Here is a 102,035-nt window from a genome sequence, read left to right as displayed (position 1 = left end):
TGGGGCAGATCATCCCGTGGAACTTCCCCATCCTGATGGCGGCGTGGAAGCTGGCTCCGGCGCTGGCGGCAGGCAATTGCGTGGTTTTGAAGCCCGCAGAGCAGACGCCGATGTCGATCCTCGTTCTGGCTGAACTGGTTGCCGATATTCTGCCTGCAGGTGTTCTGAACATCGTCAACGGCTTCGGCATCGAGGCAGGCAAGCCGCTCGCCACCAACAAGCGCATCAGCAAGATCGCGTTCACCGGTGAAACGTCGACCGGGCGACTGATCATGCAGTACGCCAGCGAAAACCTGATCCCGTGCACGCTGGAGCTGGGCGGAAAAAGCCCGAACATCTTCTTTGCCGACGTGATGGACGCAGATGACGACTATCTGGACAAGGCGCTGGAAGGCTTCGCCATGTTCGCGCTCAATCAGGGTGAGGTCTGCACCTGCCCGAGCCGCGCGCTGGTGCATGAATCGATCTATGACCGCTTCATGGAAAAGGCGATTGCCCGTGTCGAAGCGATCAAGCTGGGCAGCCCGCTCGATCCTTCGACGATGATCGGCGCGCAGGCATCGAACGACCAGATGGAAAAGATCCTGAGCTATATCCAGATCGGCAAGGACGAAGGCGCAAAGGTGCTGACCGGCGGTGAGCGGGCGATGCACACCGGCGAACTGGCCGATGGTTACTACATTCAGCCAACCGTGCTGGAAGGCCACAACAAGATGCGCATTTTCCAGGAGGAGATCTTCGGGCCGGTGCTTTCGGTCACCAAGTTCTCCAGTGACGAAGAAGCGCTCTCGATTGCCAATGACACGCTCTATGGTCTTGGTGCCGGGGTGTGGACGCGCGATGGCACGCGCGCCTATCGCTTTGGCCGGGGCATTCAGGCTGGGCGCGTGTGGACCAACTGCTATCACGCCTATCCGGCGCACGCGGCATTCGGTGGCTACAAGCAGTCGGGCATCGGGCGCGAAACCCACAAGATGATGCTCGATCACTACCAGCAGACCAAGAACCTGCTGGTCAGCTACAGCCCCAAGGCGCTCGGCTTCTTCTGAAGTTGCTGTCTTGCGGCGGGCGGCGCGCTTCGGCTTTTTGCCGGGCGCGCCGAAAGCCGTTCAATTAGGCGCCGCAAGAGCGCCGAACTGGAGAGATGACATGGTGCATCGTATTGCGGCTGAAAGCGTTTGAGCGCGGCTCCGCCCCGCGTGTGCGCCAGCCCGGCTGCGCTGGAATGGATGGTGCGGCTCAAAGCGCAGCATGGGCCGTTGATGTTTCACCAGTCTGGCGGATGCTGCGATGGGTCTGCGCCGATGTGCTTTCAGGCGGGCGAGTTCCGCGTCGGTGGGCAGGATGTGCTGCTGGGCCATGTTTCGGATGATGTGCCGGTCTGGATCGGGGCGGCGCAGTTCGAATATTGGCGGCACACGCAGGTTACCATCGATGTGGTGCCCGGACGCGGCGCGGGGATGAGCCTTGAGGCGCCTGAAGGCGTGCGCTTCATTGTACGTAGCCGCGTGTTTACCGACGAGGAAGCAGAACTGCTTGAGAAAGCGGGAGAACCGCCGCGTGGCGACGCGATTGCGCTTGGCGGAACGTCGGGGGCGGCTTAGACTCAACACGGGACGATGGTCATGCGTTCAAAGAAGTGCGGGCCGGGGGAAGAGGAAGCAAAGGATGCTGCAAGTTGATGTCGATGCGCGGCCCGCGATGCCTCCCGGTCAGCTTGCATCTCCCGTGACATCTGGCGGGCTGATTACCGTCACTTCGCGTGCAGTGGACCCGGCAACTGCGGTGGGCGAATTGGCCGAGGCACTTGCAGGGGCTGAACTATCAGGCGCGCTGTTGTTCTGTTCAAACACCTATCCGCGTGAAGCCCTGCAGCGCGAGCTTGCTGCGCAACTGCCCGATGTGCAGCTTTTCGGTTGCACCAGCGCTGGCGAGCTGACGGACCTTGGGTATGATACGCGCAGCGTGGTGCTGATCGGATTTCCGGCAAACCTGTTTTCTATCGCATCGTTGCGCTTTGACGATCTCGACCGTTTCGATCCGCAATCGGCGCAGGCGGCTATCCGGCAGCTTGTGGCGCAGGAGCGGGTTGAACGCTCCACAGAAGGCCGGACCAATCAGGTGGCACTGTTTCTGGTCGATGGGCTTTCGCACCGCGAAGAACTGCTGACGATGACCGCGCAGCACGCGCTTGGCGATATCCAATTGATCGGCGGATCGAGCGGCGACGGGCTTTCCTTCCGCAATACGGCGATCCTGCATGAAGGGCGGTTTCATGCCGATGCGGCAGTGATCGTATTGCTGACCACGCCCAAGCCGCTGCACGTTTTCTGTGCCAACTTCTATAAACCCGGCCCGGCCAAGATGGTGATTACCGAGGCTGACCCGGAATCGCGGGTGGTGCAGGAGATCAACGCGGCACCAGCGGCCGAAGAATACCGGCGGCTGGCGGGCAGTCCTTCGGCGGAACTCGATGCCCATTTCTTTGCCGCCCATCCGCCTATCGTGCGCACCGGTGGGCAGTTTCATGTGCGGTCCATCCAAAGCGCGAACGAGGATGGATCGCTGACGTTCTATTGCGCGATCGATACCGGCGTCGTTCTTTCCATTGGCGAGCCTGTGGACCGCATCGGAGCAATGGAAAGCCTGTTTGCCGATATCGAAAGCAGGGTTGGCGAGATCGATCATGTGATCGGCTTTGACTGCGTGCTCAACCGGTTGGATGCGGAGGACCGGCAAATGGCGCGCACAGTCTCGCAGATGTATATCGAAAAGCGGGTTTTCGGCTTTAACACTTATGGCGAGCAGTTCATGGCCGCGCACATGAACCAGACCTTCACGGGGCTGGCCATCGGCAAATGACCACGCCTGTCTCAACTATCCTGAACGTCGCGGATGACAGCGAGGTTACCCGCCTGCGGGAGCGGGTGCGCCAGCTGGAAAAGATCAACGCCGCGCTGATGGACCGGGTGGAGCGGTCCATCGACATGCAGGGCGGTGCGTTTTCGATGTTCGAGACGGCCATCGCGCTCGAAGCGATGGTGCGCGATCGCACCGGCGCGCTCGAAACCGCGATGAGCGAGTTGAACCGCGTTATTGCAGAACTTGCTGCGGCGAATGAGGATGCGACGGCGGCAAGGGTGCTGCTGCGTGATGCCATTGAATCGCTGGATGATGGTTTCGCGCTCTACGATGCCGATGACCGGTTGATCCTGTGCAATCGGGCGTTCCTTCAGATATTCCCCACTATCGAGGATATCTCTGACGAGACGCCGGAATTTTCCGAGATGGCCAGCAGGTTGGCCTTTACCGGCGCTACGGTGGGATCGCGCATGGCACCGGAGCGGTGGCTGAGCGACAGGGTGGAGCGCCATCGCCGGGCCGAAGGTGCGCACGTTCAGGCGATGAGCGATGGGCGCTGGATCCAGATCAACGAAATCCGCACCAGCGATGGCGGCATCGTCGGGATCTATACCGACATCACTTCGGTCAAGGCGGAGGATGCCCGCCAGCGGGCGCTGGAACTCGCCGAACGCAACCTTGCGTTGCAGGCGACGCTCGACACGCTTTCGGAAGGGGTGTGCCTGTTTGATGCGCAGCGCCGGATGCAGGCATGGAATGAAGGGCTGGTGCGCGTGCTCGATCTGGGTGGCGGCGAGCTTATGCGGCAGGTCGAAAGCCATGAGGCGCTGATCCAGTGGTGCGCTGAGCACCTTGGCCTGCAGTGTGCCGATGCGCTGGCCTGGCGAGAAGGCACGACAAGCCAGCTTTCGGCGGATTGCCTGATGGCGGGGCGCAATTTCGTTATCCGGTCAGTGCCGTTGAGCAGTGGCGGCATGGTATTTACGTTCGATGACGTGACCGATCATGTGCGGCTGCAACGGTCATTGACCGAAACGGCAGAACTGCTGGAGCGCCGGGTTACCGAGCGCACGGCGGAACTGAGCGAGGTCAACCGGCAGTTGGTGGAGGCGAAGAACGAGGCGGAAACCGCGAACCGGTCAAAGACCAGCTTCCTTGCAGCCGCCAGCCATGATCTTTTGCAGCCACTGAACGCGGCACGCCTGTTCGTGTCGGCAATGGACGGGCTGAGCCTGCCGGACCGTGCCGGATCGCTGGTGCAGCAGGCCAGCACGGCGCTGGATTCGGTCGAGGATCTGCTGGAAGCGCTGTTCGAGATTTCGCGTCTTGATGCGGGCGCGATCCAGCCGGAAATTTCGGCGCATTCGCTGGGCGGGTTGCTTCATGCCTTGCGGGTGGAGTTCGGACCTTTGGCAGTGGCAGGCGGGCTGCAGTTCGATGTCGCTGATACGGGACTGTGGGTGCGCTCTGATGCGCGATTGCTGCGCCGGGTGCTGCAGAACTTCGTTTCCAACGCCATTCGCTATACCGACGCGGGCAGCGTTATCGTTGAGGTGCGCGAACACGGCAGCAATGTGCGGGTTACCGTGCGCGATACTGGTCCCGGCATTGCACCGCAGGATCGCGAGGAGATATTCGGCGAGTTCCGCCGGGTCGGCAAGACGCAGAAAATTCCGGGCAAAGGGCTTGGTCTTGCCATCGTGCGCCGCGTTTCGACCATGCTGGGCCATGCGATCGAACTCGATTCCACCGTCGGTTCGGGTTCCGCATTCTCGATCACGCTGCCCCGCGTTGCGCCGGTTGCCGTGATGAATGCAGTGGAAGCCGGGCAGGGCGCTTCGAGCGGAACGGGCGGCCTCGTCATCGTGATCGACAACGATCCGGCCATCCTTGCGGGCATGGAGGCGCTGCTGGAGAACTGGGGGCTGGAAGTGATTGTGGCGCGCGACCCTGCCGATCCGGCCGCGGTGGCGGGACTGCGCCAGGCGCCTGCGATGCTGATCGTGGACTATCAACTCGATGATGGCCTGACCGGGGATGAAGCGATTGCGCGGTTGCGCGAAAGTGCCGGAAAGGACATTCCGGCGATGGTCATCACAGCAGACCGGAGCGAGGAGACAAAGGCGCACCTTTCAGCGCTCGCCCTGCCGATCCTGAACAAGCCGGTGAAGCCGGCACAGCTTCGGGCGTTGTTGCGCCAGAGAGACGTTCTCTAGGTCCTGACCCTAGGTGGTGTTTACATTCAGAGGCAACATTTTAGCGCGGCCACGAGATTGAGGAAGCCAGCGTAGTTTCTGGCGAGTTTGTCGTAGCGCGTTGCGATGCGTCTGAAGTGTTTGATCTTGCTGAAGAAGCGTTCGATCAGATTGCGGTCTTTGTAGATCGCGACATCGAAGCTGCGCCATTTTGCAGTGATGGTCCGGCGTGGGACGACGGGCTTTGCGCCGCTGGCCGCGATGGCATTCATGGCGCGTTGGCCGTCATAGCCCTTGTCGGCCAGAACGTGCCCTGCCTTCAGTCCCTGGAGAAGCGGCTCGATCTACGTGATATCGTTACGCTCGCCGCCGGTGAGGATGAAGCGAATGGGGTTGCCCAGCGCATCGGTGGCGGCATGAACCTTGGTGCTCAAGCCGCCTTTTGATCGTCCCAGCGCGTGAGCTTCAAACCGATCTTCGGATCGATCGCTTTTTTTGGGGCACCAGCACTGTGCTGATGGGCGCGCACTATGGTGCTGTCGACGAGGATATACTCGAAGTCGGCGTCATCGCTTAAAGCCTTGAAAAGATTCTCCCAAATACCGCTGCGGCACCAGCGGTTGAAACGCTGGTAAACGGTGTGCCAGCGGCCAAACTCCTTGGGCAGGACACGCCAGTGCGCCCCCGACCGGGCCAGCCACAGGATCGCTTCCACAAACAAACGATTATCCCGCCCCGTCCGCCCAGGATCGGTCGCCTTACCCGGCAAATGCGGCGCTATCCGCTCCCAGACTGCGTCACTCAGCTCCTGTCGATCCATCCATGCTGACCTCCATACAGCCAGCAGCTTGAATCAGACTTTTACCCAATTGGGAATCCTGAATGTAAACACCACCTAACCCTTGAAACCGATCTTGCCGGCCATGATCACCGCCTGCGTGCGTGAGAAGACGTTCATCTTTTGCAGGATGGCCGAAACGTGCGCCTTAACCGTCGTCATCGAAACGTCGAGTTCGTAGGCGATCTGCTTGTTGAGCAGGCCCGCAACGAGGTGGCCGAGGACCACGCGCTGCTGCGGGGTCAGGCTGTCGATACGGCTGCGGATCAGGTCTTCCTCGGCAGCGGCGGATTCATCGCCCTCTAGTTCGGGCATATAGATCTCGCCCGAAAGCACCTGATTAAGTGCATCTACGATGGCCGCGCGTTTCAGGCTTTTGGGCACGAATCCTGCGGCGCCAGCGGCAAGGGCATCGCGCACGACATTGCGGTCGGTCACGCCTGAAACCATGACCACGGGCGTTGCCGGAAATCCTTCGCGCAAGGCCTGAAGGCCGGAAAGATGCGAAACGTCGGGGATGTTGAGATCGAGCAGGACCAGATCGACATCGCCTTCGCGCTCCAGCGTGCCCAGCGCAGCTTCGAGGCTGTCGGCTTCGAGGATGGTGCAGGCGGGATAGGCATCGTCGAAGATCGAGCGCAGTCCATCACGCACCAGCGAGTGGTCATCGACAATCAGCACGCGGTCCGGCGCACCGAGATCAGCCATGATGCTCCCCTTCAATAAGTTGACCGGGCCCAATATGTTCACCGGGACTGCCTCCGCGCTTTGAGCGGGTCTTGCAGTTTGCGGCACGTAGGTATTGCGCATGTGATCCTACCCGGGGAGGGAGGGGAGCGCCAGACGTTGCCGCATGGCGCTCCCGATAGTTTGGTTTACTGCTTGGGCAGCTTGAACACCCAGAGCATTCCGCCCTGGCTGATTTCCTTGAAGGTCTTGGCCACTTCGCCACCCCAGAGCGGAACCGCGCCGCCCCAGCCCGACATCACGGCCACGAACTGTTCGCCATCCTGCTCCCAGGTGATCGGCGATCCGACCACGCCGGAACCGGTCTGGAACTTCCACAGTTCAGCGCCGGTCTTGGCGTCAAATGCCTTGAGGAAGCCTTCGGGCGTGCCGGTGAACACCAGATTGCCGCGCGTGGCCAGAACGCCGCCCCACAGCGGGGCCTTGTTCTTGTATTCCCACACGATCTTGCCGGTGGTCGGGTCCATTGCGCGAAGAGCGCCGATGTGATCATCGGCAATCGGCTTGATCGTGAAGCCCGCGCCGAGATAGGCCGCGCCCTTCTTGTAGGCGATGGGTTCGTTCCAGATGTCCATGCCCCAATCGTTGCTGGGCACATAGAACAGGCCGGTGTCCTGCGAGAATGCCATCGGCATCCAGTTCTTGCCGCCAAGGAACGAGGGGCTGGCGAAGACGGACTTGCCCTTGGCCGCAGCATCAGGCGCGCCGGGACGGTTTTCGGGCACGTAGTTGGGGCGACCGGTCTTGAGGTCGATGCCGTTGGCCCAGGTCGTCTGCATGACGAACTTGTGTGCGCCCATCAGTTTGCCGTTGGTGCGGTCGAGAACGTAGAAGTAGCCGTTGCGGTCTGCCTTCGCGCCGAGCTTCATCGGCTTGCCCTTGATCGTTGCGTCGAACGGTACGAATTCGTTCACACCGTCAAAGTCCCAGCCATCGTGCGGCGTGGTCTGGTAGTGCCACTTGATCACGCCGGTATCGACATCGATCGCGAGCGTGGAGGCGGAATAGAGATTGTCGCCGGGACGCAGGTGGCTGTTCCACGGGCCGGGGTTGCCGGTTCCAAAGAACACGGTGTTGGTTGACGGATCGTAAGTGCCGCCCAACCATGTAGCGCCGCCGCCGGTCTTCCACAGATCGCCGGTCCAGCTGGCGTTGAGCTTGCCGGTCATGCCGTTGGGTTGGCCGTTGAGGGTGCCGACGTGACCTTCGATCACCGGGCGTTCCCACACCAGCTCACCGGTATCGACATTGCGCGCCTGCACTGCGCCGACGATGCCGAACTCACCGCCCGAATTGCCGGTGATTACCATGTCCTTGACGATCAGCGGCGCGGCTGTGGCCGAATAGCCTGCCTGATATTCGCCGGTCTTCTTGTTCCACAAGACCTTGCCGGTATGGCGATCAAGCGCGACGAGCCGTGCATCTAGCGTGGCAAAGATCACCTTGTCGCCGTGGATTGCCGCACCACGGTTCACCACATCGCAGCAGGGCATGATGCCATCGGGCAGGCGGGCGTTGTATTCCCACTTCTTTTCGCCGGTGCGCGCATCGAATGCGAAAAGGCGCGAATAGGAACCGGTTACATAGATCGTGCCGTCATAGACCAGCGGCTGTGATTCCTGCCCGCGCTGCTTTTCGCCCCCCAGCGAAGCACCGAATACGGGAATGAGCTTGGTCACGTTCTGCGTGTTCAGCTTGTCCAGGGTACTGAAACGCTGTTGCCACGGACCCATGCCATAGCTGATGACGTCGCCGGGCGTGGCAGCATCGTTCACGATGTCTGCACTGGACGGCCCGCCTGCAATGGCCGGTGCCGCAATCAGGCTGGTCGCTGCCGCCAGCCCTGCGATAAATGTTGAGAAACGCCGCTTCATCCTGTCCCTCCTGTTTGGGTTATTCTTGCCCGATGGATGCGAATCCTGCCTGTTCTGCCGGTCAGCCGCATTTCCCCAATCGTCGAAGCTGAGCCTATCCCTTGGGGGTCGAGGCACAATTGCACCTTGGGATGAGAGCGGAGACTTTGATTTGCTGCGCAGCAAACAGGCGCGCGTTCGAAACGGTTCGGGGGATACCGGTCGCAGTCGGTATCCCCGTCCCCCTGTTCTCCACGCCTTCCACGCGGAGCCGATGATGATCGCTGTTTGCGCTCAGGCCTGTGCGGCTAGGGCCGGTTTCCACGCCACGCCATATTGCGCGAAAATCGCAGCAAGGCGGCCGGTTGCGATCATTTTCTCTATGGCTTCATCAAGAGCGAAGCCGAGGTTGCGGGAGTTTTCCTTTACCGCGATGCCGATATCCCAGCCCGGAGACATCATCATCGGCAGGGGGCCTTTGCGGACCTTGATGCCTGCATCGGAATGGTCGTTCACCACGGCTTCGATCTGTGCGGTTGTGGCCACGGCAAAATCCGCCGTGCCATCAGCCAAAGCGGCTGCGGCGCCATAGCCCGTGGGCAGATGGATGAGGTCTTTCGCCAGCGTGCCGCCCGCGTGGCCGAGCAGATAGAAGTCCGGGATGGAAGCAAGTTCGGCGGCAATCTTGCGCCCCTTGAACGATGCGGGTGCCGCTTCGCAATTGCCGCCATCGCGCGAACAGGCTGCGCCGAACGTTTCGCGGTAATAGGGCGAGAGAAATACGACGTTGTTTTCCTGCTGCATCAGCGTCCGGTCAAAGGGTACGTGCAGCATCACGTCGCAGGGTTGAAAGCCCAGCAGGCCACCGCGCCAGACGACATTGCGCAGATCGTCGGAAATATCCTCATCTGCAAGGAACAACTGGATATCCGCACGGACGCCAAGCGCTTCGGCGAGGGCGCGGGCGATATCGGCATCGATGCCCATCACCTTCGTACCCTCGGCCCATGACCACGGCCTGTTGTCCGCATAGAGTCCGACCCGAAGGACTCCGAGGTCTTTGACCTTCTCAAGCGGTGCAGCATCGACCGTGGATGGAAACGTGGCGAGCGCAGCGGCTGAGCCGATACCGGCGAGAAACGACCGGCGGCCCAATTTCGACCGCATCATTCGTCGGTGTGCTTGGTTTCGAGCCAGCTGCGGATGGCCCAACCCGCCTTCTGGCCAAGCACGTCACCGAAGGGCGGCATATAGACCTTACCGTCGTGGCTCGATCCGTGGCGGAACCGTTCGAGGAACCACTCATCGCCGGAATCGCCGAGTTCAAGATAACGCAGGTCGGGCGCGATGCCGCCGGACATGGCATCAAGGCCGTGGCACCGGGCGCAGTTCTGGCCATAGGCCGACTGGCCGATTTCGATGGCCTTGGCATTGCCGCGATAAGGATTGACCGCAACCCAGGCATCGTTTCCGCCTTCGATATCGGGAAGGGCGGACGTATCCACCGCCTGCGGAACGACATCGCCATGCGCGGAAAGGCGGGTGGCGACGGTGGCCGAAGCGATGACAGCAGCGGTCAGCAAGGCCGCACGGCCAAGGGGGATCTTCATCGGTCAAACATCCTCTGCGACTGTGCGGCAGAATCATGCCTGCCCGCACTGTTGGCAGAATTATTTTCACAGCGTGACGCATCGCCCAATTGGACAATGGTACAAGACCAAGGTGCCATTTCCGCGCCGCACCTGCCCTTGTAATGCTGCGCTGGATGGAGAGGACAATGAAAAGCATCATCGCAGCTTTGCTGGTTTCCACTGGATCGCTCGTGCCGACTCTGGTTGGCGCCCAGACCGCGTGGGTCAGCAACGAACGCAGTTCCACCGTGAGTGTCGTCGATATCGCCGCAGGCAAGGTCGTGGCCGAATGGCCGGTAGGTAAGCGCCCGCGTGGCATCACGCTGACCCGCGATAGCAAGGCCTTGCTGGTCGCGGCCAGTGCGGACAATGCGGTCGAGATGCGCGATCCCGCCACAGGCGCGCTGATCGCCACGTTGCCTTCGGGAGCAGACCCAGAACAGTTCTTTCCATCATGGGACGGCAAGCTGCTGTTCGCAGCGAACGAGGACAATGCTGCGGTTACCGCCATCGATCTCGAAGCGCGCAAGGTTGCCTGGCAGGTGGCCGTGGGGGACGAGCCGGAAGGCGTGGCGCAAAGCCCGGACGGAAAGTGGCTTCTCGTCACCAGCGAGGAAGACAACACCGTGGCGTGGATCGATACGGCCAGTCGGGCGGTGGTCGAAGAGATGGAAACCGATGCCCGGCCCCGGCATATCGAGTTTACCGGTGATGGCGCAAAAGTGTGGATCGCTGCGGAAATGGCCGGGACGATGCACGTTGTAGACGTCGCCAGCAGGACCGTGGAGCGGACGATTACCTTCAGTCCACCCGACGTTCCTGCGTACAAGGTCATGCCGTGCGGAATTCGGTTTACGCCCGATGGGCGAACGGCAGTTGTCGCGCTTGGTCGTGCTGATAGCGTCGCGGTGGTCGACGTCGCGACGCTTGAGGTGAAGGGTTACGTCAAGGTGGGCGAACGGCCCTGGCATCTGGCCATCACCAAGGACGGCGCGCGCGCGATCGTGGCCAACGGGGCGAGCGATTCGATATCCGTCGTCGATCTCGCAACGCTTTCCGTGACGGCCACGATTGCTGGTGGCGGTGGGCCGTGGGGGGTGGCGCTGGGGCAGTAACACCGCGTCTTATCCCAAAGTCCAAGGCCCTAAGTCCAATATCGCAGTTCTCCGCTGCGCAGCATTGTTCCCCGCAGTCGCAGGATAACCGACACGCCTTCACGGAGGGGAACACAATGAACATCAGGAAGGCGCTTTGCGCCTCGGTCGCAATGGGCGCGCTTGCTCTTGCGGCAACGCCCGCCCACGCAGGCACGCCCGAACTGCTCAAGCGGTTGCACGAAAAGGGCATCCTCACCGATGAGGAATACAAGGAGCTTCTGTCTGAGGAAGCCGCACCGAGTGCAGCGGCATCGGGCGATGCTACTGCAAAGGCGCAGGCTTCGATCGACACGACGCGCATGGTGCGGATGACCGACAGCGGCATCGGCCTTGAAGTCGGTCCGGCCACGATCACCTTTTCGGGTTCGGTCAACGGATTCTACGTTCACGACAATCCCGATACCCCCACGGCACGCACGGCAGTGGTCGGTGGGATTGCCAATGTGGGCGCGAACAATTCCAGCGCGATCCGCAACGGTCTGCTTCCCGGCTTCCTGAAGGTTTCGGTAGCCACCAAGCAGGCGGGCTGGGACGTCGGTGCGACGTTCGGCATGTATCCCGGCATCAACTCCACCGCGTGGGGCGCGCTGGGGGCCAACAATGGCGGTCAGCCCACCGCGCTTGCCACGGCGGGCATCGATTTCCGCCAGACCTTCATGACGTTTGGCAAGCCCGATATCGGCACGTTCAAGATCGGGCGCGACATCGGCCTGTTCGCATCGGAAGCGATTCTCAACGATATCACGCTGCTTTCGGCAGGCACGCCGGGGAGCAACGTGGCGCCGGGTAACACGACGCTGGGCCGCATCGGTGTGGGATACATCTATACCGACTTCCAGCCGCAGATTACCTACACTTCGCCCAGCTTTGGTGGACTTCAGGCGTCCGTAGGTGTCTTTCAGCCGCTGTCTTCGCTTACCGGCCCTGCCGAGAGCAATTCCGCGCCCGGCTTCCAGGGCAAGGTAACGTATGACGGCAAGTTCGGCGATGTGGCCACGCGACTGTGGGTTTCAGGCGTAACGCAGAAGCATGATCTCGTCGCGGGCGGCAGCTTTACCGGCAGCGGTGTGGATATGGGCGGCAAACTGACAGTCGGCCCGCTGACGGCCACGGGCTATTACTACAAGGGCAGCGGGCTTGGCACGACGGTCCTTGGCCTGTTCGATACGGGTGTGCCGCAGACGGGCACCAGCGTTGCCAAGCGCGACAGCGAAGGCTTCTATGCGCAGGCTATGGCAACCTTTGGCAAGTTTTCCATCGGCGGCAGCTATGGCGAAAGCAGGTTGGACTATGCCAGTGCGGCGGATCAGGTGGCCAACCCGAACCTGCTCAAGGTGAACTCCAGCTATGTTGGCCAGCTTCGTTATGGCCTGACCAGCTGGGTCACGCTGATCGGTGAATATGTCCACTCGCAAGCCAAGGCGCACTCCGGCAACAAGGCTGAAAGCGATGCCGTGGCTGTTGGCGGCATTCTGTTCTTCTAAGCGGAAAGGCCATCTTCTTTCAGGAGATGGCCGATCCACCCTTGTCGGCAGCCCGCAAGCCTCTCAAAGGGCTGCCGACACACTTCTTTCTCCACTCCGTCACCCAGGAAGTCGCAGCAGATGGATGACACCCGTTTTAGCCGTGCAAACGGTCTCTATATCGCCAGTGCGCTTGCTATCGCGCTCGCCTCGTCCCCTGCCTTTGCCGAAGAAGGACCGGGTGGTGAGATCGTTGTAAGCGGCAAAGGGCTTGAAGCCACGCCGGGCACGCCAGCCTATTCCTCCATCGAGATCGACCGCGATGCCATCGTTTCGTCCGCTTCGGGACGGATCGAGGATGTGCTGACCTCGGTGGCGGGCTTTCAGCAGTTCCGCCGGTCTGACAGCCGCTCGTCCAATCCGTCGGCGCAGGGCGTTACCTTGCGCGCGCTGGGTGGGAACGCCACCAGCCGCGCGTTGGTGCTGCTTGATGGCGTGCCGATGGTCGATCCGTTCTTCGGCTATGTCCCGCTCACCGCACTCGCACCCGATGGACTTGCCGCAATCCGCGTGACGCGCGGCGGCGGTTCGGGGCCGTTTGGCGCGGGCGCACTTTCGGGCACCATCGAACTGGAAAGCGCCGGGCCAGACACGCTCGGTCTCGTCTCCGCGCAAGTGCTCGGCAGCCAGCGGGGCGAGACGGAAGCCAGCGCCAGCATCGCTCCGCGCCTTGGCGAAGGTTTCGTGGTCGTTTCCGGGCGCTGGGATCGGGGCAAAGGGTTCTGGACCACGCCTAGTGCGCAGCGCGCTCCTGCAAGTGTCCGTGCCCGCTATGAATCATGGTCAACCGCCGTTCGCGCTGTTGCGCCGCTGTCCGACACAGTCGAGCTGCAGAGCCGCATCTCGGTCTATCGCGATGATCGTGTGCTGCGCTTCCGGGGCGCGGATACGTCGACCGAGGGTGAGGACGCCAGCCTTCGCCTTGTCGGGCGGGGCGATTGGCAGTTCGATGCGCTGGCTTATTTCCAGTCGCGCAATTTCTCCAACGTGGTGGTTTCAGCCACCAGCTTCCGCCCAACGCTCGACCAGTTTGATACGCCCGCGCAAGGGGTCGGTGGCAAGTTCGAGCTGCGCCCGCCCGTGGGTGAGGGGCATGTGTTACGCCTTGGGGTGGACTGGCGCCGCCTGAGCGGGACAATGAATGAGAATGCGCTTAACGCAACGACCGGCGTCGTCACCGCGCGCCGACGCGCTGGGGGCGTGAACACCGACCTTGGCTTTTATGCTGAAAACGACCTGACGCTGGGACCGGTGGTCCTGACAGGGGGCTTGCGCGCAGATCGCACCGTTATTGCCGATGGCTACTTTGAAGTGCGTAACGGCGCAGGGGTGCTGAGCAGCCGCAGCGATTACGCAACGCAAAGCGACTGGACCGTTACCTGGCGTGGTGGTGCGCTGCTCCATGCCACCGAGGCGGTGACGCTGCGCGCAGCGGCCTATAGCGGTCTGCGTCAGCCCACGCTCAACGAACTCTACCGCCCGTTCACTGTATTCCCGGTGACGACACAGGCCAATGCGGCATTGCGCAACGAACGCCAGAAGGGCTTCGAAGCGGGTATCGATCTCGCTCCTGCCAAGGGGGTGCGGATCAGTGTGACCGGCTTCGACAATCGCATCGAGAACGCCATCGCCAATGTCACGATCGGCACTAACCTTCGCCAGCGTCGTAACGTTTCGGAAATTCGCGCGCGCGGGATCGAGGGTAGCGCTCATGCTGAAATCGGCATCCTGCGCTTCGATGGTTCGCTTGCATGGACCGATGCCGAAGTTCGCAATGGCGCAGGCTCTGATCTGACCGGCAAGCGCCCGGCGCAGACACCGCGCATTGCCGCATCAGGCACGCTGGCTCTTGTGCCTGCAGCCGGGTGGCAGATTGCCGCAACGCTGCGGCATGTCGGGCTGCAGTATGAAGATGATCTGCAGCGCGACAGCTTGCCAGCAGCGACCACGCTGGATCTGTTCGCGCAAGTGCCATTGATGGCTGGGGCCAGCTTGATCCTGCGCGGCGAAAACCTGTTCGACGAAGAGATCGTGACCCGTAATTCCGGCGGCACGATCGATCTGGGCAACCCCCGCACGCTGTGGGCGGGAGTCCGCTTTACGATGTAAGTTCCTCTCGGGAGAGGCAATTCAATGAAGTCCACAAGATTTGTGGCGCTGTTCCTGACCACGGCAGCGCCAGCGACGGCGCACGCCCAGGATACACGCCAGATCGTCGTGAGCGCTCCGGGTGGCGCGATCGATACGGACGAAGCGCGCGGGCTTGACCGCAAGGCCATCGACGCTTCGGGCCGCTCGGACCTTGGCCGTGCGCTGGAGCGGGAAATTCCCGGCCTGACGTTGGGCGAAGGCAACGGCAACCCGTGGCAGGCGACGATTGGTTGGCGCGGCTTTTCAGCCAGCGCACTGCAAGGCGCGGAGCAGGGGCTTGCCGTCTATCTGGATGGCGTGCGGTTCAACCAGCCCTTCGGTGACGTGGTGCTGCTCGATCTGGTGCCTGAAACGGTGCTGGTCAATGCGCAGGTCAACGATGCCAACCCGGTGCTCGGGCGCAATGCGCTGGCAGGAACGCTGCTGTTGCAGACCGGCGATGGCGTCAGCCTTGGAGGGGTGAGCGCGCAGGCCGATGTCGATACGGAAGGCATGGTTGGTGGCGCGGCAAGCTATGGCGTGGGCGATGCGGAGCGCAATGTGCTGTTTGCTTTCGAGGCGCGTCGCGATGCGGGGTGGCGCGTTGCCAGCCCCTCGCTGCTCTATCGCGGCTTTGCCAAGGGCATTCACAACGGGGAGGGCTGGGGTGTTGAGCTTTCCGCACTGGGAGCTTCCACACATCTTACAGGCAATGGCGTATCCCCGGTGGAACTGCTTGATGCCAAATACGATGCGGTGTTCACGCGCCCCGATGAAACGCGAACCCGTTTTCTGCGCCTCGTCGCCGCCCCCTATATCGACACCGGAGAGACAGGGCGCATCGAATTGCGCGCGCACTGGCAACACCTGAACCGCCGCAGCGCCAATGGCGATCTTGCCGACTTCGGTCCCTGCGATGCCGATCCCGGCCTGCTCTGCGTGGGCGAGGAAGGCGAGGGCTTCGAGGACCGGTTGCTCTCGGGCGGACAGTTCGTTGCTGCCGATCCTGATGCAGACGAATCCGCCGTGTTCAATCGCGGGCAGGAACGCACCAGTGCTTTTGGCGCAATGCTGCAATGGCTGGACGAGCAACAGACCGATATCGGCCCGCGCCGCATAGCCATTGGCGGTGCATGGGAGCACGCCCGCACCCGCTTCCGCGCCACAACCGAATTGGGCGAACTGGAAGATGACCGTTCCGTCGAAGCGCTTGGCCTGCTGCTGGAATCCGAAGAAGGCGCGATCCAGCCGGTCGATGTGATTTCCAAAGTTGACGACCTTGCCGTGCTCGCCAGCGTCGAATTGCCGCTTGTCCGCAATCTGTCGGTAGAGGCGGGCGTTCGGTGGTCGCACAACCGCGTGAGGATGGACGATCAGCTTGGCACGGCGCTGGATGGCGATCACCGGTTCAACCGGTTCAACCCCTCCATTGAGTTCGACTATGCGCTTGGGGAAGGTGTTCAGGCGGTCGCGGGCTTTTCGTTGACGAGCCGCAACCCCACGCCTGCCGAACTGAGCTGCGCCGATCCCGAAGCGCCATGCACGCTCGCCAATTTCTTTATCGCCGACCCGCCGCTGAAGCAGGTGACGGCGCGCAACTGGCACGGCGGAATTTCCGGCGCAGGGCAGGCGCTTTCATGGCGGCTCAACGCCTGGCGCACCGATACTGACGACGATATCCGCATGATCGCTTCTGAAGTGCGCGGCCGGGCCTATTTCGCCAATCTTGGCCATACCCGGCGGCAGGGCATCGAAGCGTCGCTTGACTGGCAACGCGATGGCTGGCGGGCGACGGCGGTCTATGGCTTCACCGATGCCCGTTTCCGCACGGACTTCACCATGTCCAGCCCATCAAACCCGGCGGCGGATGATGACGGTGAAGTAGACGTGCAGCGCGGTGATCAGTTGCCATCGGTGCCGCGTCACGCGCTCAATCTGCGTCTTGGGCGTGAAGCGCCAAGGTGGTCGGCAGGGCTGACGATGCGGGCGCGGTCCGGTCAGTTTCTTGCAGGGGACGATGGCAACGACAATGCGCGCACGCCTGCTTATGCGGTGTTCGATTTCGATGCCGCGCTGAAGCTCGCGCCGGGCATCCGCCTCGTTGCGCAAGTGCGCAACCTGTTCGACAAGCGCTACGCCACGTTCGGCACGTTTTCGGAAGTGGATGACATTGAACTGACCGAAGCCCCCGGTGCAGAAGATCCGCGCGCCTATGCGCCGGGAGCGCCACGCAGGCTGACCGTTTCGATCAGGGCGCAGTTCTGAAAAATCAGAGGCGGGGCAGAAGCTCCGCCTCAAACGCAGGATAGAGGTGCGAGACGCTGCGTTGCAGTTCGTAGCGCGCGGCGGCCATGCTTTCAAAACGTGACGGAATTGGTATCTCGCCCGCTTCGGTCATGTCCAGTCCCTGCATCACGGCTTGCTGCAAGGCGGGTTCCAGCCAGTCCAGCCAATCGCGGGTTTGCCGAATGGCACTGCCATCACGGTCTAGCGGACCGTGTCCGGGCAGCAATACGCTATGCGGCGTGGCGGCAAGGCGATCCAGTGCCAGCCGCCATTTTGCCAGATCTGCGTGCGGGGTGGTCGGCGCGCGGTTGTGAAACACAAGGTCGCCTGCAAGCAGAACGCCGCTCGCCTTATCGAGCAGGGCCAGGTCGCCGCCCGAATGTCCATCCAGAGCCATCAACCGGATGTGCCGTCCACCGATCACGATCTCGCCTTCGGCAAGGTCGCCTTGGGGGAGGGCAATCGCTGTGCCTTTCATCCAGTCTGCCAATATGCGGTACATGGCATCGGCAAAGCCATTGCCGTCGCGCTCCAGTTCGGCGCGCGTTGCGGGCAGGGCGTGTACGATCTGCGGTGGGAATGCGGCGGCTCCCAGCGCATGGTCAGGGTGCAGATGGCTGATGTAAACGCGCGCCACTGGTTTGCCGCACAAGTTCAGCGCCAAGGCTCCCAGTGCCAGCCCGTGTTCTCGCGAAACGCCCGGATCGAACAGCATCGGACCATCGTTGGTCGCGAGGATCGCGCTGTTTGCGATGGCGCCGCCGTTGGCAAAGGCAATCGGTTCATCCGCGCCGCGCACGATCCATACGCCATCGGCGATCAACTCGGCCTGCGGGCGATAGACACCGGCAAACTGTTCGGCCAGCGCCAACGTCGGGATGAGCAGGGCGGGGCTGGCCAATCCTGCGCGGATAAGGCGTCTGCGATCAACGATCACGGCTTTGCCTTGCCTGCGAACTCCAGCCCCGCGGTGTCGCGCGCCACAAAGTTCAGTTCCCTGGTGGGGCCTTCGACCAGTACGGTGAATGCGGGGTCTTCCGATACGGACCCGAAAACCTCCATCTCTCCCAGAATGTTGCCTGCAGCATCCCGCACTGTCAGCCGCTCGATATTGTAGGGCGGCACGTTTTCGACCAGCCCGGTGTCCATCGGGTGGCGGAATGTCATGCGCAGCCGCACCTTGTCGCTCTCGATATCGGGCCACGCTGCCCCGCGCACTTCGCCCAGATGATCGGCCCAATCGCCCTTGACCCTGCTGACCGGCGGAGCCGAGCAGCCGCCGCCTGCTGCATCGACCCATGTGCCACCCACATGCCAGGCACCGTCCGCCGTTTGCAAGGCGGCGCGAACCGGTGTGCGCTGGTCCAGCTTGATCCGCGTGGCAAGAAACGGCGCGGCTCTGTGGATGGTGTAATCCACGGCGATGGGAATCGGATTGAGATCGGCCAGCAACACTATGCGTCGCACGTCCTTCAACGCCCGTGCATCCACGGTCACCGGGAAGACCCGCTGGTTTTCCGCGATCTGCGGGATACGCACTTCGACGCGCGAATCGAACATGACAGGCGCTGTACCGAAAAGGCCGATTGCGTGGTGTTCCCACATGGGCGAACCCAGCGGGTCGGCGGGAACTTCGGCCAAACTGACCGAGGCTTGCAGGCCCACGCAGAAAGCGAAAGCGGCGATCGTGCCGCGCAGCCGATTCATTGCGATTTCACCATCTGGCACATTCTCCCATCGGAGGATGTATCTGCTGCTGCGCTGGTGATATATTGAACCATCGACCAATCCGCTGGCAGACAGGATTGGCGAAACGGGAAGAGGCTGGTTGGATGAAGGTTCTGAAAATCAAACTCTTGCTTGCCTGCGCTGCCCTTCCGGCCATCGCGGCCGCAACGGATGCCAGCGGTCATGCTGATGCGCCGCAACCTTCTGTTGCGGAAGTCGTTTCCTTTGACTCGGCCGGGTATCGCATCGCTCGCTATCGCGCCCCGGTGGACCGGCAGCCTACGCCCGCCACACGCCTCGCACTGCCCGATGCACTGCGCCTCAAACCCGGCGAGAACGCCCTGTTCATAGACGTGCTTCCAGCGGAAGGTGGCATCCGCGATCCTGCTACCGGGCAATGGCAGCTTGCTGCCGAACACTTGACCATTCCCGGCGCAATCTGGCACCCGGAGGCCGGGCTCGGGCATCCCGATGTTGCGCTTTGGCTGGCTCTGCGCGCAAAGGTGGCCCAGGCGCGAAAGCGGTCGCCCGCCATCCCGGTGGTGTTGTTCTGTCGGACCGATTGCTGGATGGGCTGGAATGCTGCGCGGCGTTTGGCACGCGATGGTTTCGGCAACGTCCACTGGCTTGCTGAGGGGATCGAAGGTTGGCACCACGCTGGCCGGGAATTGATCGTAGCCGCGCCGACCGTGGTTCCTGGCTCTAGTTGAGCAGGGCGTCGAAACTCATCGCAAAGCTCGCACCGCTGGCAAGGCTTGCGGCATATCCGGTGAGAGTTGAGCCGGTAAGCGAAATGCCGAACGGATCGCTTTCGTCGGTGCCGGTCGCATTGTCGTCCTCGACAGTCGTCGCTGCGGCACAACTGGTGCCCGATTTCGCGGTGCCTGCCTGATAAGTCAGCGAAGCAGGCATAACGTCTGTGGCATAGACATCGCTGGCCGCCAACGTGCCCGGGTTGGTGATGAGAATGCAGTATCGCAACGTCGCACCGGGCAGGGCTTTCGGGCCGGTCGCATTTATGCCATCGGACAGGATCGAAGATGTTTTGCTGACCAGCAGCGGTGGTATTCGGGTGTTGGTATAGGTGCACACGATTGCGGTTTCCCCCGCGCCGATGGTCAACCCGTCAACCAGATTTGTATCTGCCGCGCCGGTGCAGGAGATGGCCTTGTTATACCGGCCAGCGTTGGTCATTGGCATGATTTCGTCCAGCAGCACTGTCTCCCCGATGACGACCGGCGTGGGGCTTGCATCGGTATCGAGTTCGTTCGCTGTTGCGGCCTCGGACGTGAGGGTTTCGACTACCGTGGCTCCACGCGACAGCGTAACGCTCGCGTCGTCGCCCACCGTCGCGTTGGCCCACTGTTTGCGCAGTGTCACGCGCGCATCATTGTCTATGATGGTATAGGTGCCGGTCGATTGCAGCGTTCCGCCGCAGGTTGTGGTGTTCCCGCGCGTATATCCCGTGCCAGTGGAAAGCGAATATGTGATCGTCTCGTTGCTTTCGATGGCTGTATCGTCGGTAATCGTGATGCCAAGCGGAATGGCGGTGTTGTAATAGGTGCCAGCAGGAACCGTGACGGTAAACGTCGCGCCGCCGCCTGGTGTGGTATAATCGGTTCCGCGCGTGGCAGTGCCGCCAGTGATGGTCATCGTCACGCTGATTGCGCTGGTTGCCCGTCCTGTTACCAGCAGCGTGGCGATGCTTGATGATGGCACGGCCTCGCTTGCGGTACTGCTTCCGATCGAAAGCTGGATGAACGGACGCAAGGTCAGTTGAATCGCATCGAGAAAATTGCCGTAGGATCCGGGATCGGTGGTGGTGAACTGCACGCGCTGAAGGCCGGTCGTGCCCGAATAGGTCGCGCTGCCGGTGTTCACGTTCCACACCTGATTGGAAGTGGTCGAAGCCTGCGTGGCCAGCGTCTGGATCACAGTGCCCGTGCTGCCTGCCACCTGAAATCGCACGGTCTGCGTGTTTGCACCCCCCGCGCGGGCGCGATGGGCAAAGGTCCAGCCTATCGGCTCCCCTGCCACAAGGCAGATGTTCTGGTAGAACGTGCCATTCACATTGGCGTTCATTTCGGCAAACACGTTGCCGTCATAGGACGGGACGCCGCTGAAATTGCTGTCCCACAGCTCGATTTCACCGGTGGAAGTATCCCAACCGGGGACCGATGCGATGGGCATGATCTCGTAATTGGGTGCGCCGGTTCCAGCAGGATCGTTCGCTTCGAAGGAAGGGTTCTCCAGCGAACGGAATTGCGCATGGGCAGTGCCCGACGCTATCGCCATGCCGCACAACGCCAGCACTACTTTGCGCAATCGCTTCGGAAATCTGCGCAAGGGCTGCCTGCCGATACTCACCCGTTCACTCCAACGCCTGTTGCGCTTTGGCCGTTATGCCGACCCATCCGATGCTAATGATTAACCCTTAAGAACGGGTTAGGTATGAAACCGCAGCGCTCATTTCACCTGCGCGCGAAATACGAATACCGCGCTGGAATTGGGTGCCAGTTCGCCGCCCGGCGTGATCCGCAGTTCGGCCACTTGCGGGTCATATCCTGTGGCAGGCGAGTAGGTGAATGCGGTGTCGCTGCTCTGGCGATAGGCGAGGGAACTTGCGCCAAGCGTCAGCCCGCCACTGGTCGCAAGCTTGACCGGTAGCGTGGTCGTCCCATCATAGGCCACGTTGCGAAAGGTGACGTCGGCTGGAAGAATGTCGTTCAGAATGATTGATCCGGCGTCTACGCTCGTCCCGCTGGGGTTCGTGACCGTTAGCGTGTAGATCATGTCATTGCCGGGTAAGGCAAATGCTCCCAGTGCACCGGTTGCCGGTGTAGAGGATTTGGCAAAGGCAAGTTCGGGCAATTCGCAGAAGCTTATGCCGCTGATACCCATCGCCTGCTGCCCGGTCGTGGATTCGCCGGGGTAGTTGCCGTACCGCACAGTTACGCTCGTGACTGGCTGCGCGAACTCCGCGGTGAAGCGCCCGGTCGATGTGCCTATGTCTGAAGTGCTGACACCTGCGATCTGCGATGCAGATCCAAGGGCGGGCGCGGAGGTTCGCGTTCCGAATGCAATGGAAGAACCAGTCGCCGTGCTGGTGCCGCTATTGTTGTTGCCCCAAGGGGTTGTCATCGCGGGCGTATAGATGGCGGCGCCGTTCGTCCCGGTGATCGCAATCCAGTCGCGAAACTGGTTTGCGCCATAGTCGATATCATCAGCCGTCAGTGCAAATGACACGACCGGACTTGGAAAAGTGAAGGTCGCGGTGATTATCCGGCTTGTCCCGGTGATCGATGTTGTGCGCCCTGTGAAAACGCCGCCAAAGGTCAGGTGCCGGATCGTGGTTCCGCCGGACATCAGCGTGGTGATGCGCGGCATCGTCTCGCCGCCCACGGTTGTGCTTGAAAGGTTGGCTGCGGTAAGGCCGACGGTGAAGTTCACGCTGCCGCCAGCGGTACGCGATGCGGTGTAGGTGTAGTTCGAACCATAGGCGAGTTGCGTCGTCGGCCGGGACGAGAACGAAAATGCATACTCGTTTGCACCGCTGCACGTGGCGGCGGCAACGCTGGCGGGGGCGCACAGGACAAGTGCAGGCATCGCCGCCCGCCGAAGCGCGGCAATCATTGACGCAGGCCGAGGAACGCCAGACTGTCGCTGTCGAACTTCATGCGGAAGACAACGAAAATGCCCTCGGCAGTCTGGCGCGCAGCGATGAAATCCGGGTCGCGATAGCCGCTGATGTTGTACCCGATGGTGATCATGGTGTCCTTGACGAGGCTGATGCCGATTTGCGGGCCAAAAGCGAAGCTCGTCGTATCGCTGGAAAGGTCGTGGCGCACCGTGGCAACTGCACCGATTTCGATCGATTCACCGATCCCAAGGCGTGCATCGAGGCCACCGATCAGCGACGTTCCTGCAAGATCATAGCCTTCAAAGGCATCGAAAGTATGCCGCACAGCCCCGAACAGCCCCAGTTCGCTGCGCTGCGCGTTGTCGCTGCGCGGTGACCAGTTGAGCGAGGTGCTCGCCATCATCCGCGTCGATTTGGCATCGGTGCCAGTGAGCAGCGCCGTGCGCGATCCGGCGGCATTGCCCGCCTCGATCTCGTCGCTGCGCAGTTCCAGCTTCGAAAGCAGGGCGAGAGTGCTGTCTGTCGGGCGATGGGCAAGAGAGAGGGCTGCGTCGAAGATCCGGCTGCGCTGGCCGCTTTCGTCCACCGCGCGGGTCATCGTGAACCCTGCGCCAGCCATGCTGCCTTCGCCAAGCTGGCGGATCGCGCCGAGCACCACGCCCTTGCGGTCGGTCAACTGCCCGTTGCGCATTTCACCGCGCCCGGTCACGCTCCAGCGATCCCGCCGCCAGGTTGCGCCAAACGTTACGGCGGTGAAGTCTTCGGCAATCGTCCCTGCATCACCAAGGTTGCCGCCGCTGGACGCGGGCTGATCGACGTTGATCAGCTTGCTCGTTTCGATCCCGGCCAGCGTGGTCGAATGATCGACGGTCGCGTCGATGGTCAGCGACGGTGTGACCGGCAGCGATTGCGTCAGGCCGAATGCGGCAAAGCTGCGCTTGCCATATTCACTGAGCGACTGCTGGCCGAGGCTGCTGACCACGCGCGCGCCATCCCAGGGGCCGACTTCAAAGCCTGCCTGCACGGTATCGGCGGAGACGGCCTTGCCACTCGCACGTTCATAGGTGCCGATCAGCTTGATCGAAGGCGTGAAGGCATAAGCCGCACCCACGCGATAGCGCGAAGGCAGATCAATGCTTTCTGCTGCACCCAAAGCTACACTGGCCGCGCCGTTGATTTCCAGCCGGTTGTCAAAGAAGTGCTTGGTCGCTCCGGCTTCGATGGTGGTGGTCCGCGCAGTGCTGCCGTCGGCCAGACGGTCGTCGAACATCGCCATACCGATCCGCGCTTCGGTATCGCGGCTGCGCCACACGCCATTGACTTCGGCGGCCTTGCGCTGTGCGGCATCGGTCAGGCTATCGTCGAACCAAGCGCTTGCGGTTACCGCGAAGGCTTCGTTCAACCTGTAGCGACCGTCCATGCCAATCTTGCGGCGACCACGCTCTGCGTTGTTCAACTGGCCAAGGCCAAAGCCGCGCCCTGCCGAACGGACATAGGCGAGGGCATCCAGCGCGCCGTCGTGATGCTCGATCTCGGCGATCCAGGCGTTGTCATAGTCGCCGCCCAAACGGCTCAGGCCCAGTTCGGCACGCAGTTCGGTGCCGGTGCCCAGCGCTGCTTTCACGTCGACTGCTGCCAGATCCGAACGCGCGCCGTTGTTTGCGCCGGTATCGGTGATCGCGGTTGCGCCGATGCGCAGTGTGCCGCCCAGCGTCGTCACATCGGCGCGAAGGCCTGCGTTGATTTCGCCGCCTGCTGCCTGCTCGATCTCGTAATCCACCACGATGAAGCGAGGATTGAGGTTCTCGTCACGGCTCAGCACCGGGGCGCGGAATGTGATCGTGCCGGACAGCAGATCGATGTCATAATCGATGAAGCGTTCCAGCGTCTTCGTTTCGACGATCACTTCTGACCGGAAACGGTCACGCACCTGCAGCGTCACGATTTCGCTGTTGGCGATGATCCGGCGGCTCGACAGGCGATAGGGGCCGGAAATGCCGCCGCCCTGAATTTCGTCGCGGCGATGGGTATCGCCGGTGCGCGCGGCAAAGCCCTGCACATGAACCGCCCCGAACGCGCCCTCTGCAGCAGCACCGGTAACCGTGCGCTGGTAGCGGGCCAGCACGGTCTGGTCGAAGGCGGTCACGAAATCGCCGTAGATCGCATAGAACGCGCGCGCTTCAAGGCGGACATAGAGCTTGTCACGGCTCGCGGAATCGAACCGGCGGCTCGAGCCATCGGCAAACACCGTATAGTAGGCGTTCGGATCGATCGCACCGAGCAGACGCTGCTGGTCCTTCTGCTTGGCGCTGTCATAGCTTGCCGTCAGCAGGAATTTGCCCAGCACGCGGCCCTTGGCATAGAACGCCACGCGCGCATTGTCGCCCAGATCGCTGTCGAACTGGCCATCGCGCTGCATCTGCCTGGCAACCGAAGACTTTCCGCCCGCAGCTTCTGCAAGGCCGACCAGCGTCCATTTCTGGTCACCGGGTGCGATCCAGCTTTCCAGCGTCTGGCGCCGGGTGATCGTTTCGTCCTTGAACAGGAACTCGGCGCGCAAGGGGCCGCTGACCATCGTGGGGGCCAGTTCGACATAGGCGATGCCATCGTCACCCTTGATCACAAAGGTGGGAGCAGCGCGATCCAGCCCGGAAAGCGTGCGCGATTGCATGGCGTCGATGGCCAGCGCGCTTTCATAAGGCTGATTGAGCGTGAACTCGCCGGTGATCCCGGCATGGACCGGACGGCCATTGCGGTCGGTCACACGCAGCGCCAGCACCGGGCGGGTCGAACCGTCGGCGATCAGGCGCGATTTTTCAGGTACCAGCGTGACGCGGGCGGGCACCTGAACGAAGTGGACATCGCGCTTCAGCGTGGCGACTTCGCCTCCATCCGTAGCGCGCACAGTGGCGCTCAGCACGGTCAGGCCGCCTTCCAGCGGAACGCCACGCCACACGCTTACCGCAAAGCCCTGCGGCGAAACGCTCGCCCCGTCGAACGCCACGGAATCCACCGGTTTGCCATTGGCCCGCAGTTCCACCGTCTCGCCCTTGCGATGGCGGATGGCAACGCGGATTGCGGGCGAACGCGGGTTATGGTCCGCTGCGGGGAAAAGGAAATCTGCAGGGCCATCGCCCATCGCCAGCCAGTCGATTTCCGCGCCTGCCGATTTGCGATCTTCCAGTTCCGCTTCCTGCACGGTCGCTGCCTTTTCAGCCTCAGCCGACTTTGCTGCGGGTGCAGCATCCGTCTGTTCGCGCAGCACCGCGCTGAAATCCGCCACGGCAAGCGTGCCGCCCTGGCCAGTCACGAAGCGCGATGTGGCATTGCCAGCACTGCGCGTGGACGCGGCGCAATCGATGAAGCGGCCCCCTTCGGGCAGGGTCTGTTCGGCCACCTGAACCACGTGGGTTCCGGGCACCAGGCCTTCGAAGTGATAGCGGCCATCGGCATCGGTAATCGCAAAGCTGCCGTCTTCCAGCATCACGCGCACGCCGGGAATGCCGCTGCGGCCCTCGCGCACGTTGCAATCGCCTGCGGAAACGCGCCCGATCAGCGTCATCCGGCTTGCCAGAACTTCATCCTCGATCTTCACGCGGGCTTGTGCCGTAGTGGTCTGCCCGCGTTCATCGGCCAGTTGTACAAGGTTGCTCGCTTCCCCTGCCGGAGCATCGGGGCGTGCCGTCATGGCATAAGTAATCTTCACGGTCTGACCGGCAGCGATGCGGCCCAGCGTGATGGTCATCTGGCGGCCATCGTCGGTAAAGCTGACAGCGGCGTCGGCGCTCTGCCCATCGATGCGGACCGATTTCGGCACAAAGCGCAGCCAGCGCGAAGGCGTGTCTTTCACTGTCACGTTGAACAGGGCACGCTTGGTGTTGGGATTGTTCGCCAGCACGGTGAAGATCACCGGATCGCCGGGATTGATCACTTCACGCGATGCTGCCTTGGTCACGCCAAGCGGGACGCTGGGTGAATCGACCGGAATGTCGACACGAACGGGGTTGGGCGACGTCAGCGTCACCACCCCGCCGAACGAGGCGTCGCTCAGTTCAACAAGGTTGCCTTCGGGGCGGCGCAAGGTGCCCAGGTTTGCGACGGGAACCGTCGAAGGCACGACAAAGCCGGTCGGCGGCACCACGCGCAGGCGATAACTGCCAAGTGCGGCCAGCGGAAAGCGGTATTCGCCTGCAGGCATCGGATAGACCGTGCCCGAAGCATCGGTCACGCTTTGCCCGGTAACGACGGTCGATGGCCAGCCCGTAATGCCGTCGTCGGCAAAGACTTGTGCGGGCTGCCCGGTCGCATCGTCGATCAGGGTGATTGTCACGCCGTCAATCGGCGCACCATCGCTGCTGTCAAATACCAGGCCGTAGGGGTCGGCGAGAACCTGCACGCTGCTGACGGGCGTTGCAGCAAGCTGGAACCGGCTGTCGGCAATCTCGACCGTGATGGAATCGCCGCTGTGCACGCTCAACTGGCAGTTGCGCTGCGTCGGGGCGGGCGGAATGGCCGTGGTGGCGATGGCTGCAAGGAACTCGCCAGTGTTCACGCCGGTTTCGGCGATCGTCATCAGCTCCTCGTCGCCCGACGATGTGGTCGCCTTGATCTGCAACTGGTCAATCGCATTGGCAGAGCGGTTCGCGCTGGGCGCCGAAATCCGCACATAGAGCAGTTCGCCAATGCGGAAGCTGTCCGAAGGCAGCAGCGAACCGTTGAGCGTGATCGATGTGCGCGATCCCGATAGCGCCATGCTGCGCTGGCCGCACGAAGGCAGTGCCAGCGCAATCGTGCCGGATCCATCGGGGAGATAGCGCAGGGTCTGCATCGTGGCGACCGCCGTTTCCACCGGAAACGAAACGGTGTTCGACGTGGCGCTCACCGTCTGGCCATGATCGGTCCAGTTGGCGGTTGCGGTGTTGGTGATCATCTCCTGCGCCGACGTGGCACAAGGGATGCTCAGCAGCATCGCAGTCAGCAAGGCAGAGAACCAGAGTTTAATGAGAAGAACCTTGGAGAATGTCATGTTCGGGGCCTGCCGGCCTCGCCACGCGGGCGAGACCGGCTTGCTCGTCAGTTGATCGTCGCGCGGAACAGGACGGTTTTGGTCGATCCCGCCGGAAGGCTTGCGATCGTGCCCGTCACCGTGCCAGAGGCCTGGCTACCGGCCGTGGCACCATCTGCCTGGCACACGCCGCCAGACACCGTGCCATCAACCTTCACGCCGAACGTCGGTTCATAGGTAACCGTCGCGGGCAGGGGGTCGTTCACAGCGATGGTCGATGCGGAGCTGGCACCTGCGGCATTGGTCACCGCGATGCAGTATTCCACCACCGCGCCGGGGATCATCTTCGGATTGGTGGTGTTGTTCACAGGGTCCGAAACGATGCGGCTCGTCTTGGCAACCGTCAGTGCGGCGGTGGCGACGGTATAGTCATCGCGCGCCGAATGGGCGGCATCGCGCGCTGCATCGTCAGTGCCTGCGGTGGTGTCTGCAAACACGGTGTCCATACCAGCGGTGTTGCCGCCGGTCGTCTGGGTAAGCGCGGCACCCTGCGTTGCTGCGGTGCCCGCTTCGCGACCCGTCGCACGCAGCGCAACGCCTGCGACAGAACCGTTGGCAAGACCCAGCGGAACGTCGCTCACCACGAACACACGGCGGGTTGCATCGGCGGCAATTTCGTCAAGGAATGTGACGAGCGTATCCGAGGCGGATTCATACGAACCGCTGTTGTTGGTATCGACATAGATGCGGACGTTGCTTGCTGTGAAAGTATCGGTGCCGCCATGCGCCGCCGTGCCGCCGGTCTGCTGCAACGCTTCGAGCGCGAAGTCGAGCGGGGCGTTCGAATTGTTGGTCACGGTGAACGTCGTGACCTGCGAAACCGAACCGGGCGTAACCACCGTGGTCGCGCTGCCGACTTCGGCGACGGTCAGGTTGATCTTGCGGTCAACCGTCAGCGTATCGCTGGCGGTTTCAGCATTCTGGGAAATGCCGCCCACCTGATAATTGATCGTGGCGGTGTTGGTGATGGTGTTGCCCGCAGTGGTTCCTGCGGCGTGTGCAGTGGTTGCGCCGAACGCAAACAGCGCAAGCGCACTGGTTGCGGCCAGCATCTTGCTGGTGCATGTCATGGTAACGATCCCTGTCTCAGTTTACCTGCTTCGGACTCCGCCAGCAGGATGGGCGGTTTTTCGTGGGCTTTTCAGCGAACGATGGCGTGATACTCGACCGTGCCGCTTCCCCCCGGAGCGATCGCGGGCACGGTCCAGCGAATATGGGTGATGTCTTCCGCACGGGCGGCGCGCACTGCGCCTGCAGCGTCCTTGACGGTCAGCCCGGTCAGCAGGCCATAGGCCTTGCCGCCGTCTACCGACACCTGCAGCGCGTTAACACTGTCATCGGCCACGCGCACCGCTTGCGGCACCGGATTGGTCACAACGAAGTTGTCGACCGACTGGCTGCCTTTGTTGGCATAGCGCGTGGAGAACAGCAGCTTGTCACCGGGAACAACCACTTTAGGGTCTTCCAGCACGGTCTTCTTGACGCCGCTCGTCTCGACGGTCTTCTCCAGCTTCACATCGCCTTCAAGGACGACGCTGGGAGCTTGTTGCGCCATCACGGGCGAGGTTGCCAAAGCGCTTGTCAGTGCGAGCGCGAGAAACGTGGAGATAATCCTGGTCATGGTCTTGTCCCGGTTTGTGCGTTGCTGCGCTTTGATCAGTTGATGGTGGTCTTGAACGTAACCGACCGGCTCGCACCGCCAGCCAGCGTTCCAATGGTTACGTCGATGCCGGTGGAGGACGCCGTTGCCGCATCGCCATCGGTGGCGTCGGTCTGTGAAGCGCCTTCAAGCGTTACCGAGTTGGCGACATAAGTCGTGCCGGTCGGGATCGCGTCGATGACGTGAAGGTCGTTCACCGTGCCGCTGCCGCTGGCCGTGGCCGCGATGGTGAAGGTCACCACAGCGCCCGGAACCGGCTTGGCCCCGCCGAACGGATCGACGACGACATAGGACTTTACCAGCGCCACACTGGCCGAGCTGGCGATCAGCGAACCCAGTGCATTGGCGTTGGCGGTTGTCGCGCCCACCACGGCATCGCCGCCGCCTTGGCCTTGTCCGGCAAAGCTGGTGCCCGGCGTGCCCGCACCCGTCAGCGCCTGCGCCGTCACGCGAACCTGGCTCGCTGCGCCGTCCGCCGTGCCCGAAGGCTGTGCCACCACCACGAACACGCGCGTGCTGCCGTCTGCGGCGAGGGCAGGGGTGGAACCGCCATTGGCGATTACGGTATCAACGCCCGGCTCGTAAGTGCCATTGTCATTGCTGTCGATCGCGATGGTCTGGACCGTGGCGTCAAAGCCGTTGCCGCTGACCGTGGGCGATACGTTGATCGAGAACGCTTCCGATCCGTTGCCGGTATTGTCGATCCGGTAGGTCAGCACTGCGGTGCTGGCCAGCGGAACCGCCGCTGCATTGAGCGAACTGACGGCAACATCCAGCAGTTCGTCCACGCGGATCGACACGGTGTTCGAATTGACCGTGGTGGTAGAACTACCGCTGCCATAGCTGGCCGAGGCTGTGTTCTGGATCAGCGTACCGGCAGTGACCCCGGCAGCCTGGGCTTGCGATGCTCCCAGCGCGGCGGATGCTGCGACTGAGGCGATCATGAATTTTGTGCAATGGTTTGTCATGCAGATCGCAGTAAATCTGCGTGGTTACCAAAGGCTAAAATCCTTAGGAAAACCCCGTATATCCTAAGGATATTATGCCTTAACCAAAGTTGTCAAAGTGTTGCTCGGGGTGAGAAAAAGTTCATGCCGAACAAACGTTTGCATAAACAAGCACCGATCCGGCAAGTTGCAAAAAAATTTTCAGATCGAGCGATTTATTTTGCCGCCAGAGCGCTGAAAACGCCCAATCGACCGATTTGGAGTGATTCGGATTCTCCGTTTGGCGGAGTGTGACTTAGCCGATCTGCCCCACAGCAGCAGCGGTAGACACATTCTGCCGCACGCTTGGCTTTGCCGTTCCCATCGCCTTGCCGATCAGCAGCAGTGCAGGCCCATCGCCCAGTGCGGTCTGCGCCGCCAGCGGCAGCAGATCGAGGCGCGAATGGAACCGGCGCTCGCACGCCAGGCTCGCTGATTCCACCAGCGCCACCGGCGTATCCGGGGCAAGCCCTGCGGCGATCAGATTGCGCGATACCTCTCCCGCCGCCGCTTTGCCCATATAGATCGCCAGCGTCGCTTCAGGATCGGCCAGCGTGGCCCAGTCGAGCGAAAGTTCCTCACCCGCGCGGGCATGGGCGGTCACGAACGTCAGCTTGCGGGCCAGCCCTCGCAACGTCAGCGATTGCCCAAGGCTGGCCGCTGCCGCGCTTGCCGCCGTCACACCGGGGCAGATGCGCACCGGAACGCCCGCAGCGTGGCAGGCCTCAAGTTCTTCGGTCGCGCGGCCGAAGATCGCCGGGTCGCCGCCTTTCAGTCGCAGCACTCGCTCGTCGGCAAGCGCTGCTTCCACGATCAGCTTGTCGATCGTGCCTTGATCCTTCGAATGCCGCCCGGATCGCTTGCCCACATGCACCAGTCGCGCGCCCGGTGCGGCAAGGTCCAGCACACCCGGCCCGACCAGCGCATCATGGAACACCACGCTGGCCATGCCGATCAGCCGTTCGGCCTTGCGCGTAAGCAGTTCGGGATCGCCCGGACCTGCACCGACCAGCCAGACCGCGCCATTCGGAAAGTCGCTCATTCCGCTGCCTCCACCAGTGTCTCGTTCCATTCGCGCAGCATCCGGGCGATGGCCGGGCGGCACGATCCGCAATTCGTTCCCGCACCGCAGGCCTTGCCGACTTCGGCCACGGTTCCAGCACCCTGTTCGGCAACGGTCATGATTTCCAGCGCGCCGATGCCGTGGCACACGCAGACCACTGGTCCCCGGTCGGGCGCAGGTGCGCTTGGCCGTGCCGCCAGCAGTTCGGGCAAAGCCGCCCCTGCTGCGCCAAGCTGGCCCGAAATCCATTCCCGCGAAGGCAATTGTCCGCTGCGCGTGACATAGAGCGCGGCCTTCAGCGCACCATCATCGCCCAACACGGCCAGACGGCGCATTCCGCGCGCCATGTCCACCGCCTCAACACGCTGGCCTGCAGGTAGTAGCGCATCTGCATCCACTGCCCCATCGCCTGCCAGCTCATAAATCCACCCCCCCGTGATGGCGGAACGGCTCCACCAGACGAGGCCCTGCGGTGCCGAGGTATCCCGCCGCACCAGAAAGGCGCGCCAGTCGCTCGCCACCGGCTCAATGCGGCAGGCGTTGTTCTTGAAGCCGGGCTGCCCCGATACCGGATCGGCCGACTGGTCAGGCAACAGGTTGCCGCGCCCGCCGCTCGCCATCGCATCGGTCCAGTGCATCGGCACGAAAACTTGCCCCCGGCCTTGCCCGTCGGTCACGTTCGCGCGGAACACCGACGTCCCGTTGGCCGAAATGACCCGCGCCAACGCGCCATCCACCACGCCCGCCGCCGCCGCATCATCGGGATGCACTTCCAGCAAAGGTTCGCGACGATGCTGCGCCAGCGTGGGTGAAAGGCCCGTGCGCGTCATCGTGTGCCACTGGTCGCGATAGCGCCCGGTGTTGAGCCGCAGCGGGAAGGCGGGATCGGCCTCACGTCCCCGCGCCTCAACGGGCACCACCTTCATCGCACGTCCCGCCATCGGATGCCGCCCGCCCCACAGGAATGGCTCCATCGCTTCATAGGCCGCGTCAGAAATCCCGGCCTTGTCCGTCAGGTCCAGCACCTTGCCGTGCTTCACGGCAAGCGACGTCATGGCGGCATATTCGCGGAATACCGCTGCCGCATTGGTCCAGTCGAACCCGGCAAAGCCCATGCGCTGCGCCACTTGCGCCACGATCGCCCAGTCTGCCCGGCTTTCACCCGGCGCGGCAAACAGAGCACGCTGGCGGCTGACGCGACGTTCCGAATTGGTGACCGTTCCGTCCTTTTCGCCCCATGCCAGCGCGGGCAGACGGATATGCGCGAACTTCGCGGTATCGGTATCGGAAATCACGTCCGAGACGACCACCGTCTCACAACGCGCCAGAGCCTCGCGCACAAAGCCTGCGTCCGGCATGGATACGGCAGGGTTGGTCGCCATCACCCACAGGAACTTCACGCGCCCATCATGCACCGCGCGGAACAGGTCCACCGCCTTCAGCCCCGGACCGCTGCACATGCGCGGAGCCTGCCAGAATGCTGCGGCATCGGCCCGTTCCTCGTCCGAAAAACCAAGATGACATGCCAGCATGTTGGCAAGGCCGCCCACTTCACGCCCGCCCATCGCGTTGGGCTGCCCGGTCATCGAAAACGGTCCCATGCCGGGCGCATTGATGCGGCCCGTGGCCAGATGCAGGTTGATGATGGCGTTGCCCTTGTCCGTCCCCGCGACGGACTGGTTCGCTCCCATCGAAAACACCGTCACCATGCGCGGATGCGCAGCAACCAGATCAGCCAGCGCAGCAAACGTCTCAGCCGAAACGCCGCCATACTCCCCTCCCGCCTGCGGGAGGGGCTGGGGGAGGGCATGTTCACTCACCAACCCTCGGTGACTCATCTCGGCCAGCAAAGCGTTAAACAGCGCCACATCGCCATCCGGCGCCACCGGCACGAACAAGTCCGCCTGTTCCGCCGTTTCGGTCCGGCGGGGATCGATCACCACGATCTTCGTGCCCCGCGCCTCGCGCGCCGCCTCGATCCGCTGCCAGATCACCGGATGGCACCAAGCGGTGTTCGATCCCACCAGCAGGATCAGATCGGCATCATCAAGGTCTTCATAGGTGACCGGCACCACGTCTTCGGCAAAGGCGCGATTGTGTGCCGCCACCGCGCTCGCCATGCACAGGCGGCTGTTGGTGTCGATATTGGCGCTGCCGACAAAGCCTTTCATCAGCTTGTTGGCGGCATAGTAATCCTCGGTCAGCAACTGGCCCGAAACGTAAAGCGCCACGCTGTCTGGCCCGTGCGCGGCGATGCAATCGCGCATCTTCCCTGCCACCGCATCCAGCGCCTCGTCCCATCCCGCCCGGCGCTCACCGATCATCGGATGCAGCAGGCGGCCATCGAGCGAAACCGTCTCGCCCAGATGCGTGCCTTTTGAACACAGCCTGCCGAAGTTCGCGGGGTGCTCAGCATCACCCTGGATGATGACCGAGCGTTCCCCCGTAACTTCGGCGCGGATGCCGCAGCCGACGCCGCAGTAGGCGCAAGTGGTGCGGACCTGCTTCAAGCTGCCCGCTTCCCCACCACGGCAGAGCGCAGCAGATACATCCGCCCCGCATCCACCTTCATCGGCACGGTCGGCACGCAGCCTTCGTCGTCGCCCAGCGCCTGCCCGGTCTTCAACGAAATGTTCCAGTTGTGCAGGGGGCAGGTCACCACATTGTCGTGGACGATCCCCTGCGAGAGCGGCCCCTGCTTGTGCGGGCACTTGTTCACCAGCGCATAGAACTCGTTCTTCTGCGTGCGGAACACCGCGATTTCGTCCGCGCCCACCACGGGAAGGGTGCGGGCGGTGCCGGGGGTGATCTGGTCCACCGGACCGATGTCGAGCCAATCGCCGATCATGCTGCAAACTCCGTGAACGAAAGGGGACGCACTTCGGCAAGATGCTGGTGCAGATCGGCATCCTTGCCGGCCACACGCTCGGCCCAGGGATCGTCCTGCATGAAGGTCTGCGAATAGCGGAACCGTGCGGCGAGCCGCTTTACGCTGTCCGCATCGTCGAACAGCCCGGCCTTCACATGGTCGAGACCCACGCGCTCGATCCACGGCGCGGTGCGTTCCAGATAGTGCGCCTGTTCGCGGTAAAGCTGGATGAAGGCGGCGCAGACATCCATTGCTTCCGCTTCGGTCGCCACCTTGCACAGCAGGTCGGTGGCACGCACCTTGATGCCGCCATTGCCGCCGACATGCAGTTCATAACCGCTGTCCACGCAGACCACGCCAAAGTCCTTGATCGTGGCTTCCGCACAGTTGCGCGGGCAACCGCTGACCGCGATCTTGAACTTGTGGGGCATCCACGAACCCCAGGTCATCCGTTCCAGCTTTACGCCCAACCCGGTGGAATCCTGCGTTCCGAACCGGCACCATTCGCTGCCAACACAGGTCTTCACCGTGCGTAGCGATTTGCCATAGGCATGGCCCGAAACCATGCCCGCAGCGTTCAGATCGGCCCAAACGGCGGGCAGGTCTTCCTTCCTGATGCCGAAGATGTCCAGTCGCTGCCCGCCCGTCACCTTGACCATCGGCGCTTCGTATTTCTCCACCACGTCTGCGATGGCGCGCAGTTCCCTGGGGTTGGTAAGGCCGCCCCACATGCGCGGCACTACCGAATAGGTGCCGTCCTTCTGGATATTGGCGTGAAGCCTCTCGTTCACGAAGCGGCTCTTCTGGTCGTCTTCATACTCGCCCGGCCACGCGCAGAGCAGGTAGTAGTTGAGCGCGGGGCGGCACGAAGAACAGCCGTCCGGCGTCGTCCAGTGCAGTTCCTGCATGAGTTGCGGGATCGCCCTGAGGTTCTTTTCGATGATCAGGCGGCGCACATCGTCGTGGCTGAAGCTGGTGCACTTGCACATCGTCTTCGGCCCGGACTGCACTTCGCCGCCCAGTGTCAGCGCCAGCAGGCTTTCGACCAGCCCGGTGCAGCTTCCGCAGGATGCCGAAGCCTTGCAGGTGCTGCGCACCGCATCGAGGCTGCACGCGCCCGCTTTGATCGTTTCAACGACCTTGCCCTTGGAAACGCCGTTGCAGCCGCAGATTTCTGCGTCGTCCGAAAGGGCTGCAACGGCGGCATTAGGGTCCAGCAGGGCACCCCCGGAAGCGAAAGCCTGCCCGAAGATCAGCGCTTCGCGGATATCCGAAACGTCTTCGCCCTTCTTCAGCAGGTCGAAGTACCAGTTCCCGTCCGCCGTATCGCCATAGAGCACGGCGCCGACCAGCTTGTTGTCCTTCACGACAACCCGCTTGTAGATCCCGCGCGCCGCATCGCGCATCACAATGTCTTCGGCGCCGTCACCGCCCGAAAAATCGCCTGCGGAAAACAGGTCGATGCCCGAAACCTTGAGCTTGGTCGATGTGACCGAACCTTCATATCCCGAAGGCGCATTGCAGGCCGCATCGGCCAGCGAACGGCACATGTCCCACAGCGGCGCAACAAGGCCATAGCAAAGCCCACGGTGCTGCACGCATTCGCCCACCGCCATGATCGCGGGATCGCTCGTCACCATGTGGTCATCCACCACGATGCCGCGTTCGACTTCCAGCCCTGCGGATTTTGCCAGCGTGGTGCCGGGGCGGATGCCCACAGCCATCACCACGATATCCGCGTCGAAAGTGCGCCCGTCCTTCAGGCGGACAGCGGAAACGTGTCCATCCTTGCCGACGATCTCGGCTGTATCGCCGCCGGTCACGATGGTCTGGCCGCGCCGTTCCAGTTCGGTCTTCAGCAGGTATCCGGCGGCTTCATCCAGCTGGCGCTCCATCAGCGTCGGCATAAGGTGAACGACGGTGACCTTCATGCCACGCAGCGAGAGGCCATGCGCTGCCTCCAACCCGAGCAGGCCACCGCCGATCACCACGGCTGACCCACCCTTTTCGGCTGCGGCCAGCATTTTATCCACGTCGTCCAGATCGCGGAACGTCACCACGCCCGCCAGATCCTTGCCCGGAACAGGGATGATGAAGGGGTCCGAACCGGTTGCGATCAGCAGCCGGTCGTATGGTTCCACCCGGCCAGATTGTGCGACCACGGTCTGCGTGGCGCGGTCGATCGAAACCACCGGATCGCCCGAAACCAGCGTGATCGCGTTATCGGCGTACCAGTCGTCGCCGTTGATCACGATGTCTTCGAACGCTTTCTCGCCTGCCAACACCGGCGAAAGCATGATGCGGTTGTAGTTCACGCGCGGTTCCGCGCCGAAGATCGTCACATCGAACCGGGCGGCATCACGGGCGAGGATTTCCTCTACCGCGCGACACCCGGCCATACCGTTGCCGATCACCACCAGCCGCTCCTTCACAGGCGCGGTGCGGTCCTTTTCCATCAGGGTCGAAGGCGCGTTCACTCACGTATTCCTTGGCCAGACGCGCAACACGAAAAAGCCGCCCGAACGCATCCCGATAGGGAGGTCTGGGCGGCGACATTGCCACGCGATGTTGATAGTTCAGGCTTTGCGCTGGATCGCCCGACCTTGGGCGGCACATCGGCCTTCGTTCATATGGCTAACCGATTCGGGCGCTGCACTGCAAGCATTATTTTGCAGTGCAGCACGCTCATCCTTCGACAGGCTCAGGATGAGCGGGGGAAATATGTCCATGTCCGGCAAGCCCGCTCATGCTGAGCCTGTCGAAGCACCCGCACAACCCATCAAACCAAAATCAGAACGCCACTTCAGCCTGCAACCACAGGATCTCACGATCCACGCCAAACTTGTCGGCGTTGTAGTTGGCATACTTCACCAGCCAGCCCACTTTCTTGGTCTTGAAGCCCAGGCTGGCATCCCATTCGGTGCCGAACTTCACCCCACCCACATCGCTGCGGAACTCGTGATAGGTGACGTTGGCGTTAAGACCCTGAACTGCCTTCACTTTTGGCAGAACCTTGGCCAGCGTAACGTAGGTATCCTCAAGCCCGCCCGCCGGCGTGGTCAGGAACAGGTCGGCCCAGCCGTTGAACTTGTGCAGCGTGGCCAGCGGGGTCTGGAAAGATTTGCCCACCGCCTTGTCCGCACCCAGCTTTTCGTAACCGCCGGTCAGGGTAAAGCCCTGATATCCAAGGCCGAGTTCACCCAGCACATAATCCGCCTCATAAGCCACCGGGGCGCTGCCGATACCGGATTGGCGGGCATAGGTTGCCAGCACGTTCAGCTTCACCGCCTTTGACAGCGGGAAGCTGCCCGAAACGCGCCCGCCATATGTCTGCGACGAGTTGGCGAAGGCAAAAGCCTCATCATAATCAAGGATATAGGAGAACGCCTTGGCAGTGACTGGCCCCAGCTTTGCGCTCGCGCCAAGGAACACGAAGTCCCCATCCATCGACCGGCGCGGCCCGGCTTCCGATCCGAAGATCGAATCCTGCTGGATCGCATAGGTTCCATCAAAGCTGACCGGCCCGAACGTCGCTTCTGCGCGCACGGCGTCGAAGGTCTGTTCGTTCTGCCGCCAGCCGACCGAACCGACAAAGCGTTGATCATCAAGGTTTATCCGCTGACGTCCAACGGTCAACGCAAAGTCCTTCACCTTGTACATGATCTGCGCGCGGTTCAGGTCGATGCTTTCGCCATCAGCCACCACGGCAAACTGCGGGCGGCGTTGCGAACTGCCTGGAAGAGCGAATGGAAAGGCATTGTATTGATTGGACAATCCCAACGTGCCTTCAGCCTCGACCAGCACCGAAAGGTGCGACGGTGCGTGCTTCAGCTCCAACCCGGTACGCAAACGCACGGTCAGCGCATCGGCATCGACCGTCGGCTGATCGATGCCTTCGTAGCGAATGCGTGCGTCGATGATCGGATCGAGCGTCAGGCCATCGGCCACCGGAATCGGGTCACCGAAAGCGGGTTTTCCAGCAGCCTGCGCAGGGTGTGCGAAGGCGATCGACGACGCGAGCAGCGTCGCCGTGAGTGTGGTCTTCTTCATGTTCCCTGAACCCCCATGATTGGGCCGATCAGGCATCCTCTCGTGCGCCTTAAGGGCGCTTAGGTGCTTCTAGGTGCATCTAGGTGCACTTCAGGCCGCGTGTGATTTCGGCCCATGATCGTACTCTGCAAGGAAGTGCAGGACTTCCTGGCGGTAAGCGTAAAACATTGGATGCTTTAGCAATTCCTTGCGGTCGCGCGGGCGCGGCAGGTCCACTTTCAGCACTTTGCCGATGGTGGCGTTCGGCCCATTGGTCATCATCACCACACGGTCGGCCAGAAGGATCGCTTCGTCGACATCGTGGGTCACCATGATGGCGGTCACCTTCGTCCGGTTCCACACTTCCACCAGCACGTCCTGCAGATCCCAGCGCGTCAGGCTGTCCAACATGCCGAAAGGTTCGTCGAGCAGCAGCAGGCGCGGGGAGAGCGCAAAGGCGCGCGCGATGCCCACGCGCTGGCGCATCCCGTTGGACATTTCCGCCGCCATCTTGTCCTTCGCGTCGGCAAGACCCACGCGATCAAGATAGTAGTCGATGATTTCCCTGCGTTCCGAACGGGTTGCGTGCGGGTAGACACGCTCCACGCCAAGCGCCACGTTCTGCCGCGCGGTGAGCCAGGGCATAAGGCTGGGTGACTGGAACACCACCGCCTTGTCCGGCCCGGCAATATCAATCTCGCGGTTATCAAGGATGATGCCGCCCTTGCTGATTTCGTTCAGGCCAGCCGCCATCGTCAGCACGGTGGACTTGCCGCAACCGGAATGCCCGATGAGCGAGATGAATTCGCCCTTGTCCATCAACAGGTTGAAGTCCTCAACCACGGTCAGTGGACCCTTGGGCGTAGGGTAGACCTTGTGGAGTTTCCAGAACTCCATGTAGCGCCGCGTTGCGCCCTTTTTCGCCGCGTCCTGATAGGCCTTGGGCGGCGGTGCGAGGTCTAGCGGGGTGACATTGGGCAAATTGCCGTAATCGCTGCCCTTGGCCGCCTTTTCGCCCGCCAGACCGCCAAGATAGTTGACGATTTCCGTGCGGAGCGACTGGAACGCAGGGCTGTCGTTCACGGCCTCGCGATCACGTGGGCGGGGAAGGGTGACCGGGAAAATCTTCCCGATCCGCGCCGCCGGGGCAGGGGTCAGCACGGCAACCCGGTCTGCCAGCAACAGGGCTTCGTCCACATCGTTGGTGACAAGGATGATGGTGCGCTTTTCCTCTTCGCGGATGCGGTCGATCTCGTCCTGCAACTTGGCGCGGGTGAGGGCGTCCAGTGCGGAAAGCGGTTCATCCAGAAGGAGAATTTCGGGTTCCATTGCCAGTGCGCGGGCCACAGAAACGCGCTGGCGCATCCCGCCTGAAAGCTGCGCAGGCTTGCGCTCCATCGCATGGCCAAGGCCGACGAGTTCAACCTTCTGGCGAACCAGCGCGGTGCGATCAGCCTTGCTGCGATCCTTGTGCACCGCATCGACAGCCAGCGCGACGTTCTGTTCGACCGTCAGCCAGGGAAAGAGCGAATAGGACTGGAAGACGAGGCCGCGATCCTTGTCCGGCCCGTCAATCGCCTTGCCACGCAGCAGAATTTCGCCTGCGTCCGGTTCGACAAGGCCTGCGATGGCCGAGATCAGCGTGGTCTTGCCCGCGCCGGAGAAGCCGAGGATGGCAATGAATTCGCCTTCCTCAACATCCAGATCGATGCCGCCGAGGACTTCGGAAATGCCGCCAGCCTTGCCGGTATAGCTTTTGCGAAGACCTTTGAGAGAGAGGATCGTGGCCATGTGGGTTACCTTTCTCAGACGGTGCGGTTGCGGCTGACGAAGGACTGCAGCGCCATCATGATGCGGTCCAAGGCAAACCCGATGAGGCCGATGACGACGACGGCCACCATGATACGGGCCAGCGACTTTTCCGAACCGTTCTGGAATTCGTCCCACACGAACTTGCCCAGGCCGGGGTTCTGCGCGAGCATTTCCGCCGCGATCAGCACCATCCATCCGGTGCCGAGAGACAGACGCATCCCGGTGAAGATGAAGGGCAGCGATGAAGGCAGGACGAGGCGGGTAAGGCGGGCGAACCAGCCGAGGCGCAGCACGCGGCCCACCGCGATCAGATCCTTGTCGATGCTGGCGGTGCCAATGGCGGTGTTGATCAGCGTCGGCCACAGCGAACACAGCATGACGACCACTGCCGAAACGACGAAGCTTTTCGCCAGTGTCGGGTCATCGCTGGTCATCGATGCAGATACGACCATCGTGACGATGGGCAGCCACGCAAGCGGGCTGACCGGGCGCATCACCTGCACCAGCGGATTGATCGCCGCATTAACCCGCTTTGACATGCCTGCCACAAGGCCAAGCGGCACGGCGAACAGAGTGGCAAGCACGAAGCCTGCAGCCACGGTTTCAAGGCTGGTGAAGATCTGGTCCACGAAAGTTGGCGGGCCGGTGTAGGAATAGCCTGCTGACACCGCTTCTGCTGCGGAAATGCGGGCTGCGGCGTTTTCGTCCATCAGGCCGGTGAACGCGCTCCACACGTCGCCCGGTCCGGGCAGCGCGCCAAGCGAGGTCTGGACCAGTGGCGCAGCCAGCGCCCAAAGCGCAAGGAACGCGCCAATACCCGCAAACGGCGGCCACAGCGCATCGAAAGCATCGCGCGGCGCGGGCAGCTTGATGCCGAACGGCAGAGAGCGGGCAGGCTTCACGGATGCAGTTTCCTCTTTTGCGCCATCGGTTCCGGCGGCGGGGAGGAGGGACGCGCCCTCCTCCTTATCCTGCGATGGCGTAGCGAAGAATTCTTCCTTGCGAAGGGGCACGGCGTTCATGTGATTGGTCCTTGGTGGCTTACTTGACGCCGGCCGGGGTCACGGTTTGACCCTGCTTGAGGCCGATGGTGAAGCTGGAGATATAGGCGTTCGGCTGTTTGCCGTTGAACTTGATGCCATCGATGAAGCCCGACTGTTCCGGCTTGTAGCCGTCGGTTTCGGGGATGGCGTCCTTGGGGATCACGCCCTTGTCGGCGAGTTCCCGGGCAGCGGCGAGATAGAGGTCGGGGCGGTAGACGGCCTTGGCTGTGTCGAAATACCACTGGTCCGGCTTGTCGGTGGGGATCTGCCCCCAGCGGCGCATCTGCGTGAGCGTCCACACCGCGTCCGAATAGAACGGATAACCCGCAAACTGGTTGAAGAACACGTTGAAATCCGGTGCTTCGCGTGTGTCGCCGGGGCCGAACGTGAACTTGCCGGTCATGCTGGCGGCGATGACTTCCGCATCGGCGCCGACATACTGCGACATCGCAAGGATTTTCACCGCTTCGGGGCGGTTTTTGCCGCCTTCGGCATCAAGCCATTGCTGGGCCTTGATGATCGCACGAAGCAGGGCCTTTACCGTGTTCGGGTTTTTGGCAGCGAACTCTTCCGTCAGGCCGAAGACCTTTTCGGGATTGCCCTTGAAGATTTCCTCGTCAGTGATGACCGGAACGCCGATCTTCTTCTTTACCGCCGCCTGATTCCACGGTTCGCCCACCGAATAGCCATCGATCGTGCCGGCTTCGAGCGTGGAAGGCATCTGCGGTGGCGGGGTGACGGAGATCTGGACCTGCGCGGCGGTCGTTCCTGCCGTATCGCCGGGCAGGTAATAACCCGGAACGATGCCGCCTGCGGCCAGCCAATAGCGCAATTCGTAGTTGTGCGGGCTGAACGGGAAGACCATGCCGAACTTCAGGTTCTTGCCCTTGAGCGCGGCGGCGGAAACGGGGTGCTGAACCTTGCCGTCTGCGCTTTTGGGCAGGGCAGGGGCGATTTCGGACCAGACCTTGTTCGAGATGGTGATCGCGTTGCCGTTGAGGTCGAGGCTGAGCGGGGCGATCAGCTTGGCCTTTGCGCCGATCCCGGCGGCGGCGGCGATGGGCTGGCCAGCCAGCATGTGCGCGCCATCAAGCTGTCCGCCAACCACGCCATCGAGCAGAACCTTCCAGTTCGCCTGTGGTTCGAGCGTGACGGTCAGCCCTTCTTCACGGAAGAAGCCCTTTTCCTGTGCGATGGCGAGCGGAGCCATATCGGTCAGCTTGATGAAGCCGAGCTTGAGGACCGGCTTTTCAATGCCATTGGCTGATGCGGCGGGCTTTTCGGGCGCGTCAGCGCTTTTCCCGCAGCTGGCCACGGCCATCCCGGCAAGCAGTGCTGCGATCATGTTCCGGCTTTTGAACCCCGTCCGTCCGTTCATTTCGACCACCCCTTTTGTGTTGCAGGACAAACGCGAAAAAGCCGCCCGAACGCATCCCGAAAGGGGAGGTCTGGGCGGCGACGTTGCCACGCGATGAAATTGCTGGTCCAATCGATGATGTTTCCACCCATCCTTGGGTGGCACCGTTTGGCTTGAGATGAAAGCTATGTGATTCGCACCGCTTTCGGCAAGTGTTTTTTGCGCTGCAATAGAATTTTATGCTTGGCGCTGCCCGGCGATGTAGGATTCCAGCAACAGTGGGTCAAATGCCTTTCCGTCAAAGAAACTGTTGTTTTCCAGCGTGATAATGCCCTGTTGCATGGAGATGGAGGTTGGTCCGGCAAGACTGCCTTCAACCTTCGAACTGGCCCCCGGCAGGGGATCAGCGGTGCCCAATAGTGCGCTGCGGTAAACGTCGGGGCGGAATACGCGGGCTGCCTTTGCGGCATCGGCGGAGTCGTAGGCCAAGCCGTCCCAGCGGACCATCTGGCTGTAGAGCCATTCAGCCTGGCTGACCCACGGGAAGTTTGCTGCTTCGCGATGCTGGAACATGAAGTCGGGGTAGTGCAGCAGATCGCCGCCGCGCCGCAGCAAAAGCCGGTCGGAAATGGCGCGCCGGATCAGCGTGGCGTCACCATCGAGATATTCGGAACGCGCAAGGATTGCGGCGTTCGTTTCAAGATTGGCGGGATCGACGAAATGTGCGCCCGCCTGGCGCATGGCGCGAACCAACGCCTCTGCGTCTTCGCGGCGATCATCAAGCACCGGTTCGCGGAAGGCGAGCACCTTTTCCACACCGCGCCGCCAGATTTGTGCGGTGACCAGCACGATCTCACCCGCGCCGCGTTCTACCGCCACGCTGTTCCACGGTTCCCCCACGCAAATCGCATCGACCTCGCCAAACTCCAGCGCATCAGCGCAGAAAGGCGGAGCAACGGTGGTGATCTCGACATCTTCGTCCGGGCGAATGCCGCAGGCGGCAAGCCAATAGCGCAGCATGTAGTTGTGGCTGGAATAGCGATGAACCACGCCAAAGCGCAGCTTCTGGCCGGTAGCGGCGATATGTGCCCGCAGCGCGGCTCCTACTGCCGCTGCATCGCCCAAACCGCCAGCAGGATTGATCGCGCGCGCCAGATCGGGGCGCATCGTGATCGCGTTCCCGTTCAGCCCCAGCACGAACGGTACCGACAGCGGCTGCGCCGGACGGCCGCGCCCGAGCGTGGTGCCGATGGCCAGAGGGGCGACCATGTGCGCGGCATCGCTATGGCCATAGAGCAGGCGGTCCAGCACCGTTGCCCAGCTCATATCGCGGACAAGGCGCAGAGACAGGCCTTCGGCTTCGGCAAAGCCGTGTTCGCGGGCAAGAATGGGCAGGCAGGCATCGACCAGCGGCAGAAACCCGATGGTCAGTTCGCCCCGCATGGCTTCGGACGCCATCACTTCCCTCCCATCAACTGGTGCGCGGTGACGACCGCTTCAGCAATGTCGGCAATGCGCTTGCCCTGATTCATCGCGGTCTTGCGCAGTTCTGCATAGGCTTGCGGTTCGGTAAAGCCCCGGCTGTCCATCAGGATGCGCTTTGCCTTGTCCACCACTTCGCGGTCGGCCAGCTTGCCCTTGGCCTCGGCCAGATCGTTCTGCAGCCGGGCAAAGGCATTGAAGCGGCGCACAGCGAGGTCGAGAATCGGGCGGATGCGATGGGGCGCAAGGCCATCGACGACATAGGACGACACCCCTGCATCGACCGAAGCGGCGATTGATTCCTCGTCGCTTTCATCCACGAACATGGCGATGGGGCGGCCCAGCACGCGGCTGACGGCGAAGTATTCCTCCAGCACGTCGCGCGAGGGGTTTCCGAGGTCCATCAATACGATATCGGGCGCGATCTCGCCAATGCGGGCAACAAGGCCGCGCCGTTCGGTCACCACGAAAATCTCGCAGTCATCAAGCGCAGCAAGCCCTTCGCGGATCACAGCCGCGCGCATCGCGCTTTCATCGACTATGGCTATCCGCATGGGTCTGCCTAGTGCGCGGGAGGGGCGCAGGTTTCAAGGCGCTTTGTCACGTATTTTTCTCCCCGACCGATATGGCAGCCCAGAAAGGGATCGACCCGCAACAGGGCGGCATTAACCGCCACATCCAAACAGGGACAAGAGTTCGCTACGCAGCTGCCCTGATCTCATCGAATTTCAATGGATTACAGGGCAGGCAGGCGCATCTGGACCGAATACAGTTATGGGGCAGGCCGTCTCAAAGAACAAAATTTGATGCTGCCAAAGACAATAGCGGGTCCAGTTGGATCAGGAAATCACCAACGCCATCGCCGTTCACATCACCTGTGACAAACGTGTCACCGCCCGATTGGTAGTACCGTAGCTGGCCTGCTACGTTCGAGAATCCTGCTGTGCCGATAAAGGTAAACCCCTGATTTCCGCCTACACTGGAATTGGCGTCAATCGCACCAAGCGACATCCTGTCGGCCTGGGCGGTGGAGAAGTCGGTAATGAAATCAATGTTGCCCTGGCCACTGTCACTCAGGTTCTGGAATGTGAAAGTATCTGCCCCTGCGCCGCCGGTGAGCCGGTCGCCGCCTGCGCCGCCGATGATGACATCGTTGTTGTTGCCACCATCGATCCTGTCGACGCCGGCTCCGCCGTTTAATGTATCGTTGCCAGCCAGACCATTGATAACATCGTCGCCCGCCCCGCCGGTCAGCGTGTTGGCAGCGGATGTTCCCGTAAGCGTGACGCCATCGGCGACATCGAGAATGCCTATGGAGAGAGTCTGGCTATCGCTCAATTCGCCGTCACTGACATTGACGATCACCTGATAGACATTGTCGGCCCCAATATCGCCCGGTGCTTCGAAGTTGGGCGCATTGACGAACGAGAGCTGTCCGGTGGCGGAATTGATCGCAAACCTTGCCGCATCGGCACCGCCCCCGATGCTGTAAGTCAGCGCCGACCCATCGGGGTCGCTGGCGGACATCGCAGCTACGGAAACGGTATTCTCACTGAGTTGGAAGCCGACCCAGTTCAGACCGTTGAACGCAGTGATGACTGGAGCTTCGTTGACGTTGCCGACGGTTACCGTCACGCTTTGCAGAGTCTCGGACGTACCATCGCTGGCGCGCACGAGCACTTCGAACAGGTTGTCGTCATTGGCATCGCCCGGTGCTTCAAAGTCTGGTGCGTTGACGAACGAGAGCGCACCTGTGGCCGCATCGACCGAGAGCATTGCTGCATCGGCACCGCCCGCAATGGAAAACGCGATGGGAGAACCTTCAGGATCAACCGCTTCGACATTGCCGATAGCAGCCGTGTTCTCGCTTACCGCAAAGACGGGTGCAGATGTGACGGCAACAGCTTCGTTGATGTCTGTCACGGACACGGACAGCGTTTGGGCTGTGGTGTTGATCCCATCGCTGGCGCTGACAACGACTTCATATAGGTTGTCGCTGTTGTCATCGACCGGCGCTTCGTGATCGGGCGCCGTGATGAATGCCAACGCTCCGCTCGCAACATCGATCGAGAACAGCGCGGCATCGGCACCTGCGGTGATTGCATAGGTCAGCGCCGATCCCTCTGGATCGCTGGCGGCCACAATGCTGACCGCAGTTGCATTCTCCGCAATGCCAAAGCTGGTGCCTGACGTGAACGCCGGCGCTTCGTCTGCCATGCCGACTGCGACTGTCAGCATCTGAGAGGCAGACAGGCTACCATCGCTCACAGTGATTTCAATATCATAGCGATTGTCGGCATCGGTATCGCCCGGTGCTTCGAAATCGGGTTCAGACACAAAGTTCAATGCGCCCGTTTGCGCATCTATCGCAAACAGGGCCGCATCGGCACCGCCCGAGATATTGTAGGTCAGCGCTTGCCCGTCGACGTCGATGGCCGCGATGGTGCCGACTGCAAGCTGGCCTTCAAGGACCGAGAGCGTGGCGACAGGCACGAGCAGCGGCGCTTCATTGGCATTGCCGACCGTCACGGCAAGTGCCTGCGTATCGAAGTTCAGACCATCGCTGGCCTGCACGATCACATCGTAGACATTGTCACCATCGGTATCGCCAGCAATGTCGTGGTCCGGCGCTGCAGCAAAGCTCAGCACGCCGGTTGCCGCATCAATCGTAAACTTTGCAGCATCGCTGCCACCGGCAATCGCATAGCTGCGGGGCGTGCCTTCCTGATCGGTTGCAATAACCGTGGTCACCGCCGTGGTGTTCTCCATTACCGCAAGACTGGCACTGGCAGAACCGCCATCCGACACGATCACAGGCGTTTCGTTGACGTTGCTGACGACGACCGTAAGCGTCTGCGTGGAAGAGAGCGCGCCATCGCTTGCCCGGACGATCACCTGATAACTGTTGTCTGCATTGGCATCGGCTGGCGCTTCGAAATCGGGGGCCTGTACAAACGCTAGCGCGCCGGATGCAGCATCAATGATGAAGTTCGCAGCATCAGTGCCGCCGACGATGGCGTATGTCAGCACCGCGCTATCTGGATCGCTGGCCGTCACCATCGTCACGGACGAGGTGTTTTCGGCCAGCGTGATCGTGGTGTTACCAAGATTGGAGGTGATGGTCGGCGCCTCGTTCACGTTCGTGACGCCAACCAGCAGGGTTTGGGTATCACTCAACGTGCCATCGCTGGCGCGAACGATTACCTCATAGACATTGTTGCCGTCCGCATCGGTCGGGCTTTCGTGGTTCGGCGCGGTGACGAAGCGCAGGGCGCCACTGGTGGAAACGATCGAAAAACGGGCGGCATCGGCCCCTCCGATGATCGCGTAGGTCCGCGCCGTGCCTTCGGGATCGCTGGCAACCACAGTGGTTACGGTAGTGCTGTTTTCCGCCACTGAGACGTTCGCGATGTCACTGCCACCGTTCGAGGAAATGATCGGCGCTTCATTCACGTTGGTGAGCGTGACCGCCAGCGCGCGGGTGCCTGTCTCGCCACCACTGCTGGCGCTGACGGTCACGTTGTAAACCCGGTTCGCGCCGCTGTCGTTCGGGGCCTCGAAATTGGGCGCTGACACAAAGTTCAGCGCACCGGTCTGCGCATCCACCGCAAAGCGTGCCGCATCCAGCCCGCCACTGATGGCATAGGTAATCGGCAGATTTCCGGGAGCAACTGCTGCCAGAGTGCCAACAGCGAGCGTGTTTTCAGCCACGCTGTAATTTGTCGGAGAGGTGAACTCGGGTGAATCGAACAGGTTCGATACGGTGACATTCACAGTCTGCGAGGCGCTCAGCACGCCATCGCTGGCGCGCACGATCACTTGATAGATGTTGTCGGCATTGCTGTCTGTCGGCGCTTCGAAGTTGGGCGAGGCGACGAAGGAAAGCTGACCGGTCTGGGCATTGATCGCAAAACGCGCAGCATCCAGACCGCCGGTGATCGCAAATGTCAGTGCTGCGCCATCGGGGTCTGCGGCGGCGACGGTACCCGCCATCGTCGTATTTTCCTGCATGGTGAAGGCGGCAGGTGAGGATATGATTGGCGTTTCGTTGACGTTGGTAATGTTGACCGAAATGGCCTGCGTGTCTGTCAGAACGCCATCGCTGGCCTGTACAATCACGTCATAGACATTGTCGCCATTGGCATCGGTGGGAGCCTCGAAATTAGGGGCGCTCGTCAGCGTCAGCACACCGCTGCTGGCCATGATGGCAAACCGAGCCGAATCGGCACCGCCCACGATCGAATAAGTCCGCGCGGTGCCTTCAGGGTCGGTAGAGGTTATCATGCCCGCATAGGTCGAACTTTCGGTCAGCGCTATGGTTGCGGTGCTGCCGCCGCCATTCGCGGTGATGACGGGCGCCTCATTGACGTTCGTAATCGTGATCGCCAAGGCCTGCGTGTCGGTGACGAACCCGTCACTTGCCGAAACAACGACGTCATACACCCGGTTAAAGCCGGAATCGTTTGGCGCTTCGAAATTGGGAGCGGCAACAAATGCCAGTTCACCGGTTGCAGAATTAATCGTGAACTTTGCAGCGTCGACACCACCGCTGATTGCATAACTGACGGCTGACCCGGCATAATCAGCAGCGATCACGGTTGTCACGGCCGTCAGGTTTTCGGCCATGCTGATCGCTGCTGAAGCGCCACCACCGTTCGAGAGAATCGCCGTGCCTTCGATGACATTGTTGATGGTGACGGAGATCGTCTGAACGGTAGAGTAAACGCTGTCGGCATCCTGTGCTTTCACCGAGACGACATAGACGTTGTTTGAATCGGCATCGCCTGGCGCTTCGAAATTGCGGGCAGACACGAGGCTGAGCGCGCCGGTCTGGGAGTTGAGGGTGAAGCGGTCCGCATCAGGGCCACCCGCAATATAGAACCGAACAGCCTGACCTTCCAGATCGCTCGCGGCGAGGGTCGTCACGGCAACGGTGTTTTCGTTGATCGAGAAAGCCGTCGGCGAAATGATGGTCGGCGCATCGTTCATGTCGGTCAGCCGTACCGCCAGTACCTGACTGTCTGACGTGATACCGTCGCTGGCAGTCACGATCACATCATAGACGTTGTCGGCCCCAGCGTCTGCAGGAGCCTCGAAATCAGGCAATGCAGCAAAGCGGATCAGTCCGGTGGAGGCATCAATGGTGAACTGAGCCGCGTCTGCGCCGCCAGTGATGGCGTACTGGACAGCAGGGCTGCCCTGCGGAGCCTGCGCCGTGACAAACGCTACGGCGGTGTCACCCTCAACGGCGTAAATGGTGGAAGAAGCACTGCCTTGTGCTGATGTGATCGTCACTTCACTTGGTGGAGCGCCCGCCTCGCTAAGTACGAAAATCTGGCTGCGGATCTGGTCGTTATCGCTTCCAGCAACGCTCATGTCGGTCCATGTTATTGCAAAACTGCCATTGTCGAGCGCGACAACGCTGGGCTCGATCTGGTCACCTGCCAGCATCGTGTTCGCCAGTTGCACGGCCCCGATGGGGGCGCCTCCTGCATCATAGGCCTGAAAGTATATCCCGCTTCCTGAACCGTCTGAGTTTGTGCCATAATTGCCGACCCAGGTAATCACGAACGCACCATCGCTCAATGCGGTGAGTTCTGGGCCTTCAGATGCGCCTGCATAATAGGCTGGAACACTGATCTCTGCACCGACAGGAACGCCTGTTGGTGTGAACACCCTTACGTGCTGCGCATAGCCTTCGTGCCAGGCAATCGCGAAGTTGCCGTTCGTCAGCGTTACGGTCGATGTCCCGACCTCGTCTCCATAAGGCGTTGCGAGGGTGCTGGCGGAGAACTCAGATCCCACTTTGCTGCCGAGCGCATCAAAGATTTGTGCTTTTATCCGCCAATTGGCGTTTGCCTGATCCGTCCACGCGACAACAAAGCCGCCATCTGAAAGGCCGGTAATTGATGGTAGCGCCTGACTGCCAGCAGTCGCAGTGTTAACAAGGACTTCTGACAGGATTGCGTTGCCGGCTTGATCGAAGGTAGAAATACGAATGCCAGACCCGGATGTATCAGCGCCGGTCGTGCGGCTATCACTCCACACAACGGCGAAGCCGCCGTCTGCTAAGGTCACGGCCTGTAGGTTGGACGCAAAATAGGTGCCCAGCGAAAGTGTAGATCCGATCTGAATGCCTGCACTGTCAAAGATGTTCACCGTTGCCGAACTGGAATTCGTCAACACAAAGCCGCCGTTGGCAAGTGCTGTGATCGTCGGTTTGAGTACGGCATTGGAGGGGCCAAGCAGTATAAGTTCCGAACCAGAAACATTGCCATCGGCGTGGAAAATCTGGGCTCTGACGACCCGGTTGCCCGTTGAAAACAAGTCGGTATCGAACCATGTGACGATAAAATCGCCATTGGCAAGGCGCGTCACGTCTGACTGTCGCTGCGATCGCTCGTATGTTGAATTTACGACAAATTCGACGTTCGAACGCAGATATTCAGCCATGAATTCTTACCCCACCATCCAGATCGCCGCACAATTACCGGTATTGCCATTTAGGATCAGTTAAAACCTCCAACTCGGGATACGTGCTTGGCAAATGTCCTCGGACGACCGCTCGCCTTTCAGCTAACTGCAGGCGAGGCGGCAGATTGCAAAGCCGATGACGCCCCGATCGGCCTGCCAGAGCGCGCACCTGAGGCCTTGGTCGCTGACAAGGGCTAGGACGCCGACGCAATCCGCGCCGATCAAACCGCCGCATAAAGATCGGACATGACCGGGCAGTCTACAAGCAACGCAATTGCTCGCGCTGTCTAGGGTCAGGACCTATTAACCGCGCCTTCGAGGCGCTGGAATGGCGAACATATCGGGCGGAAATTCGCGCCGGGAAGGCTGGTTGCCTTTCCAAGCGGATTTCCGTTCGAGATGGAAGCCATTCCAGCGTCCCGTAGGGATTTGATCAAAATGGCCCATCACTGCGTTGGATGGCCTTGAAATAGAACCACTATTCCTGCGCCCATCCGCCTTGCGCTGGGCCATTTTGCCTCAAACCTCGAAGGCGCGGTTAATAGGTCCTGACCCTAGACATTTCTCGTTACAGCTTGCCTTCCTTGAGCATCTCGACGGCATTGTGCGCAGCGCGGGCGGACATTGCCATGTATGTCAGCGAGGGGTTCTGGCAGCCGGAAGAGGTCATTACTGCCCCGTCGGTGCAGAACAGGTTGGCCGCCTCGTGGGCCTGATTGAAGCCGTTGAAGACCGAGGTGTTCGGATCGCGGCCCATGCGCGCGGTGCCCATTTCGTGAATGCCGAGGCCCGGCGTGCCCGGTTCGCTCGACTGCATCACCACCATGCCACCCGCGCCCTCGATCATGGCCTTCCCGTCCGCCATGATCTGGCTGACCATCTTGCGCTCGTTCTCGCGCAGTTCTGCATCGATGTGCAGCAGGGGGATACCCCATTTGTCCTTGCGTTTTTCGTTCAGCGTCAGACGATTGTCGGGGTGTGGAAGCATTTCACCGAAGCCGGAGATGTAGCTGACCCAGGGTCCAATCTTGCGGTTCCGATCCTTGATCGACTGGCCGATCCCGATTCCGGCGTCGGGCATTCCGCCCTGACGGACAACCGCTCCCTGATAACCGTAACCGCGCAAGAAGCCGTCACCTGCTTCGGTCACATTGCGATAGCGGGGGATGTAAATCCCGGTCGGACGTCGGCCCCGATAGTAGCTGTCCTTGGGATAGCGCGGCATGATCCCGACGGTGGTGAGACCATAGACATGGTCCATGATGTTCCGCCCTACCTGATCGGACTTGTTGCACAGTCCGCGCGGATTGGCCTCGTTGCGCGAGTTGAGCAGGATCTGCGCCGAACCGAAGGCTGATGCGTTCAGGAAGAACAGCTTTGCTTCGTAGGTGCGGCCCTTCATCGTCCTGGCATCGATCACCCGCACCGACGTTATGCGGCCCGTCGCAGGATCCTGCATCAGGCTGTGCACGATGGCGTCGGTCACGATGGTGAGGTTGCCTGTGCGTTCGGCCGCGGGGAGCGAGGACGAAAGACTGGTGTGGTTTGCACCGAAACTGCAGCCGCGCTCGCAGATCGAACGGTTCTGGCAACTCGTCCGCCCCAGTTCCTCGTGGTGAGGCTGGGCCACTGAAAGGTTGGCGTTGCGCCCGATGATGACCTTGCGTCCTGCGAACTTCTCCTCGACCGAGGCCTTGAACAGCTTTTCGCCATCGGTCATTGCGAATGGGGGCAGGAACTCCCCGTCCGGTAGCTGCGGCAGATACTCCTTTGATCCGGCCACGCCGATGAACTTCTCGACGTGGCTGTACCACGGCGCAAGGTCGTCATAGCGGATCGGCCAGTCCACGCCGTGCCCGTCCTTGGCGTTAGCTTCGAAATCCATCGGCGAAAGACGGTAGGACTGGCGGCCCCACATGATCGAGCGGCCACCCAGATGATATCCGCGAATCCAGCTGAATGGCCGGTCGGTCGGCGTGGTATACGGATGCTCGCTATCCTTGACCCAGAACTTCTTTGTTGCGGCGTTCACGGCATAGCAGTGCCTTTGGACAGGATAGTCGCGCTCCAGCTCTTCTTCTGGAATCGCATTGTTGTTGGGCAACTCCCAAGGCATCTGGCTGTCCATATAGTCGGTGACGTGCTCGATCTTGCGACCGCGCTCGATGACCAGGACCTTCAGTCCGCGCTCTGTCAGTTCTTTGGCGGAAATGCCGCCGCTTATACCTGAGCCGATAACGATGGCGTCAAACATGATTGTGGTCTCCGCTCAGACAGGGCCGACGCCAAGGTAGGGGCGCGAGGCGGGAGTAAGCTTGATCGAAGGTTCGAAGGGACCGGGCACATGCTCGTAGAGCAGCTCGTTCTCGCTTCCGGTGGGGCTGTAATAGTAAAGATTGACGATCAGGGCCTTGAGGCGCTTGTAGCCCGGATCGATCGCCACGGCGTTCAGATCGAAGAGCTTGGGTTTGGTGCCATCGGCACTTGGCGCAGACTTCAGCGCGATGGCGTCGTGCGCACGCAGGACTTCCGCTCGCTCGGCAGCAGATAGCGCAACAAACCCGCGCCCCTTGGCCTTGCGCGCCGCTGCATCGATCCGTTCGAGCGCCCCCAGGAGTTCGGCCCGCATGGCTGGTGCCGCCCAGGCTTTCAGCATCGCATCGAGCCGCGCCGGAACCTTTGCGACCAGCGCGCCCGGCGTGTCGGTCGTCGGAAGGATGGTATCGGCGACGCTCGACAAGAGGTCGAACCTGGGGCGGGCGAGAAAGCGTGCTGCCTTGGCAGAGGCGGCAAGAGCCTCGGCGGGGAGCATTGCCACCCCGAGCAGGGCTGCCATCCCGGCAAGTATGCCGCGACGGTCAAATGGAGGGATGTCGTTCATCAGTCTTCTCCGCAGAATGGAGCGCTCGCAACGGGACGAACCGGAACAGGCGTATGCTGCATGGCCTCAAGCCCGCGCCCAGCATTCGCGGATGTAGGCGTAGCCTTCGGTGTAGACCTGTTCCCGGTCGGGGAAGAAATCGCGCCATACCCGCGTGGCCGCAGCCAGTTCGGGCAAGGCCTTGCCGAAGGCTTCGATCGTCAGCCAGCCATCATAGCCGACTTCCTTGAGCACCGAGATCGTCTCGGCAATTCTGGCGTGGCCCCGGCCGGGCGTGCCGCGGTCGTTCTCGCTGATATGGACATGGTTGACGTGCCCCCTGGCCAGCGCCGTGCGCAGTGCGCCAACCGGGTTCTTTTCCTCTATATTGGCATGGAACGTATCGTAGAGGATGCCGAAGCCAGGCTCGTCCAAGCGATCAAGGTAGGCGCTCGTCTGCTCGCAGGTGTTGAGCAGGTAGCATTCGAAGCGGTTCAGCGGCTCCAAAGCGCAGGCAAGGTTGGCGGCGCGGGCCTTCCCGGCAATTGCGCCGTGGACCTGTGCGCAGTTCGCCAGTTCCCTTTCGGTCGGTCCTTCGCCGCTGAACACGCCCAGCGGCTGATACCACGGGCCGACAAGCACCTGCGATCCGAGCGCGACGGAGCATTCGATTACCCGGTCGAGGTAATCGATGGCGCGGGCGCGCGCAGCCGGATCATCGGAAATCGGGCTGTGCTGCGCATCGGGAATGATCGTCACGGAGGTCCGCTCCAGACCGATGTCATCAAGAATGCCGCCGAGCGCCTTGTAGTGCGACACGTCCGAGGGATCGAACACTGGCACTTCCACGCCGTCGAACCCTGTGTCTTTCAGGGCCTGCAGGATGTCTCTGTCGGCTTGTGTGACATGCCCGGTCCACAGCAGGAGGTTCATTCCGACCTTCATCGCTCAATCCTTGTTGCTGCGGCGTTCGATCAGACGAACCGCACCAAAGATGAAAAACAGCACCACCGGAATGATCGCGATGGTCTGGAAACTCTGCTCGGCCGCATAGGCAAGCACACGCTGCAACGCATCGCTGCCCGGCTGAAGCGCCGCAAATGCGTCCTCTCCACCGGCCTTTTCCAGCTTGGCATGGTCATAGATCGCGCCCAGCTTGGGCAGGACGAAATAGATCGCCAAGGCCCCGGCAAATCCGACCAGACCGATGCCCCAGGGCCCGGAACGCGGGTAACGCCGCGCCACTGCAGCCAACATGGTCGGCCACATGAAGCACACGCCGAAAGCCCAGACCGTCGCAGCGAGCACGGCGGTAATCGGCGAATTGGCAATCGACAGCAGGTACAACCCCACAGCCGCCGGGATCGTGCAGATCAGCAGCAGGCCCATGTCGGAAAAGCGATGCGACAGGGCTCCTGCAAAGTGGCGCATCACGAACATGATTGCCGAGACATAGACCAGCACCAGAATTCCCGGCATACCGACAGTGTTGGTCAAGGTGACATCGACCCAGGCACCCGGCGCCAGTTCGCTCGATGCGGTCAGGAACATGATGGCGAAGAACACCCAGAAGCTTGGCCGTTTGAACGGTTCGGCCATCATTTCAGTGAACGGAACACCGGCAGCGGCGCTTTCGGTCTGCGGGAAATCATGGCGCACCGCCCATATCGCCAGAACCACCGCAGGCACGATGCACAGCGCAATAAGCGTCTGCCAGGGAAGGGCCAGCGTGCTGAAGAACAGGACCGAAAGCAGTCCGCCGACAATCAGGCCGGCAGGCCACCATGCGTGAAGGGCGTTGAGCTTTCCGGTCTTGTCATCCGGGAAAAGCGTGGCGATCACCGGGTTTATCGAGGCCTCGGCCGCTCCCCAGCCACACCCCCACAGGATCATGGCGATGTTGAGCAAGAGAACAGTGGATGTCGGCTGCACATTCCCGGCCAGCAGCACAAGGACCGGCCCGACAAGGAAACAGGTTGCGGCAAACAGGATCACCTTCTTCGCGCCGATCCGGTCAAGCAGTGGTGAAATCACCAGCAGGCTGATGGCGAAGCCAAGGAAAGAGTTGCCAAGCACGAGACCGATCAGCTCGCCGGAGTGCTGTGCGTCAATCGGATCGAGCAGTGCGGTTTTCACCGCCCCTGCCGCGCCCGCACGGACCGCATTGGCCAATGCCGCGCAGAACAGGGCCAGCACGCAGATCCAGTATATGGACCGCCTGTTGTCGTTGCCGTCAGTCATGTCTCATCCCCCGTCCGGTTATCGTTCGGTCCGGCATCAAGGGCGGGCTTTCTCGCCCGCTTCCTCGCCAGCATCCGTGCCGCAGCCACCGCCGCTGCGCTTCATCGCCCAGCTCACGGCGCCATTCAGGAACTGGCGATAGGACGGATCGCTGAACGACTCCGCAGTGTGGCCGCCTGCAGCATAGAATACGCGGCCCTTGCCGACACACCGCCACCAAGCGATCGGGTGGTCTTTGCCCATGCCCAACTCGGTGCCGAAGAATGAGCCGGGCTTGTACGTGCTTTCATCAATCGTGGCGAGAACGGTAAGGCCGGGGACGCCCCGTGGCGACCTGTCGAAGGAATACCATTCATCCACACGCTCCAGGCTGTCGGGAAGCTTTGCTGTCGCGGGATGGGCATGGTCCTCGATGCGCATCGCCGCCTTCTGGAACTGCGGATCCATCGGGTGGCCGATGAAGTTGGTGCCAATGATCGATTTGACGTACCAGTCCCAGGCCTTGTGTGAATTGTCGCCTGCGCCATGAATGCCCACATAGCCGCCGCCGTTTTCGACATAGGCCTTGAACGCGGCGCGCTGGTCGGACGTGAAGACATCGCCGGTGACGTTGGAGAATACCACCGTATCGAACCGCGCGAGAATTTCGGGGCGGAAGGTGGCGCCGTTTTCGGTCTGGTAAATGCCCCAGCCGTTTTCCTTGGCCAGCTCGTCGAACATTTTTGCTGCTGCCGGAATCGCTTCTTCATGGCGGAAGGCGTTCGTCTTGGAAAAGACCAGCACTGCGGGGCGGGGCAGATTGGCAGGAACCTGTGGCGGGGCGGTCTCGTAAACCTTCACGCCGCCAAGGAAAACGCGCTGGATCAGGTCCCAGTTACGCCAGACGCCGATCGCGGCAAGCACCACGGCAGCCAGCAGGAACAGGCCCAAGCCCTTCAGCACCTTGCGCAACATCTCTCTCTCCCGCGCCAAGCTTCAAGTGGTGAACACTGCTTGGCGATATGAGAGTCATATCTGTCAAAACAAACGAACACAAGGGTTCGATTTTGGTTGCGGCTTGCATTGTGCAGGATTGCGCCGCCTCTGGGCATTCGCAAACGCTCGACACCAACTGCGCGCATCCGTGTTCAGGTTGACCGCCGCATTGATCCCATCAGAATCCCGGCGGAGATAGCGCCAACTCGTTCGAGGTCGGTATAAAGGGATTCGTCCTCGACCGCAGGCTTGGCTGCATTTCGCGGTTCCCCGGCATCAACTCCAGTTGCCCGCCCGGTCCCGCAGTCGGCAATGCGGGACCGGGCTGACCTGAAAACTCTCGAACGACAGGTCAGGGCGGCTGTATGTGTCTGGGGCCGTGTAGCCCGGCCGAGAAATCAGCAGCTCTTCTTTTTCTTCTTGCCGAACCCGCCGAGCATGGATCCGAGCGCTGCGCCCGCATTCCCGCCGACCGCGCCGCCGATGGCTGCGCCGGTGACTGAGCCGACACTGGTTTGGCACTGCGCGGTCTGCTGCGTGGCGGCGGCTTGATCGCTCGCGTTGGCGGCTTCAGCCGGGGCAGACGAAGTGCCACCCTTGGGACCGTAGGCGGCGACCATCGAGGGGTAGTTCTCGGTATCGCTGCCCTGTGCCGGGTATTGTGCGCCGTTGGCCGAATAGATCGCGTTGAAATCGCGGTCGGCTTCCTGCTGCGCCTGCGCCCGGGTGATCATGCCCGCATCGGCGGTGCAGTAGAGGCCCCACTCGTCGATCTCGTTGCTGTTGCACGCGCCGGTCTTCTTACGTGATTTGGGTGCGGGCGAAAGGCGGGTGGTGCAGATCGTCATGTCGGCCTTGGAGAAATAGCCAAGCGGGCAGCGGTCGAGCCGGTTCGCCTTGGTGATCGTGCCATAAGATACCAGCTTGTCGGCGGCTGTCGTATAGTCGGGGCGCCTGTCGGTGCAGTAATTCCATGTGTAGTATTGATGATAGCCTGATGCGCAGGGCTTGCCCTTGGTCTTGATATAGACGTTCGGAGCGTTGGTGCCGGGCTCGCAATAGCCCTTGTTTGCACGCCAGCCTTCGGGACAGGTAGCGCCGTCCATAGGGATGGGGCTTGTGTTCCGCCCTTGAGCTGCGGCGGGGGTGGGCACTACTGCTGCCAGCGCACCAAAGGCCATCGCCGCGGTGGCGGCGGTCATGCTGATCATCTTCATGTAGTTATACTCCAGATAAAAGCGATGAGGCTTGATCGGGGCAGCGCCGGATCACGGCTTCCTGGTGGAGCACCACAGGCGGTAGACTTCGTAGTAGCCGTCCGCGCAGGTTTCCTTTTCCTTCTTGGCGTAAATCTTGGGGGACAATGTGCCCATCGGCTCGCACAGCGCGGTGTTGCCATCCGGGGTGCGCCAGCCCGAGGGGCAGGCGACCGCGCGGGTCGGCTTTTCGACGATGTCCTTGTTCTGGCCCTGTGCATTGGCGGCCACGCTCAGACCGGCAAGCGCGAGGCTGCCCGCGAGCGCAAGGTTCGCAAGCGAGAGGCCGCCAGCAATCAGCAGGCGGCTGCGGTGTTCATGTCGGGTCACTGGTCACTCTCCCTGTCGCATGACTATGCAGTGGCAACAGAGTTAGGTGGGTAAGCGGCGCGGTGGCATCCCATGTAGCATGGCTGCCATATCATGGGATGCGACGCGGCAGTGAGCGCGCTATTGCGCGCGTTCCGCCAGGATCAGCGCCACTAAGAGCACGTCGATCTTTGCTGCCTGCGGTCCGGCTTTTGCTCCCACGGATGGATGTACGTCCAATGCCTGTCGGACGGTCGGAATTTTGCCCAGGAATGTCGCCTCTTGAAGTTCTTGCAGCGACAGCCACGCAGCTGATTAAAGAAGGTAGAGCCCGATTCAATTTAAGCCGATTTGTAGTAGACGCTTGAATGGCGGTTCGTTCTGAATCTTGTCATTCCCAAAGGGCTTGGCAGGTGGGCATAACGCCACTGTTTGTGGCGGTCCCCTCAAAATATTCAGCCAATCGACCTCGACACTAGTTCAACTCATTGTCCATCACGCGATGGGTGAGTTTTGGCGCTAATTTCGCTGGTCCGCAGATCCATGAATACGGCGCGGAACAGGGGCGTGTGCTGAAATACCCTCCCCTGGCATTATCATATCGGCTCTTTCACAAAGGAAATCCCCATGCTGCTTACCTGCGCGGGCTAGAGGCTGTATAGGCCGGGTATGTCCTTTGCCCGTACTGATCTGGCCGATCTGGCTATTTTTCTGGCGATCGCCCGCCATCGCAACTTCCGTCAGGCGGGGCTGGAATTGGGCGTCAGCGCCTCGGCGCTTAGCCATGCACTCAAAGGGCTGGAGGCGCGACTGAACGTGCGGCTGGTCAATCGCACAAACCGCTCGGTAACGCTGAGCGCGGCGGGCGAGGATCTGCTTGCTGCGCTGCGCGATCCGTTTGACGCAGTCGTGCACGCCGAAGATGTGCTTAACCAGCACCGCGATGCTCCGCGCGGGCGCATTCGCCTCAACGTGCCTGAAGTGGCCGCCGACATGCTGCTGGCACCGGTGTTGCCCGAATTCGTGCGGCGGTGGCCGGATATCGAACTGGATATTTGCGTTGAGAACCGCATGCTGGACGTGTTCGACGGCGGCTATGACGCCGGCATCCGCTTTGGCGGCACGGTGCCCGATGACATGACTGTGCAACGGCTGAGCGCCGAAATTCCGTGGTGCATTGCCGGCGCGCCTGCCTATTTGGCCGAACACGGCGAACCTGTGCATCCGCAAGATGTGGCGCGCCATCAATGCCTGCAATTCCGTTTGGGCGACAACACCATGTATCGGTGGGAATTTGACCGCGGCGGGGAAAGTCTTGCCATCGCCGTGCCGGGTACGATCATTCACAATGCCGCCCCCTTTGCGCGCAGTCTGGCTCGGCGAGGGGTGGGGTTGATCTATGCGCCTGAAGCGAGCTTGGCTGAGGATTTGGCGGCAGGCACGTTGAAGCAGGTGTTGGCCGAATGGGTGTCTCCCGGGCCTGCGTTGCATGTCTATTATCCAGGGCGCCGCAATCTGCCGTTGGGGCTGAAACTGTTGATAGACCTGATCCGCGAGATGCGACCGCTGGGGTTCTAATTCTCATGTCGCGATGAATTTGATTCATCGCCTCATGGAATACGCGCCGTCTGCCAAGGTCCGCGCGTAAAGCTTACAACGCGGCTCTATCCCAGCGATTGGAGCACCCCATGTACGCGACCATGCTTTATGGTGCGGGCGATGTCCGCTTTGAAGATGTACCTACCCCCAAGGTCCAGTTGCCCGCCGATGCCATCATCCGCGTGACGGCATCCTGCGTGTGTGGTTCCGATCTTTGGCCCTATCGCGGTATTCAAGATTATGGCCGCCCCGTGGCGATGGGCCACGAATATTGCGGCGTCGTCGAAGAAGTGGGCAGCGCCGTCAAATCCCTACGCCCTGGCCAGTTTGTCATCGGGTCGTTCTTTGCCAGCGACAACACCTGCCCGCATTGCCAACAGGGCTATCATTCTTCTTGCGATGTGCGCGAAATAGTCGGCGGAGCACAGGCGCCGCTGCTGCGCGTACCACTGGCTGATGGCACATTGGTCGCCACGCCCGAAATGCCCGGTGATGATCTGGTGCCCAGCCTGTTGGCGGTTTCAGATGTTATGGGCACGGGGTGGTTTGCCGCTGATGCTGCACAGGTAAGGCCGGGCTCGACCACGGTCGTTGTTGGTGATGGCGCAGTAGGGCTTCTTGGCGTGCTGTCCGCGCATCTGATGGGCGCCGAACGCATTATTGCCATGAGCCGCCACCCTGCTCGGCAGGCCATCGCTCGCCAGTTTGGCGCCACCGACATTATTGAGGCGCGCGGCGAGGACGGCATTGCACAAGTGCGCGAGTTGACCAACGGCATTGGCGCCGACAGCGTGCTGGAATGCGTGGGCACACAGCAAAGCATGGATCAGGCGATCAAGGTGGTGCGCCCAGGTGGCTATACCTCTTTCGTGGGCGTGCCTCATGGCGTGCAATTTCGTGGCGAAGACCTGTTCTTCGGCCACGTGCACCTGCATGGTGGCCCTGCACCGGTGCGCCGCTATCTACCCGACCTGATCGCCAAGGTATGGGACAAGTCGATCAATCCCGGTCTTGTGTTCGACCTGGATCTGCCGCTGGCACAGGTTGCCGATGCATATAAGGCGATGGACCAGCGTACCGCTATCAAGGCGATCTTGCGCCCATGACCACGCCCATGCCCAGCTTGTCCATCCCTGCAGAGGAAGCTGCGCCTGCATGGGGCGCGGTGATGGCTTTGACTCTGTGCGTATCCACGTTGATCGCATCGGAATTCATGCCCGTCAGCCTGCTGACCCCGATCGCGCGCGATCTGCACTTGACCGAGGGAACGGCGGGACAGGCCATCGCCATTTCCGGCCTGTTTGCGGTCCTGACCAGCCTGTGCATCGTGCGCATGAGTGCCGGGATCGACCGACGCCATCTGCTGATGGGCCTAACGGCCTTGATGGCAGCATCGGGCATTGTGGTCTCGGCAGCGCCGAACTTTGCCGTGCTGATGGTGGGGCGGGCGATGATCGGCGTGGTGATCGGTGGCTTCTGGTCGATGTCAGCGGCGACGGTCATGCGGCTGGTGCCTGCCCCTGATGTGCCGCGAGCCTTGGCCATCGTGAATGGCGGCAATGCGTTGGCGACGACGATTGCCGCGCCCTTGGGCAGTTTTCTGGGACAATATATCGGGTGGCGAGGCGCCTTCTTCGCGGTGGTGCCGATGGCGGCGCTGACCTTTGCGTGGAAGTATTTCAGCCTGCCCAGTCTGCCCGCTGCGCACGAGGAAGAGGCGCCCGGTACCCTGGGCGTCTTGTTTAAACCCCGTGTGGCAATCGGCATGGCGGCGATGGGCGCGTATTTCATGGGGCAGTTTGCCGCCTTTACCTATTTTCGCCCATTTCTGGAGCATGTGACGCGGGTGGATATTTCCACTTTGTTGCTGATATTGCTGGGGTTAGGCGTGGCGGGCATGGTCGGCAATGCGCTGATCGGACGGTGGGTCGCGCATTCATTGCGCGGCACGTTGCTGGTTCTGCCAGTATTGATGGCAGTGATCGCGGTGGGGCTGATCGCGCTGGGCCGGATGCCGATTGCGATTGGCCTGTTACTGGCGGCGTGGGGATGCCTGGGGACGGCCTTGCCAGTAGCCTGGTGGACATGGCTGGCGCGCGTATTGCCAGACGATGCCGAAGCGGGCGGGGGGCTGATGGTGGCAGTGATCCAGATGGCAATCACGCTGGGCGCGGCAGGCGGCGGCGTGTTGTACGATCGCTTCGGCTATCAGGCAGCGTTTGGTGGCGGGGCTATGATGCTTGTAATCGGCGGTATGCTTGGGGCGCTTGCGGGCCGTAGAGACTATCGTCACTGCATCTCCGACAATGTGGCAGGCTGAGGCATCAATCCTGTCGGGAAATGGAAGCTTCTGGCCAGCCCTGCCTCACAAAGCGCCAGTCGGAACGTCACATCACGCCATGACCGGTCGTTCATGCATTCAGTAGGTACCTGATATCAGACTAAATATGCATTCCATTCGGACGCAGGCGTTGGTCCCTGTTGCCAAGCAAGCACGCGCGATATAAAGTTTAATCAAATTAAAGAATCGTGTGGGGCGGAGAGATCGCTTGGCGAAAGGTTTGTGGGGCAGTGGGCGCTTGCGGCCATCGAGTGTTCTTGCGGCAGGGATCGCCGCAGGCACGCTGATTACCGCCATTCATACCGCTGTTGGTCGTAGTCTGCCGCGGCAAGCTGCGGCAGACTGGGCGACCTATGGCGGAGACGCAGGTGGGAGCCACCATTCCACATTGACTCAGATCACGCGTGACAATGTGCGTGATCTGGTTGCTGCCTGGCGTTTTGAGACCGGCGTGGGCGGCTTGCAGACGTCGCCGCTGGTAGCCGATGGCATCCTTTATGCCGTGACCCCTGCGCTGGAAGTTGTTGCGCTGAATGGCGCTGACGGTCGCTTGCTGTGGAAGCACGCGATCGCCGAGGGGGGCCGACAGCCGGTGCGCGGACTTTCGCTTTGGCGGGAAGGAGCGCAGCGGCGGTTGTTGGTGGGCGCAGGGCCGTGGCTGATCGCGCTTGATCCGGCGACGGGACATGCACTCGAAGGCTTCGGCAGCGGAGGCCGCGTCGACTTGCGTGAAGGGCTGGGCCGTCCGGCGGAACAAGTGCCATTGGCCATGACCAGCCCCGGCGTGATCTGGGGCGATACCATCATCGTCGGGTTCCGCACGGCTGAGGCCAAGCCCGCAGCCCCCGGCGCGGTGCGCGCCTATGACGTGCGCACGGGAAAGCTGCGTTGGACCTTCGACCTGCTGCCAAAGCCGGGACAGCCCGGCAGTGAAACATGGGCTGACGGCACGCTCGAGAATGCGGGTGCAATCAATTCGTGGCCAGGCATGGTGGTCGATCAGCTACGCGGGATCGTGTTCGTACCCACCGGCTCGGCGGCGGACGACTTCTATGGCGCGGATCGCAAAGGGCAGAACCTCTACGCGAATTCGCTGGTTGCACTGGATGCGCGCAGCGGGCGGCATCTGTGGCATTACCAACTGGTGCATCACGATATCTGGGACCGTGACCTGCCCAGTCCGCCGGTGCTGCTGACGGTAAATCAGGGCGGTCGCCGTATCGATGCCGTGGCGCAGGCGACCAAGCAGGGGTTCGTGTTCCTGTTTGATCGGGTGACCGGCAAGCCCCTGTTCCCTATTGATGAAATGCCTTTTCCTGCCAGCACGGTGCCGGGCGAAGAGGCGTGGCCAACGCAGCCGGTGCCCCGTTTGCCTGCGCCCTTTGTGCGGCAACGGCTTGATGCAGACATGCTGGCGCAGCGCACGCCCGAAGCCCATGCTGCCGTTGCCGCAGCCTTTGCCGACATGCGCAGCGAGGGGCTGTTCGTGCCGCTGTCTGTCGGCAAGCCCACGGTGGTCTTTCCCGGCTTTGATGGCGGGGCGGAATGGGGTGGGCAGGCGGTGGACCCGGCAACCGGGGTGCTGTTCATCAACGCCAACGACGTGCCGTGGACAGGGACGCTCGCGCCCGTGGTCAAGGCGGACACAAACGGCGGCGAAGCGGTCTATCAGCAGAATTGCGCCGCCTGCCACGGTGTTGATCGCAAGGGTTCACCGCCCGAATTTCCGTCGCTGGAAGGCGTCATGGGCCGCCACATGGAAGGTGATGTGTTCGGCATCATCATGGGCGGCAAGGGGCGAATGCCTGCGTTCTCGCATCTGGATCAGGCACAGCTTCTGGGGCTGGTCGATTACCTTCGCCGTCCGGCAGATGGTCCCCAGCGCGAAATGGCCGCGGGGCAGGCCGCCGCCGGTGCGACGCAGGGTTATGTCTTCACCGGCTATCGTAAATTTGTCGATCCTGATGGCTATCCCGCCGTTGTGCCGCCGTGGGGAACGCTCAGTGCCATCGACATGAATGACGGGCGTACGCTCTGGCGGGTGCCGCTGGGACGCTATCCTGAGCTGGCAAAGCCGGGAATGCCGGACAGTGGATCGGAAAACTATGGCGGCCCGCTGCTGACCAAAGGCGGCGTGCTGTTCATCGGCGCGACTATCCATGACCGGCTGTTCCGCGCCTTCGATCCGCGTGATGGGCGCGTGCTGTGGGAAGCAGGGCTGCCTTACGCAGGCGTGGCGACGCCCATCACCTACAGCGTGGGTGGGCGGCAGTTTGTGGTGATTGCCGCCAGCGGTGCGCGCGATCCCGCCGGGCCGCAAGGATCGGCCTATGTCGCGTTCGCGCTGCCTGAGCGCCGCGCTCGCCCGAAGTGATCGGGAAAAATCAATTCAGATCAGAATTTTAATGTGAAGTAGAGGGGGAGTGGAAATGTTGAAAGGTATCAATCGCAAGGGCGTGATGCTGCGCTTTACCGCAACGGCGGCATTGACGATGGCGATGGTCGGCACGGCCCATGCCGCAGAGGATCAGGCCGATCCGCAAGCCGGATTGGCGCCGGGCGAAATCATCGTCACGGCCAATCGCACGGAATCGCTCCTGTCAAAGACACCCATTGCCATGACTGCCGTTGGCGGTGCTGAACTGGCCAAGGGCGCCATCACCAATCCAACGCAACTCGATGCCGTCGTGCCCAACATCGCGATTACGCGCGACAACGGCTTGCAGATCACCATTCGCGGTGTCAGCTCGGCTGACAACACCGAAAAGGGCGATCCTTCCGCCGCATTCATGCTCAACGGCATCTACATCGCGCGGCCTCAGGCACAGGAAGTCAGCTTCTTCGATATCGAGCGCGTCGAAGTGCTGCGCGGGCCGCAGGGCACGCTCTATGGCCGCAACTCCACCGCAGGTGTCGTCAATGTGCTGGCCGCGCGCCCCAAGATGCAGTTCAGCGGTTCGGTTGATGCGATGTATGCCAGCTATGACAACGTCAACGTCACGGGCGTTCTCAACGTGCCGGTGGGATCAAACTTCGCCGTGCGCGCTGCAGTAAACGTCGACCGCCGCGATAACTTCGTGGTTGATGGCAACCCTGGCGATGGTGTGTCGATCGATCCGTTCAAGGACAACATTTCGGGCCGCCTGTCGTTGCTGTGGGAACCGACCGACGCGCTCAGCATCTATGTCATGGGCGATTACAGCAAGGTGAAGGGCAAGACCGACAATTCGGTGCCGCCGACCAATTTCTATTCCAACATCGTTACCGGTGAACGCGGCACTTTTGACGCGCCGACGTTTCTGGACCGCAGCAGCAAGGACTATCGCACGCTGACCAATGCGCTGGCGCAGCCGACCCAGCGTAATAATGACGACAAGGGCATCATGGGTGAGGTCAACTACGATTTCGGCCCCGCCGTGCTGACCTACCTCGGCTCCTACCGCGAGTTCAACCGCCGCGAAGTGATCAACTACGCCAATGGCCTGGTCATGGCCGCCTTCCCCGGCGACTACTGGCAAACCTCGCACGAATTGCGCCTTGCGCTGACCGGCGATGGTCCGCTGCAAATGCAGGTTGGCGGGTATTTCTTCAAAGAGCGCTCCAACATCCTGTTGTCGCTCTATAATCTGCTTGGACCGAACACTGCGTTCCAGTTCTTCCGCAACCCTACGGAATCCGAGAACAAGTCTGCCTTCGGTCAGGCAACCTATGAAATCACCGATGGTCTGAAGCTCACGGCCGGTATCCGCTACTCCAGCGATACCAAGTCGCGCTATGGTTCCACCGCGGTTGATCGTTACACGTCGATCATCAATGCCTATAACCTTGGCCAGTTCATCGATCGCACCACGCTGGAAGTGACCGGGGCCAAGCGCACGTTCAAAAAGACCACATGGCGCGCAGGCATCGACTATGACAGCCCGCTGGGCCTTGTCTTCGCCTCGGTTTCTTCGGGTTACAAGGCAGGCGGCTTCAACGATGGTTGCGAAGTCGGCACCGGCCCCGGTTGCAGCCAGACTGCCGAAGCGCTCTACTATAACCCTGAAACGCTGACGGCCTATGAAGCGGGCTTCAAGTTCAAGTTCGGCCCGCAGTTCCGCCTGAATGGCACGCTGTTCCACTACGATTATGCAGGCCTGCAACTTACGCAGGTCATCAACATCTGCGGCCCCAATGGCGATCTGCCGTGCACCGTCACGCGCAACGCTGCTTCGGCCAAGGTCGACGGTGTGGAACTTGAAGCCGACCTGCGCCCCAGCGACCGGTTGAGCGTGCATCTGGGCGTCAACTATCTCGACGCGCGCTACGCCACGTTCAAGCCCACGCCCAACGTCGATTTCTCTGGCCGCCCGCTGGAACGCAGCCCGAAGTGGACGTGGACAGCAGGGGCCGACTATCGCCTGCCGCTGGGCGAAGGCAGTCTGGTGGCTTCGGCGCTGACCCGCTTCAGCAGCCGTTATGAAATCACCGACAAGGGCAACTACGCCTACTTCTATCAACCGGCCTTCACCAAGACCGACTTGTCGCTAACCTATGAAGCGCCAGACAACCGCTACTACGTGGGGGCTTTCGTGCGGAACCTCGAAAACGAGGTTGTCGTCACGGCAGCAACCGCCGGGTTCTTTGGCAATGTGACCTTCGCCGATCCGCGCCAGTTCGGGGTGCGCGCCGGTATGAAGTTCTGAGCAGAGGAAAGCGGTATGACCACCATCGGCGTTGGCATTCTGGGCACAGGATTGGCGTTTCAGGCAATCCATGCGCGAATGCTGGCAGAACTGGCCCCCCGTTTCGCGGTGCGGTGCGTGTGGGATCCCGATCCCGCGCGGACGGCAGATGCGGCCGGATGGTTGGGCGCGCGGGCAGCGCAAACAGCGGATGATCTGCTGGATGACCCCGCGGTCGATGTCGTGGTGATTGCCAGCCCTGCGCGGTTCCACGCCGCGCAGACGCTGGCGGCCATAAGCGCGGGCAAAAAGGCCGTGCTGGTGGAAAAGCCGCTATGCGCCACGCCGGACGAGGCTGACGCCATCGCACGTGCGGCGCAGGCCAGCGGCACTGCGCTATTGGTCGGTGCAATGCATAGTCACGACCCGGCATGGCTGGCCGCGCAGGATGTGCTGGCGAACAGGGCGTTCACCCCTGCGCTTGTCCGCTCCAGCATCATTTTGCCGCCCAATGCCCGCTTCGAAGAGTGGTCCACCGAGCCGCTGCCCCCTGTCGCTTCCCCGGCGGGTGATGGCGCGGCTGCTGGAGGGGCGGGCGTCATGACGCCCGCCCAGATGATGCGCCTTTCGATACTGGAACTGGCAATTCACGATATGCCACTGGTGCGAAGGCTGCTGCCTGAAGGCCAAACCCCGCGCGTTCTGGCGGCGCGATTGCTGCAGCCGTTCGGTTATGCGGTAAGCGTGCAGGTGGGCGATGTGGTTGTCGATCTGTCGGGCCTTGTGCACGGCCATTGGCAAACCGACTGGACGCTGGAAGCGGTCGGACCGCAAGGACGCCTGTCGCTTGATTTCACGCCTTCGTTTGTGATGGCGGGGTCGGGGGCAATGGCGTGGCATGGCCCCGACGCCGCGCGCGGGCATACGCCTTCGGGCCAGAATGGCTATATCGGCCAGTGGCTTGCGTTGGCCGCCATGCTGGATGGAACACGCGCTTTGCCCGATCCGTGGGAAGCGGCGGCAGATTTCCGTTTTGCCCATGCCATTGCCGAACAGGCCGCCGCGCTGATCGACGGAGGGACGGCAGAATGACCGCAAATCAAACATCGCAGGCCGTGGCGCTGGTCAGTTCGGAAGAGGGCTGGGCGCAAGGTCTGGTCGCTTCGCTGCCCCGCTCGCTGCGCCGGGTAGAGCAGCCCGCTGCCGCCCGACTTGTTCTGGTGGATGGCCGCGATGACTGGCAGCAAAGTGTGTCGGCCCTCCTGGCAGACGGCGCGAAGCAGATCGCCCTTGTTGAACCCGGCATGGCCGACCTTGATGCAGTAGCGGCTCTGCCTGATGCCATCGAAGCTGCGGGCGCAGACTGCACAGTGCTGGAAGCGCTGGCCGGCAACCCTGCAATTGCAGGCCTGCGCAATATCCTGACGCACGGCTTTGGCGAACTCGTGCTGGACGGATGCAATCCGCAACGACTGGATGCGGTGTTGCAGCGGCATATCCGCCTGTTGCGCGCATCCGGTGTCACCCAACTGAATCTAAAGGCTTTTGCTGTCACAAGCAGCGCGTTCCTGATCGATGGCTCCGCCCAGATGGCAGGAGCACAGGTCCGTCTGCGGTTGACCGGTGCGAAAGGGCATGACGCCCCTTACACCAGTCTGATCGCTCATGCCGCTGATGCCACGGCCCGGCTTGTCTGGTGCGGTGGGGCCGAAGCGCGCCCGGTGGAAGTCAGCCTGGCCGATGCATCGGGCCTGCGCCAACTGCCTGCGCTGCATGAAGGCGGGCACCGGCATGGCCTGCGGGCCTTGCTGGCGGGGCAGGAAACCACGGGCAGCGCACAAATGCGCGCCCTGATCGACGATATGGTCACGGTGCAAAGGCTGCTGGGCGCTCCCTGATCGACAGGGAAAGGGGAGACGGAAAATATGACGAGCGCAGCAATCATGGAACAACACGGTCGGCTCGATTGGAAAGTGATGCTGGCCTATTGGTTCGCACAGTTTGCCGCATGGCTTGCGCTGCTGACGCCGGTGATCATCACCATCGCGCTGAAGATCAGCGTGATCGCCGGACCCGAAGGCAAGGCCGAATGGCTGGGCCTGATCCTTGGCCTTGGCGCGGCCACGGCCATGATTTCGGCACCGATATGGGGCGCGATATCGGATCGTACCACTGCCCGCATGGGGCGGCGCAAACCGTGGGTCATTGCGGGCGCTGTGTCCTTGCTGATCGGCCTTTCGATCATGGCGCTGGCTACAGAACCGTTGATGTTCGGCCTTGGCTGGCTGGTCTGTCAGATCGGATCAAACGCCGCGCAGGCGGCGCTGAACGCGGTGATGAGCGATATCGTGCCTGAAGGTCAGCATGGCCTGATGTCGGCGCTATTGGGTGCGTCGATGACGGCGGCGATGGTTGCCGGCGTGTTCCTGACGCAATTCACCGCTGGTTCGCCGCTGGCGATGTTCCTTGTGCCGTGGCTGGCAAGCCCCTTTGCCGTCGCATTGTTCCTGTGGGTGGTGCCAGATAGTCCCGCTGTCCCGCAGCGGATGGAGCGGGTTACGCTTGGCGGTCTGCTCGCCTCCATCGGTATTGCTTCGCTGCGTCACCGCGATTTCGCACTGGCCTTTACCAGCCGCTTCCTCGTCATTCTGGGGTCGGCCTTCGCGCTGACCTATCAGGTCTATTATCTCACTGATTATCTGCATGTCCCGGCGGATCAGGTGGCCCGATTCATGGTGCTGTCCACCGGCATGATGGGCACGCTGACGTTCGTGGTTTCCTGCTGCGGCGGGTGGTTGTCTGACCGGGTGGGGCGGCGCAAACCTTTCGTCGGTGGAGCGGCGGTATTGCTGTCAGTCGGACTGGTGTCCATGGCACTGGCCACCAGCTTTGACCGCTTCCTTCTTGCCGCGGCGCTCGTCAGCGTCGGGCAGGGGCTGTATTACGCGGTCGATATCGCGCTGTGCGTGGAAGTTCTGCCAAACCGCGACAACGCCGCGCGGGATATGGCCGTGCTGCAAATCGCAAATTCCCTGCCACAGTCGCTGGCACCCACGATCGCCCCGCTGCTATTGGGCCTGACGATTGGCGGACTGGCGGGCATGAACTATCCCGCGCTGTTCGTGTTTGCAGGGCTGGTCGCGCTGACCGGAGCTGCCGCGATCCTGCCGATCCGCAAGGTGCGTTGAAGTAACGGGAGATTATCATGGCTGGGCAATCGATTATCCGCTGGGGCATCCTCGGCCCCGGAGGGATCGCGCGTGATTTCCTGGCCGGGACACAAGGATCGCAGACCGGGCGCATTGTTGCCATATGCGCGCGCAATCCTGATGATCCGGCACTGGCCCGCAATTTTCCCGGCATTCGCGTTGCGGGCGATTATGATGCCTTGCTGCGCGACGATGAAGTGGATGCCGTTTATATTGCCACGCCCCATCCGCACCATGCGCGCTGGGCCATCGCTGCGGCGGAACATGGCAAGCATGTGCTGTGCGAAAAGCCGCTGGGCATGAACCTGGCGGAAGTGCGCGCCATGTTCGGCGCCGCGCAAAAGGCGGGCCGCTTTCTGGCCGAAGCCTATATGTATCGCGTTCATCCGCTGACGCAGGCAATTGTCGATCTTGTGGCCAAAGGTACCATCGGGGATGTGCGGATGGTCCGTTCGGGCTTTGGCTTTGCCATGCCGAATGCTAACCCTTCGCACCGCCTGTTCGCGCCCGCGCTTGGCGGCGGCGGTATTCTGGATGTGGGCGGCTATCCACTGTCGATGGCGCGCCTGATCGCGGGGATAGGCACGCCCGACGGCGTGATGGAGCCTGACAGCTTCCATGCCAGCGCCCATATCGGCGCGACCGGCGTGGATGAATGGAGCGCTGCCGTGCTTTCCTTCCCCAATGGCATGATCGCCCAGATCGCCAGCTCGATCAGCGTCTGGCAGGACAACGTGCTGGAAATCATGGGCACCACTGGCCGGATTGAGGTGGATTCGTTCTGGTTTGCGAGCGGCAAAGGCGGCGGTGAAACCACGATCCGCGTGCAGCGCCCGGATGGAATACGTCCCGATGGCCTGTGTGAAGAGATCCGCGTGGACGACCCCCGCAATCTCTATTCCTTCCAGTTTGAAGCGGCGAACCGGGCGATCAGCGAAGGGGCGACCGGGCTTTCATGGCCCGCGATGACTGCGGCGGACAGCATCGCCAACGCGCAGGCGCTGGACCGTTGGCTGGCCGCCGCTGGCGTTCACACCGGAACGCTGTCGTAAACCACCACCTTGCTCCACAGGTGGGCGCATTCGTCCACAAACGCGACATGGGCTGGATGCACCTGATAGGCGGCCTGTTCGGCCAGACCTGCAAAGTGCATCGTCTCGCACACGTCCCACGATGCATCCACCACATCGCGCGCGGCTTCGGGCGAGGGGGTGCCAATCTGCAAAGACAGCACCTCCTCAATTGCGCCCAGCGCCCGCAGCCCTTCGATCAGACGCGCCCGGTCTGCCTCGCTGCCGGGATTGGCCAGCCAGAAATAGACCTGATGCATCATGGGCTTATCCTTCAGGAAAGATGGGGAAACACGGCGCGGACTTGCGCGGCAACTTCGGCGGTCTTTTCCCAAGGATCACCCTTGCGGCCTTCCCACTCGATGCTGATGTCGCCCGCATATCCGGCATCTGCCACAATGGAAAGTGCACGCGAAAGATCGGGCAAAGGCGTGCCGTCCCGCGCCGGATCGACCGACTTGGCATGGACCAGTTTCGCATAAGGGGCCAGCGCGGCGATGCGGGTGTAAAGCGGTTCGAAATCCAGCCCCGCATCATCGCAATCGGGATTGGCAAAGCGGGCGTGCGACAGCGAAACCAGCGGCTCGAAATTGCCGAGGTCCAACAGCAAGCCCAACCGGTCGGCGCCGACGTCTTCCAGCAAGGCGGTGATGAATGAAGGGTCTGAACTGCTGCCGCCGTGGTTTTCGATCAGCAGTGTCAGGCCCAGTTCACGGGCGGCATCGCTCAACCGTTGCAGGCTTTCGACCAGTGCCGGACGCGCTTCGTCGGCCAGTGTCGATCCCGGCGAACCGGCGTTTACGCGGACAAAGCGCGCGCCCAGTTTGGCGGCGATTCGGAACCATTCAACGGTGCGGGCTTCATCCTCAGCGCGCCATTGCGGGTTCAGCCCGCCGAAATCGCCCAGATCGATCGGCAGTGTCAGCAGTTTCACGCCTGCCGCATCCAGTCCTGCGCGCAGGGTTTCGATACGGGCATCGTCGTGGCCGTCGAACTGAATCTGGCACAGTTCCACGGCGCTTACGTCAATCTTTTCGCGGGCGGCGGCGGCGAATTCTTCCATCGTGTGGTGGCTTGGAAAGTTGAAGGAATGCTTGTGAAGGGTGCCCTCATCATCGCGGCGTTCGATGGAAATCGGGCCAAGAACGCTGTGCAGGCTGAAGCTGGAAACGGCAAGTTGCGGCATGGTGGATAGGTCCGTTCGTAGGTTCGGAAATGTCAGGAAAGGGTTTTGATGCGGATGTTGCGCCAGCGGCATTGCGCGCCCCGACCCCATCGGGAATCGCCAAAAAAGGCATCGTTATCATGCACTTCCAGCGCGATGTGGCCACGCGGTCCAAGGTAATCGAGCACGCCTTGCGGATCGTAATCGGGCACATCGATATGCGCCGTGTCGATCTCGGCAATCTTCAACCCGTTGACCCATATGGTGATGACCGGCAGCGCGCCGACGCAGCGGATGCGCACTTCGTTCCAGTCGGCCCACTTCCACACCGCCAGAAAATCCTCGACCGATCCGGCATAGGACAGCCGCTCGATCTTTTCGGGCGTGACCGGTTCCATGGATGTTGCGGGATCGTCCGCCTCGATCCCGATCACTGTGCCATCGGCATCGCGGCGGGCGCGCACGGCAAAGGGGACGGCGGAAAAGCTGGCAAGCCCGTTGCCGAAAAAGCCGCCAATCCCGCCGGATTCGCGGTGGTCGATCAGCACCTGAAACCCGGTCCAGTCCTGAAAACGGCGACGCAGCATGATGCCGGTGTCGGCGGGCCAGTCGGGCCGCGCCTCCAGAACCAGCTCGAAATCGCCGAATGTTTCGTCGCTGACGAGATAGCCGCCATAGCCCGGCGTGCCCTGCTGCCCCACGATCATGCCGTCTTCGACATGCCAAACCGCCGGGTGCTTTTCCGGTTCGACCGGCGGGGTGATGCCGTGCCGCGCAAACAGCGCATCCAGCCCCGGCCCACCGGGATAGAGCGATCCATAAACGCGCGGTTCGGCGTGCCAGCCTGTCAGAGTTTGTCCGTCGAACAGGTTGGAAAAGCCTGCTTCGTCGAAAGTTTCCAGCTTCATTCCTGTCCCTTCATGTTATGGCGCTTACGCATGTGAGATAATATTTAACGGAATTAAAAAAATGCACCAGAGCAAAGTTTCACCTGGTCGCGGGCGGAAGCGTGACGGTAAGTCTTCGGGCTATTCCAAAGGCGACGCAAAGCGCGAGGAGATCCTTGTCGGGCTGATGAACGCGCTTGCAAAGGGCGAGTTGCGCAACCCGCCGCTGCGCGCCATCGGACAGGCGCTGGGCGTGGAACCCGCTCATATCCTTTATTATTTTGAAAGCCGCGAAGATCTGATGCAGGCGGTAATCGTCCGCTGGGACGAAGGCATGGTCGCTGAGCGTGGGGGCGAATTCGGACTCGATAATTACGCCGATGCAGTAGCCAAGAACGTCTCGCAACGCGGTCTGATGCACCTGTATCTGGCATTCGCCGCAGAAGCGGTCGAGCCTGCACACCCAGCGCATGATTTCATCCGGCTACGTTTCGATCGGGTGCGCGAGAGCTTGGCGACGGCGATCCGGAGAGAGCAGGAGCAGGGTGTCATTGCCAAGACCATCGACCCGGATACGGAAGCGCGGTTGCTGATTGCGTTAGCGGATGGCCTACAGTTACAATCACTTATCGATCCCGATATCGATGCCCTACGTCATGTGCAGACTGCTATCGCGCAATTGCGGGCAACGTCCGCAAACGCCAATTGAGAGCACGTGACGATCACTATTAGCGGTAGATCAATTATGCGGCAAAGTGCACGATTGGGCGGCGAAGCATAGAGCCTGAGCCATACGTATTGCACGGTCTGGAGGGGCTAATGTCGTTCCCAAGGTTGGCGGGGAGTGTTGATAAATGTCATCAAGCCCGAGTATTTTCACTGTCCCGTGATATGCTGAATAGACGGCCGGTTTCGTGGCGCTGACACCGGGATCGGAATGACCGCTATTACGGCGGTATGAGGTACTTCATTTTCTGTTTGACGTTAATCGCTGCACTTGCCGTGGGCGATGTTGCCTCATCGGCGCCTCCAGACGACAGCAATGCATTCGGCGCACGAAACACAGACGCTAACGGCGCATCGCAATACGGAAGAGGGCTATACTGACGAAATGGCGAAGTATGGTCTCGCCACGAAAGGCCGCAATGGCTGCATCACCTGAATTTCTGATGGTTTCAGGATATACCGTTTGTGGCGGGCAGTATATTTCAGCCGACATGGAAATTAAGCCCGGCGCTGGCGTGGATCCCTCACGCCTGTTCGATGATCTGATACCACTGATGGCCCCCTCATCGGGGCGCGATGAGGGGGCAGCAGGCCACTGCAGCGTCAATCTTTGATGCTGGTGGGCCGCACGACATCAGATTGCAACGTGGTGTAAGAGTCGATCAACTCCCAGCAATTGTTGCGCCCGTTTGCAAAAAGCAGGCGGCCACTGTCACCGTAAGATCCGACAATCTCGCCTTCGTGTCGGCCTTCAATAGGTGTGCCGTAATGGATTTTCTCCCAAGAGACGTTGACGATACTGACAGGATAATCGGTCAACGTTGCGGTCTGTCGCTCATGGGTCACGCGCACGAACTGGGGCACCCCCCCATCGTCTGCAGCAGGCTTTCCTCCTTGTGCGTAGACAAAGTGATGATTGACCATCACTAATGGAAACGCAGTGAAGCGATGGCCGGAAATCCGCCGGACGCTCTCGCGCTTTGCGTTTTGCTTGCGTCTGTCAACGACCGTCATCTTGACCGTCCGTCCGAAGAACGCCCGCTGCGCCGCAGGCGGCGCGCTCGCCAGATGGACAAGGAAACTGTCAAAGTCATTGTTCTTGCAGGCAGCTCTCGCGTCGGTGACTGCCTCGGGGGCGATATCGGTCGGAAGCGGTGGGGTGGCCGCCATCAGGCATATGCCAGCAAAAAGCGCAGTCATGGCACGAGGGCGATCCAAAGGTGCAGGAATTTGGGCAGGCATCAACGACGTTCTCCGGCAGGGCGTTTAAACAAGTGAGGCTCGGTCAGCATTCAGGCGTGACCTACCGTGCCGGTGCGTTTTCGAGGCAATCTTCACAACCGGCTGTTGCACGAAATCCCTCACGGTAACTCGGGCGGATTTGTGCGAGCAAAACTGGCGTTATTCTCATCGTGACACGGTAGTATCCTTCGCGCTCTGGGCCGGCGATGCCGGGCTCAGCGACCAGTTCGATGCGATCGAAGGGTTGTCCTGCCTCTCCCACAAAGCCAATGGCTAGTTCGCCGAAGTAGGGGCATGACCATTTCCCGAGATATCGCCCCTCCTCATCCACGATTTTCGGCTGCCCCTTGCTGCCAGCAGCAAGGCCGGCGTCGAGCGCGTTGGCTATCCGCTGAATATCAAGGAGCGCGCAATATGTGCTGCGCGCACTATCCATCTGGTCTGTAAATGCATCGGTCGCATCGGTGAGGAAGCGCCCGGTGCGGCGGTCTATCAGCATGGCGACGGCGGCCAGATGAGGCTGTGAATAGGGATTGCGCGACGGCCGAGGCGACAAGGTGCCAGTCGCGATCAGGCTTGCAAGGCTCGGGTTAACACCGACAAGTTCCCACGTAAGGTCGACTTCCCACGGCGCAAAAACCAGGCCCGCTGCCTTTGCGTCGTCGCGATCCTGTCGTGCAGCCATGTCCATTCCTTCGGACAGTTCCGCATCGACGCGATCGACCTGCGCCGCAACTTCAGTGTGGTTTCGTAAACCCACGGGGATTTGGAAATGGTATTCACCCGCTTCAGAGCGATGGCAACGGCGGTAGTGGCGGTCACCTGATGGCTCGGCGTCCCAGGCACAGGATGGCTGTAGCTTGGAAGAATGGGAGGCCGCCTCAATCCTGACTGTGTCTTGCGCGAAGGATATGCTGGCCGATGCAGCTAAAGCCGCGCCAAGCAGTGTGGCGATGAATCGGATCACCGATGCAATCCAAAGATCTGGCAGTCCGGAGCGGGGCGATCAAACTCGAACCGGACTGTTGCAGGATTCCACGCCAGTTTGCGTTCGTAAGAACAGGTTGGATGTTGCGCGGGGATCAAATCTTCGTTTGTCAGTTTCTTCGGCTGATCTTCCACCTTGCGGAACGGAATGTCCGACGGATAACTCCCTGTCGCCACACGGTAGATCATCGCGGGCATCGGCTCTGCATTCTCAGCATCGAGCACAAGCATCGCGTCGATCGAAGTCAGATTCATACAGGCGTTGGCCCTCGCCTTTTCATCCTTTGCGTTGAAGCAGGCGCGGACATATTGTTCTCCATTGAGCGGAACGGACAGGACTTGCCGAGCAACCGCTTCGGTGGTTCCTGCATTGTCGATTTGATAAAGCCACAGCGTGGCTTTGCTTGCCGTTCCCCCGGAATAGGCGACGTGATCCCACGCTTCTACACCGATGATGACAGCTTCCCCCGCAGAGCGTGATACTTCTTGTCCTGCGCGACGGATGCCGAGGCTCCAGATCGCAAGTTTTTGGTCGGCACCGACGATCAGGTCGATTGGCAAGGAACGGTCGCTACCGCCTCCAAATTCCCGAACACGAAGCTGCGGCCAAGCTTCGTTATCAACCTCGCTGATCGAAAAACAAAGCCGCGTTTTGGGCAGGCAGCGCTCTCCCTCTATCCGTCCCGGCGCTGGTGCAGGGCTCACCATGTGCTGCTGTTCGTTTCCGGCTTTGTCGCGGATTGCAAAGCTGGAAACCGGATCGGATGGATCTTGCCCGAACGGTTCATGCCCGGTTTGCGCGGTCAGCGGAGTGGAGAGCAGCAGTGCTGCAACGACGATGGTTTGCTTCACTTTGCGTCTCCATTCAACTTGATGCCAAACACTCGGTGAAATTCCCACTTCATCGGCAGCATATCCCATTGGTCGCGGGAAAAATCATTGTTGACGGCGTTATCGAATATGGCTTGCTCTCAGTCATAGGCCACACCATCACAGGTGGTTTCCTCGACCCCGCAAAAACCGCGGAACCAGGCAGTGACGATGTTTGCCTCCTCGCCTTCCCGTTCCTCGGCACTGCCGTTGATCGTGAGCTTCAGCCACCCTCCGCGACAGTCGCGAATACTCAGGATTGCCTTGCGGTAGATCCAGTCATCGGTGGCATAGATCTGTCTACTTTTCGCATCAGGCCGGGAGAATCCGACTGACGTTTGCATCACGAAATAGATGTCGTGGACTTCAAGCCAGCCTGCGGGCGTTGCCATCGCACCATATTTCGGATCAGCTTTGGTTGCTTCAATTTGCACCCAGTCGCCGGCTATGGCCGTAACCTTGATGTCGACACCGCGAAGACCGTCTCCATCGGGAAGGCGCTTGTGCGTCATACGGCCGATGATTGGAGCGGCAAACGAAGGTGCTGTCCGTATGACTGGCGGCAGACGATCATCGCGCACCCAAATCACGGGCGAGAATGAGCAGGCCCTTTCGGGCAAAGTGCGGTTCCGCTTGCTCTTTCGCGCCGCCAAAAGAGGCGGTGAAGCATTTGATATCAACGCGATAGCCACAATTGCACTGAAGAAACGTGCCCCACCTTTAATGTTGTTCGTCGACAATTTTATCCTCGCTTACCTTTGTTTGTGCTATGCAATAGTTGCCTCGACCACTGATTGCCAACGGCATGATCGGCCCATTTCAGTCGGAATGCGCACAAATTTACGATTGCAAAGGACGGATATCCTTGCCTGTGCGCAAATGTGTGCATCGTAACGCACGTGCGGGTTCCAGGAGGCTTTATGGAGGGCAGCTACGAAGGTCCGAGCGAAGACTGGCAGAACATCGCCAGCACGATCCGTGAAGAAATTGCCCGGCGGTGCATTTCGCGTCAGACGTTGCGCGTCGCGTTTCGGATGTGAATCCACAGGTGCGTTTGGTTTCGCCAACGGGCGGGCTCGGGGCTGCGTGGGCTGCATATCCGCTTCAGACGGCGAGCACAGCTGGCATCGGGGAGGGCGGGCTATCTGTCTCGATCAGCGCGGAGCACAGCGTCCGCAAACTGAATGCGGCCAGGCAGGATGGGGGCCGCCTCAATTGCGCGAGTAACGTCCGCGCGGCATGTCCAAGGGGACTAGGTCCTTTCCCTTCACCTCAAGGCACATGACTTAAAACGGCGGTTCGACGGTCTGCTGCGTATCGACAATCACTGTCTGTAGGCGGCCAGCTTTCCAGGCAGATCACCCGCTGTTGCAGCTTGTGACATCTCTTCAACCACCTCAGCCATGCTTTGCGCTGGCTGGGCCAAGAGCGGGGCCGTTGCCAACAGCAGAGTAGAATCAAAGACCATACTGATGTGACTTGTTTTTATCATTCGCCGTCACCCTCGCTTTTGATCGTTCTGTCATCGCAACTTGTTGGTAATGGCTCGTTGAGCTCATCCAGCACTCGCAACTGGATATTGATGGGGCCATCGCTGGCCGCATAAGCGGTATCCCCGTTCGGATAGGTGTAGCCCCTGAAGAAGCGCGGCGGGGTTGTGCAGGTCATCAGCAGATATGGCATATTGAACAGGTCATTGTCGTGGTGATCGGTGAGGTGGAAAGTCTCGCCAAAAGGCCCACTTCCAAACCGTTCGTGCAGATCGAAGGCATCATCGGGCAGGCGCACAGGCAGGCGGAATACTTGCGTTTGCCCTTGTCCATCGGTTCTGCCCTGAAACACCTTTTTCTCGTCCTTCACAAACGGCAATTCGTAGTCCGTCGTCCTGCTGGCCGACAGGGCATAGTCAGTGTTGGGCGCAGGCTTGCCCGTGTGCGGGTGGAGCAGGACGAAGCGATAGGCATGGTCACCACTGCCGATCACCTCCACGTCAGCGGGGGCAGCGCTGCCCAGGGTCAATGCCTCCCACCGTTCTTCATCGGCGTTCTCGTCAGGTGTAAGCGCACCGCTTGGTAAATACGCCTCTATCGCATCAACCAGGTGACACGACCTTCCCTGCGTAACGCTCTCAACCGACATCACTTCCAGCACGTGGGCATCCCCATCTGCCCGGTAGCGGGCGATAATCTCGGCCTGCACCAACCCATCCATGCCGCGCAGCTGCGTTAAAGGATCGCCCGAATCTGGTGTTGCAACCAAGCGATAGCGAGTCTTGCCAACATGGCAGCGTTCAAGGACCAACTCCTGTTTGTCAGCGACGACCATGCCGGTGAAGATATCTTGCGCAAGCACCTGAGTTGGCAGGAGAATGAGGCTGGTCCCGAGCGTTAGCGCCTTCAAAGCGGCGTTGACGCTTGTCTTGCGTTCATTGCTGCGCACAGCGGATTTGCTTAAGACGTCATCATGAAGCTTCATTGTCTTGGCCGGTTGCTGAACTGGTTTGCGCGCTATCAGGCCTTCGCAATTGTTGCCAGCTGCGTTCTGCTGGCGGATCCGCTGAACGCCGCCAGCGAGAAGCCGCAAGTCTATACCGGGACGATCGGAGCCGAGTCTGTCGTGGTAGAGCTTGATGGTAGTGGCGGCGATGTGACGGGACGATACTTCTATCGCAAACATCGCCTCGACATCGGCCTTCGTGGTACTTGGCAAGACGATCGGTTGACACTCAAAGCAGAGACCACAGGTGACCGTCTGACGCTGCGCCGGACTGGGAAGGGTCTTTCCGGATCACTCACCACGAAGGCCACCCGGCGCATACCTGTCACCTGGTCGCCCCTTGGCGCGAACGGAGGCGGCCCAAATACACTGCGGGCAGATTTGGCCGGTCACTCGCTTTACGAACACCAGCAGTTGGCTGATCTGGCGCTTGTCGCTGGCGATGTCAGACAGGATGGGACTCGCAGCCTGCGAGACTGGCGCGAACCGCTGAGCGGTATTATCCACTTCCGCATCGAGAGCGGATATCCGCCTCCGGTGTTGGAGAAGATCAACGCCGCACTCGAACGGCACCATTGGGAGCGCGTGTCGCAATGGTTTACCTGCGAAGGCTATGGTGGGGAACCGGGCATGGAGATATCCGAGTCCCGATCGCTTTATCTCGGCGATGATTTGGTCAGTTATGTCTGGTTTGCAAACTGGAGCTGCGCAGGCACGGCCCATCCTGATTTCGGATCGCAGGGCTACACGTTCGATGCCCATACAGGCCGCGAACTGGCGCTTGAGGACATGCTTTACTTCGGAGGCGGACCGGTGCCGGCAGCTGACAGTTCTGCCTGGTACGCCTACCGCCGCGAGTTCTTCGCTCCGCGCGTGGTCACTTTGTTTGGCCAGTTGTACCCTGAAGAAATGCGGCCTGGCGGTGGAGAAGAACCGCAGGACGAATGCGACTATACCGATTCTTCGGTGTGGGATTTTCCAAGCTGGCACGTGACGCATGAGGGGTTGTATCTGGGCGCCTACTTCGCTCGCGCCCAAAGACCGTGTGACGAACCGGACTGGTCGGTGATCCCGTGGAAGCACCTGACGTGGCGCAAGCCAGCAGCACTAGCGGCCAATAGGCCTGTCCTGCGACATGAAATTCTGCACTTCGGGGAGTTGTCATTCGGTCCGAGTGACATTGAATACCTGTCGCAGAACATTGATGACCAAGGATTTCCGGTTCTGGACATCGCCTTGCAGCCAGATGCAACACAGCGCCTCCAAGCCGAGACATTCCGTTTGCTGAATACTGACGTCACGTTGGCGCTCGGCACCACACCGTTTGTTTCGGCGCGACTGGTTGAACCCATCGCAGAGGGAAAACTTCGGCTCGGCGGAGGGTTCAGTCTTGTTGAAGCACGGGATATGGCGAGGCAGATCATCTGCACGCTGCACCTTTCCGCTGATCAATATGGCCCGCCCAGCCTATCCAACGATCTGCCGTGCAAGCTCGACAAGAGGCAAGGTGCGAAGTGACGACAATGAAGACCTTTTTATTCATCACAGTGTTTCTCGCCTTGGCCGGTCTGCAACCTGCTGTAGCGCAGCAGGTCCACACGCCACGCCTCGGATCCAGCGAGCGTACAAAGATCGTTGACGCTATACGGCCTTCTGCGGCCTCGAAAATCCGGTTTATCGTGCATGATCTGCGTATGTGATCGACGGCAGGATGGCACAATATGGGCGGATGCCGCCTATCGGAAGAAGAACGAGGCGTTCCTCGCGGTCGGTATGTTCAAGAGCCATATCCACCAGAGGCCGCAAGCCGAGGCGGCCGATGCCCGGCGATCCAAAATCCGCGCTCATGTCCAGCATGTGTTCGCAGAGCAAAAGCACCGCTTGGGCCTCGTCGTGCGCACCATCGGAATCGCCCGCGCCATGATCAAGATCGGCATGGCCAACCTCGTCTATAACTTCCAGTGGCTCGAGGGGCGAACTGTGCCCGTACGCCCCAAATCTGGCCCGAAAGGCCGACCAACTACCCAGAAAGCCGGATCAATCCCGACAAACCGCCGCTGCCACGCCAACAAACCGGCCCGCCTCCTTCACGCCGAAATCAGACGGTTCGTCGAAGTGTCCAGATTCCTCCGCTGCGCGGAAATGCTAACTGACTAGGGCCAAAACCCCATCAGGGTATTGAGCGCGATAGATTTTTCTGATTCGCTCATATGAACGGATCAGAGGAGAAGCGCATGGCCCTGTTTTGGCTGTCGGTTGAAGCATCGGCGGTCATCGAACGGCATCTGCCCAGAAACCAGCCCGGAGCCCGCCGGGTGGACGGTCGCCGTATCATTTCGGGGATCGTGCATGTGCTCAAGGTTGGCTGCCGGTAGTGTGATTGCCCTGCCGATTATGGGCCATCAACAACTGTCTACAACCGCTTCAATCGCTGGTCGAGGGTGGCTTCTGGTCGAAATTGCTCGATGCGCTGGTGCAGGCAGGCGCCGTTACCAAAAACACGGCCATCGACAGCACCTATGTCAAAGCTCAGCGAGCAGCCTTTGGCGCAAATGGGGGCGACAGAAGCAGGCCATCGGGCGCTCGCGCGGTGGCTGGACAACCAAAATCCATGCTCTCACCGACGTCATCGGTCGGCCTTGCGCCTTGATGCTGACGGCGGGCAATGTTAGCGATGTGAAGGCCGCGCCAGCCTTGTTCGAACGGGCCGGTCCGATGCGCCATCTGTTGGGAGACAAGGGCTACGATGCGGCCTCCTTGCGTCTTTCACTGCGGCAGGGACGGACTGCACCGGTCATTCCGGGACGACGCAATCGCAAGACACCAATCCGTTACGATCAGGCCAGATATCGGGAACGCCACCTGATCGAAAACGCCTTCTGCCGCATCAAGGATTTCCGGCGGATCGCAACCCGCTATGATAAATTGGCGGCCAATTTTCTCTCGGCAGTGGCCTTGGCCACTGTCATCTCATTCTGGCTTTGAGGTACGAGACATGCTCAACCCTGTGATGAACAACACAAAATGGTATGAATTGCGGTTGCAGATGTGTGCTCTGGTGCCGCCGCCAACATGGAGCACGTTCTCAACCGCCGGTTACCGTTCGCAGCCCGACCGGGAATGGTTCTACCACTTCCGTGAAGGAGGATACGAAGACATTTTACATGTCGACATTCAGGTCGAAACACCCGTCGAACGGGAAATTGTCAGGTCCGCCCTCAAGGCTGTCCACGTACCCGGCGAGGAAACCCCCAGCGGATTCCGCGTGTTCGGGTATCTCCATGATGGTCAGGGGGCTGGCTACATCTAAAGCCAACTAACCTGATCGAGTCTGGGCCCTAGGACCGCGAACGGCAGCTTATTCCAATACGCCGCTCCGAAGCGGACTGACCAAAATGTCCCAAACCAAGTCTTTCTACCGTGGCTGAAGCGCGGTGAGCAGACGGCAGGTGGATGACGTCAATCTGGTGCAAGAAAGTCCGGGTTGAAAGGCGATTCTACACCTTGTCGGATCAGTCTCTCATAATGACTTGAACCTCTGCTTTTCCACATCGAACAGGGCTTGCATTTTCGCAAGGACATCGGGATTGCGCTCGGCGAGGCTGTAGTCTTCGCTACCGCTTCGCATGTTGTACAACTGCGGATAACCTCGCGACGCCAAGGGCATGTAGAAGCCCTTGTAGTAGCTGCCATCGACGTACTTCCAGTCTTGCGTCCGAATGGCGGCGACCTGGTCGTCGTTGAACAAAACGAGGTGGTCATGCGGGGATGCCTCGCCACGCATCAGGACGCCGCTGAGGTCTCGTCCGTCGAACTCGATTCCCTTTGGCATGGGGATGCCGGCTCTGGCGCACAGGGTTGGCAGGATATCTATGCCCATCGCGATTGAAGCCGACCTTACGTTCTGGGCAACCGTTCCGGGCTGAATGGCAATGAATGGCACGCGAGATGCACCATCATAACCGCCGCCGCCCTTGCGATCGCGCAAGCCGCCCGAGGAGCCTTCGAACCACGGGCCGTTGTCGGAGGTGAACATGACCAACGTCTGGCGCGAAAGGCCCAGAGCCTCGAGCTTGGCCAAGACCTGCCCGACAATGGCGTCGACGTGTTCGACGCAATCGCCGTAGGGGCCGGCGGCGCTCTTTCCGGCAAACTCGGCAGGGGGATAGTTAGGGAGATGCGGAGCACTAAGCGTCAGCGTTAGTGAAAACGGGCGCGAGCGATTGTCTTCAATGAAGCGCATGGCGCGGTCTGCGAACTGCTGCTGCAGCGTCGATTGCGTGAATTGGCGTTCGAATGCGCCGGCTCTGTTCGCTTCCCATAAGCTCAATGGCGACATGTCGTGGCTGTAGGGAATGCCGAAGAACAGATCGAAGCCGCTGCTTGTGGGCGGCCAGGCAGGCGTGCCGATATTGCCGAGGTGCCACTTGCCGATCAGCGCACTGGCGTAGGCGGTGCCGAGAGCCTTGGGCAAGGTCATCTCGGTCGGCTTGAGGTAACGCTCGTCGCCTTGAAGGATGACACCTTTGGCAAGGCCGCTGCGGATCGGGTAGCGCCCCGTGAGAAGGCCGGCCCGGGAGGGCGTGCACAGGTTTGCAGGCGCATAGTAATCGGTCAGCGTGGTGCCCCCGCGCGCCATCCGGTTCAGATGGGGCGTTCGGATCAGGCGGCCGCCGGTCGGCTCGATATCGCCGAAGCCCAGATCATCGACATAGATTACCACGAAATTCGGCAGGGTGGCCACTTTGCCAAGCGCGCGAGTTCCCGAAAGCGCCGCGACGGCCCCTCCCGTCAGCAATCCGCCCATAAAGTGCCTGCGATCGGTCGATATCATGTAACACTGTCTCCGGGGCCAAAGTCGATGCCTATGCGCCCGTTCGTGCTGGCGCGGGCGATCAGATCGACTGGAAGGGTTAATAAGCGCGGCGCGGCAGCTGGTGATGATGTCAGCCACTCCATCGCCGCGACGGCCATTTCCGCGTTCGGCTGACGCACTGTGGTGATCTGCGGGGTAGTCAACAGACCAAAGTCTGCATTCCCGAAGCCCGCAACAGCGACATCGCGAGGGGCGCTGAGGCCGATCGATTGGAGGTATGCCACGGCGCCGGCTGCCACCAGATCGTTGAAGCAGAATAGCGCCGTTGGCCTTGGCTCAGTCTGCATTATTTGAGCAGTGGCCTCAAACGACGCTTTGAAGCCTCCGGAATTCGTAGAGATCTGCACGACAGGAACCTCTGCTGGCGCAATTCCCGCAACGGCCAATCGCTCCAAAGCGGACTCGGTTCGCACTGCACTGGAGAAATGGCCCGAAGGTCCTGTGAGCAACCCGAAGCGGCGATGCCCCAGCTCGAGCAAGTGATCGATAACCAGCCGCGCGCCGTGCGCTTCTTCCGAATAAACTGCGTCGGAACGCTCGGGTTCGTGCAGTGGTGAATGCCGAACGTAGCGTATGCCTTCGTTTTCCAAGAGGTCCAGAAGCGCAAGATCGTCGCACAATGGTGCCGTGACCAGCGCTCCATCGACCGGCTGCCGGCGCAAAGCCGCGGCAAAGCTATCCAGGGCGCCGGGTTCTACGAGATCGATCTGCCGCAACACGAGCTGGAAGCCGTGGCGGGTGGAGATACGCTCGGCGGCTTCAAACATCTGGGTGATGTAGTAGGCAGGCACCCATCCGGTGACGATCGCGATCGAATAGGTTCTGGATGCAGCAAGCGCCCGTGCCGAATGGTTGATCCGGAAGTTCATCTCCCGGATGATCAGCGACACTCTTTCCCGCGTCGCATCGCCTACTCCCGACTCTCCATTGGCGACGCGTGCAACGGTCTTGGCGGACACGCCCGCCCGCGCGGCAACATCATCGAGAGTGGGTCTGCGGCTTTTCACGGTGTTGGGCATAAGTTCTGATTTCAACCTCGTCTAGCATTTTTGTCAGCGCTGACGCAATTGTGTTGACAGCGCTGACGCTGACTGCTTGTTACTCATGGAAAGCTCGCCATATCGCTCCTTCGACTCTATAAAAATCAGAGCGGTAATGGCTTTTGCCGGTATTAATTTGGGGGAGTTAAAGATCATGGGTATTCGCCAGAAATTCTGCCTACTGTTTACGTCAGCGCTGACATTGACTGCGCTCGCTGATGCCGCGATGGCGCAGGATGCGCAGCAGCCGTCTGCCACCGACACCGGTGAGATCATCGTCACGGCGCAGCGAACCGCATCAGCAGCGTCGAAAACGCCGATTGCCCTCAGCGCAATCAGCGGCGATGCGCTGCGTTCAGCGGGGGTGGCCAATGCCACAAATCTCGGCGAGCAGGTTCCCAACGTCTCCATCGTTCGCAACAACGGCCTTCAGATCACCATCCGAGGCGTGACCAGCACCGATAACACCGAGAAAGGCGATCCGTCTGCGGCTTTCCTGATCGACGGCATCTACATCGCTCGTCCGCAAGCACAGGAAGTCTCATTCTTTGACATCGCCCGTATCGAAGTCCTGCGCGGGCCGCAGGGCACGCTTTACGGCCGCAACACCACGGCAGGCCTGGTGAACGTCATTACCAGCCGACCGTCCGATCGGTTTGAGGCTGCGGGCAACTTCGAATACGGCAACTACGACACTGTTCGCGGCGATGCGATGGTCAATGTGCCAGTGAGCGACACCTTCGCCCTGCGCTTTTCGGGATCTTACGATCGTCGCAACACCTATCTCTACCAGAAAGTCGGCGATCCGTTCAGCCTGAATCCGTTCAAGAACAACCTGTCCGGCCGTTTCCAGGCGCAGTTCAAGCCGACGTCGGACCTTACGATCCTGCTTCGCGCCAACTACAGCTCGATCAAAGGCAACGAATTCACCAGCGTCCTTGGCGGCAATTGGTTCGCACCCCTTCCGGCAGGCGCACCGCGCTACCAGAGTCAGCAATATATTGGCGGCGCCTTCAGTTCCAGGGAACTGCGTACCTTGGCTTATTCGATGGCTCAGGACGCTTCTGCAGATAACAACACCTGGGGCGTCGACGGTGAGGTAAACTGGGACTTTGGTCCGCTGGAGATGACCTACCTTGGCTCATATCGCGAGTTCAACCGCGACGAGAAGGGCACCGGGTATCTCGGCGTTGCCTACAAGCAAGAGACAGGCGGCAAGTTCAAGCAGGTCTCGCAGGAACTGCGGTTCAACACCCCCGCAGGCAATCCGCTGAGCTTCCAGTTTGGCGGCTACTATTTCAAGGAGACTTCGGACAACTTCCTGATCCTGCGCAATCTGTTGCCGGCATTCCCCTACTATGGATTTCTGCAGGGGCCGACCAAGTCCGAGACCGTAGGTGCCTTCGCGCAAGGCACCTACAAGCTGACCGATACGATCCGCGCAACGGCCGGCGTCCGATATTCGCGCGACGACAAGTCCCGCATTGGCCGCATCAATCAGCAGAAGACAGATGTCTTCAACCCGCTGACGGACATCAGCGCGCCGAACAACGCGCGCGTGGTATCGGACAAGGTGACCTGGCGCTTCGGTCTCGATGCCGACCTCAACTCGCGCACGCTGCTCTACGGCGTCGTCTCGAGCGGCTACAAGGCGGGCGGCTTCAACGGCGGCTGCTCGGCAGGCACACCGAATTGCGCCACCCCGCAGAACCCAGCCGCACTGTTCTACGAGCCGGAAACCCTAACTGCCTATGAAGTCGGCTTGAAGACGCGCACCGCAGACAATGCCCTGCGCCTCAATGCGAGCGCCTTCCATTACGACTACAACAACCTGCAGGTCAGTGCGGTCGTCGACATCGGCGGCGCGCCGCGCCAGTTGACGACCAACGCAGCAAAGGCGAAGGTTGACGGCGTCGAGATGGAAGCGACCTTGTCACCCACCCAGCGTAACCGGATCGACCTTGGCTTCACCTATCTCGACGCCCGGTATGCTTCCTATTTCCCGCTCGGTGTCGGGAATGCACCCGACTTCAAGGGACGCCCGCTCGATCGCGCTCCGAAGTACGTTGCCACGGCTGCCTACGCCTATTCGTTGCCACTGGATAATGGCGGCAATCTGGAAGCGTCGGTCCGCACGCGCCTAAGCTCATCGTATGTGCTGACTGCTCAAGCCCTTGGCCGGCAGTTCACGCAGCCCTCGTTTACCCGCACCGACCTGTCGCTGCGCTATACCGCGCCTGAAAGCCGTTATTATGTGCAGGCCTACTGGCAAAACGTCGAAGACAACATCGTGGTTACAGCGGCAGCTGTAAGCAGCGGCATCCTATCCATTACTCCGAGCGATCCGTCGACCTACGGCGTTCGCCTCGGCTTCAAGTTCTGACGGCTCGGCCGCCATGCGCGCTCGGCATCGCCGAGTGCGCAGCAGTTCCTCCCTCGTTGTTCAGCTCTCTTTTTTGCAACGAGAACCTCAAAGGGGAGGCGGTACATTCGCCTCCCCATTTTTCAAAGATCACTTAGGCGCTGAGTCAGAGCGCTGCGGTAAAGTCAGTTTCGGGCATCACCGAGCGGGGCTGGTATGGTTGAGCTTGGGTTGCAAATTGATGTGGACGGCGCGATCTGATTCAAGCTCGGTGAGAAGACTGAGCATGAGCGACTTCTACTGGCTGACCGATGAGCAGATGGATTGTCTGCGCCCGTACTTTCCCAAGGGCCACGGCAAGCCGCGCGTTGACGATCAGCGGGTGCTGAGCGGCATCTTGCTCGTCAACCGCAACGGGCTGGGCTGGCGGCGGGGCGCCAAGCGCTACGATCGCTGCCTCTGCGATTTCTTCTCCGCCATCGCTCTCGCTGCAACCGTCATCTTCTGGCTGTGATCAACGAGTCCTGAGCCCAAGCAACCGATCTTAAAGTGGGGTGAGCCTGAAAAGGCTGGCGCTCTGCTGTGATGCTGTAGATCGCACAGCAGGTGCGAAAATCACGGTGCGCGCCCCCGGGGCATCGCAACCCGATTTTTATGGTGACCCCTACGGGAATCGAACCCGTGTTTCAGCCGTGAAAGGGCCGCGTCCTAACCGCTAGACGAAGGGGCCAAATGCCGCGAAAATACGTTGCAAAAACGCAACACTCCCGCGACGCTCCCAAGGGGGAGGGCTTATGTATATACTCCAGCCACTTAAGTGGTGACCCCTACGGGAATCGAACCCGTGTTTCAGCCGTGAAAGGGCCGCGTCCTAACCGCTAGACGAAGGGGCCGTGGGCTTGCGCCGCTGGGCAGGTCCGCGCCTCTAAGGGGATCACTGCGGGGCGTCAAGCGGCGAATTGCATAAAACGTTCAATCGGCAAAAGCGGCGTCCTCGACATGCAGTTCGGCGGCCGGACGGCTGCCCCAATCGTCAATCTTTGCGCGCCCTGCCAGCCACAGTTGCCGCCCGCGCGATCCGTGCAAAAGGGCTTGTCCCATCTCGCTTTGCGCCGCCCGAAATGCGATGGCCTTGAAGGAGCGACCGTCCGCGCCCGCTGCAACCATGCGCACGTGATCGGCACCCACCAGATCGCATTTTACCAGCCGCACTGGTCCCACCGCCACACGTGGCCCCGGCCAGCCCACGCCAAAGGGGCCTGCCGCTTCCAGTGTCTCAACCAGATCAGGCGTCAATCCGCCGGGGCTGAGCGAAAGATCGAGCAGCAGCGACTGCGTGGACCGTGCGCCGCCCACATCGCGGGCGAGGCGTTCGTCCAGCCAGTCTGCCAGCGCGTCCACCCGGTCAGGCTCTATGGTCAGCCCGCAGGCCATCGCGTGCCCGCCGCCGGCCACCAGAAGCCCCGCCTCGCGCGCCGCGATGATTGCCGCGCCAAGGTCCACGCCCGCAATGGAGCGCCCCGATCCTTTGCCTTTGCCCCCATCATCGGCGTCGAGCGCGATCACCAGAGCAGGCTTGCCGGTCTTTTCCTTGATACGTCCCGCCACGATCCCGATTACACCGGGGTGCCATCCGCGCCCGGCCATGACCATGACCGCGCGGTTGTGCTGCGAAGCGATCTGCGCTTCGGCAGCCTCCTGCACTTCCTGTTCAATCGCGCGGCGTTCTTCGTTCAGTTGGGATAGCTGGGCTGCGATTTCGCGCGCTTCGCCTGCGTCTTCGGTCGTCAGCAGGCGGACGCCGAGCGTCGCTTCGCCCACGCGACCGCCTGCGTTGATGCGCGGCCCCAGTGCAAAGCCCAGATCACTGCAGGTCGGCGCGCGGTTCAGGCGGCTTGCATCGATCAGGGCCGAAAGACCGACGTTCTCGCGCCGTGCCATGATTTTCAGACCTTGCGAAACCAGCGCCCGGTTCAGGCCGCGAAGCTGCGCAACGTCGGCTACGGTGCCCAGCGCGACCAGATCGAGCAGGTTCATCAGATCTGGCGCCTTGCGCCCCATCCGTTCGAACCACCCGCGCCCGCGCAAGTCGCGCACCGTCGCCACGGCCAGCAGAAAAGCTACGCCCACGGCTGCCAGATGTCCGTGCGCTGCTGCCTCGTCGCATTCGTCAAGCCGGTTGGGGTTGACCAGCGCAGCGGCCTGCGGAAGCTCTGGCGAACATTTGTGGTGGTCCACCACGATCACGTCCACCCCTGCGGCAGCGGCCATCGCCAGCGCCTCGTGCGCCATTGCGCCGCAATCCACCGTAACGATCAGTTGCGAACCATCGCGGGCCAGCCGCACCAGCGCTTCACCCGATGGACCATAGCCTTCGAGCAGGCGGTCCGGGATATAATGCCCTGCGCCAACGCCCATATCCCGCAGCAGCCGCACCAGCAGCGCGGCACTGGTCGCACCATCAACGTCATAATCGCCGTAGATGGTGATGCGTTCGCCGCGTTCGATGGCATCGCTCAGGCGGAGCGCGGCGCTGTCCATGTCACGAAAGATCGAAGGATCGGGCAGGAAATCGCGCAGGGTAGGGCGGCGATGACGATCCAGATCGTCGCGCTCGACCCCGCGCGAAAGCAGCAGCTGCGTGACGATATCGTCGCCTGTTCCGCTCCCTTGGCCGATATCCATGTTGCCACCGCGCCAGCGCCAGGCCTGACCGGAAAGAGAGTGCGTTATCGCCGTTACGGGAATCATGCTGCTGCGCTATAGCATACAGACAGGCTCGGAAAGGCTGTGCTCTTGCGCACGCGCAATGACAGCGGGCCAAGGCATAGGGTTGCATCGGTTCGCGTCCGCCTCATTTGGCGGCGCTTTCAGGAGGATCCAGGCGATGCGCAGGTTTGCAATTCCGGTCTTGGTGGGGGCAACGGCCCTTTGCACAGTGGCGGCAACGGTTACGGCCCAGCAAACGGCAGCGCCGGTGGCGCGGTACGAGATGCGCGCGGAAACGATGTCCGGTCTTGGCGGCATGGCGGGCGGAGGCGGCATGGGCGCCGCAATGACAATGGCCTTTGGTGGCACGCCCAAGGCGCAACACATGCTATGGCTTGATCTTGGGTCATCCCGCGCTGCTGCCGATGGTAAGCCCAAGGCCGAACATTTCATGCCCGCAGGTGCAAAGCTGGGAAAATCGGTCCTGCTGCGCACGCCGCAAGCCGCCAAGCGCGATCCCGGAGAGGCCGATTTCCAACGCCCCAAGGGCCGGATGCTGATCTTCTGGGGCTGCGGCGAACACGCACCCAAGGGGCAGCCTGTGGTGATCGATTTCAGCAAACTGGCGGCGGGGCAAGTGCCACCCGGCCTGTTTACCACGACCGTGCCGATGGACCGCTGGGTGTCGCCGTCTTCCAGCAAAACCTATGGCTATTGGCCGGGCGAAGATGGCAAGTCCGCCAAACCCGATTCCTCGCTGATCGGCGCGCACCGCGTGGCGGGCAACTATTCGCCGGAAATGGCCTTTTCGCTGGCGAAGGATTTCATGGCTCCGCTCAATGCCTCGAGCGCTTTGCAGCCCAGCGGATCCACCTTGCTGCGCTGGGGTTCGGTGGCCGATGCTACCGGATATTATGCGATGATCATCGGTGGCAAACAGTCTGGCAAGGGCGGCGAGATGTCGGATATCGTATGGTGGTCATCGAGCGCGAGCCGCCAGTTCGGCGGCGGTTTGGCAGATTGGATGGCGCCTGCCACGGTAGCGAAACTTATAGGCGAAAAGACCGTGCTTTCGCCCCAAACCGCCACCTGCACCGTTCCCGCCGAGGTGAAGGCCGCAGCGCCCGACTTCATGTTCGGAACGCTGCACGCTTATGGTCCGGAAGAATCATTCGCTTATCCGCCGCGTCCTGCAGATACCAAAGTGAAATGGGTGCCGGAATGGACGGCGCGTATCCGCCATCGGTCTACCACGGGGTTTCTGGTGGGGATGGACGGTTTCGGCGCGGCTGCCGCAGCCGGGACGGAGCAGCCTGCGCCTGCGTGCAAGCCCAAGAAGAAGGGATTTGGGGGCCTGCTTGGCGGCGCTGTGGCTGGTGCACTGGGTGTGCCGGGCCAAGGCGGGGATGGTTGCTGAACACGGAATGGGGGAAGGGCTACTCATCATCTGGCACAGCCGCACCGGTTCGGCTTGGGCGATGGCGGATGCGGCGGGGGAGGGGGCCTTGTCCGCCGCGCCATGCAGACTCCTGTCTGCCGCCGACGCTACGCCCGATGATATGCTGGCCGCTGCGGGCTATCTGTTCTGTTGCCCTGAAAACCTTGGCAGCATGACCGGCACGATGAAGGAGTTCTTCGATCGCTGTTACTACCCGCTGCTGGAGAAGATCGAAGGGCGGCCATATGCCACGATGATCGCCGCCGGTTCGGACGGAACTGGTGCTGAGCGGCAGATCGACCGGATCGTTACCGGATGGCGCTTGCGCCGGGTGGCTGACCCTCTGATAATCTGCACCGAAGCCCAGACGCCCAACGAAATCCTTGCTCCAAAGAGTCTCGCGGCGGATCAATTGCAAAGATGTCACGATCTGGGACAGGCGTTTTCTACCGCGCTCAATCTGGGAGTTTTTTGAGCGTTCGTGCCTATAAGGTCCATCACGAAGCATACTGCGATAGCCAGACTCGAAGCCGGTCTTACATGTGACAAACAGGAACGCTGTGAAAAGGGACGCTTGTGGACGCCAGTGACCGGTCTGATGACTGTGCGCCCCTTGCCGCGCTCCTGCTCGATCCGTCAGCGCTTCCGGCGCTATCCGATCTTGAGGGTGAATCCCTGCGCGGATCGGCATTTTCAGTTTCCCATGCTCCCGATGCGGCAGAAGGCTGGGCGGAAATCCTGCGGGATGGGCTGACGTTCGATGTCCGCGGACTTGCGGGAGGCCCTGCGCAGGTTTTGCCTTCGGTGAATGCCGGGGTGGGAATCAGTCCTTCTGAAGTTGACGGCCTTTGCGCACTCGCGCTGGCACCGGGGCCGCATCTGGCGGGGGCGCAACGGTTGCTGCCGGTGATTCGCGTTGCGGCCAATCTGCTGCTCGATCTGGCGCGAATCGGGCCTGCAAAGGCTATCGCCTGGCTTCCGTCGCAACTTTTGATAAGGGTGGACCTCTTTGAGCGCGCGGTGCGGCCCTGGCTGGATGGCGGCCCCTTTCCAGCGCCAGCATTTGTCGCGCTTCATGCCGATAGTGCGGGCGGCTTGCGCAGTGCGGGGCTTAACTTCTTCATAGAACAGGAATTTTTGCTCCAATCTGCAGCGCCGGAAAATGCTGGCCAGCTTCCCCGCGTGGCAATCCGACTGATTGACTGGCTTGTTGCCCACGGCCCCATAAGTAGTTCTACGGAGGCAGTTCTTGCCGGAACGGGAGCAGTCTTTCTTGAGGTGGAGGCTGGCGGTCGTATCCTTGCCCGGTGCGACTGAGCTTCGATCTTTCCAGACATAAGCGGCGCAAGCTGCCGTTCGGGAGCGTAAATGTTCCCGGAAAGCCGGGCTATGCGCCGAAGTTGCAGCGCCACCATCTCGTTCCGCGCCAGATTCTGCACGTTGCTGCGTTGGCGCCGTTCGTCTCGCAGCTTGGCGTAGAACGGCTTGGCATTCACGATTTTCGCCGCAACGGCCAACTATTGCCGGGGTGTGAAAAGGTGGCGCAGCGCATTGGTTTGCCGCTCCATCGCGGCCCGCATCGCGCCTACAATGAACTGGTGATCGAGCGTATCGGCCAGATCGAGGCCGACTGGTCACGCAACCGGTGGAAGGGGGCTGAGGCTGACTATGTGGCGCTGATGCGGTTCGATCTTTTGCAACGCGCTTTGCGCAGGCGGTTCCTTGATCCGCGTGCATGGTCGCGGGTGCCATTGAACACCCGCGATCCAGCGCTGGATTTCAGTCATCTTGATGAAATGGCTGATCTTTTCTGGTCGGAAACCGGCGTGGTGCAGCACGCAGCCTGAAGTGCACCTAGATGCACCTAGATGCACCTAGGCGCGCCTGACCTACCGCAGAAAGGGTGCAGAACTGCCCGAAAGCGCAGCTGCGGCATCCCGGTATTGCGCCTCCAGACGCTCGACCCGAATGGCGACCGGTTCGACCGCGCTGACCGCGCCGATCCCCTGACCGGACCCCCAGATATCCTTCCAGGCCTTCGCATCGGTGTTGCCGCCGGAGCCGAAATTCATCGCGCTCGGATCGCTGACGGGCAGGTTGTCCGGGTCAAGCCCGGCGTTGACGATGGAGGAGCGCAGGTAGTTGCCGTGGACGCCGGTGAAGAGGTTGGAATAGACGATATCGTCGGCGCGGCTATCGACGATGGATTGCTTGTAGGCGGCGTTTGCATTCGCTTCCTCGGTTGCGATCCATGCTGAACCGATATATGCAAAGTCGGCCCCAAGTGCTTGAGCTGCAAGGACAGATCGCCCGTGCGCAATAGCGCCGGATAGCGCCACAAGGCCATCGAACCATTCGCGGATTTCCTGCATCAGCGCAAAAGGCGATTGCGCTCCAGCGTGGCCACCCGCGCCCGCCGCCACCGGGATGAGGCCGTCCGCGCCCTTTTCGATGGCCTTGCGGGCGAAGCGGTCGTTGATCACGTCATGCAGCACGATCCCGCCCCAGCCGTGGGCCGCATTGTAGACGTCCTCGCGCGCGCCCAGCGACGTGATCAGCATTGGCACCTGCCATTTGGCGCAGAGGGCCATGTCTTCGTCCAACCGGTTGTTGGTCTTGTGGACGATCTGGTTGACCGCAAAGGGCGCGGCGGGGCGGTCCGGGTTGGCGCGGTTGTGCTTGCTGAGTTCCTCGGTGATCTGGTGGAGCCATTCGTCGAGCTGGCTGATCGGGCGTGCGTTAAGTGATGGAAAGGAGCCGACAATTCCCGCCTTGCACTGTGCGATCACCAGTTCCGGGCAGGAAATGATGAACAGCGGGGAGGCGATGACAGGCAGGCGCAGATTGGCGAACAGCGGCGGCAATGAACGTGGGGCCTGGGACATCCGTTTCCGGTCCTCTTTGATGAGTTTAATTGATTGATTAAATCGCTATGCCAAGCCGACGCGCTTGTCAAAGGGGTTCAGGCGAGCAGGTTCTCGATGCCGTAGAAACGTGCCGCCGTTCCTGCGAAAAGTGCTTTCTTTTCAGCGTCTGACGCACCGTGGGCCAAACGTTTGAAGGCGTTCCAAAGCGTGTTGTAACTCGCGCCCCATTTGTCCACCGGGTAATTGCTTTCGAACATGGCGCGGTCCGGGCCGAAGGCTTCGATGCAGGTTTCGATGTAGGGCCGCCACATCGCAGCCAGCGTTTCGGACGACAGTCCCGCCATGGGGCCTTGCTCGGGCAATCCGCAAAACGCCATCGCAAGGCCGCCGAGCTTGATGCTGACGTTCGGGCATTGCGCGATGGCGCGGATGTTTTTCCGCCATATATCAAAGCGTTCGTGCAATTTTCCGTGATAACTTCCGCTGCCAAGCGGGGTGCCGCAGTGGTCAAGGCAGATCGGCTGATCGGGAAAGGCGCGGGCGAGATCGAGAACATCGGGCAGTTGCGGTTCGAGCACCCAGGCGTCGAAAGTGAGGCTCATCGCCTGCAGGTGTTTGAAACCGTGGCGGAATTGGTCTGAATGATAAACACGCTCTGGAGTATGGAATGCCGGGCCAAGCAGATCGGGATCGGCATCCCATGCGCCTTGATGACGAATGCCGCGAAAGCGACCGTTTCCGGCCTCCACCAGCGCTTCCAGCACCGGTCTTGCCCCATCGCCAAGGGTCAGGTCGGCATGGCCGATAATGGCGGCGCAGGGGCGGAAATCGCCATAGAGGCCGCTGGCGCCTTGCGCAGCAACGCCGCCCACGTATTCCACTTCGCCTACCGGCTTCATCGCCGGATCGGCACCTGCGCGATAGAACGCGCCGCATTCCATGAACACCGTGCCGATGACATTGTGGCCACCGCGTGCATCGGCAAGCAATTGATCGAATGTGTAATAGGCCGAGTGCGTCAGCGCTTCGAGAAAGGGATGGCGCGGCTGCGGAAAGGCGCCGATCAGTGGGCGCAGATCCCACAAGTGATGATGCGGATCGATGATCGGCAGATCGGGTTCGAGAATCGCTTCTTCGGCCATGTCCTGTCCCTTTACACGCCTCTGATGGGCGTTTCGGGACTATGGCGGATGGTTCATCGTCCGCAAGCGGATTTAAGCGATCGGTTGAACGGGCGGCCGCAATTGGCCGCCCGTAACCAGATCAGTTTACCGCATTCGCCGCGCTCAGAACGGCACGGACGCTGGCCGTGGCGACGTCCTCGTCGATGCCGACGCCCCAGATGGTGCGACCATCGGCGGTTTTGCATTCGACATAGGCGGCTGCGCGGGCATTGCTGCCTGCGCCCATCGCATGTTCCGAATAGTCCGTAATGTCGATATCGACCCCGAAACCATCCTTCAGCGTCGCGACGACCGAAGAGATCAGGCCGTTGCCGCGGCCGGAAACGGTCTGCACCTTGCCATCAACCTCGATCTTGCCCGCAAAGATGCGGGTTCCATCGGGGCCGCGTGTCTCTTCATAATCGACCAGCTGCAGGTGCTGCGGCGCATCAAGGCGATAGGCCTTGCGGAAGACGCCCCAGATATCGCCTGCCTGCAGTTCGCGGCCAAGTTCGTCAGCCAGTTCCTGCACATGGCGGGAGAAGTGCGCCTGCATCTTTTTGGGTAGCTTGAGGCCCTGATCCTGTTCCAGCACCCAAGCGAAGCCGCCCTTGCCCGACTGCGAATTGACGCGGATGACCGCTTCATAGCTGCGACCGAGATCGGCCGGGTCGATGGGCAGGTAGGGGATCGCCCAGAGTTCGTCGTTGCGCTGTTCCTGCGCGGCGAAGCCCTTCTTGATCGCGTCCTGATGGCTGCCCGAAAAGGCCGTGAACACCAGTTCGCCGCCATAGGGATGGCGCGGATGGACGGGCAATTGGTTGCAGTATTCGACCGTCTGGATCACTTCATCAATGTCGGAGAAATCCAGTTCAGGATCAACACCTTGCGTGTACAAGTTCAGGCCGACTGTGACGAGGCAGCAGTTACCTGTGCGCTCACCATTGCCGAACAGGCAGCCTTCAACGCGATCTGCGCCTGCCATAAGGCCGAGTTCGGCAGCAGCAACGCCGGTGCCGCGATCATTGTGGGTGTGCAGCGAGATGACTGCCCGATCGCGATTGGGGAGGTTGCGGCAGAAATATTCGATCTGGTCCGCATAGATGTTGGCCGTGGCAGCCTCAACCGTGGCGGGCAGGTTGAGGATAATCGGCTTTTCAACTGAAGGCTGGAGAATTTCCATCACCGCTTCGCAGCATTCGATGCTGAAATCGAGTTCGGCGGTGGAGAAGGTTTCCGGGCTATATTCGAAGTGCCAGTCGGTCTGCGGGAAACGAGCAGCCTGATCGCGCAGGAACTTGGCCCCCGCGACAGCGATATCGCGCACATCGTTGCGGTCCATGCCGAACACGACCTGCCGCCACAGCGGCGAAACCGCGTTGTAGACGTGGACGATGGCCTGCTTTGCCCCGGCGAGGCTTTCGAACGAGGTCTTGATCAGATCTTCGCGCGACTGGGTGAGCACCTGCACGAACACGTCATCAGGTATGCGCCCGCCATCGACGAGGCCGCGAATGAAATCGTACTCGGTGGCACCGGCGGACGGGAAACCTACCTCGATTTCCTTGAGGCCCACTTTCAGCAGCAGATCGAAGAAACGGCTTTTCTTGTCCGCGTCCATCGGATCGATCAGCGACTGGTTGCCATCGCGCATATCGGTGGAGAGCCAGCGCGGGGCCTTGGTGATGGTCTGGTTGGGCCACTGGCGGTTCGGCAGATCGATCTGCGGGAACGGACGATACTTGGCCGAAGGGTTCTTGAGCATGGTCATGTGATTGCACTCGAAATATCTGGATTTTGCCGGTTCTGGTTCTTCATCCCCTGAGCGCCGTGCGCGCCGGGACGGACCGACACGTCAGCTCACGCCCAAGGGCGGATAAGTCGCAGGGTAAGGTCCAGTCGAGCGGTCATGCTGGAAGCCTATGGTGAATCGACGCGCGATTGTCCAGAATGTTTGCAAAGGAAAAGGGAGAGATTGATGACCGTTGCGCCATTTGTGGTGGATGTTCCCCAGTCGGACATCGAAGATTTGCATCGCCGGATCGATATGGCGCGTTGGCCCGAAAAGGAAACGGTGGAGGACTGGTCGCAGGGTACGCCGCTGACGACGTTGCAGGATTTCGTTTCGCATTGGCGCAACAGGTATGACTGGTACGCCTGCCAGAAGCTGCTGAACGACTGGGGCATGTTCGAAACCGAAATCGATGGCGTGATGATCCGGTTCCTGCATGTCCGATCGCCGCACGAGATGGCACGGCCACTGGTACTGACACATGGCTGGCCCGGGTCCATCCTTGAGTTCCGGCGCTGCATCGCACCTCTGACCCAACCGGAGGAGCATGGTGGCACGGCAGCAGATGCGTTTCATGTCGTGATTCCCTGCCTGCCCGGATACGGCTTTTCAGGAAAACCCGCCGTTTCAGGATGGAGCGTGGAAAAAATTGCGCGGGCATGGGGCGAATTGATGGGGCGGCTCGGCTATGACCGTTGGTTCGCACAAGGGGGCGACTGGGGTTCGGCGGTGACAACTGCGATTGCGGTGCAGCAGGTGCAAGGCTGTGCTGGCATCCACCTCAACATGCCGATTGCGCGGCCATTGCCGGAAGATATGGCGGCACCGGGGCCTGACGAAGCGTCGGCCCTGATGAAGATGCAGCACTATCAGGATTGGGATTCGGGCTATTCCAAGGAGCAGGCCACGCGGCCGCAGACGGTTGGGTACGGCCTTGTCGATTCGCCGGTCGGGCTGGCGGGCTGGATTTACGAAAAGATGTGGGCCTGGACCGACAACGAAGGCAGGGCAGAGGATGCGCTGAGCCGCGACGATATGCTCGATAACATCATGCTCTATTGGCTGACGGCCAGCGGCGCGTCGTCGGCGCGGCTTTACTGGGAAAGCTTTGGCAGCTTTGGCCCGAAAGACATTCCGCTGCCGGTTGGGGCCAGCGCATTTCCCAAAGAGATCATCCCCGCGCCGCGCAAGTGGTTCGAGCGGCATTGCCCGAAGCTGCTTTATTGGGGCGAACCGGAGAAGGGCGGGCACTTTGCTGCTTGGGAACAACCCGAAGCCTTTGTGAAAGAGCTTCGGGTTGCGTTTAGTCGGATGGAGTAGCGCTTACTTCTTTTCGAAGGCGGCGGTGATGTCGAGCGTCACGTCGTCCGACACGAAGGGCAGGCCGTACTTGATGTTGAAGTCCGACCGCTTGATCGTGGCCTTGCCGTGGAAGCCAAGCGTTGCAGCCTTGCTGAACGGGTTGGTGCCTGCGCCCGCGAAAGTGGCGTCGACGGTGACGGGCTTGGTCACGCCGTTGAGCGTGAGATCGCCGGTGATCTTCGCGCTCATGCCGTCGGCGCCGGGCGCAACGCTGGTGGAAACGAAAGTGGCGTCGGCAGGGGCAGCACCGAAGAAGTCTGCGCTCTTGCCTTCGGCACCGGGCTTCAGCAGGTGCGCGGTGAGGCCAGCGCTGGCGGTGACGACCTTCGAAACCGGGATTTTCACCGAAACCTTCGATGCGGCAGGATTGGCCGGATCGATCGTCAGCGAGCCGCTAACGTCGCCAAAGAGGCCGAAATAGTCGTTGAAACCGAAGTGGTTGACTTTCCACGCGACAAGCGAGTGACCGGTATCTGCGGTGTAGGTTCCGGCGGTGACGCGCGTCTTGTCAGCCTTGCCCGGAGCTTCGGGCATCTGCGCGACCATCGGTGCGGCAGCGGCAACAAGCGCCAAAGGAAGGGCAAGACGGAGCGCGCGGGATAGCTTGGTCATGGGGAGGGATCTCCTGCGAGGAAGGAGGCACGTGGATGCCAAAGCCGCGCAGGGCGCACAAGGTAGATTTGGTATCAGCCGCAGCGGATGGTGGTGAGTTTGCCCTGATCGTCGAGAATCAGATTGATCCGGTCTGCTCGCCTGTCCTGCGTGATCACTGCGCCGGGCCGGATGAGACGGATGCGGTAGTGTCTGATCGCTTGCGCGATATCGTCCTGAACTTTTGCGGTGATTTTCATACCGATGAAACGGCGGGCCTGGCGCTGGTTACAGGTGTCGTTTTCCGCCGATGGTTTGGGGGTCGACGGTTCGACCGGTGGGCGCGCAAGATCGGCTGCAGCACCTGCAAAAAGCGGGGTGCCCAACAGGCTGAGTGCCGCACCTGCAGCTATGACAACCCTTTTTCGCATCGCTCAACCCTGTGATCTAGGTCACACCAGATTGGATTGATACCGATTGCGGTGGTCCCGTCCACTGCATTCGTCGACCGTTTCGGGGGTTTCGTAGAAGAGTCTGTGATTGCGGCACAAAAAAGGGGCGGCACGAGGCCGCCCCTTTCCGAATTTTCCGTCCAAGTCGGACCGAAGATCAGTTCTTGGTCTGGTCGACCAGCTTGTTCGCGCCGATCCAGGGCATCATCGCGCGCAGCTTTGCGCCGGTTTCCTCGATCGGGTGACGGCGGGCAAGGCCACGAGCAGCCTTCAGTTCGGGCTGGCCGGCGCGGTTATCAAGCACGAAGTCCTTCACGAAGCGGCCCGACTGGATGTCGGCCAGAACGCGCTTCATTTCCTTCTTGGTTTCTTCGGTGATGATGCGCGGACCGGTCTTGATGTCGCCATATTCGGCGGTGTTCGAGATCGAGTAGCGCATATTGGCGATGCCGCCTTCATACATCAGGTCGACGATCAGCTTCAGTTCGTGCAGGCATTCGAAATAGGCCATTTCCGGCGCGTAACCCGCTTCGACCAGGGTTTCGAAACCGGCCTGAACCAGCGCAGTCGCGCCGCCGCAAAGCACGGCCTGTTCACCGAACAGATCGGTTTCGCACTCTTCGCGGAAGTTGGTTTCGATGATGCCCGAACGGCCACCACCAACGCCCGATGCATAGGCGAGGCCGATGTCGTGGGCGTTACCGGTGACGTTCTGGTGCACGGCGATGAGGCAGGGCACGCCGCCGCCACGCTGGTATTCGCTGCGCACGGTGTGGCCCGGACCCTTGGGCGCGATCATGATCACGTCGATATCGGCGCGCGGCTCGATCAGGCCGAAGTGGATGTTCAGGCCGTGGGCGAAGGCAAGGGCGGCGCCGGGCTTCATGTTGGCGTGAAGGTCATCGGCGTAGATCGCAGCCTGATGTTCGTCAGGCGCAAGGATCATCAGCACGTCGGCCCATGCTGCGGCATCGGCGTTGGCAAGAACCTTGAAGCCGGCAGCTTCGGCTTTCTTGGCGCTGGCCGAACCCGGACGCAGCGCGATGGCCACTTCCTTGATGCCCGAATCGCGCAGGTTCTGTGCGTGGGCGTGGCCCTGCGAACCGTAGCCGAGGATGGCGATCTTCTTGTCGGTGATGAGGTTCAGATCGCAATCTGCGTCGTAATAGACCTTCATGTCATTCCCAATCTGTGTTGAATCGTTGAAATGGCGGGTGAATTGTTCAGGCGGCTGTTGCGCCGCGGATCATGCCGACGATGCCGGTGCGGCCCACTTCGACAAGGCCGAGTTCCTTCATCAGCGCGACGAAGCTGTTGATCTTGTCGGGCGCGCCGGTCAGTTCGAAGACGAAGCTGGAGGTGGTTGTATCGACCACCTTCGCGCGGAAAACATCGGCCAGGCGCAGCGCTTCGACGCGGTTTTCGCCTTTGCCCGAAACCTTGATCAGCGCGAGTTCGCGTTCGACGAAAGGACCAACTTCGGTAAGGTCAGTCACCTTGTGGACCGGCACAAGGCGTTCAAGCTGCGCGCGGATCTGGTCGATGATCGGTGGCGGACCATGCGTGACGATGGTGATGCGGCTGACATCATGGCCATCGGTAATATCGGCGACCGTCAGGCTGTCGATATTGTAGCCGCGTGCGGTGAACAGGCCAGCGATCTTGGCAAGGATGCCGGCTTCGTTGTCGACCGTGATCGTGAGGACGTGGCGCTCCTGCGCCTCCTGCGGGATGTGCATCATTTCAAGGGTTCCTCAGACCAGCGCCTTGGCTTCATCGTCCATCGTGCCGGCCACTTCATCGCCGTAGAGGATCATGTCGGTATGCGCCGCGCCCGACGGGATCATCGGGAAGCAGTTGGCTTCCTTGGCGACGAGGCAATCGACAAAAACCGGGCCGTCATGGTCGATCATCGCCTGGATGCCAGCATCCAGTTCGCTCTCATCCGTGATGCGGATGCCCTTCCAGCCATAGGCCTCGGCCAGCTTCACGAAGTCGGGCAGGCTGTCCGAATAGGAGTTCGAATAGCGGCTTTCGTAGGTCAGTTCCTGCCACT

75 protein-coding genes, 2 tRNA genes and 5 pseudogenes are annotated in these 102,035 nt (G+C 61.2%); 30 read left to right on the top strand and 52 right to left on the bottom strand.

From position 1 onward, the window contains the following. From adh to ACOVQ0_RS05590, 4 genes are all read left to right on the top strand, one after another. Positions 1 to 1,049 (top strand): aldehyde dehydrogenase (gene adh, locus ACOVQ0_RS05605; protein ID WP_421881236.1); only part of this gene is annotated, 1,049 nt, incomplete at its 5' end. A 180-nt stretch (positions 1,050 to 1,229) separates the two neighbouring features. Further along, positions 1,230 to 1,604: a DUF779 domain-containing protein gene (locus tag ACOVQ0_RS05600; protein WP_421881250.1), complete on the top strand. Its 375-nt coding sequence runs from the start codon at positions 1,230 to 1,232 to the stop codon at positions 1,602 to 1,604. Between the two features lie 97 nt (positions 1,605 to 1,701). Next, positions 1,702 to 2,862 (top strand): FIST N-terminal domain-containing protein, encoded by a 1,161-nt coding sequence (locus tag ACOVQ0_RS05595; protein ID WP_421881247.1) that lies wholly within the window; start codon positions 1,702 to 1,704, stop codon positions 2,860 to 2,862. Then, the gene (locus ACOVQ0_RS05590) at positions 2,859 to 5,078 is read left to right on the top strand and encodes a PAS-domain containing protein (RefSeq protein WP_421881232.1); all 2,220 of its coding nucleotides are present in this window, start codon (positions 2,859 to 2,861) and stop codon (positions 5,076 to 5,078) included. Before ACOVQ0_RS05595 ends, ACOVQ0_RS05590 begins: the two co-directional genes overlap by 4 nt. A gap of 26 nt (positions 5,079 to 5,104) precedes the next feature. Here the strand turns inward: ACOVQ0_RS05590 and ACOVQ0_RS05585 are convergent. From ACOVQ0_RS05585 to pedF, 5 genes and pseudogenes are all read right to left on the bottom strand, one after another. Continuing rightward, positions 5,105 to 5,877: pseudogene (locus tag ACOVQ0_RS05585) on the bottom strand (IS5 family transposase). A 75-nt stretch (positions 5,878 to 5,952) separates the two neighbouring features. Next, positions 5,953 to 6,603, bottom strand: a complete 651-nt coding sequence (locus tag ACOVQ0_RS05580; RefSeq protein ID WP_421881230.1) for a response regulator — start codon at positions 6,601 to 6,603, stop codon at positions 5,953 to 5,955. A 167-nt stretch (positions 6,604 to 6,770) separates the two neighbouring features. Further along, on the bottom strand, positions 6,771 to 8,516 hold the full coding sequence (locus tag ACOVQ0_RS05575; protein ID WP_421881227.1) for a methanol/ethanol family PQQ-dependent dehydrogenase: 1,746 nt from the start codon (positions 8,514 to 8,516) through the stop codon (positions 6,771 to 6,773). Positions 8,517 to 8,789: 273 nt separating this feature from the next. After that, entirely contained in the window at positions 8,790 to 9,665 is an 876-nt protein-coding gene (locus ACOVQ0_RS05570; RefSeq protein WP_421881224.1) for an ABC transporter substrate-binding protein, read from the bottom strand. Then, the gene (pedF, locus tag ACOVQ0_RS05565; RefSeq protein ID WP_421881222.1) at positions 9,662 to 10,105 is read right to left on the bottom strand and encodes a cytochrome c-550 PedF; all 444 of its coding nucleotides are present in this window, start codon (positions 10,103 to 10,105) and stop codon (positions 9,662 to 9,664) included. Before pedF ends, ACOVQ0_RS05570 begins: the two co-directional genes overlap by 4 nt. Before the next feature lie 167 nt (positions 10,106 to 10,272). Between pedF and ACOVQ0_RS05560 the strand changes: the two genes are divergently transcribed. The 4 genes from ACOVQ0_RS05560 to ACOVQ0_RS05545 all read left to right on the top strand — a co-directional run bounded on the left by ACOVQ0_RS05560 (position 10,273) and on the right by ACOVQ0_RS05545 (position 17,201). After that, positions 10,273 to 11,241 (top strand): PQQ-dependent catabolism-associated beta-propeller protein, encoded by a 969-nt coding sequence (locus ACOVQ0_RS05560; protein ID WP_421881219.1) that lies wholly within the window; start codon positions 10,273 to 10,275, stop codon positions 11,239 to 11,241. A gap of 116 nt (positions 11,242 to 11,357) precedes the next feature. Beyond that, positions 11,358 to 12,767 carry a porin gene (locus tag ACOVQ0_RS05555; RefSeq protein WP_421881216.1) on the top strand — a complete coding sequence of 470 codons (1,410 nt, stop codon included), beginning with the start codon at positions 11,358 to 11,360 and terminating at the stop codon, positions 12,765 to 12,767. 120 nt (positions 12,768 to 12,887) lie between these two features. Continuing rightward, positions 12,888 to 14,915: a TonB-dependent receptor plug domain-containing protein gene (locus ACOVQ0_RS05550; protein WP_421881213.1), complete on the top strand. Its 2,028-nt coding sequence runs from the start codon at positions 12,888 to 12,890 to the stop codon at positions 14,913 to 14,915. Between the two features lie 24 nt (positions 14,916 to 14,939). Next, positions 14,940 to 17,201: a TonB-dependent receptor gene (locus ACOVQ0_RS05545; protein WP_421881210.1), complete on the top strand. Its 2,262-nt coding sequence runs from the start codon at positions 14,940 to 14,942 to the stop codon at positions 17,199 to 17,201. A gap of 4 nt (positions 17,202 to 17,205) precedes the next feature. Here the strand turns inward: ACOVQ0_RS05545 and ACOVQ0_RS05540 are convergent, their stop codons facing one another. Together ACOVQ0_RS05540 and ACOVQ0_RS05535 are read right to left on the bottom strand one after the other, a co-directional pair. Then, a complete protein-coding gene (locus ACOVQ0_RS05540) occupies positions 17,206 to 18,159 on the bottom strand; it encodes a quinoprotein relay system zinc metallohydrolase 1 (protein WP_421881206.1) in 954 nt (317 codons plus the stop codon). Then, positions 18,156 to 18,929: a quinoprotein dehydrogenase-associated SoxYZ-like carrier gene (locus tag ACOVQ0_RS05535; RefSeq protein WP_421881203.1), complete on the bottom strand. Its 774-nt coding sequence runs from the start codon at positions 18,927 to 18,929 to the stop codon at positions 18,156 to 18,158. The genes ACOVQ0_RS05540 and ACOVQ0_RS05535 overlap by 4 nt, the downstream gene beginning before the upstream one ends. Positions 18,930 to 19,054: 125 nt before the next feature. Between ACOVQ0_RS05535 and ACOVQ0_RS05530 the strand changes: the two genes are divergently transcribed. Beyond that, positions 19,055 to 19,660, top strand: a complete 606-nt coding sequence (locus ACOVQ0_RS05530) for a rhodanese-like domain-containing protein (RefSeq protein WP_421881201.1) — start codon at positions 19,055 to 19,057, stop codon at positions 19,658 to 19,660. Here the strand turns inward: ACOVQ0_RS05530 and ACOVQ0_RS05525 are convergent. The 24 genes from ACOVQ0_RS05525 to ACOVQ0_RS05410 form a co-directional block, all read right to left on the bottom strand. After that, positions 19,653 to 21,245, bottom strand: a complete 1,593-nt coding sequence (locus ACOVQ0_RS05525; RefSeq protein WP_421881198.1) for a hypothetical protein — start codon at positions 21,243 to 21,245, stop codon at positions 19,653 to 19,655. The two genes, ACOVQ0_RS05530 and ACOVQ0_RS05525, sit on opposite strands and share 8 nt — an antisense overlap. A 171-nt stretch (positions 21,246 to 21,416) precedes the next feature. After that, complete coding sequence (locus tag ACOVQ0_RS05520; protein ID WP_421881195.1) at positions 21,417 to 22,583, bottom strand: hypothetical protein; 1,167 nt, start codon at positions 22,581 to 22,583, stop codon at positions 21,417 to 21,419. Continuing rightward, positions 22,580 to 27,616, bottom strand: a complete 5,037-nt coding sequence (locus ACOVQ0_RS05515) for an isopeptide-forming domain-containing fimbrial protein (RefSeq protein ID WP_421881193.1) — start codon at positions 27,614 to 27,616, stop codon at positions 22,580 to 22,582. Before ACOVQ0_RS05515 ends, ACOVQ0_RS05520 begins: the two co-directional genes overlap by 4 nt. Positions 27,617 to 27,663: 47 nt before the next feature. Beyond that, positions 27,664 to 28,725, bottom strand: coding sequence for a hypothetical protein (locus ACOVQ0_RS05510; RefSeq protein WP_421881190.1), 1,062 nt, complete (start codon positions 28,723 to 28,725; stop codon positions 27,664 to 27,666). A gap of 71 nt (positions 28,726 to 28,796) precedes the next feature. Next, the gene (locus tag ACOVQ0_RS05505; RefSeq protein WP_421881187.1) at positions 28,797 to 29,276 is read right to left on the bottom strand and encodes a hypothetical protein; all 480 of its coding nucleotides are present in this window, start codon (positions 29,274 to 29,276) and stop codon (positions 28,797 to 28,799) included. A 35-nt stretch (positions 29,277 to 29,311) separates the two neighbouring features. Continuing rightward, positions 29,312 to 30,259 carry a hypothetical protein gene (locus ACOVQ0_RS05500; protein ID WP_421881184.1) on the bottom strand — a complete coding sequence of 316 codons (948 nt, stop codon included), beginning with the start codon at positions 30,257 to 30,259 and terminating at the stop codon, positions 29,312 to 29,314. 298 nt (positions 30,260 to 30,557) lie between these two features. Further along, positions 30,558 to 31,343, bottom strand: a complete 786-nt coding sequence (gene cobA / locus ACOVQ0_RS05495; protein ID WP_421881181.1) for a uroporphyrinogen-III C-methyltransferase — start codon at positions 31,341 to 31,343, stop codon at positions 30,558 to 30,560. Beyond that, positions 31,340 to 33,874: a molybdopterin-dependent oxidoreductase gene (locus ACOVQ0_RS05490; RefSeq protein ID WP_421881178.1), complete on the bottom strand. Its 2,535-nt coding sequence runs from the start codon at positions 33,872 to 33,874 to the stop codon at positions 31,340 to 31,342. Before ACOVQ0_RS05490 ends, cobA begins: the two co-directional genes overlap by 4 nt. Further along, a complete protein-coding gene (gene nirD, locus ACOVQ0_RS05485; RefSeq protein ID WP_421881174.1) occupies positions 33,871 to 34,212 on the bottom strand; it encodes a nitrite reductase small subunit NirD in 342 nt (113 codons plus the stop codon). The genes ACOVQ0_RS05490 and nirD overlap by 4 nt, the downstream gene beginning before the upstream one ends. After that, positions 34,209 to 36,689 carry a nitrite reductase large subunit NirB gene (gene nirB / locus ACOVQ0_RS05480; protein WP_421881244.1) on the bottom strand — a complete coding sequence of 827 codons (2,481 nt, stop codon included), beginning with the start codon at positions 36,687 to 36,689 and terminating at the stop codon, positions 34,209 to 34,211. The genes nirD and nirB overlap by 4 nt, the downstream gene beginning before the upstream one ends. 334 nt (positions 36,690 to 37,023) lie before the next feature. Next, the gene (locus ACOVQ0_RS05475) at positions 37,024 to 38,283 is read right to left on the bottom strand and encodes an alginate export family protein (protein ID WP_421881171.1); all 1,260 of its coding nucleotides are present in this window, start codon (positions 38,281 to 38,283) and stop codon (positions 37,024 to 37,026) included. Between the two features lie 90 nt (positions 38,284 to 38,373). After that, positions 38,374 to 40,053, bottom strand: a complete 1,680-nt coding sequence (locus ACOVQ0_RS05470) for an ABC transporter ATP-binding protein (RefSeq protein WP_421881168.1) — start codon at positions 40,051 to 40,053, stop codon at positions 38,374 to 38,376. Between the two features lie 14 nt (positions 40,054 to 40,067). After that, positions 40,068 to 41,096 carry an ABC transporter permease gene (locus ACOVQ0_RS05465; RefSeq protein WP_421881165.1) on the bottom strand — a complete coding sequence of 343 codons (1,029 nt, stop codon included), beginning with the start codon at positions 41,094 to 41,096 and terminating at the stop codon, positions 40,068 to 40,070. A 19-nt stretch (positions 41,097 to 41,115) separates the two neighbouring features. Continuing rightward, entirely contained in the window at positions 41,116 to 42,495 is a 1,380-nt protein-coding gene (locus ACOVQ0_RS05460) for a CmpA/NrtA family ABC transporter substrate-binding protein (protein WP_421881163.1), read from the bottom strand. Between the two features lie 216 nt (positions 42,496 to 42,711). Continuing rightward, the gene (locus tag ACOVQ0_RS05455; RefSeq protein WP_421881241.1) at positions 42,712 to 43,917 is read right to left on the bottom strand and encodes an ABC transporter substrate-binding protein; all 1,206 of its coding nucleotides are present in this window, start codon (positions 43,915 to 43,917) and stop codon (positions 42,712 to 42,714) included. 14 nt (positions 43,918 to 43,931) lie between these two features. Beyond that, the gene (locus ACOVQ0_RS05450; protein WP_421881160.1) at positions 43,932 to 44,510 is read right to left on the bottom strand and encodes an ANTAR domain-containing response regulator; all 579 of its coding nucleotides are present in this window, start codon (positions 44,508 to 44,510) and stop codon (positions 43,932 to 43,934) included. A gap of 235 nt (positions 44,511 to 44,745) precedes the next feature. Then, on the bottom strand, positions 44,746 to 50,409 hold the full coding sequence (locus ACOVQ0_RS05445) for a cadherin domain-containing protein (protein ID WP_421881157.1): 5,664 nt from the start codon (positions 50,407 to 50,409) through the stop codon (positions 44,746 to 44,748). A gap of 589 nt (positions 50,410 to 50,998) precedes the next feature. After that, entirely contained in the window at positions 50,999 to 52,684 is a 1,686-nt protein-coding gene (locus tag ACOVQ0_RS05440; protein WP_421881154.1) for a GMC oxidoreductase, read from the bottom strand. 15 nt (positions 52,685 to 52,699) lie between these two features. After that, entirely contained in the window at positions 52,700 to 53,311 is a 612-nt protein-coding gene (locus ACOVQ0_RS05435; protein ID WP_421881152.1) for a gluconate 2-dehydrogenase subunit 3 family protein, read from the bottom strand. Positions 53,312 to 53,377: 66 nt separating this feature from the next. Further along, on the bottom strand, positions 53,378 to 54,235 hold the full coding sequence (locus tag ACOVQ0_RS05430) for a sugar phosphate isomerase/epimerase family protein (RefSeq protein WP_421881149.1): 858 nt from the start codon (positions 54,233 to 54,235) through the stop codon (positions 53,378 to 53,380). A 3-nt stretch (positions 54,236 to 54,238) separates the two neighbouring features. Then, complete coding sequence (locus ACOVQ0_RS05425; RefSeq protein WP_421881147.1) at positions 54,239 to 55,531, bottom strand: MFS transporter; 1,293 nt, start codon at positions 55,529 to 55,531, stop codon at positions 54,239 to 54,241. A 36-nt stretch (positions 55,532 to 55,567) separates the two neighbouring features. Continuing rightward, positions 55,568 to 56,485, bottom strand: coding sequence for a ThuA domain-containing protein (locus tag ACOVQ0_RS05420; protein ID WP_421881144.1), 918 nt, complete (start codon positions 56,483 to 56,485; stop codon positions 55,568 to 55,570). 419 nt (positions 56,486 to 56,904) lie between these two features. After that, positions 56,905 to 57,723, bottom strand: a complete 819-nt coding sequence (locus tag ACOVQ0_RS05415) for a hypothetical protein (protein WP_421881141.1) — start codon at positions 57,721 to 57,723, stop codon at positions 56,905 to 56,907. A 51-nt stretch (positions 57,724 to 57,774) separates the two neighbouring features. Continuing rightward, positions 57,775 to 58,092 (bottom strand): hypothetical protein, encoded by a 318-nt coding sequence (locus tag ACOVQ0_RS05410; RefSeq protein ID WP_421881138.1) that lies wholly within the window; start codon positions 58,090 to 58,092, stop codon positions 57,775 to 57,777. Between the two features lie 648 nt (positions 58,093 to 58,740). Between ACOVQ0_RS05410 and ACOVQ0_RS05405 the strand changes: the two genes are divergently transcribed. The 9 genes from ACOVQ0_RS05405 to ACOVQ0_RS05365 all read left to right on the top strand — a co-directional run bounded on the left by ACOVQ0_RS05405 (position 58,741) and on the right by ACOVQ0_RS05365 (position 70,936). Further along, entirely contained in the window at positions 58,741 to 59,649 is a 909-nt protein-coding gene (locus tag ACOVQ0_RS05405; protein ID WP_421881136.1) for a LysR family transcriptional regulator, read from the top strand. Positions 59,650 to 59,759: 110 nt separating this feature from the next. Further along, a complete protein-coding gene (locus ACOVQ0_RS05400; protein WP_421881134.1) occupies positions 59,760 to 60,776 on the top strand; it encodes a zinc-dependent alcohol dehydrogenase family protein in 1,017 nt (338 codons plus the stop codon). Then, the gene (locus ACOVQ0_RS05395) at positions 60,773 to 61,990 is read left to right on the top strand and encodes an MFS transporter (protein ID WP_421881132.1); all 1,218 of its coding nucleotides are present in this window, start codon (positions 60,773 to 60,775) and stop codon (positions 61,988 to 61,990) included. The genes ACOVQ0_RS05400 and ACOVQ0_RS05395 overlap by 4 nt, the downstream gene beginning before the upstream one ends. Positions 61,991 to 62,219: 229 nt before the next feature. Beyond that, on the top strand, positions 62,220 to 64,385 hold the full coding sequence (locus ACOVQ0_RS05390) for a PQQ-binding-like beta-propeller repeat protein (protein ID WP_421881129.1): 2,166 nt from the start codon (positions 62,220 to 62,222) through the stop codon (positions 64,383 to 64,385). 55 nt (positions 64,386 to 64,440) lie between these two features. Continuing rightward, positions 64,441 to 66,696 carry a TonB-dependent receptor gene (locus tag ACOVQ0_RS05385; protein ID WP_421881127.1) on the top strand — a complete coding sequence of 752 codons (2,256 nt, stop codon included), beginning with the start codon at positions 64,441 to 64,443 and terminating at the stop codon, positions 66,694 to 66,696. A gap of 15 nt (positions 66,697 to 66,711) precedes the next feature. Next, positions 66,712 to 67,767: a Gfo/Idh/MocA family protein gene (locus tag ACOVQ0_RS05380; RefSeq protein WP_421881125.1), complete on the top strand. Its 1,056-nt coding sequence runs from the start codon at positions 66,712 to 66,714 to the stop codon at positions 67,765 to 67,767. Next, entirely contained in the window at positions 67,764 to 68,573 is an 810-nt protein-coding gene (locus tag ACOVQ0_RS05375; protein WP_421881123.1) for a hypothetical protein, read from the top strand. Before ACOVQ0_RS05380 ends, ACOVQ0_RS05375 begins: the two co-directional genes overlap by 4 nt. A 27-nt stretch (positions 68,574 to 68,600) precedes the next feature. Then, positions 68,601 to 69,863, top strand: a complete 1,263-nt coding sequence (locus ACOVQ0_RS05370; protein WP_421881120.1) for an MFS transporter — start codon at positions 68,601 to 68,603, stop codon at positions 69,861 to 69,863. 17 nt (positions 69,864 to 69,880) lie between these two features. After that, positions 69,881 to 70,936: a Gfo/Idh/MocA family protein gene (locus ACOVQ0_RS05365; RefSeq protein ID WP_421881116.1), complete on the top strand. Its 1,056-nt coding sequence runs from the start codon at positions 69,881 to 69,883 to the stop codon at positions 70,934 to 70,936. On the opposite strand, the gene ACOVQ0_RS05360 is transcribed toward ACOVQ0_RS05365, so the two are convergent. From ACOVQ0_RS05360 to ACOVQ0_RS05350, 3 genes are read right to left on the bottom strand one after another with little or no spacing between them, the layout of a single operon-like run. Then, positions 70,915 to 71,217, bottom strand: a complete 303-nt coding sequence (locus ACOVQ0_RS05360) for a Dabb family protein (protein WP_421881113.1) — start codon at positions 71,215 to 71,217, stop codon at positions 70,915 to 70,917. The genes ACOVQ0_RS05365 and ACOVQ0_RS05360 overlap by 22 nt on opposite strands. A gap of 11 nt (positions 71,218 to 71,228) precedes the next feature. After that, positions 71,229 to 72,140: a sugar phosphate isomerase/epimerase family protein gene (locus ACOVQ0_RS05355; protein ID WP_421881111.1), complete on the bottom strand. Its 912-nt coding sequence runs from the start codon at positions 72,138 to 72,140 to the stop codon at positions 71,229 to 71,231. A 32-nt stretch (positions 72,141 to 72,172) separates the two neighbouring features. Continuing rightward, entirely contained in the window at positions 72,173 to 73,027 is an 855-nt protein-coding gene (locus ACOVQ0_RS05350) for a 3-keto-disaccharide hydrolase (RefSeq protein WP_421881108.1), read from the bottom strand. A 166-nt stretch (positions 73,028 to 73,193) separates the two neighbouring features. Here ACOVQ0_RS05350 and ACOVQ0_RS05345 point away from each other — a divergent pair, with 166 nt between their 5' ends. Next, entirely contained in the window at positions 73,194 to 73,715 is a 522-nt protein-coding gene (locus tag ACOVQ0_RS05345) for a TetR family transcriptional regulator C-terminal domain-containing protein (protein WP_421881105.1), read from the top strand. A 620-nt stretch (positions 73,716 to 74,335) separates the two neighbouring features. On the opposite strand, the gene ACOVQ0_RS05340 is transcribed toward ACOVQ0_RS05345, so the two are convergent. The 5 genes from ACOVQ0_RS05340 to ACOVQ0_RS05320 form a co-directional block, all read right to left on the bottom strand. Continuing rightward, entirely contained in the window at positions 74,336 to 74,932 is a 597-nt protein-coding gene (locus tag ACOVQ0_RS05340) for a hypothetical protein (protein ID WP_421881102.1), read from the bottom strand. A 103-nt stretch (positions 74,933 to 75,035) separates the two neighbouring features. Beyond that, positions 75,036 to 75,941, bottom strand: coding sequence for a hypothetical protein (locus ACOVQ0_RS05335; protein WP_421881099.1), 906 nt, complete (start codon positions 75,939 to 75,941; stop codon positions 75,036 to 75,038). Then, the gene (locus tag ACOVQ0_RS05330; protein WP_421881097.1) at positions 75,938 to 76,813 is read right to left on the bottom strand and encodes a hypothetical protein; all 876 of its coding nucleotides are present in this window, start codon (positions 76,811 to 76,813) and stop codon (positions 75,938 to 75,940) included. Before ACOVQ0_RS05330 ends, ACOVQ0_RS05335 begins: the two co-directional genes overlap by 4 nt. Before the next feature lie 119 nt (positions 76,814 to 76,932). Continuing rightward, entirely contained in the window at positions 76,933 to 77,571 is a 639-nt protein-coding gene (locus ACOVQ0_RS05325) for a hypothetical protein (RefSeq protein WP_421881095.1), read from the bottom strand. Between the two features lie 748 nt (positions 77,572 to 78,319). Continuing rightward, positions 78,320 to 79,306 carry a hypothetical protein gene (locus tag ACOVQ0_RS05320; RefSeq protein WP_421881092.1) on the bottom strand — a complete coding sequence of 329 codons (987 nt, stop codon included), beginning with the start codon at positions 79,304 to 79,306 and terminating at the stop codon, positions 78,320 to 78,322. Here ACOVQ0_RS05320 and ACOVQ0_RS05315 point away from each other — a divergent pair. The 4 genes and pseudogenes from ACOVQ0_RS05315 (at position 79,295) to ACOVQ0_RS05300 (ending at position 82,637) form a co-directional block, all read left to right on the top strand. Next, positions 79,295 to 80,845, top strand: coding sequence for a hypothetical protein (locus ACOVQ0_RS05315; RefSeq protein ID WP_421881089.1), 1,551 nt, complete (start codon positions 79,295 to 79,297; stop codon positions 80,843 to 80,845). The genes ACOVQ0_RS05320 and ACOVQ0_RS05315 overlap by 12 nt on opposite strands. A 201-nt stretch (positions 80,846 to 81,046) precedes the next feature. After that, a pseudogene (locus tag ACOVQ0_RS05310) lies at positions 81,047 to 81,313 on the top strand (IS5/IS1182 family transposase); the annotation flags it as partial. Between the two features lie 248 nt (positions 81,314 to 81,561). After that, a pseudogene (locus ACOVQ0_RS05305) lies at positions 81,562 to 82,312 on the top strand (IS5 family transposase). A gap of 10 nt (positions 82,313 to 82,322) precedes the next feature. Further along, on the top strand, positions 82,323 to 82,637 hold the full coding sequence (locus ACOVQ0_RS05300; protein ID WP_421881086.1) for a DUF6678 family protein: 315 nt from the start codon (positions 82,323 to 82,325) through the stop codon (positions 82,635 to 82,637). Between the two features lie 210 nt (positions 82,638 to 82,847). Here ACOVQ0_RS05300 and ACOVQ0_RS05295 read toward each other — a convergent pair whose 3' ends face one another. Both ACOVQ0_RS05295 and ACOVQ0_RS05290 read right to left on the bottom strand, forming a co-directional pair. Further along, positions 82,848 to 84,134: a sulfatase-like hydrolase/transferase gene (locus ACOVQ0_RS05295; RefSeq protein WP_421881083.1), complete on the bottom strand. Its 1,287-nt coding sequence runs from the start codon at positions 84,132 to 84,134 to the stop codon at positions 82,848 to 82,850. A gap of 23 nt (positions 84,135 to 84,157) precedes the next feature. Beyond that, positions 84,158 to 85,222, bottom strand: coding sequence for a LacI family DNA-binding transcriptional regulator (locus ACOVQ0_RS05290; RefSeq protein ID WP_421881080.1), 1,065 nt, complete (start codon positions 85,220 to 85,222; stop codon positions 84,158 to 84,160). A gap of 175 nt (positions 85,223 to 85,397) precedes the next feature. Here ACOVQ0_RS05290 and ACOVQ0_RS05285 point away from each other — a divergent pair, with 175 nt between their 5' ends. Continuing rightward, positions 85,398 to 87,626 carry a TonB-dependent receptor gene (locus ACOVQ0_RS05285; RefSeq protein WP_421881077.1) on the top strand — a complete coding sequence of 743 codons (2,229 nt, stop codon included), beginning with the start codon at positions 85,398 to 85,400 and terminating at the stop codon, positions 87,624 to 87,626. A gap of 265 nt (positions 87,627 to 87,891) precedes the next feature. Beyond that, positions 87,892 to 88,053 (top strand): annotated as a pseudogene (locus ACOVQ0_RS05280) (transposase); the annotation flags it as partial. 207 nt (positions 88,054 to 88,260) lie between these two features. Here ACOVQ0_RS05280 and ACOVQ0_RS05275 read toward each other — a convergent pair. The 3 genes from ACOVQ0_RS05275 to recJ form a co-directional block, all read right to left on the bottom strand. Further along, a tRNA-Glu gene (locus tag ACOVQ0_RS05275) sits at positions 88,261 to 88,335 on the bottom strand. A gap of 88 nt (positions 88,336 to 88,423) precedes the next feature. Next, a tRNA-Glu gene (locus tag ACOVQ0_RS05270) sits at positions 88,424 to 88,498 on the bottom strand. A gap of 79 nt (positions 88,499 to 88,577) precedes the next feature. Next, positions 88,578 to 90,356, bottom strand: coding sequence for a single-stranded-DNA-specific exonuclease RecJ (gene recJ / locus ACOVQ0_RS05265; RefSeq protein WP_421881074.1), 1,779 nt, complete (start codon positions 90,354 to 90,356; stop codon positions 88,578 to 88,580). A 136-nt stretch (positions 90,357 to 90,492) separates the two neighbouring features. Here recJ and ACOVQ0_RS05260 point away from each other — a divergent pair, with 136 nt between their 5' ends. The 4 genes from ACOVQ0_RS05260 (at position 90,493) to ACOVQ0_RS05245 (ending at position 93,599) form a co-directional block, all read left to right on the top strand. Then, on the top strand, positions 90,493 to 91,731 hold the full coding sequence (locus ACOVQ0_RS05260) for a hypothetical protein (protein WP_421881072.1): 1,239 nt from the start codon (positions 90,493 to 90,495) through the stop codon (positions 91,729 to 91,731). A 7-nt stretch (positions 91,732 to 91,738) separates the two neighbouring features. Then, positions 91,739 to 92,227, top strand: a complete 489-nt coding sequence (locus ACOVQ0_RS05255; RefSeq protein WP_421881070.1) for a flavodoxin family protein — start codon at positions 91,739 to 91,741, stop codon at positions 92,225 to 92,227. A gap of 101 nt (positions 92,228 to 92,328) precedes the next feature. Beyond that, positions 92,329 to 93,069: a hypothetical protein gene (locus tag ACOVQ0_RS05250; RefSeq protein WP_421881068.1), complete on the top strand. Its 741-nt coding sequence runs from the start codon at positions 92,329 to 92,331 to the stop codon at positions 93,067 to 93,069. Beyond that, on the top strand, positions 93,060 to 93,599 hold the full coding sequence (locus ACOVQ0_RS05245; RefSeq protein WP_421881066.1) for an AHH domain-containing protein: 540 nt from the start codon (positions 93,060 to 93,062) through the stop codon (positions 93,597 to 93,599). The genes ACOVQ0_RS05250 and ACOVQ0_RS05245 overlap by 10 nt, the downstream gene beginning before the upstream one ends. A 42-nt stretch (positions 93,600 to 93,641) precedes the next feature. On the opposite strand, the gene ACOVQ0_RS05240 is transcribed toward ACOVQ0_RS05245, so the two are convergent. The 3 genes from ACOVQ0_RS05240 to leuA form a co-directional block, all read right to left on the bottom strand. Further along, positions 93,642 to 94,637, bottom strand: a complete 996-nt coding sequence (locus tag ACOVQ0_RS05240) for an NAD(P)H-dependent flavin oxidoreductase (protein ID WP_421881063.1) — start codon at positions 94,635 to 94,637, stop codon at positions 93,642 to 93,644. Between the two features lie 77 nt (positions 94,638 to 94,714). Beyond that, positions 94,715 to 95,761 carry an amidohydrolase family protein gene (locus ACOVQ0_RS05235; RefSeq protein ID WP_421881060.1) on the bottom strand — a complete coding sequence of 349 codons (1,047 nt, stop codon included), beginning with the start codon at positions 95,759 to 95,761 and terminating at the stop codon, positions 94,715 to 94,717. Between the two features lie 121 nt (positions 95,762 to 95,882). Continuing rightward, positions 95,883 to 97,553: a 2-isopropylmalate synthase gene (gene leuA / locus ACOVQ0_RS05230; protein WP_421881057.1), complete on the bottom strand. Its 1,671-nt coding sequence runs from the start codon at positions 97,551 to 97,553 to the stop codon at positions 95,883 to 95,885. 207 nt (positions 97,554 to 97,760) lie between these two features. On the opposite strand from leuA, the gene ACOVQ0_RS05225 reads away from it, so the two are divergent. Then, on the top strand, positions 97,761 to 98,894 hold the full coding sequence (locus ACOVQ0_RS05225; RefSeq protein WP_421881054.1) for an epoxide hydrolase family protein: 1,134 nt from the start codon (positions 97,761 to 97,763) through the stop codon (positions 98,892 to 98,894). A gap of 3 nt (positions 98,895 to 98,897) precedes the next feature. Here the strand turns inward: ACOVQ0_RS05225 and ACOVQ0_RS05220 are convergent, their stop codons facing one another. The 5 genes and pseudogenes from ACOVQ0_RS05220 to ACOVQ0_RS05200 all read right to left on the bottom strand — a co-directional run. Beyond that, positions 98,898 to 99,548, bottom strand: coding sequence for a YceI family protein (locus ACOVQ0_RS05220; protein ID WP_421881051.1), 651 nt, complete (start codon positions 99,546 to 99,548; stop codon positions 98,898 to 98,900). 74 nt (positions 99,549 to 99,622) lie between these two features. Further along, a complete protein-coding gene (locus ACOVQ0_RS05215; protein ID WP_421881049.1) occupies positions 99,623 to 99,958 on the bottom strand; it encodes an I78 family peptidase inhibitor in 336 nt (111 codons plus the stop codon). A gap of 178 nt (positions 99,959 to 100,136) precedes the next feature. After that, positions 100,137 to 101,177 (bottom strand): annotated as a pseudogene (gene ilvC, locus ACOVQ0_RS05210) (ketol-acid reductoisomerase); the annotation flags it as partial. Positions 101,178 to 101,202: 25 nt separating this feature from the next. Next, positions 101,203 to 101,718: an acetolactate synthase small subunit gene (gene ilvN, locus ACOVQ0_RS05205; protein WP_421881239.1), complete on the bottom strand. Its 516-nt coding sequence runs from the start codon at positions 101,716 to 101,718 to the stop codon at positions 101,203 to 101,205. A 15-nt stretch (positions 101,719 to 101,733) separates the two neighbouring features. Then, positions 101,734 to 102,035: thiamine pyrophosphate-dependent enzyme (locus ACOVQ0_RS05200; RefSeq protein ID WP_421881047.1), on the bottom strand; the 302-nt coding region annotated here is incomplete at its 5' end.

It is taken from the genome of Novosphingobium sp. (assembly GCF_049240505.1).
Lineage (GTDB): Bacteria > Pseudomonadota > Alphaproteobacteria > Sphingomonadales > Sphingomonadaceae > Novosphingobium.
This window is presented reverse-complemented; position numbering and strand designations above follow the sequence as displayed.

Coding starts and splice junctions, on each gene's coding strand:
- ACOVQ0_RS05260 (WP_421881072.1), top strand. CDS start 90,493: ATGCGCAGGTTTGCAATTCCGGTCTTGGTGGGGGCAACGGCCCTTTGC.
- ACOVQ0_RS05320 (WP_421881092.1), bottom strand. CDS start 79,306: ATGAAGCTTCATGATGACGTCTTAAGCAAATCCGCTGTGCGCAGCAAT.
- ACOVQ0_RS05315 (WP_421881089.1), top strand. CDS start 79,295: ATGAAGCTTCATTGTCTTGGCCGGTTGCTGAACTGGTTTGCGCGCTAT.
- nirD (WP_421881174.1), bottom strand. CDS start 34,212: ATGATCGGCGATTGGCTCGACATCGGTCCGGTGGACCAGATCACCCCC.
- ACOVQ0_RS05500 (WP_421881184.1), bottom strand. CDS start 30,259: ATGATCGCCTCAGTCGCAGCATCCGCCGCGCTGGGAGCATCGCAAGCC.
- ACOVQ0_RS05285 (WP_421881077.1), top strand. CDS start 85,398: ATGGGTATTCGCCAGAAATTCTGCCTACTGTTTACGTCAGCGCTGACA.
- ACOVQ0_RS05465 (WP_421881165.1), bottom strand. CDS start 41,096: ATGAACGCCGTGCCCCTTCGCAAGGAAGAATTCTTCGCTACGCCATCG.
- leuA (WP_421881057.1), bottom strand. CDS start 97,553: ATGACCATGCTCAAGAACCCTTCGGCCAAGTATCGTCCGTTCCCGCAG.
- ACOVQ0_RS05455 (WP_421881241.1), bottom strand. CDS start 43,917: ATGCGGGGCGAACTGACCATCGGGTTTCTGCCGCTGGTCGATGCCTGC.
- ACOVQ0_RS05510 (WP_421881190.1), bottom strand. CDS start 28,725: ATGACATGCACCAGCAAGATGCTGGCCGCAACCAGTGCGCTTGCGCTG.
- ACOVQ0_RS05420 (WP_421881144.1), bottom strand. CDS start 56,485: ATGTTGCGCAAGGTGCTGAAGGGCTTGGGCCTGTTCCTGCTGGCTGCC.
- ACOVQ0_RS05300 (WP_421881086.1), top strand. CDS start 82,323: ATGCTCAACCCTGTGATGAACAACACAAAATGGTATGAATTGCGGTTG.
- ACOVQ0_RS05475 (WP_421881171.1), bottom strand. CDS start 38,283: ATGAAGAAGACCACACTCACGGCGACGCTGCTCGCGTCGTCGATCGCC.
- ACOVQ0_RS05425 (WP_421881147.1), bottom strand. CDS start 55,531: ATGACTGACGGCAACGACAACAGGCGGTCCATATACTGGATCTGCGTG.
- ACOVQ0_RS05355 (WP_421881111.1), bottom strand. CDS start 72,140: ATGCCGCAACTTGCCGTTTCCAGCTTCAGCCTGCACAGCGTTCTTGGC.
- ACOVQ0_RS05515 (WP_421881193.1), bottom strand. CDS start 27,616: ATGACATTCTCCAAGGTTCTTCTCATTAAACTCTGGTTCTCTGCCTTG.
- ACOVQ0_RS05295 (WP_421881083.1), bottom strand. CDS start 84,134: ATGGGCGGATTGCTGACGGGAGGGGCCGTCGCGGCGCTTTCGGGAACT.
- ACOVQ0_RS05460 (WP_421881163.1), bottom strand. CDS start 42,495: ATGAACGGACGGACGGGGTTCAAAAGCCGGAACATGATCGCAGCACTG.
- ACOVQ0_RS05375 (WP_421881123.1), top strand. CDS start 67,764: ATGACCGCAAATCAAACATCGCAGGCCGTGGCGCTGGTCAGTTCGGAA.
- ACOVQ0_RS05340 (WP_421881102.1), bottom strand. CDS start 74,932: ATGACTGCGCTTTTTGCTGGCATATGCCTGATGGCGGCCACCCCACCG.
- ACOVQ0_RS05580 (WP_421881230.1), bottom strand. CDS start 6,603: ATGGCTGATCTCGGTGCGCCGGACCGCGTGCTGATTGTCGATGACCAC.
- ilvN (WP_421881239.1), bottom strand. CDS start 101,718: ATGCACATCCCGCAGGAGGCGCAGGAGCGCCACGTCCTCACGATCACG.
- ACOVQ0_RS05600 (WP_421881250.1), top strand. CDS start 1,230: ATGGTGCGGCTCAAAGCGCAGCATGGGCCGTTGATGTTTCACCAGTCT.
- recJ (WP_421881074.1), bottom strand. CDS start 90,356: ATGATTCCCGTAACGGCGATAACGCACTCTCTTTCCGGTCAGGCCTGG.
- ACOVQ0_RS05525 (WP_421881198.1), bottom strand. CDS start 21,245: ATGGCGATAGCGTCGGGCACTGCCCATGCGCAATTCCGTTCGCTGGAG.
- ACOVQ0_RS05440 (WP_421881154.1), bottom strand. CDS start 52,684: ATGTTTGACGCCATCGTTATCGGCTCAGGTATAAGCGGCGGCATTTCC.
- ACOVQ0_RS05255 (WP_421881070.1), top strand. CDS start 91,739: ATGGGGGAAGGGCTACTCATCATCTGGCACAGCCGCACCGGTTCGGCT.
- ACOVQ0_RS05290 (WP_421881080.1), bottom strand. CDS start 85,222: ATGCCCAACACCGTGAAAAGCCGCAGACCCACTCTCGATGATGTTGCC.
- ACOVQ0_RS05415 (WP_421881141.1), bottom strand. CDS start 57,723: ATGAAGATGATCAGCATGACCGCCGCCACCGCGGCGATGGCCTTTGGT.
- ACOVQ0_RS05590 (WP_421881232.1), top strand. CDS start 2,859: ATGACCACGCCTGTCTCAACTATCCTGAACGTCGCGGATGACAGCGAG.
- ACOVQ0_RS05575 (WP_421881227.1), bottom strand. CDS start 8,516: ATGAAGCGGCGTTTCTCAACATTTATCGCAGGGCTGGCGGCAGCGACC.
- cobA (WP_421881181.1), bottom strand. CDS start 31,343: ATGAGCGACTTTCCGAATGGCGCGGTCTGGCTGGTCGGTGCAGGTCCG.
- ACOVQ0_RS05570 (WP_421881224.1), bottom strand. CDS start 9,665: ATGATGCGGTCGAAATTGGGCCGCCGGTCGTTTCTCGCCGGTATCGGC.
- ACOVQ0_RS05400 (WP_421881134.1), top strand. CDS start 59,760: ATGTACGCGACCATGCTTTATGGTGCGGGCGATGTCCGCTTTGAAGAT.
- ACOVQ0_RS05215 (WP_421881049.1), bottom strand. CDS start 99,958: ATGCGAAAAAGGGTTGTCATAGCTGCAGGTGCGGCACTCAGCCTGTTG.
- ACOVQ0_RS05520 (WP_421881195.1), bottom strand. CDS start 22,583: ATGATTGCCGCGCTTCGGCGGGCGGCGATGCCTGCACTTGTCCTGTGC.
- ACOVQ0_RS05560 (WP_421881219.1), top strand. CDS start 10,273: ATGAAAAGCATCATCGCAGCTTTGCTGGTTTCCACTGGATCGCTCGTG.
- ACOVQ0_RS05370 (WP_421881120.1), top strand. CDS start 68,601: ATGACGAGCGCAGCAATCATGGAACAACACGGTCGGCTCGATTGGAAA.
- ACOVQ0_RS05240 (WP_421881063.1), bottom strand. CDS start 94,637: ATGTCCCAGGCCCCACGTTCATTGCCGCCGCTGTTCGCCAATCTGCGC.
- ACOVQ0_RS05395 (WP_421881132.1), top strand. CDS start 60,773: ATGACCACGCCCATGCCCAGCTTGTCCATCCCTGCAGAGGAAGCTGCG.
- ACOVQ0_RS05365 (WP_421881116.1), top strand. CDS start 69,881: ATGGCTGGGCAATCGATTATCCGCTGGGGCATCCTCGGCCCCGGAGGG.
- ACOVQ0_RS05470 (WP_421881168.1), bottom strand. CDS start 40,053: ATGGCCACGATCCTCTCTCTCAAAGGTCTTCGCAAAAGCTATACCGGC.
- ACOVQ0_RS05350 (WP_421881108.1), bottom strand. CDS start 73,027: ATGAAGCTGGAAACTTTCGACGAAGCAGGCTTTTCCAACCTGTTCGAC.
- ACOVQ0_RS05385 (WP_421881127.1), top strand. CDS start 64,441: ATGTTGAAAGGTATCAATCGCAAGGGCGTGATGCTGCGCTTTACCGCA.
- ACOVQ0_RS05345 (WP_421881105.1), top strand. CDS start 73,194: ATGAACGCGCTTGCAAAGGGCGAGTTGCGCAACCCGCCGCTGCGCGCC.
- ACOVQ0_RS05530 (WP_421881201.1), top strand. CDS start 19,055: ATGAAGGTTCTGAAAATCAAACTCTTGCTTGCCTGCGCTGCCCTTCCG.
- pedF (WP_421881222.1), bottom strand. CDS start 10,105: ATGAAGATCCCCCTTGGCCGTGCGGCCTTGCTGACCGCTGCTGTCATC.
- ACOVQ0_RS05595 (WP_421881247.1), top strand. CDS start 1,702: ATGCCTCCCGGTCAGCTTGCATCTCCCGTGACATCTGGCGGGCTGATT.
- ACOVQ0_RS05435 (WP_421881152.1), bottom strand. CDS start 53,311: ATGAACGACATCCCTCCATTTGACCGTCGCGGCATACTTGCCGGGATG.
- ACOVQ0_RS05225 (WP_421881054.1), top strand. CDS start 97,761: ATGACCGTTGCGCCATTTGTGGTGGATGTTCCCCAGTCGGACATCGAA.
- ACOVQ0_RS05430 (WP_421881149.1), bottom strand. CDS start 54,235: ATGAAGGTCGGAATGAACCTCCTGCTGTGGACCGGGCATGTCACACAA.
- ACOVQ0_RS05535 (WP_421881203.1), bottom strand. CDS start 18,929: ATGAATCGGCTGCGCGGCACGATCGCCGCTTTCGCTTTCTGCGTGGGC.
- ACOVQ0_RS05550 (WP_421881213.1), top strand. CDS start 12,888: ATGGATGACACCCGTTTTAGCCGTGCAAACGGTCTCTATATCGCCAGT.
- ACOVQ0_RS05360 (WP_421881113.1), bottom strand. CDS start 71,217: ATGATGCATCAGGTCTATTTCTGGCTGGCCAATCCCGGCAGCGAGGCA.
- ACOVQ0_RS05405 (WP_421881136.1), top strand. CDS start 58,741: ATGTCCTTTGCCCGTACTGATCTGGCCGATCTGGCTATTTTTCTGGCG.
- ACOVQ0_RS05220 (WP_421881051.1), bottom strand. CDS start 99,548: ATGACCAAGCTATCCCGCGCGCTCCGTCTTGCCCTTCCTTTGGCGCTT.
- ACOVQ0_RS05380 (WP_421881125.1), top strand. CDS start 66,712: ATGACCACCATCGGCGTTGGCATTCTGGGCACAGGATTGGCGTTTCAG.
- ACOVQ0_RS05450 (WP_421881160.1), bottom strand. CDS start 44,510: ATGCGGATAGCCATAGTCGATGAAAGCGCGATGCGCGCGGCTGTGATC.
- ACOVQ0_RS05505 (WP_421881187.1), bottom strand. CDS start 29,276: ATGACCAGGATTATCTCCACGTTTCTCGCGCTCGCACTGACAAGCGCT.
- nirB (WP_421881244.1), bottom strand. CDS start 36,689: ATGGAAAAGGACCGCACCGCGCCTGTGAAGGAGCGGCTGGTGGTGATC.
- ACOVQ0_RS05445 (WP_421881157.1), bottom strand. CDS start 50,409: ATGGCTGAATATCTGCGTTCGAACGTCGAATTTGTCGTAAATTCAACA.
- ACOVQ0_RS05555 (WP_421881216.1), top strand. CDS start 11,358: ATGAACATCAGGAAGGCGCTTTGCGCCTCGGTCGCAATGGGCGCGCTT.
- ACOVQ0_RS05235 (WP_421881060.1), bottom strand. CDS start 95,761: ATGGCCGAAGAAGCGATTCTCGAACCCGATCTGCCGATCATCGATCCG.
- ACOVQ0_RS05545 (WP_421881210.1), top strand. CDS start 14,940: ATGAAGTCCACAAGATTTGTGGCGCTGTTCCTGACCACGGCAGCGCCA.